The organism is Cyclobacterium sp. SYSU L10401 (assembly GCF_010993705.1).
GTDB lineage: Bacteria > Bacteroidota > Bacteroidia > Cytophagales > Cyclobacteriaceae > Cyclobacterium.
This window is the reverse complement of the sequence record NZ_WOFO01000003.1, coordinates 393,925-499,499: the sequence shown is the minus strand read 5'-3', so window position 1 is coordinate 499,499 and position 105,575 is coordinate 393,925. Positions and strand designations below refer to the sequence as shown.

The window sequence follows — 105,575 nt, the reverse complement described above, 5'->3', positions numbered from 1 at the left end:
CCCAGAAGGTCTTTTCCCAGGACTGTCACGAAAAAAACCATCGAGGTCCCAAAGACCTCAACGGTTAGGACTATTGACCTTTGGGGTTTTCCCAACCCCGAAGGTCTTTTCCCAGGACTGTCACGAAAAAAACCGTCGAGGTCTCATAGACCTCAACGGTTAGGACTATTGACCTTGATTTTGCTTATTTATTTTCCCTTACTCCGGCATAAGTCTGCCGGATGATTTTACGATTCCGGATAATGAAGGTATCGGTGGCATAGCTCAGGTTGAATTCAGGGGTATCGGCTTCCCAGAGGATATAGCCAATATCTTTGACCGCCAGGCTTTCCTTCAGGGTCAGGGTGGCTTGGCCTGTAGGAAAGGCCGTAAAGGCATTGACAAAGTTTCTGCGGATTTCATCCAGTCCCCTGTAAGTACCGTTTGGGGTAATCAGAATGGACTCTTCTGTATAATCTTCCATGACGCCTTCCAGGTCATTGGCAATAAATGTTTGCCAATGATGGTCGAGCACCGCCTCGGTCTGGGCTTCATCAATATTTTCACCAGAAGAATTGGAAGCACATCCGGAAAAAAGCAGGCAGGCCAACAAAACAAGGCTGTAGTGCATTTTCATAATTATAAATTTTTAAAACCTGTATAAAAATAGGCTAATGGAACAAATCAATTTTATTTACCATTCAAGATGTGGATATTTAATTAATAAAGCAACTATTATTTCGAAACAGGATTTCCTTTCTTTGAAGAAAACCTTCCTCCCGAATACCGCCACCGGCCTTTAACTAATCATAACTAGATCATATTTTATTTTTAATGTCTTTTTTTGGTTTTTATAGAAGGTTTATCCCCCGAACTTCTTTTAGTTTCAAGATCATACCCCTGGCCTCGTTCCGTTTCCAATTTCCATACGCCAACAGTGCCTGTTTTATGGTTTCTTCATCCAAATAGCCTTCATCCAGGATTTGGGGCATGGCCACTACTTTTTCCCACATTCCGAGTTTAGACATGAAATTGGGATCTCCTTTTTCATAAGTTTCATTTGCTTCAAAAACCTGAATATTTGATAGTCCGTTAGCCATCAGGAAATCCGGCAAATCTACTATAATTTGATTATTCAGCCCTCCTTCTAAACGCCAGGACAAGAAGGCATTATAGGCCATTTTCATAGCATCAGGGATTGATGGATTCCATTCTATTTTTAAATGATCATAGTCCAGGATGGAAAGCTGTCCCCCGGGTTTAAGTAGTTGTTTCATTTTACCAATGGCCTGGTTTGTATCAGAAATCCATTGCAAAGTTCGGGAGGCAATGATCAGGTCGAATTTTTCGACATGTTCGAACGAGAAAAGGTCTTGATGAACAAACTCCAAATTTTTAAACCCTTGACTTTTTAATTGGGCTTTCTTAATAAAAGATGGATCTGCATCAATCCCAATTACGCATCCATGCTCCCCCACATATTTCAGTAATCCGCAGGTAATGGCACCTGATCCACAGCCAACATCCAGGACCCTAAGCCCAGGTTGTAAGAGAGGAATTAATGTCCTATAGTCTTTTTCTAATGTTCGTTCTTCAAATATGGCTATCGAATCCTTTTCGTTCCTTTTTAAATTAGCCGCTGAGTTCATAGGATATAGCCAATATCTTTGACCGCCAGGCTTTCCTTCAGGGTTAGTGTGGCTTGGCCTGCAGGAAAGGCCTTAAAGGCATTCACAAAGTTTTGCCGGATTTCTTCCAGGCCCATATAGGTGCCGTTTGGGGTAATCAGAATGGATTCTTCTGTATAATCCTCCATGACGCCTTCCAGGTAATTATTGATAAACGTCTCCCAATGGTGGTCCAGCACTGATTGGGTGAGGTTTTCATCTATGGAAGATGCCGGGGAACAGCCCGAAAGGATCAGTAGAACCATAAAAATGAATAAACAAGAATGCTTCATGGTATTTGGGTTTTAGCTTTCCTGACATAATTTTTTTTTTATCGAAATGGACGGCAGGGAAGGTTTTATGCTATTCGGATCAATTAACTTTCTCGAATATACTGAGTATTTATCGATTTTATCAAAAAAACGTAGATTTAATACCTTGCCATCGGAAAGGAATTCCCTAATCTTTGGTAGGTGGCCAAGGCCCGTTTTCGGCGATCAATCATTTATTCCAATCAGAATTGAATGACCGATATACTTGCTTTTTAATTTATATTGGTGTAGATTATTATTCCAAAATATGAAGGTATTCAAATATATAATATTTTTTTCCATGCGGATTAAACAATAAATACCGTTGGGATAGATTTACAGGATCACAGCAAATTAGGTATCGATAAAACGGTATTCATTTTAGGAGAGATAGAATCGAAGTTGAGGGTTTAAAAGCTAAACAATATCAACCTAATGAAAAGCAATCGCTCCACTTTCTGGATTTCAATACCTGCCTTGACCAGCTTTCTTGTTTGGTCATTGCTACTGATCCCCTACCTTACCCGGTCCCAATCCCAGCCCGTAAGATTCGAGCGATTTACCACCGAGCATGGACTGCCAAGTAATTCCATTCTGGATATTGCTCAGGATCATCAGGGATATATTTGGATAGCAACAGAAGATGGCCTGGTGAGGTACAATGGCTATGAGCTCCGAGGCTATAGCAATATTCCTGGTGATACAACTTCCTTGTCCCAAAACCGGGTGGAAACCCTGTTTGTCGATTTTAAAGGTGATTTATGGATAGGCTCCAAGTCTGATCTGGATCGATATGATTCGACTTGTGATTGTTTCATTCGGTATGCTTCCAACTCCTCTGCTCCTGCCAATGAAGCCGCAGGGCAAATTAATTCCTTCACCGAAGATCAGGACCAAAACCTTTGGGTAGGTACTCAAAATGGTGGGCTTTTTCGATATGAACGGGATTCGGACCAATTTACCCGTTTTTTAAATGACCCGGCAGATTCGGTCAATCTGTTGGAGGATGAAGTTCGGGTGTTATTGGCTGATAGTAATCATCAACTTTGGATCGGAACCGGGGAACCGTTTGACGCAAGTAGTTTTGGTGGCGGTCTTATCCGGATGGATTTAAGTTCGGGAACCACAAAACGCTTTTTGCATGATCCGAAAAATCCAAACAGTCTAATTGATAATCGAATTAGCGCACTTTATGAGGATCAGGAAGGTAAAATATGGGTGGGTTCCTGCCAAAGTGGCCTCCATTATTTCGATCCTGAAAAAGAGAATTTTATTCGAATGCTTCCGGATTCCTCCAAGCCAGATGCCCCTCACGCCCCACAGGGAGAAATGGGATTATGGTCTTCTTGTCCTCATGTGAAAATTATTTTTCAAGACCATAATAGTGAATTTTGGGTGGGAACGTATAATGGAGGGCTAAACCATTATGATCCAGTCAGTAAAAAATTAACGCAATATTCGAATAATCCTGATGACCCCGGTAGTTTAAGCTCCAACCAGGTCTGGACATTTTTGTACGACAGTCAGGATCGCTTGTGGCTAGGAAATTTGCCAGGGGGCTTGCACAAAGTGGATCCTTCCCTACATAAGTTCACCATACATACACATGAGCCAGAAAATTCAGCAAGCCTGTCCTATGATCATGTCATGGGAATGTATGAAGCGCCCGGCGAACCCGACCAGCTTTATTTGGGAACCCGTGGAGGTGGGTTAAATAAGCTGGATTTAAAACATAAAGTATTCAGGCATTTCCGACATGATCCTACTGATGAGCATAGTATCAGCAGTGATATTGTTTGGACTACTTATGAGGACCAAAACGGTACATTTTGGGTAGGAACAGAAGCAGGGTTGGATACTTTGAATCGTCAGAATGGCCAATTCGCACCTTACCAAATGGTAAATGGAAATGTTTACACCCATGTTACGGACCCTGTCATTCGGATGCATGAAGACAGGCATGGCAGGTTATGGTTGGGAACCTGGAGCAGCGGAATAATACGCCTGAGCAGAGATCGACAATCCTATAAAAGGTACGATTTTTCCAATAGTAGTCAGCAAACCTTTTATAACAGCATTTTGGCCATAAATGAGAGCAGCGACGGTACCATTTGGGTGGGTGTTTTTCAGGGAGGTTTATTTCAGTACGATACGGAAAGCGATCGTTTTTTACCCCATCTTGAAAGGTATGGAGTTACTTGCTTGCTGGAAGAAAACCCGGATAATTTCTGGGTTGGTACGCCAAACAATGGATTATTACATTACAATGTGTTGACCGGGGCCATGGACCAATATACCACGGAGGATGGACTGTCCAGCAATACCATTAATGGCATATTGAAAGATGAAAATCAGATTTTCTGGCTTTCTACCGGAAATGGTATTGTCCGTTTTGATCCGAAAAACCGGCACTTTACCAATTATGATGCTTCAGACGGCCTTTCTGTCAGCAGTTTTAATCATACCGGTGCCTTTAAGAGTAGTGATGGTCAGCTGTTTTTTGGCGGAGATGGAGGGATGGTTTCCTTCTATCCCGATCAGATTAAAGGAAACCCTTACCCACCGGATGTAGTCCTGAGCGGTCTGCAGGTAGCAGGTAAACCTTTTGATCTACCGTCTTTTAAAAGTACTCCTTCGGAAACCCTTACTTTATCCCACCGACAAAATGATTTGACCTTTGATTACGTCGGGCTTCATTTTACAGATCCTTCTAACAATAGTTATAAATACAGGATGCTGCCTTATGATGCTGAATGGATAGATGCCGGAAAACAACGCACCGCCCGATACACCAACCTGGACCCCGGTCAATATACCTTTCAGGTAATCGCAAGCAACAGTGATGGGCTTTGGAATGAGGAAGGTACTTCCCTTCATGTATTTATAAGCCCACCCTGGTGGACCCGATGGTGGGCATATATCCTTTTTACAGGTCTCCTCCTTGTCATGTTTCGGTGGTTTTATCGATTTAAAATTTCCCGCAAACTGGCCGTAGCAGAAAGCAAACGCCTAAAAGAAATAGACCATTTTAAAAGTAGCCTTTACACCAATATCACCCACGAATTCCGTACCCCACTAACTGTAATTCTCGGTATTACGGATACCCTCCGATCAAAAGCAAGGAACCAACAATGGGAGGATACCGATCATGGGCTTGAAATGATCCAGCGAAATGGTAAAAACCTTTTACAACTGGTCAATGAGATGCTCGATTTGGCCAAGCTGGAAAGTGGACATCTGGAACTGGAAATGCAGCAACAGGACGTGGTTCCTTTTATCAAATACATTTGTGAAAGTTTTGAATCCATGGCCCAGGAAAAACAAATTAAGGTGGATGTTGATGCGCATGTGGCGCAATTGGTCATGGATTTTGACCCTGCAAAACTCGCAATGATCGTTTCAAACCTCCTATCAAACGCCATAAAATTCACCCCTGATCATGGCCGGATAGCTGTCCACCTTGATCAGGTCTATGCGTCAGGGAAAAAATATTTTACTTTAATAGTTAAAGATAATGGCAAAGGACTTCTGAAAGAGGAAATCCCTCACGTTTTTGACCGTTTTTATCAGGCAGACCAATCGTCGACCCGGCATACAGAGGGAACAGGTATTGGTCTTGCACTGACTAAAGAGCTGGTGGAATTGATGGGAGGAACAATAAAAGTTGAAAGTCCCACAGGAATGGGTAGTACATTTACTGTCCACCTACCCATTACCCTGGCTGCCCCTAAAACCATCGGGCAAGAGCTTAACCAATTCTTTCAACCAACCCTACCCCAAGCCATAACTTATATCAATGAAAAAGCCCAAGACCTGGAGTTACCTCTGGTTCTCATCATTGAGGACAACCTGGATGTGGGCAATTATTTGAAAATGGCGTTGAAGAATAAATACAATTGTCTTCATGCGACGAATGGACAAACCGGACTGGAATTGGCTTATGCACATATTCCAGACATCATCATTTGTGATGTCATGATGCCCGGAATGGATGGTTTTGAAGTCTGCGCCACACTCAAAGCCGATGAGCGCAGTGACCATATTCCGATTATCATGCTGACAGCCCTGGCGGAAAAGGAGGCCCGGCTGACCGGACTTTCCAAAGGGGCAGATGCCTACCTGGCGAAACCATTTGATAAAAAAGAATTATTGATCCGTCTGGAAAAATTGCAGGAGATCCGGAATCGGCTGCAACAAAAGTACAGTCGGCGCTTCCTAAGCAGTGAGCACAGCTATGAGCCTATCAGTTCTTCCATAGAAAGTTTTTTAGTGAAGGTTGAGCAGGCCATCCTCAATCACCTGGAAGAGGAAGATTTTTCTGTAGATCAATTGGCGGATGCAATATGTCTAAGCCGCTCGCAGGTACACCGTAAAATCAAGGCCCTTACCGGACATTCAACCACGATTTATATCCGGCTGATCCGGCTACAAAAAGCAAAAGAACTATTGGCTTCCGGGGACCTGAATATCTCTGAAGTGGCCTTTCGGGTAGGGTTTAAATCTCCTGCATATTTCTCTCAGATTTTCAAAAAAACTTTTGGCGAAAGCCCCACTGAAAGCAGAATATAATCATTTTTTTGTCTTTTGCAACAATATATATAGATGTTGCAACAATACCTAAAGCAGCTGAAAGCCGTAATTTATAGCTTTGAAACGTACATTTCATGAAAGCTACCTGCCCATAGGTGCAAGATGATATAGATGGTGGTCAGTTTTACCATTGCAGGCCTTTATCAGGAAAAAAATGAATCTTACTACCTGATAAGCATGGTCCCTGCACCAGGTTGATGGCAAACAATGTATTTGTACCAAAAACCAATTAACAAACTTTAAACAGATCAACCATGAAGAACTCAGTAATGAATTCCCGCAGAAAATTTATCGGAACCCTGGCTACCGGAGCCACAGCAGGACTAACTGCCATTTCCAGTCCGCTATTGGCTGGGAAACAAATGGACACAAAAGTGCTCAACGATGCAGAGGACTGGTTTGAAGGCGTTAAGGGAGAGCAGCGGGTAGTGTATGATGCTCCAGAACCCCATGCCGGGTTCCCATTTATTTGGTCCTGGGTATTCTACCAAACCAACAATCAGACCGGCCTATCGGATGATGAAATGACAGCCATGGTTGTCTTGCGACACAATGCCATTCCTTTTGCTTTAAATGACCAATTGTGGGAAAAATATTCCCTTGGAGAAATGTTTAACATTGTGGATAACAACACAGGTGCTCCTTCCCAACGTAATCCTTTTTTCATTCCCCAAGAAGGTGATTATCCCATGCCGGGTATTGATGGAATGAAACAACTGCATGACAGGGGAGCCATGTTTTGTGTCTGCGACATGGCCTTAACGGTCTACAGTGGTATGGCTGCCCAAAAAATGGAGCTTAACCCGGAAGAGGTGAAAGCAGACTGGACAAAGGGCGTATTACCTGAGGTTCAGATCGTTCCTTCCGGGGTGTGGGCCCTTTCCCGTGCGCAGAAAAAGGACTGCGCCTACATTTACGCCGGAGGTTAATCCTGTTCTTTCCATTATCCATTAAACCATAAAATGATGAAAAAAATTATCCTTTTGTCCTCCTTCCTGGTGTTAAGCATGGGGCTTTTGGCACAGTCTAATCCGGTAAAAATTGTATTCGATATTACCAGCAACGATGAAGCTACACATCAGGCCACCCTCAGACATGTCAGCATGATGTCGGCCAACTATCCCGACTCGGAATTTGAGGTGGTGGTTTATGCGGGAGCCTATCCCATGGTACTTCAGGAGAACTCCACTGTATCATCGGAAATCCTGCAATTTGAAGGTAATGACAAGGTGAGTTTTGTGGTTTGTGAAGCCACGCTTAAAAGACATCAAATCAAGCCCTCTCAATTGCTGGCAGGAGTGAAAACGGTTCCTGATGGTATCCTGGAAATCGTCACCAAACAAGGAGAAGGTTGGGGATATATCAAAGAAGCGCATCATTAAAAAAAAGGAAAAATCAATCCATTATGGAGGAAGAAAAGCTGGACAAATGGCTTCGACAATTGACCTTGTCGGTCAACCTTTTGGTCATAGGAATTTTAGGCTCAACCCTCCTCTTGCTAGGCCATGCCTTAGGAATTTTCCCTTTAAAAAATCAGGAAGTTCCTGGTATTGCCAGGTCTGGCGATTCGGCATCCGGGATTTCGTCAACAGGGCTTTGGCAAGCACCACAGTTGGCCAGTCTTCCTTCCAATCAGGAAGGAGACTTGATCCGATATGGTCATGAGTTGATTGCCCATACGGCGGTGTACCTGGGACCAAAAGGTAAAGTGAGGCAAATCAGCAATGGAATGAATTGCCAGAATTGTCATCTAAAAGGAGGTACGGTGGCTTATGGAAACAACTATGGTGCCGTGGCTTCGAAATATCCGGTATTCCGCAATCGCTCAGGTACCACCGAAGGGTATGAAAAAAGGGTAAATGATTGTATAGAAAGAAGCCTGAATGGAAAACCACTCGATCCTGATAGCCGGGAAATGAAAGCCATGGTGGCTTATATGAAATGGTTGGGCAAAGATGTCACAAATGGCGCATCCGATAAGGGATTCGGCCTGTTGGATCTTCCCCTACCTGAAAAAGCCGCTGATCCGGTACAAGGAAAAGCTGTCTATGAAGCTTATTGTACCAGGTGTCATAGAGCGGATGGAATGGGGATTTTGGCGGAAAATGGCTTGGAATATACCTATCCTCCCCTATTTGGAGAAAATAGCTACAATACCGGAGCAGGTTTATACCGGCTATCGCGGTTTGCTGCATTTGTGAAAGCCAATATGCCCTATGGAGTAACCTTTGATAATCCCTTCCTGACCGATGAAGAGGCCTGGAATGTGGCCGCTTATGTCAACTCCATGCCAAGGCCTGAAAAGGACCTTAGCATGGATTGGCCTGACCTTTCCAAAAAACCATTTGATCATCCCTTTGGACCATATACGGACAGTTTTCCTGAAATTCAACATAAATACGGGCCATTTGGTCCATTAATATCGGCTAATAAGTAAGCTTTAATCAACTATAATTTCAAATCCGGATCAAATTCAATCATGGAAATTCTGGGCTACTTTTTTTTGTTTTTTGTCGGATTGACCCTGGGGATTTTGGGCTCAGGGGGATCCATACTGGCCGTCCCGATTTTGGTTTACCTTTTTTCCATGGATGCGGTTTTGGCTTCGGCTTACTCCCTATTTATTGTTGGGATAACCAGCCTGGTGGGAACAGCACTGAATTACCATGCGCAATTGGTAAATGTAAAAACGGGGTCCATTTTTGGCATTCCTTCCATTTTATCTATTTTTCTGATGCGAAAATGGATTGTTCCTGCTATTCCTGATAGTATTCTTCAAATAGAGTCCTTTAGCCTTTCAAAAAACACCTTTATTCTTGGCGTATTTGCCTTTCTAATGATACTTGCTTCACTAAAAATGATCTATGGACGGACTTTGAACAAGGGAAATGAAAAAAAAACATCCATTTTTTCACTGGTATTTTTTGGCTTGTTGTCTGGATTAATCACCGGCCTGGTGGGTGTAGGCGGTGGTTTCCTGATTATCCCCATACTCGGTTTTCTCACTAAAACACCTCTTAAAACAGCGATTGGTACAACACTATTTATAGTAGCCAGTAATTCCCTTATAGGATTTTTGGGTGATGTGCTCAATTATTCCATACACTGGAACTTCCTTTTAGGGATAACCGGTCTTGCTATTTCAGGAATTTTCGTCGGCAGCCGGATAGTAAAAGGAATTCCCACAATGAGTTTACAAAGGTCATTCGGTTGGTTTACCCTGACGGTTGGAACCTTAATAGTAATCCAGGAATTTATTATGGTTAGTTAAAGAAACCGTAAGCGTTATATTTGTCCTCCAACCCATGCCATGTGCTAAAAATTTACCTGGTGGATAAGATTGAGCCGGAAAACAAAATAAAATACCTTTTAAGAAAAACTGCCCTGTATACAATAAACTAGATTTGTGATGTAATCCTTATCATTCACTTAACATTTGGGATCATGCAGTATATATTCCTTGATAGTCACCCGTTCTTGAGAACGGATAACAAAAGTATGGGAATCAATCCTAACAAATTAAGTTTTTTGGGGAAAGCGGATAGGGCCATTCTTGAACACCTGGAAGAAGAAGATTTTTCGGTTAATCATTTGGCCGATGCGGTTTGCCTGAGTCGTTCGCAGGTTCATCGTAAAATAAAAACCATGACCGGATACTCCGCTTCCATCTACATCCGAATGATACGCCTAAAAAAAGCAAAAGAATTGTTAACTATTGAGGAGCTTACCATTTCTGAAATTGCTTATCGGGTAGGCTTCAAGTCACCCGCCTATTTTTCCCAAATTTTTAAAAAAACCTTTGGTAAAAGCCCGACGGCAAGTCGAAGTTAGCGTATTTCTCTTTCGTAATATATAAAAATAGAAAGACATTGCAACTGTAGCAAAAGCCTCCCGATGCTTGAATTTTTTGTTTTGTATAATCCCTTTTACTGTAAAAACTTATGAAATCCGTCTGCATTTCTAAGGACTGTTTTACAAATACAGAAAATCATAGTCTGCGGACAAATAAATAAGCTAAACAAAAGGTCTGATCAATAAAAATCGTTAAATTATAACAACGAAATGAATATTTACGAAATCCATAAAGCAAATCCTGAGATTTTCACCCAGCTAAGGCTAAAAGATCAACTATTTCTATATTACAAGTGCCCGCAAACGGATAAGATAATTCAGTTATATTCCAATCACAACCAATTGGCCTTTACCATAGGTGGCAAAAGAATCATCCGACATGGGGATAACAAATGGATAACCAACAGGAATCAGGGAATTCTATTAAAACGTTGTGCCTTTTTGCAGGAAATACCTGCTGATTATTCAGGTTGGGAGGTCTTGGTACTGTACTTAAAAGACGATTATTTGAGGAATATTTTTGAAGAGTTCAGACCATACCTGAACTTAACTAAATTACCGAAAGTGGGCGTAAAGATGATCCAGGAATTCGAAGTTAATGATCAAATTCGTAATTATTACGAAAGTCTACTTCCCTATTTTTCTAAGCCCCAGGTATTACCTGATTCCATCTTTGAAGCAAAGTTCAAGGAATTACTTTTTAATATACTAGTTCATCCGGCCAATAATCATCTGCTTGCACATGTGAATCAACTAATCAGCGAATATGTAATTCCTATTTGGGAGGTTATGGAATCAAGCTATTGCTACGATTTAAAAATATCCGAGTTTGCAGTAATTACCAACCGAGGTACAACCACTTTCAGACGCGAATTTGAAAAACATTATCGAACCACTCCCGGGAAATGGTTGACCAAACGAAGGCTTGAAAAAGCCAGGTTACTACTTCAAACTTCAGAGAAAAGGATAGGTGATATCACCTTTGAATGCGGATTCAAAAATATATCTCATTTTAGCCGTATTTTTAAAGAGAAGTTCAACTTGTCCCCCAACCAATACCGCATGCTGAACAATCAATCAAAACAATATGATTGAGCAGGAAAACAAAAATATATGCTTTTTAAGAAAAACTACCCGGTGTCCATTCCACTAAATTTGTGATGTAATCATTATCAATCACGTAAAATTTAGCATCATGAAGTATTTATTAGGTTTGCCAATGTTGTTTTTATGCATCACACTCATGGGTCAGGTACAGAATTCCCAGGAGTCAAATGAAAAAGTCTTAATTGACAATGACAAAGTAAAGGTATTTGAACACTCAAGTCTACCAAAAGGCGAAGTCTGTGGAGAAGGAATGCATCACCATGAACCCCACTTAACGGTAATCCTGACTGATGCGAAAGTCCAAATAACGCCTGATAATGGGAAACCTCAGGTAATTGAAGTTAAATCCAGAACATCCATGTGGTTTGAATCCGAAACGCATTCAGTGATTAACAAAGGGGATAAGCCTACTAAAATGGTATTGGTTTATTTGAAGGAATGAAAAAAAGATCTCTTGTTTTCAGCAAAGACCTCAATGGTTATGACCGCTGGGGTTTCCCTAACCCCGGCGGTCTTTTACGAGAACAATATTTGTATTTTCAACATCACTCTACCTTAGGGTGAAACCATCGAGGTCGCGAAGACCTCAACGGTTATGACCGCTGGGGTTTCCCCAACCCCGGCGGTCTTTTACGAGAACAATATTTGTATTTTCAACATCACTTTACCTAAGGGTGAGACCATCGAGGTCGCGAAGACCTCAACGGTTGTGATCATTTACTTTTCCAATGCTTATCCGCAAAATTGAAATATTGGTGCATGTCATAAGGCAGCATCCCATGACCACCACTTCTCACATGATACCCAATATCTCCCATTATTGGCTGGTCGACAGCAGGTTGCTCATTTACGGGCATACCGGTTTTGCCCAAAAGTTGATAGACCGGATTGGCATGTAAGCCGCTTAAAAATTCTCCCCTGGGGTCGGCCCAGCGGTCCTCCTCTCCACTGGCAATGTACACCGGTCGGGGGGCCAAAAGGGCGATCAATTGGTGCTGATCGATGGGGAGTTCATCTTCATTTTCACTGTAATGGCTAAATCTTTTGGCGAACCAATGAGGAAAAGCCCGGTTAATCCTGCCTACCGTCTCCCCATACCTCCTCCGGGATAAAGCTGCACCACCGCAACCCGAATTATTGGAGATTACCATGGCAAAACGTGAATCGGAGGCTCCAGCCCATAATGCCGCTTTTCCCAAACGACTGTGTCCCAGCACGGCCACCTTTGTAGCATCCACCTCCTCCAGGGTTTCCAGGTAATCCATTACCCTGGAAAGTCCCCAGGCCCAGGCGGCCACAGCTCCCCAGGAGTTTTCATCTCTTTCCTCCTGATACAAGGCATGTACGCCATTATCAAACCCGTCATCAAAGTCAGGATCCAATTCTCCATAGTACAGGGTTGCTATCCCATAACCCCTGTTGATGGCTTCTTCAACCCCCCAATTATCTCGTCTCAGCCCCCTTCCCTTTTCAGAAGCCCTGTTTTCAGAAGAGCCATAGGTCTCATTGTTTCTGATCCAGGCATCGGTAACCCTGATGGCCTGGTCTTCGGACAAAGTATGGTTACCATAAAAATTAAGACCTAAAAATACTGGTGATCGAAGATTCGATTTAGGCAGGTACATTAACAAATAAATATCCACTTGTTTTCCTTGCCGGATGAGCGAAAGCTTCACCTCTTTTCTTATGGCCATGCCCCCTACTGCATTATCAGTAGATGAAATCACTTCTGCCCGGGATTCGCCATCCCAGTGGGGACTTTTCCCATATACTTCCCGCTCAAAAATGTCGTGTATTTCCAGGCGTCTCCTTTCCCAGTCTTCAGCGGTATTTATTGCCTGCCCATTATCGAAAATTAGCGGGTCAGGTAAATGATATTCCGGTACTTCAGCTTCGTCGTAATTGGGCTCGAATTCTTGAGAAAAAACCAGTAAAGGGAGAAAAAAGAAGGATAATAGGTAAATCGATCTCATGTCAATTGGGTTTATTTTTTCCAATTTACAACCAATCCCTCAAAAACTGCAATATATCCTGCCTCATCTCAGCGGTTTCTTCATGGGCTACCGGGTAAATATTTAATTTCCAGGCTTCAGGGGCGCCATCTTTTGCATAGACCTCCTGCAGATTTTTATCGATAATTTTAAGCCCCTCCAAGGGTGTGAGGGGATCGAACTCCCCCGCCAGACCCAAATGTGGCCTGGGAGAAATAAGGGCATTGATGTCGGAGGTAGAAAAATGGTTCAACAGGTCTGGAACGTAATAATAAATCCCATGAAGTCGGAGCTCTCCCTGCTCCATCAAAGTATGAAAATCAGTTAGGCAATTCAAGTCCACACAGACCTTGATCCGATCATCCAAAGCAGCCAGCCACCAGGACATGGTACTGCCCATGGACATGCCCATGGTGGCGATGCGGTCTTTATCGATATCATCTCTGGATACCAGGTAGTCCAGGGCCCGCAAGTTGTCATAGACCATCATCCCAAAAAGTACCTGTCCCTGCCAGATCATCTCTTTAAAAATATCCAGTTCAGCCCTTCCCGACCTTTCACCAAAGCCCCAGGAATCAATGCACAATCCGGCATAGCCCTCTTTGGCCAGGGCAAAGGCATAGGGAGGTGATTGCATTTCTTTTCTTCCATTCACAAATTCATTTTTTCCTACCTCGTATTGGCCAAAATGGGAATGGTTAAAAAGCACTACAGGCAGTTTTCCGCTTGCATTTTTGGGTTTGGAAAAATAAGCGGGAACCAATTCCTGCCCGTTGATGTCCAACATTAATTTCTCTATGATGACTCCGTCTTTTTCTTCCGTGGAAACCAGTTCTACGGTAATTGGACGCTCCCTGTCCGGTAACCTGCCCAAAAGTTGGTATAATTTATTCCGTTGTGCTTCCTTATTTTCAGTCTTTTGCATGGCTTTTACGGGTCTCTGGGTTTGGGGAAATAATTCGGTCAAAGGAGCAAAGAAGATCAGGATAGCAAAAAGGTATGATGTTACATTTTCCATAAGGTGTCATTTTAATGGAATAATACGTGAAAATTAAATTCAAATTCTTTCCAAAAATATACTTCTCATCGGTGTTTTCCTCCCTCACCATGGTTTTTTGCAAAAGGATTTTTTATACGGCCAGGTTTCCTCCATAAATTCGATGCTAAAGGCCCTTGCAATGATTCGATAAATTTATTTTTAATAAAGGCCAAAACATTTTTATTCCTCCATATTAATCGTAATATTGCAATGTATTAATAAAGGAAAGGAACCGATCATGAAAATAACCCTATTAGACCCTGCCATGTGTTGTAGTACCGGCATATGTGGTCCCGAAGTGGATGATGTCCTGGTACAGACAGCAGCCCATGTCAAGTGGTTGAAGTCGCTGGGCCATGAAGTTCACCGGCATAACCTCTCCAATGATGGAGAAGCTTTTAATGAATACCCTGAGGCCCTAGCCAAATTACAGCAGGATGGAATGGACTCCTTGCCCTATATTTTGGTCAAGGGAAGGGTGGTTATGGCAGGTAAATACCCTTCTAAAGCAGAATGGACACAAGTTTTAGAGGAGGAAACACCAGAAGACGGCTCGGAGGGCTCCCCTATTCAGAATAACACAAGCCAGAAGACCACAACACTTATTGGCATTGGGGCGGCCATAGCCTCCTCCAATGAAAGTGCGCTGAAACATTATGTAGCAGCGGCAAAAAAATACGGGATTGCTATTCAGGAAATTGCGGAAGCCATGAATATTGGAAATGAAGTAAAAAACACCCTTAGTCAGGAACTCATCAATCAGGCCAATGCCTTGCTGAATGAAATGGAGCCGGCAGCTACCAATGCCTGTGCTCCGGGATCAGGCTGTTGCTAAGCCGTTTCATTACGCTCATCCATAAATTAAAGGAAATCATGCCAAGCACGAAAACACAATATCTTTTTTTTACAGGCAAAGGGGGGGTAGGAAAAACTTCTTTATCCTGCGCTACTGCTGTTAAAATGGCTGATGAAGGCCATAGAGTGCTATTGATCAGCACAGATCCGGCATCCAACCTGGAGGATGTACTGGACAGTCCGGTCAGCGAAAAAATTCAAGCGGTAAAAGGACTGGACAATCTTTTTGCCCTCAACATCAATCCGGAAATTGCTGCTGATGAGTACCGCAATCGGGTAACGGAGCCCTTAAGCCGTATTTTGTCTGCAGCTGATATCAAAAAAATGAAGGAAGAGCTTTCCGGGGCCTGCACTACTGAAATCGCTTCTTTCGACGAATTTTCCCGCTTTATTTCAGGAGAAAACGAAGGCAATCAATTCGATGTCATCATTTTCGATACTGCTCCTACGGGACATACCTTAAGGCTGTTGGAACTGCCTGCTGCCTGGGCTGCCTTTTCAGAAGAAAATCCGGACGGGGCTTCCTGTTTAGGTCCCACTTCAGCCTTGAAAAGCAGTCAGGAACGTTATAATAAGGTGGTTTCCACTTTAAGAGATGCTGATCAAACGACTTTTTTTCTGGTTGCCCGGGCTGAAAAGTCCTCTTTGAAGGAGGCTTCACGCAGCAGTAAGGAACTCGGGGAATTGGGATTGAACAATCAAAAATTACATGTCAATGGGGTTTTTAAGGCCCTGGATCCTACCGATGATTTTGCCGTCAAAATGGAAGAAATGGCACAAAAGCAATTGAAATCCATCCCTGAAAACCTGAAGGGTCTGGCCATGCAGGAATATCCCCTTTTATCTTATAATGTATTGGGCATTGAAAAGCTCCGTTCCCTGTTGGATAAGCAACTGCAGGAAAAGATAGTTTCCGGTAAAGACAGGCGGATCCTGCATGTAGATGGGCTGGATCAATTGGTCGCAAAGCTAACCAAAAATAAGGATCATGGTTTGATCATGACCATGGGAAAGGGTGGCGTGGGTAAAACTCTTGCGGCTTCCGCCCTGGCCATCATGATTGCAAGGAAAGGTTTTGAAGTACATTTAACAACCACAGACCCGGCAGCCCATGTAGAGGACTTTATCCAGCAATTGGATGAAATTCCGCCCAGCCTTACCGTAGATCGTATCGATCCCAAATTGGAAACCCAAAGGTATACCGAAAAAATATTGCAGCAGAAAGGTGCCAACCTGGATGATCAGGGTAAAATGCTCCTGCTAGAAGATTTGAAATCCCCTTGTACGGAAGAAGTGGCTGTATTTCATGCTTTTTCCAAAGCCATCCAGCAGGCCAAACGGAAATTTGTGGTGATTGATACGGCTCCTACCGGCCATACCCTATTGCTACTGGATACCGCCGGAAGCTACCACCGTGAGGTGATGCGACATACAGGCCTGCATGCGGATAAAATAAAAACTCCCTTTATGGCTCTGAAAGATGGGGATTTGACAAAGGTCATCTTGGTGTCCCTACCGGAAACCACACCCATGAGAGAGGCTGCTGCACTGCAGGAGGATTTAAAGCGGGCCGGAATCAGCCCCTATGCCTGGCTGGTAAACCAGAGCTTATCCATGCAGGATTCCTTCAGGGACCCCCTACTCAGTAGCAGGGCCGCTGCAGAAGGGAAGGTTTTCAAAATCATCAGTGAAGAACTTGCTGATAGGGTATTTGGCATTCCCTACTTGCCGACAGAAAATCTATTGCCAGCCTTGCTGGATTTCTATAAAGAAAACATATTGGAAAATAACCTTTAAGATGGGAGTAACCAAAAGTGATTTATTCAGCGAAACGCAAAATGAACTGGCGGCAGTTGCCAAAGTTCTGGCACATCCCGCAAGGATTGCCATCATTCAATACTTGCTCAAATCTAACACCTGCATCAATGGACATTTGGTAGAAGAATTGGGACTGGCACAAGCCACCATCAGCCAACACCTAAAGGAATTAAAAAACAGTGGTATCATTCAAGGGACCATAGAAGGAGTTTCGGTAAGCTATTGCATTAATCCGCTTAGATGGGAAGAAATCAAGGGTATATTTAATTCTCTTTTTGAAAGCTTTCCTTCTCCCAATTGTGGTCCAAATTGCTAAATCAAAACAAAAATGAAAACATCAGCAACATTAAAGAAACTGGTTCAGGAAAAATACAGTGAAATCGCCCACCAGGAAAATCCATCCTGTTGTGGCAGCAAAGATGAAAACCAGGAGGTTTATCACATGATGTCCGACGATTACACCAAGATCGAAGGCTATCAGGCCACCGCAGACCTGGGATTGGGTTGTGGATTGCCTACCCAATTTGCACAAATACAAAAAGGAGATACGGTCATTGACCTGGGTTCCGGAGCTGGAAACGATTGTTTCATCGCCAGACACGAAACTGGTGAGAGTGGTAAAGTGATCGGGATTGACTTTACTGAGGCCATGATCCACAAAGCCAGGATAAATGCAGAAAAATTGGGCTTGAACAATGTAGAATTCCGCCAGGGAGATATTGAGGACATGCCGGTCTCCGACAATCTGGCGGATGTCATTGTCAGCAATTGTGTGCTTAACCTGGTGCCTGACAAGGAAAAAGTGATCCGGGAGATATACCGCTGCCTGAAACCAGGTGGGCATTTCAGCATCTCCGACATTGTGTTGGCGGGAGAGTTGCCGGAAGCCCTGAAGACGGATGCTGAAATGTATGCCGGATGCGTATCCGGGGCCATTCAAAAAAATGACTATATCAGTCACATCAAGGAGGCAGGGTTTATAGACCTGGTTATTCAAAAGGAAAAACCTATACTACTACCTGATAGCATTTTGGACCGCTACATGGATGCAGAGCAGAAAGTGCTTTTCAAGTCCGGAGAAACAGGTATTTTCAGTATCACGGTATTTGCCAGAAAACCTGGTATCAAACCTTTAAAATCCCTTTCCAATGCAATCGGAAGCCCATCCAACCAATGTACTCCCGGTGCTGCATCAGGTTGTTGCTAAACCATTTCCATCCACCAAGAATACACTTTACACTCATGTCAGCATCTAATAATGAATTGTTTCCTGAAATTCAGGCAACCATAAAATCACTTGATATTCACGCAATTTCAAAGGAGAGAAAAGCGCTGTTACAGTCTCTGACAACTTATATTCAGGATAAGGTAAACCAGGACAAAGTGCTCAGGCTCAACTTTATATGTACCCATAATTCACGCCGCAGCCACCTGTCCCAGATTTGGGCACAGGCCATGGCAGCGTATTACGGCATCCCTCATGCATTCTGCTATTCAGGAGGTACAGCAGCCACCGCGCTTTTTCCCATGGCTGCTGAAACGCTGGCAAATCAGGGTTTTGAAATAACTACACTTTCCGAAGGTAAGAACCCCATATATAGTATCAAGTACGGTGAAAATGCCCATCCGGTCATAGGATTTTCCAAAACCTATGATGATACTTTCAACCCAAAATCGGAATTTGCGGCCATTATGACCTGCTCCCAGGCTGATGAGGGCTGTCCATATATTGCAGGAGCAGAAAAGCGTATCCCGATTACCTATGATGATCCGAAGGCATTTGATCATACGCCGCAACAAGCGGAAAAATACCTGGAGAGAAGTCTCCAGATCGCCACTGAATTGAGTCATGCATTTTCTAAAATAAAATGAGCATCAAAACCGAAAAAAAAGAAATGGCTTTTTTTGAAAGGTACCTGAGTCTCTGGGTAGCCTTTTGTATACTGGGTGGTATAGCTATCGGCTTTGTTGCCGGGGATGCCATGGCCTATCTCAGTTCCCTGGAAATTTACCAGGTAAATATTCCCATCGCCATCCTGATATGGTTGATGATTTACCCCATGATGCTTCAGATTGATTTTTCCAGTTTGAAAAAAATCGGAAAAAAACCCAAGGGCATCGTGCTGACCCTGGTGATCAATTGGCTGATCAAACCCTTTACCATGACTTTTTTCGCCTGGTTGTTCTTTTCCAACATTTACAGCGCTTTCATTTCCCCCGAACTGGCAGGGGAATACATTGCAGGGGCCATTTTGCTGGGAGCAGCCCCCTGTACCGCCATGGTTTTTGTCTGGTCCTACCTCAGTGATGGAGACCCAAACTATACCCTGATGCAGGTTTCTGTTAATGACCTGATCATTTTAGTGGCCTTCGTTCCAATTGTAGGGTTCCTTTTAGGGATTACGGATGTGTACATTCCCTATGAGACCCTTATCATCAGCATAATCATTTATGTGGTGGTCCCGCTTTTGGCTGGCTATTTGACCAGCAGGACTTTGATAAAAGCAAAGGGGGAAGCCTGGTTCACAAATAGGTTTTTACCCAAATTCAAACCTGTTAGCATGCTTGCCTTATTGTTGACACTTATCTTATTGTTTGCCTTTCAAGGTGGAAATATCCTGGATAATCCCTGGATCATCTTCTTTATAGCCATTCCTTTGATCATACAGACCTACTTTATCTTTTTTCTTGCCTGGTTTTCAGGAAAAAAGCTAAAATTGACTCATGCTGTTTGTGCCCCGGCAGCCATGATTGGTGCCAGTAATTTTTTCGAGTTATCGGTAGCGGTTGCCATTGCCTTATTTGGTCTGGAAAGTCCCGCAGCCCTGGTATGCGTGGTGGGGGTTTTGGTAGAAGTTCCTGTAATGCTTTCCCTGGTGGCTTTTGCCAATAAGAGAAAATATTAGCATGGACCATCATAAAGTATAGCACCCGCAAGACGCATGGTTCTCAATCGACTTATCGTTTTCAGATGTTTCCAACATGATGAATAAATCACCTAAGGGTCCTTCCGGTGATTTACCAGGAAAGGTCTGTAAATTCACCTGAACTGACTGCAACCAAAATTTCTCTTTCCACGTCATAAGCAGAAAAGGAAAATGTTCCGGAAAACCGCCGGGCATCCAGGTCGATTCCTGTAATTTTTAGCTCAAAATCTGCAGGAATCTCCTCCCAGGCACTTAATTCAGAATCAAAACCCAGAATTTTTGTTTGACCGTCAAAAACCGTTTCGTCATTGGAATCGTCATCCCCAATTGAGTCAAAGGTTTCTTTAAATATCACTGCGTAACCACCACTTTTAACAATTTCAAAGGTCCCTTCGGTATTTAATTTACCTTCAACATTTTTAAAAATGGCACCCTTTTTCAACTCGTTAACTGAGTTTACATTTAGGTTAATACTGATTCCTATGCGTTGCCCTGTAGTTACCTTGAGAGCAGTAATGGATAGGTAAGAAAAGCCATTGGGATTATCGTCATATTCCGTTGAAATACCTTCTCCTAGCAGCCATTTATCACTTTCAATGTGTATTTTCTCGCCATCAACTTCAAATAACAAATGGCTATTATATTGGGTTGCATCCACTTCCTCTTCGCCCGCTTCTTGTTGGGTTTCTGTCTCCTCAACATCCGTATCGGGATCAATGTCCTCCCCGGAAATGGGTCCACAAGACAAAAGGAGGAGAAAGGAAAGGTATACCAGTAGATTTTTCATAACAGATTAATTTAAATTTTTAGTAATACTAAATTTCAGGTAAAACTCCGGATCTACCAGGTGATGTTTTTGAATTCCCCATTGGTTACCTTGACGATAATATCCGCCGCTTCATCATAGGCTTCAAAGGAAAAATTCCCTGAAACAAGCCTTTCCTCCGGATCGTATGCTGTTATCTCCACGTTAATTGACCCCTGCTCAGCAGTACCTGCTTCGTATTCCTCAAATTCCTCCAAGTGGCCTTTGCTAATAACGGCAAAGGCTCTGAAAGAATCAGCAATAAGGTTCTCCTCATTCATCGTTTCGAACTGGGTGCCAACCTGGACACCAGTCAGATCTGGTCCCATTAAATGGATTTGTATTAAGACGCCTCGCTGACTACTTAACACCACATCGGCAGCCGAAATAATCAAAGAAAAGCCCAGAGAACTGGTTTTGTGTTCTGCTTCTACCAGATCTACCTGAATGTCTTTACCTTTGGGAACAAGTGCCATAAAATCAGCTCCGTTTACGATAGCTTTTACAAAGTGATCCCCTTCTTGTGGCTCATTTTCTTCCAGGGTATCTTCTACCAAATCGGATAGATCGCAGGAAGAGAATAAAATGCAGGCAGCAAGCAACAATGTCGAATAAAAAGATATTGTATTTTTTTCCATGAGTAAATTAGTTATTATAAACCGAAATGTACAGGTTACTTCCTGATGATGAAGTACCAGCCTTTAAACCATTACATGAGGGTAAAAGCGACAGAAAACTAACCCATAAAAACTTTGAAAGAGCTTGTGTGTGTTTGGAGCTAACTGGTTTAAATGCATTCATTTTGTAAATGGGGCAAATGGGACGGATTTTCTCCGTCCCATGATGGTGTACCTATTCACCTGTAACTGTTGTTTCGTAAGTAATGATAATTCCTAAAACATTGCTTGTCTTGATATCAACAGTCGAAATTCGTGTAATCCCACCATTTTTTGCTGCACGCTGAATGCTGGCATCCTGGTCAAAAAAGAGCACTCCCAGGTATCCTGTTGCCTTAGCTGTACCCACTTTTGTGCCCACTGGATTACTCGTAGCATTCACCGGGAGGGTCAGGGCACAACCTGACATCAGTGTAACAGCAACTAAAATGGCGAGCATGGTTTTTAATCTTCCAATCATGATTTTTGATTTTTAGTAAGCGATAAAATTTTCTTTGAATTTTCGTTTTTTTGCCAGGTTTGATATCCCTTATAAAGTAAATCACCTGCAATCCATAATGACAAAAATAGAGGGGCATCTACTGGTTTCGGCCACCAATATTGGTGGTTTGGAGTAAAAAGGATTTTTCAGCCCAGGAGGCCTGAACAAGTTTCAGCATTTTTGCAAACTGAGGTTATTGGAAAACAATCAAATTTTTTTTCAAAAAAAGTTAAACCCTAAAATGGGCACTGGCCTATCTACTATTATTTTTAAAGCATCCCTTAGTAATAGCATGGGTTACCCAATTAAAATAATGTGCATTGGATTTCTGTTTTCTTAGCCAATTTTCCCCAACCGCTCATAAAGTCTGGCCCGGGTATCTCCATTTTGGGGGATGGGTAGGGAATGGGTCAGGCTTTTACCAGGAAAAACTTCTTGAATGACACCTACATGGTTGTGCTTAATCTGCTGAATCCTGCTGAGGCAGACGATGTGTTTGCGGCTAAGCTGGAAAAAATTCGGCACTAGTTTTTCGCGATGTTCCTGGAAAAAATTTTTCAGGCCTGGTGAGGTAAATACCACCGGGAATTCTTGCCCGTCAAGGAACGCCCGAATGGTTTTGCCATCCGCCTCAAGTAAAACGAGCTTCTCTAAAGGTAATGCGGTAAGTTCCCCATGAGCGGTAGCTACAAAAATGGCAGCCGGTTTCTTTGATTTTGAATAGGGTGATTCAGACAATGAATGCGCTGATAATTCAGAATGTGCTTTTCGAATCAGCAGCAATTCCAGCTGATCGACAAGTTGTTGTCGGTCGTAAGGCTTGCGTAAAAAGCCATAAGGAGCGGTAAGTTTGGCCGAATCGAAGCCAATCTCGGTTGGCAAACCGGACAAATATAAAATCCGCACAGCAGGCTGGGTCAGGTTGATATGATGAGCAAGCTTGATACCCGCCTGCTTGTCTCCCTGCAAATCAATGTCCAGCAAGACCACATCCGGCTGCCCGGTATGCAGCAACTCCACTGCCTGCGCAACGGTCTCCGCCGGTCCGAGAACGGTAAGCGGTGACAGGGGAAATAGTTTTGATAAATCGGAAACAATTAAGTCTCCTAAAAAAGGATCATCTTCCACTACCAACACCTGTATTTGTTTCTGCATGGACGTGTAATTTGGCTGCCTATTCTATAATGCCGTCTTTCTTCTAAAACTTTTGCGAACGAGGTGATGGTATCAGGTAAAGAAAAGGTACCCTACCCCTTCTTTTACCATCCATCCAACGTTCGTTGGTACTCAGGGTGAAGATTTGAACGGTAAGTGTAGGAATAAACCCATCCGAAAACAAATTACCTGCGTCTTATTCCTGCAGGAAGCTAAAAAAACTACCCGCCCTTTGCAAAACCTTTGCGCTTGCTTTGCTTAAAATACGTTTGATTTACGGTATCGTTCGCCAGGAAGGCAGCCATAAAGAAGAAAAAACCTGTGATAGACCACCAGAATTGGTGAAGAAGGCCGGGTCGGAGACCGCTATTTTTGTCATACAAGGCAATAATAATACTTGCGCTGGCAACAGTCTAAATCTCCAAAACCTACTACCACAATGAAAAAGCCATTGAGTCTACCAATCCTCAGTTTTCTTTTAATTCTACTGCCCGGCTGCACCGAAGATCCAGCAGACCCGGATTCGGAAACGTCAGCAGAACAACGCATTACCGCCAAAATAGATGGCAGAGACTTTAAAGCAGTCATGCCAGTAGAACAGGATCCGGAGGCCGAATTTATCGTAACCAACCTGACTATTTACCCCAATGAAAGCGGTTTTGTCCTGGGTATTACCGGTATAGATGGAAGTTGGGAGGATGCCGCCGCGGTGGATGTTCGCGTCATCTTAATTGGGCCGGATTTAGGGTCCTTGAAAGCAGGAACTGTTTTTGAAAATCGGATTACGGATACCGAACCCACCTTTGACGGGTACGTGGCAGCAGGTCTCACTACCATGCTTTTGCCAAGTATGGAAAATGCATACATCGCACTGACAGATGATTTTGGGACCATATCGGCAGAGATTACTGCCATCGACCACGAGGCCAAACGGATTTCTGGTACCTTTGCGTTTACTGCCGTCGATCCGGATGAGGACAGGACCGTAGTGATAACTGAGGGGGAATTCAAAAACATTCAGTGGTAATCTGAAACCAGGAGTCCTAACCCTGAGAATGTGAATTTGAGTTAAGAACGTACGTAAAACCGGGCTATATCCTCACTGCGACCTTTATATTGCGTGTACCAGGCTGCGGTAGTCCCTTATTATGGCTTCCTTTGCATATACCCACTCCAAGAGATTCAGGATGTAGGGTTTATCGTTAAAACAGGTAGAACTCGTGTTAAAACGGTGATTTCCCCTATAAATAAAAAACCTGGCGTCGGGGAATTTACCCTTTTAATTTAATCAAATAGCAGGTACCGCCTTCGGTGGTCACGGTTAGTTCCGCCTGTATAAAACGGGCCAGGCGGGAAATCAACCCTTGTCCCACACCGGTAAGTTCCGCCTTGTCCGCTGATCCCTTTCCATTATCCCCTACCAGAAGCAAGAGGTGATTTTCAGACCGGGACAAGGAAAGGCTAATCATCGGGTGCGCTACTTCATGAGCTGCATGTTTGATGGAGTTGGTGATGATTTCCGCCACCATCAATCCGCAATTCAAAACCGTTTTCACCGGCAAAACCGCCTCGGTATTCAGCTCAACCGAATACGTGATTGCTGGGTGGATTGGATTCGAAAAGGCTTCTTTTAACCGTTCCACCAGTTCCTGCAAAAACTTGCCCAACGAGACTTCTTCTTCATTTTCGATCCCGTAGGTAAATTGCTGCAGGGAGGCGGCCGAAACGATGGCGGCTTCCACCTGCTGCAGCTTCTCCTGGGTTGCCGAATCCTCCAGGCTATCGGAAGTCATGCGCAGGAGGGCCTGCAAGCGCATCAGCAAGTTAAACGAATGGTGCTTGATTTCGAGTTTTTGAAGCGCAATCAGTCGGTTATTATCTCTTAGTCGGCGGTTTAGCCGAATAAAGAAAAAACTCACCAAGGCCGCAAAAACCAGCCCTGCGAGCAAAAACCACATCAACTGGGCATTTTTTCTGGATTCGGCCCTGGCCAAAGCTGCTTCCTGCAATAGGTTCTGGGCTTCCAGGTTCTTTTCCCGAAGAACGGCACTGGCCTCCAGGCGTTGCACTGCCAATTGTTCTGTCTGGAAAACTTCCTGACGTACCGCAGCCAACTCCTTATGGGTGCGTAGGGCCTCGGCCTGTCTTCCTTCCCGCTCCAAAAGGAAGGTACGCAACGATAGGTAGTCCAGGTAAAGCTCCTTCACTGGAACCTCCTCCAGCAGTGCCCCTGCCTTTTTCAGGTAGGCGGCGGCCTGTTGGGTTTGATCGCTTTTCAATGACAATTTTGCCAGGTTATTATAGTTTTCAACCATGCCCTCCTTATCCCCTTTTTCAACATACAATGCATTCGCCTGCAACAAGTACCGGGAAGCCTGGTTCAGGCTGTCCAGCGCCAGGTAGTTTTCGCCGATATTGTTGAGGTTACTTGCTTTTTCAGTTGCTTCCATACCCAGCTCTTCCTTTAACTGAAGGGAGCGCAGGTTGTAATACAGGCTGCTTTCCTGGAGCCCAAGACCTGCATAGCTAATTGCCAGATTGGTATACAGGTAGGCCTGCATGGGCGGATCGGGGCGGATCCGCAATACATTCAGGGCTTCCCGGTGTTTTTCCAACGCAAAACCCCATTTTTCCAGGTTTTGGTAGAGAATCCCGCCTGCATTGAGCAAATCAAGCACCATTTTCCAATCCTGGCGGATTTTTGCCAGCCGCAGTGCCTCCTGATTGGCCTCCAGGGAACGGGCATACATACCCAGTTGCCGGTAGGCCATGGCCAGAGAGGTTTGGGACCCGATCCACTTTACCGTGTCTTGCAGTTGACGAGCCATCCGGGTGGCGCGTTCGTAATTTTGGGCACTTTCCATGTATTCCTGGAGCAGGTAGTGGGAATATCCGAGGTTGTTAAAGGCCATTCGCGCATTGTCCGCCTCCTCCACCCAGTCTGCGTGCCTAGTAAGCAACGTAAGTAATTCAATGGCGGCTGCAAATTCCTCCCGATCCATCATTTCTTGCGCCACTTGATACAGGGAATCCGGGTCTGTGATCGACCGAGCCTGTAGTCCGGTTATTACCAAAAAACAAAAAGGAAGCAAGTAGCGCATCAAAGGTCCCAAGGCGAGCGGATAGTATCAGATAATTGAAAATGGAAAAGCTAAATATACTACCTTCTTTGGATTTTCGGCAAAATTGGTCGTTGATCCCTGGTCCGGGATGGTCATTTGAAGATTTTTCCAGGTGGTTTATGAAAAAAAGCAGGGGTCCCTGCGGTGGGGACCCCCGTTTGGTGAATACTCATTGAATTGGTTTTCCGGAAAAGGCATCAGTCCTTTCCGGGAGGTACGTTTTCGTCCGGGTCCTGGATCATTTCCTTCGACGGGAGTTCCATGTTTTCTTTTACTTTCAAAAGATCACAGGCTCCCAGCAGCAAGGCTCCGATAACCATAACCATTACTCCTTTCGTTTTCATGGCGAAAAGGGTTAAGTGGTTGCACGCATCTGCCAACAGGCCAAAAGGGGGAAACCGAAGAAGCCATTAGCTGCTCACCCCAGACTTCGCAGCCCGGCTCCTTCGTTAATACATATGTTCCGGTAGCTCTCCAACCGCCTCCGCTCGTTTGGACAAGATATCCTGACGTCCCGGGATAGCTTCAAAAAGAGGCGGTGAGTTCGTTGAGATAAAGGTGGACAGGTATTGGCAAAAAAGTATATCGCCGATGGATCGGCGATATCGGTTAATTATCGGGATTTAACTTTTTTCGGATTTCTACCTTTGCAACCACCAGTGAAAAACTCTGGTTTCTTCAATGCTCGTCCTACCAAGGATTTAATGGCTTAACCAAGCGCACGAAACAGATCGGAATGGAGGGCACTACAATTAAGCGTTACCAGAACAAATTCCCCTTTCTCTTAAGAGGCTAGGGGGAATTATTGAAAAAATAGCCGCATATCCTGCGCATAATTCCGGAATTAGGTCGTCAAAAATGGCATCCTTTCACATGTTTGAAAACCAGTCGAAAGAGGATATGCGATCCAAAAGGAATTTTCAGGAAGAGAAAAAGACGTTTTTTGAGGCGATTCGTCTAAAAAAATTAGGCTATTCGCCCTTTTCCAGGTCGTCTTCGACTTTTTTCAACCAACTTTTGACAGTCAGCCTAACTTGATGTGTTTCCCCGAGATGAAGATCAGCTATTGAAGAAGCAGTTAGCAAGAGCCTTTTCGCCTCAAGTAAGTTCTTTTTGCCGGTTAAATCATACAGAACCAACGCCAGATTTAAGCGAGGAATCACCGTTTGCGGAGCATCGGAAGAGAAATTCTTTATATTAGAGGCGAGGGACCTTTCGAGTTCCCTTTGCGCTATTTTTAGATTTTCATGGCCACCTAATTTCCTGAGCAGTAGACCAAAATTCGATCGCACCACGGAAACCGTAGGTGCATCGTTACCTAAACGTTTTTCATATAACGATAAGGCGGTTTTTAGTTCGCCTTTTGCCCGGATATTGTTTTCGATTCCTCCAATATCCTGCAGTACTGCGGCAAGGTTTGATCGGAGCGTGGCGGTCGCCGGAGCTTCGTTACCCAGGTTTTCTACATAAGACGAAAGTGCACGCTCTAGTTCGATTCTTGCACGAATTAAGTTTTCTTCTCCCCCGATTTCCTTAAGCAGCATGGCCAAATTGGATCGAACTATGGATACAGGCACAGCGTTTACCCCATAGCTCTTTTCATAGGAAACGAGCGCCTTTTCAAATTCCATTTTCGCTAGTTGTAGGTTTTCAGGTCCACCAAGATATTGGTGTACCAAAGCTAAATTCGATCGATGTTTTGCTACCACTGGAGCGGTTTCACCAAAATTTTTCACATCGGAGACTAGCGCCATTTGTATTTGTTCGGAAGCAAATAGTAGGTTTTCACGGCCTCCAATATTTTGTCGGACCATTGCCAGGTTAGCTCGTAAAACGGCAACCGATGGAAAATCCTCTCCGTAATGCCTTAAGCAAGATTCGAGGGCACTTTCCAGTTCTGACAGGGCGCGCATTAAATACTCCCGACCGCCCAGCTCCCTGTATACAACAGCCAGGTTTGACCGGTACCTGGCAGCATCGGGACCATCTGCTCCAAAGTTTTTTACATAGGATTTTAGTGCCTGCTCAAGAACGTCCGCTGAACGAATCAGATTAGCTCGCCCTCCAAGGTCCTTACGGACCAGGGCCAAGTTTGAGCGACTTCTTTCCACTGCAGGGCTCGATTCGCCAAAGTTTTTTAAGTCCGAGGAGATTGCCTCGGTAAGCTCCGCTTCAGCCAATAGTAAATTTTTACGGCCTCCTAGGCCTTTATAACAAAGTGCCAGGTTGGAACGCATCACCGCTACCGTAGGAGAATCCTCGCCGAAGTTTTTTAACTTAGAAGCAAGGGCTTTCTTAAGTTCAGCGACAGCACGTAGCAAATTAGTAGTACCCCCTATTGCTTGCAGCGTAAGCGCCAGATTCGATCGCACGGAAGCTATTTCATCCGCTTCTTCGCCAAAAATTTTCCGGTACGATGCAAGGGCTAGCTCAAGTTCCGTAGCAGCTCTAAGAAGATTGTTTTTTCCACTTAAAGTAAGCAAAATGGTCGCCAGATTTGATCTACTTCTTGCAACAGCAGGGGCAAAATCCCCAAAATTTATCAAGTTTGATTCAAGGGAACGCTCTAATTCTCCTACCGCACGACTGAGGTTAGCTTTCCCCTCAAGTTTGTTGAGAACAACTCCCAAATTTGATCTCCAGATTGCAACCGTAGGGGCGTTTTTTCCAAAATGGTTTATTCCTGAAATAACCGCTTTCTCAAGTTCGACAGCTGCACATGCCAGGTTTTCATGCCCTCCAAGTTCCGTAAGTGCCAGTGCCAGGTTGCTTCTGCATCTCGCTGCCTCTGGGGAGTCCTCCCCGAAGTTTGCAATGTCGGAACGGAGGGCTTTCTTTAATTCCGCTACCGCTAAAAGTTGATTGTCTCGGCCACCAACCAGGTACAGGATCATCGCCCTGTTGGATCGCATCACCGCCACGGAGGGAGCTTCTTCGGCTTCGATTTTCAGGCCCGAATCAAGAGCCTTTTCGCTTTCTTCCAATGCACGCGAAAGACTTTCTTTTTTTCCGACACCTATTAATGCAGTAGCTAAATTCGATCGCATCATACCCACCTCGAGATGCTCTTCCCCAAAGTGCTGAATACCTAATGCCAATGCTTTTTCTAATTCTACTACTGCACGAGCGATGTTTTTTTCCCCGTTGATAGTTTTCAAGAATATGCCATGGCTATTTAAAAATCTACTATACATCGGATCCATGCAATCCTTAAAAATCAACGATAAGCTACCGGCGATTGGCTGCCATTTGAACGTTTTATGAAAGTCGTCTTTTTTGGGGTCTTTCTGAATCAAAAAACCAACCCGCTCCACCAGTCCTTTGCCTTCCTCCCAAAGTTGCTCCTGGTGCTTGTTTATCGCTAGGTCCTGGATTACCGGACTCATTCGAAAGACCTGAGCGCCATCTCCACCTAGCCAGCCTTTTGCGTACAATTTCTTCAAATTACTCCGAAATTCGCGCTTGTTACCGGGTTGAAATAGCTCGTGCAACACTTCCAGCCGGTGGTCGCCTTTTGGAAGTAAGGCCAGGTTAATTAGCAATGAATTCAGGCGAGTATCCAGTTTGGAAAAATCGTGCAATCCATCCAGGATATCCGTCGTGGTAGCCAAATCACTTTTCCTCCGGTAAAAGGCATAGTTTGTTGCGATGTCTTCCTGACTTTCCGCCAAATACAGCCCCTCAGCCTCCAATCTCTCCAAAAATTCCCGCAACCCGAACCGTTCTCTCTCGCCTCCCCAAAACTCCTCCCGGAGTTGCTTGGCAAAAACTTCGATCAGTAGTGTATTATATCCAATGGCAGAAATCAATTTGTCTAGCAATGCTTCAAATGCAGCTCCGGACTCCAGGGCGCCCCCGGATGCATCCCGGTAGTGTCCTTTAAAAAGCGCCTTCGCTGCCGGGGTAGAGAGGGCTGGCAATTCATACTCACTGATTCCTTCCCATTTCATCCTTACCCGACTGGTGACCAGCACCTGCCAATTGAATCCCTGAAAAGCCATTAGGAATTCCCCAAGATCGTCTTCCACATTATCGAGCACAAGCAAGAAATCGTCTTCCATTGCTTTCAACTTGTGCTGAATCATCCGCAGCCTGTCCTTTTCGACAAGATCCTGGAAAGGCAAGCCTAGAAAGTGAGCCATTTCATCGATTGCCTTCAGCGTCCCCTGTTCGCAATACAACCAAGCCAGGTTTTTATAGGTTTGGCTGCGAATAGACCGGTGGTAATAGGCCGCCGCCACGGTGGTTTTACCCATACCTCCTTCGGCATGAAGTAGCAGGCTGCCGTTCTGACGGAGTTGTTCCGTTATTTCCACCAGGGATTCCTCTCTGCCCAAAAAGTAATCGGTTCTGGGTTCAGTAACGGCATTCGGAACCAATTCTCGAGGCGTTTCTGTTTGTTTTTTCCGGTTGTAGATTTTGTTTGTCTGTAAATTGAACGCCGACCCGGTTATCAAGGCCTGGTAGATAGGATCGGTATCGGCTTGGTAGTCCTCCCCAAAGGCATTTCGTAAATAATCCTTAAAGTTAGTGTACCCGCAGAATGCAGCTAACAGATCGAGAAAACCGGTATCCATGTGTTCGATTTTCTCGTTTGGATGGATACAACGCCTTGCCTTGAGCCAAAAATCCTGAACTCGCCTATAAGTCAGCGCATGGTATTTAAACCCGCTTGCCTCCATTATCCCATCAACCTTCCCGAAATCAAATTGCTTGATTGCACGCCGATCCGCAGGACTTTCAACCAGGTTCATCAGTTTATTGAGGAAGTCTTGCAATTGCTGACAGGTATGAATATCTACTTCTTGCCTATCGTAAGGGGATAGGTATTCGGAGGGCTCAAATGCCTGTTTCGGAGCATTTGGGAACATGGATTTTATGTAATCGGTTTCCTTGACGAAAAAATCGCGAAAAGATTCCGAAAAGTGAAGCCCCAGTCTGAAGTAGGCATAATAGTCGGAAAAGGGCTTGGGAAGAGAAGCTAATTTCTCATTTTCGGAAATCAGTTTGCCGGTTTTGGATACACGTGCCATGTTATTTGCAGATTTAAAAAAAATCAATGTAGTAAATCCGCCGACATTTTCGCCAGGGACTTACTCATTTTTTACCAATTAGTTGTTTTTTACATAGCGATTAGTGCATGTCGTTGCTCTGTTAACGGGCCTCTTTTCACAGCTCGCCCAAATCTGCACGTTTCTATACCTTTCCTATTCCTTTAGAATCTTCCATGCGCCAAGTAGGATGTTGGCCGTGCATGAACGTATTGCAAACGCTTCCAGTAAGGTTCATTTGTTTTCATGACCGCATGCGATGGATGGCACTTCACTGAAAATAGTTGGGGATCACAGAATTATCAACCGAGTGGAACATCGTTTTATCCAAAACCAAATGAGCCGCAGCTCCCCCATCCCATTCCCCAAAAAGCAACCTTTATCCCTTAACTGCCCACCTTCGTGAACATCATTTCTGTTCCTTAAGCTCCCTGATTTACTTGACCACCAAAAGTAGTGATTACCAAAAAACAGGATCAAATGAGCTCCAAAAGTAGTGGCAAACAAGATGAGTTGGCAGCCAAAATCCAGGCCTTTCGCATGGCTGCCGACTGGATACCCGGCATTAAAATCATACAGCGGACCGAACCCTGGGAAAACCTGTTTATCTGCAGTCAGGGAAAGGAACGATACGGGCTTTCGGAAAGCTTTTTCCAACACCTTCCCAGCCATGAGTTCAGGCGATTGGTTTTTGATCCGGAAAGTCCCGATACCTGCCTGATCGGACCGCCAGGAGCCATTGAAAGCGATCTGGCAATCAAAAAATTTTATTTACGCAGAATTTCCCATAGCGAAGAACCAGAAATGGAACTGATCAGCGTTGTACCAATCTTATCCGACCAAGCTGCCTTTGGCCAGTGTTTACTGATTCAGATCGTACCCATCGATTTGCAGGCCTGGGCAGCCCCGAAGACCAATCGGATTGCCAACGAACTCTCTTTCCAAAAAAGAAACTATAAAAAATTCCGACAACTCTCAGACAGAAATAAAGAGGTACTGGCACTGATAGGCCGCTGTAAAAAAGCCGAGGAAATTGGCGAGGAATTGTTTATCGGCGTGAATACGGTGAACTCGCACAAGAAACGCATCAAGGAACTCCTGGAAACCAACGATACCTGGGAACTGATCCAATACGGGCTGGCCTTTGATTTGGTTTGAACCCCTTTTGCGTAAAGCTCATATCACCAGTGTCACTTCCCGTAGTCCGGCCCGTTGCGCTGATCCCCCTACCCTACACTCAAACCTGCCGGTGCGGCTGCGTTTTTTCAGGCAATCGCATGCTCCCCCAAGCAGCCGAAACCTAAAAATGGCACCCGATAAAATGATCGCTGCCCTCATTTTATTCCGAGTGACAATTGCAAAAATCTATCGGATTTAAAATTGGTTGATTGTCAATCAAATCTGTTACCCAATAGAAATTTTCAATTAAAATTAATTTGGATTTAATCTAAATAGACTAATATTTGTGCCGGTATTTAAAATTGATCTAAATAAATGAAAAAATCATTGTTACTCCCTGCTGTTGTCATGGCACTCGTACTTTCAACGAATGCGCAGGCATTTCAAGCCAACGATACCTCCATTATCACCGCAGGAGGTACCATCACAGAAATCGTGTACGAACTCGGTTTCGGACCGGCGATCATCGCCACGGATATTACATCCACCTACCCCGCTTCCATGCAGCAATTGCCCTCCATCGGCTACCGCAACCAAATCAAAGCCGAAGGAATTCTGGCACTGGGGCCGGACATGCTTTTGATAGAGACCGGCTACTTCAATCCGGACGTGGTCGCCCAGCTAAAATCGGCAGGGTTGGAAATACACCAGTTTGACAAGCCCACCGATGTCTCCGGCACCTACCGCATCATTCGGGAATTGGCAAATTTTCTGAAGGTTCCTGAAAAAGGAAAGGCGCTTACCAGCCAGCTGGAAAAGGATGTAGAAGCCCTTGAGGCCTACACGGAGGACCTTTCAAAAAAACCGAAAATGGCTTTTGTCATGGCCCGTGGACTGGAAAACGTCTTTGTAGCCGGAGAAGATACCTTCGCCGCATCCTTGCTGCAAATGGCAGCCATCGAATCGGTGGGCAGGGGCTTTAGTGATTTCATTCCGCTTACCCCGGAGGCAATGGTGTCCATGAATCCGGAATACCTGCTGTTCTTTGAGTCCAGTCTGCGCTCGCTTGGTGGAAAGGAAGCCGTGAAAAATATCCGTGGCGTCGAACAAACGATTGCCTGCAAGCAAAATGGAATCCTTGCCTTTGACGGGCTCTACCTGTCAGGATTTGGTCCCCGGGTAGCCAAAGCAGCACTGGAACTGGCCAAAAGTGTAAACCGCAACTGAGCATGATTCAAAACCTGAGTTATTCAAAAACCGCTCAACATTCCCTGGTACTGGCTGCACTGGGAATCGGCCTTGTATTGCTTGGGCTGCTTTCCATCACCATTGGTGCATTTCCCATTCCCTTTGGCCATGCCGTTTCCATTTTATTGAGTCAGGTGGGCATCGATTCGGGTACCTTCACCGAACAGGAGGCCAACGTGCTGTGGCAAATTCGCTTACCCAGAATCGTGCTGGCCATTCTGGTAGGCGGTGGTTTGGGGGTATCGGGAGCGGCGCTGCAGGGCCTTTTTAGAAACCCCCTGGTAGAACCGGGACTCATTGGGGTAAGCAGCGGAGGTGCTTTGTTTGCGGTCATTTTTATCGTTTTTGGCTCCTCTTTCCCCTGGCTTGGTTCGGTGTTCGGAAGTTTCAGCCTGCCCCTGGTCGCTTTTATTGGCGGCTTGATAAACGTGATGTTGGTATACAAAATGGCCAATCAACGAGGCAAAACAGATATTTCCCTGCTCATATTGGCGGGCGTTGCCTTGACCGCACTATCGGGGGCACTGATCGGTTTGGCCATCTTCTACGCAGACGAGGCCGCCTTGCGAAATTTCACCTTCTGGAGCCTGGGAGATGTGGGCGGAGCAAATTGGGACAAGGTAAAAATAGCCTTTATCCTGATTCTGTTTCCCTCCCTCCTGATTATCAATCAATTTCGAAACCTCAATGCCCTGGCAATCGGAGAAAACGAGGCCTTTCACATGGGAGTGGACGTACAGCGGGTGAAGTACATCGTGTTATTTATGGGTGCCCTGGTGGTGGGCGTAGGGGTATCGATGACGGGTACCATTGGATTTGTGGGGCTCATCGTCCCCCATCTCTTGCGGCTATCTTTCGGCGCCGACCACCGCCTGGTGCTTCCCGGAGCCTTTCTTCTGGGCGCTTTCCTGCTCAACGGAGCGGATTTGCTTGCCCGGACGGTGGTGATGCCCGCAGAATTGCCCATTGGGATCATTACCGCCATCCTTGGCTCTCCTTTCTTTATCTGGCTCATCCTACATGTAAAAAAACTCAACAGTTGATATGTTAGACGCAAAACACATTCAGTACTATATTGGAAACCGGCCCATTGTGAATCGGGCAACTATTCAGGTCCTGCCCGGAGAATTGACGGCCATCCTCGGTCCGAATGGTGCCGGGAAATCGACGCTCTTCCGGCTACTATCGGGAGAACTATCCTGCAAACAGGGTCTGATTACCTACAATGGGCAGCCATTAAAAGGAATGAAAACCAGGCAGCTGGCCTCCTTGCGTGCAGTCATGCCACAGCACAGCACACTTACCTTTCCCTTTCAGGCCATGGAAGTCGTATCGCTTGGCCTGATGTATTGTCGGCCCAATGACCCAAAAATGATTCTAAAAGAGGTCATGTCTGCCACCCAAACCTGGCAGCTGAAAGATCAGTTGTACGGCAACTTATCCGGAGGTGAAAAGCAGCGGGTACAGCTGGCACGGGTATTGGCGCAAATATGGGAAATCAAGGCCACTCCCCGCTACTTGCTTTTGGATGAACCGACTTCCAGTATGGATATTGCCCAGCAGCACCACATCATGCAAATTATCCAGCAACTCAAAACGCGGAATATTGGCATTTTGGCCATACTCCACGACTTGAACCTCGCAGCAAATTATGCCGATAAGGTACTGCTGCTTAAACAAGGCAAGGTACTGCACCAGGGTGCGGTACGAACCGTAATGACTCCGGAAAACCTGCAAGGGGTATTTGATTATCCCTTGTCGGTACAATCGAACGGTCCCGGCGCACCGATTTATATCAGCAGCCTTCCCTCATCTGCTACTTCATCAAAGAATTATACCTACAAACTCGCTTAAATATGGAAACTACTCTGAAATATCCCTCCTCCACTGCTTTGAAAAAGGCCTGGGAGGAACTAAAGTCAAACCAGCCAAAAACCAGAATACGGGATGCCGCCCGCATCCTTCAGGTATCCGAGCTTGACTTATTGCTGACTACGGATAACCCCGCCCCCATCCGATTGAAAGCCGATTGGGCGAATATTCTTCTTTCTTGCAGGGAGTTGGGAAAAGTGATGGCCTTGACCAGAAACGAGGGCTGTGTCCTGGAGCACAAAGGAAATTTTCAAAAAATCACCATCCACGGCACCCCTCTTCACCAAATTGCCACGGTAATCGGACCCATTGAGCAGCGGGTGTTTTTTGGCAAGTGGAAATACGGCTTTGCCGTGGCCACCGATACGCCAAGGGGCATCATGCGCAGCCTTCAGTTTTTTGACCAGTCTGGAGAGGCTGTGATGAAAATTTACCTACAGGAAAAAAGCAACCAGGATGCCTACGACAATATGATTTGCGCCTACCGCAGCGAGGAACCCTTGCAGGGCATTCAGGTACAGCCTTTCGAGAACGAAATCCACGCTACTTCCGTAGATCAGGAAGCTTTTGCCCGGGACTGGGAAAACATGAAAGATACCCACGATTTCTTCGGTATGCTCCGCAAATACAATATGCACCGGCTGGACGCCATCAAATGGATCGGTAAAAAATGGGCCTACCAAGTGGATCGCCTTTCGGTCAGGAAGATTCTGGAGGTGGCATCCGCAGACAAATTGCCTATCATGATCTTTGTGGGAAACAAAGGAAACATTCAAATCCACCAGGGAAAAGTACGCACCATCCGGCAAATGGGGAACTGGCTGAACGTAATGGATCCGGACTTCAACATGCACCTGGACGAGTCCTGTATCGACTCGGCCTGGGTGGTGCATAAGCATACCGACGATGGATTGGTATCTTCCCTGGAGCTATTTGATGCCGACAGGGAGATGATTGCCCAGTTTTTTGGGCTCCGGAAGCCAGGCCTTCCGCAGAAAGAACAATGGAAACATTTAATCGACCAACTTTAATACTTTCCCGGTGGTCTGCCGGCCATCGGGAAAAATTTTGTCCCTATGTGTAGAATCAATCTTAATAAAAATAGTTTTGCCTGTTTGCTTATGGGGTGTCTTCTCTTTCCGTTCCTCACCCTCGCTTCCGATCCGATTTGTATCCGCGATCAGGCAGGCAAGCCCATTCCGCATGCCTATGTAAAAATCGGGCCGGACAAGGTCGTTCCGGTGGACAGTACCGGTTCCTTTGAGCTGCCGGATAACCTGGAAGACGACCAATTGATCGAGGTCTTTGCCATGGGATTTGATGCAAGGCAGATTCTGGTCAGGGAAATAAGCGAATTGAGTAGTTTGCTCTTGACGGAAAAAATTGGGCAAATGGGTGAAGTCGTCGTCGCTGCCACGCGTACCGACCGCAGTGTGGAAGACCTACCCATGCCGGTGACGGTCATTTCCCGCAAACAAATTCAGGAAACCGGTGGCATGCGGCTGTCGGAGGTGTTGCGGGAACAAACGGGCCTGCAGGTAGTCAGCGACCACGGTTCCGGGCTACAGATGCAGGGGTTATCTTCCGATTACATCCTGATACTCCTGGATGGGGAACCGCTGATCGGTCGAACCGCCGGAACCTTTGATTTGGATCGAATTTCGGTGACAAACATCGAACGGATAGAAGTGCTCCGAGGCCCTTCCAGTGCCATCTATGGAAGCGAAGCCATGGCCGGTGTGATCAATATCATCACCAAAAGCAATGGGCAGCCGTTTGCCGCCTCCCTGGAATCCAGGTTCCGCTCCTTTTCTACCATGGACCTGAGCGGGGAGGCGAGCTTTAACCAAAACGACTGGTCGGTTCAGGCCTACCTCAACCGCTTCCGTACGGATGGGTTTGACCTGAATCCTGATGTCCCGGGAAATACCCAGGCACCATTTCAGGCCACGACCGGGCAGGTTAAGTTAGGGAAGAAGTCCGGTAAATGGGAGTTCAGGATCTACTCCCGAATGTATAGGGAAGATTCGGAAAATGTCCTGCAAATCAATGAAAACGGAACGGGTCGACTGGCCGACCTGAGCTCCGAACGACGGGATTTAAACCTCAACCCTACGGTAACCTACCGGCCCAACGAGCACTGGCAATTGACGCTTCGGAGCATGACCTCCGTTTTCGAAACGCATTCGCTGACGGAGATGCAGGAAGACGATTTCGTAGTGGATGCACAGGATTTCCAACAGCGGTACCACCGCACGGAGTTTCAATTGGACCGGCAACTGGAAAACAATCAATTACTAACGCTGGGGATGGGACACCTGCTGGAGACGGTTGATGCGACGCGCTACGAGGACCTGAACCGCTTCGATGCCGGCTATTTGTATCTTCAGCATCAATGGGATCCAACGGACAGGTGGAACATCGTTACCGGTGTTCGGGGTGACTTGCACAGCCAATACGGAGAAAGAATCAGCCCGAAGATCTCCTGGATGTACAAATTCAGCGAGAAATTTAGCTGGCAGGCGTCGCTGGGGGCCGGATTTAAAGCCCCCGATTTCCGGCAGTTATTGCTCAATTTCAACAATGCCTCCGCAGGATATTACGTTTTTGGGGCGAATATGGTGCAGGAAGGGATTGAACGGCTTCAATCACAAGGACTGGTGCAGCAGCTATTGCTCGATCCTTCCCAGTTTGGTGCGCTGCAAGCAGAAAGTTCCCTGGCAATTAACACCGGTTTTCGGTGGAAACTCTCGAACGACTTACTCCTACAGGGAAATTTCTTCCAAAACAACATTTCCAACCTGATTGAGACGGCTCCTTTTGCCAGGCTTACCTCCGGTCAAAATGCCTTCTCCTATTTCAACGTTTCTCGTGTTCGTACGCGGGGAATCGAGCTGGATTGGACCTGGCGCCTGACGTCCCATCTACAGGTATCCGCAGGATACATGTATTTGGATGCCAACGATTTGGATGTTTTGGAGCAGATCGATTCCGGAGAGCTATTTCGCAGGGACTCGGAGAACCGGACCCAACGGGTGAGTCGAAGCGATTACGGAGGTTTATTCAACCGAAGTCGCCACAGCGGTAACCTGAAAATCAGCTACCAGGAGCCCGTTTCCGGGATAAACCTGGCCCTTCGCGCCATTCACCGGGGTACCTTCGGGTTTGGCGACGTAAACGGGAATCTAATTCTCGACGATCCTTCCGAATATGCGCAGGCTATGACCAGCTGGAACCTTAGCCTGAGCAAAACCCTCAGCAATGGCCTATTGCTGGAGACCGGAGGATTTAACCTATTGAATCAACTCAATCAATACGAGCCCAGCAATCCGGGGAGAACCCTGTTTGTGGGAGCAAAAGTACCTTTTCATCAATTAGTAAATTCTAAATAAACACCTATTACAATGAACAAATGGAACACGTTTCAGGCAGGCATTCTATTGCTTGCCTTGAGTACAAGTTGTGAAGAAAACACCGTGGAGGAGCCGGAAATTGAGCTTCAAGCGGTAACGGTTGAAAATCTCCATGCGCCGGGAGACCTGATGGACCGAAGTACCGGAGAAATAACCGAAGTGCGCCCTTTTCGCTACTTCAGCCTGGAAGACAATCAGATGGTGGAAGACCGGGAAGGGGACTGGGACATTGGATTCAAAGGAACGACCATTATCGTAAATAGCGGTAGCAGTGGATCGGGTACGGCACAGGCATCGGTAGTTACGGGTACCTTTGACGAAATTACCAGTGTACCTGCCACTGCGGATTTCAAAAGCGATAGGGAGGATGGAATGGCCATCCCCACCGGTTCCGGCAACGGCTGGTACAATTACAACTCCAGCAGCCATATCGTCAGCCCGATTCCAGGACGGGTATTGTTGATTCGAACCAATGAAGGAAACCATGCCAAAGTAGAGATCCTGTCTTACTACCAGGACAATCCGCCTTTATCGGAGGTGGACCCAATGACTACTCCAAGCCCCTATTTTACGTTTCGGTATCTGATTCAACCTGATGGAACGATAAACTTCTGATATATATTAAAAAACCGAATCTGAAGGTTTCGTCAGATTCGGTTCTTTTTTAACCCGGACTCTAAATTAGGAATCGTAATAGATAGGCTAATGCATATTTCGGGTTTAAGATTATCTTTGATTAATTTTTCAACATCCTGATTTTTAGCGTTGTCTTGTTCCTTGTGGTTTCAAATATCCCTGCCTAGAGCTTCCGGTATGCTATTTGGAATCCGGGGGATAGGGCATACCACATGCCCTCATTTACGCTGGCAACTGTCTGCAGTAAACCAATTGGCAGCATACTCAATAGTGCTCTTAGCATCAAGCCAAATCCTAACCCACGCATTTGCGATGCTTGAAAAATGCTTATTCCCTATTTGATCATAAAAATTCACATTTTCGAAAGTGGAAAATGGTACGCAAAATAAAAAAGTACCGGCCAGGCTTTAGTATTTAGGTGCATATAGGAACTTTCTTCGATTTCTTCAATCTTATCTTTATAACTATTTGATCTGACAGGAACCAATAGACCCACATCCCAGAAAGCTCCCGGATGGACCAAAGAATTGATTTTAAGGCCGGAGCCAAAACTTGGCCCCCCATAGGAGCCATTCATATTTGCAATCCCTTTCATTACTATAACAGCATTGTACCCGTACATACCGGTAAAATAAAATTCTGTATCTTTCTTACTTGGTATGATCAGTTTAAGTCCACCATTGACACCTACCCCAACCAAATTGTAACCTAAACCCAAAAAGACATTGACCTGATCAGAAGTATTGTACCCAACCTGAGTTCCAATCCCCCCATATGGCAATCCGATTCCCAGACCGAGAGAACTTTTTCCTTCCTTAGAACTTATATGCTGTGAATACAATTGGACGGATGTAACCACAAGGAGGCCAATAATTAACATAAAAACTTTCATGACAGGATTAGTTGTGATAAAACTCCGCAGGTAGCAAGGTGATTTTCTTTCCTTTTTCTTTGTCGGAAAGGTACTTTTTCATGCCATTTTGAATATAATATTCGAGTTTTTCGGCCTCAGAAGAAAAATCCACTTCATGAAGGGCAATTGGTTCCTTTTTTGAAATGAGCTTTCCGAGTCGCTTTTTGGATTTCGCATCGTCTCCTGCAATTGGGAACAACCTAACTGCAGCCTTCAAAGCTCCTGGAGTAGGTCTGACCTCAATGATATAAACTTTACCTGGCAAAATATTCGCCTCAATAAAATCCCTGTTTTCCGAAGTGACCCAAAAAACATGCTCACCCGGGTCACATTCATAAATAAAATAATTCCTGCTTTTGAATTTGCCAAGGTAATTTTCCCCATCAAAGTATTTAAAGTTGATCAGGGCTCCGGTCCCTGAGGACCTGACAAAATAAACCAGAGACTTCCCTTCAGCAGGACTACGCAGATCCTGCGACATGCCAGCGGAAATAAAAAACAATGTGCTACAGGCCAAAAGAAAAAGGGTGCGTTTCATAAATTGAATAAATAAAATTAAACAAAACTAAATAATTAAATAAATTGATTTTTACTTTCTCAAAAATTCAGCATAAAGAAAAATATAAAGGCAGCTTTTGTTACCGACTAATTTTTTTGCGAAAGATAATAAAAGATTTATTATTTCAAACTACACCTCTCTTATGTCATACTTCCTAAAATAATTTAAATCATTGGTTGGTAATATATATTATAATTCCAATAGTTTATATAATTTAAAACAAAACTATGTCCCTGAATAGATGGCAATTTGCATTTTATACCTAGAAAGAAGGATTTGCCGTAGCAAGAAACCTTTTTATTAAATAGAGGTTCTAAAGCGTGGTGAAAAACGTTTCGAACCGTACTTGCAGTTGATGCTACAGAAAATGCGGAATAAAAGTTAAAAAAAAATCAAAAAATATGCCATCTTAGTTTTGTTTCATTGCTGCATAGTCTTTCTCATTTCGTTGTTTTTTCTAACCAATTTTTCCTATATGCTTTAGTACAGGTAGGATTATCCATGAAATTGTCCATTAAAAACCAATTGGGTGTATAAATTTCATGCGCTTACATTTTTGAAAATCAGAAACCACACAAAAATGCTTGTACCAAATAAATCATTGGGAAATAAAAACCTGGGATAGGGGAAGATTTAAGTTCTGTTCGTATCAACATCATTTCTTTTTCGCCAATAATTGTATTTATTGATATTTAATTAAATATCTGAAAAACACAGCATTTATTACCCTCAATTCCTATATGGTAGGTAGATGACATGCATGCAATCAATTTTCCATAATCCTTAGACAAAATAAACCCAATAATCATGAAAACCACATTTACTATTGTCCTGCTTTTCTGCACCATTGTCCTTTATGCCCAATCAACGGAAGAAGCGGCAATAAAAGCCGTCCTTACCGCCGAAACCACTGCCTATATGAATCGGGATTTTGAAGCCTGGGCTTCGCATTGGGATTCCAGCAGAGAGGTATCGTTTTTGGTAACAAATATGGGATTGAGAGCCAACAACTGGGAGGAAATCAGCCAAAACATGAAAGCGGATATGGAAACCAATTCCAATCCCATACAGGCTAAGTTAGAAACCTCTGATTTTGACATCTCCCTTACCGGCAATCAAGCCTTTGCCGTATATGTACAAAATATGAAAGCGGAAGGCCAGGAATACAAAACCTACGAAGTACGTAACCTTCGAAAGGTAAACGGACAGTGGAAACTGGCAGCTATGGTCTCAAGCATAATCGAAGAGGAATAAAGTCTTATCAGGAAATAGTTCTCTTTTTCCACTACCGAATTCCCAGACTATTCTCTTTGAAGTATGTAGCCTGCTATTTTGGTCCAGGAGGTTAGGACAAAAGTTTCTATTTTAGACAAATTAAAAGGAAAGACGAGAGTTGTAAACGAGCGCCTTTCCTTTTCTAAACTTTCCTTTGAATTATTCAAAGCTCTAAGCCAATTCAATTGACCAATATAATCGGGTATGCCAACCGGATTCGCTGCAGCGCTAAGAAAGTGCCTCGGGTGGCGGATCCTTCCGCCGGAATTTTTCTTCCGGTAACGGAATAAACGCATCCTGATCATCCGGGGGCAAAACGATTCTACCCTTCGTCCAGTCTTCCTTGGCCTGCTCAATCCGTTCTTTTCGGCTGCTCACAAAATTCCACCAGATAAAGCGCTCTCCCACCGGTTCCCCTCCCAGTAACATGATCGTACAATCCGCTACTGCCTTCACGCTTGCCTGTTCAGTTTTCCCGAAAACCAGCAACTGCCCAATTTCATAGACCTGACTGCCCAATTCCAGGCTCCCCTTAGCAATATACAGCCCACGTTCTTCGTATCCCTCCGGCACGTTCAACCTGTGTCCCCGCTGAAGTTCCACATGTACATAGAACAAAGGAGAATGGGTGGGTACATTACTTTTCAGACCGTAGGCCTCCCCTGCGATCTGCCGCATCCACAGCCCTTTTTCCTCGAATACAGGCAGGCGATCTTTTTGGTAATTGAAAAAAGTGGGGTCAGATTCCTCGTCTTTTTCGGGCAAGGCCACCCAGGTTTGAATCATTTCGAGTTGCCCACCGGCCAGAACCGCCGGATCCTCAAAGCGTTCACTATGAGCGATCCCCTTTCCGGCTGTCATCCAGTTGACTTCCCCGGGTTCGATGACCTGCTTTACACCGAGGCTGTCCCGGTGGGTGACGTTGCCTTTAAACAGATAGCTAACGGTGGATAAGCCAATGTGCGGATGGGGCAGCACGTCCATGGCCGGGCCCTTTTCGGTACTGAGCCGGACCGGGCCGGCATGGTCCATGAAAATAAAGGGGCCCACCATGCGGCGCATGCGAAAGGGTAGTATCCGGTTGACCATCAGTCCCGGACCGATGGCAGCTTTTCGGGCATTAATGACGATTTCGGGCATAATTGGCTAAAACCACTCGGGGATTTGTCTTATTAATAATATTTTCCTATCCATTTTATTTTTGAAGCATCCGACAGGTTGGTTATTTTTACCTTGGAAGGAAACGAGGCCATTTGTCCATTTTCTGTTTGATAAACTTCTTCAATCTGGTATTCCACCCAGTTAAACCCAGATTTTAACTCCAATTGATACGCATACGTAACATCCACATTCGTGTCTTCGTCTACAAATTTGGAAGATGTACAATTGGTTGAAACAGACAGGTCATCCTCCAGGTAAAGTACTTCCCAAAACGTTCCACTTACTGCCGGTTGATAGGCTTCATCTTCCAGCCAGGGAATGAGATTTTCATCGGAAACCATAAATACCGTTCCGGCCCACTGCCCTTTCTGGAGGAGCCTGACGTAATCTATCCGGGCTGCCGGTACATCCCGGTATTCCCCAAAATCATCTCCATTGCCACACCTGAAGTGAAAATTAAAAAACAAATCACTCATAAACATGGATTTAACGTCCTGTGGCACATTCTGGGCATCTTTATCCTCCAATTCAATGGATAAAACACCTTTTTTATCTACCTGGCCGGCTGTAATTGAATGATCCAAACCAAATGGCATGAGCACCATGTCCATGGCTTTTTTGGGGTGAGACGGAATCTCCCCCTGAATTACCTGTGCCCATGCAACAGTTCCTGCCACTGTTGCCAGAAATGTGAGTAGCATTGCTTTCATTTTTGAGATGCTTTTTTAATTAATGCATGGTATTATGTAAGTAGAAATAACTGAATAATCATTGATAAACTTTTGGGGAAAATTACTTATTCTTCCATCCCAAACCAATGAATCGCATTCTTATAAAACACCTTGTCCACCACCTCTTTGGGCAAATGTAAACCCTGAAACGGTTCGTTGATCAGGTCACTTTCCATCTCGTTATCGCTCACGAAAAATTCCCAATCCCGCTTCCAGGCGGCATCCATGGCAGCATGCAAAGCCTCCTCCGTACGACTACCGTTATCTGACAGGTCCGTGGCATACAACAATCGGTCCTGGTACCGGATAAAGAATTCCCGCACCTTTTCCCTGTCTTCTGCCGTTTGGTAGAACACCTGCCCCATGCGCGCCGCCAAATCCACCGCCATGTTGGGAAAGCGGTCCAAAGTCCTGCCCAGCTCGTCTACATCGTATTCCAGGCTACCCATATGGGCACCGACAAATTTCAGGTCCGGATGTTTTCCCAACATGTTGTCCCTGCGTTCGATCAGCTCCTCATGGCTGGGCATTTCGGGCTGCAGGTACATGTGGTATTCCGGATGATTGCCATAATAGTTCCGATCGTTATTGGTAGTCATTTCCTCTAATGGAAGCCAGCAATTTTTGGGCTCTGCCAGGTGCCCCATCAAGGTCTTACCCCGTTGCCGAATGTGATCAAAGATGCGATCAAAACGGGCATCATCGATCTGGATCAGGTTTCCGGCCGTATCCTGGGAAACCATCCCTATATTTTTCCATACCTTCACTCCCAATGCTCCCTGGTCAAAGCAACTGTCTAACCAGTGGATCACCTTTTCCTCCCAATCCGGACTGTCCCAATCAGATACCGCAAAAGCGGTCACATTTACCACCGTTTCCGGATGGGCATTTTCCTGCTGCTGGCCGTAGGAAAATTTCCGGTACACATCATTCCAGCCCTCCGTATATTCCAGGGCTACATTGATCAGTCGAAAACCATCGGATTCGGCTTTTTCTACGAATAATGGGCGATCGGTTTCCATATGCACATGCACATCCATTTTCGGGACGGAAGGATAATCATCCATCGAATAATGATCTGAATCGGTCCCGCAGGCCGTTCCTAAAAGCATAAAAAATACAGGGATTACATATCCGGTCAGTGGCAGGTCTATTTCCATAATTAAATTGGTTTCCATTTCAAATTAGTACATTATACACAAGTATGATAGAAAAACCGAAAAAAATTATTTTTCCGGTAAGCAATTTTTTATAAAAATGCCCTACTTTGGTACTTGCTTTTCGGTCACCGCTTATTTACCGGCAATCGAATCGATTGAAAATTGCATTGAACAAAACCATTACCCATACATGATTGGCAAATACCTGAACTATTTTTCCCTGCTTTTTCTACTTGCTGCCTGCCAGCAGCAGGAATTGCAAAAACCAGTGTTTGATATCTCTCCTGAAGAACTCCTGGACCCCAAAAGAAAAGAAGCTCCCTACCCACAAATAGAAATCCCAGAGGGAGTAGATATAGAGTCCCCCCGCTGGAAGGGCATTGACCTGACGCCCGCAGCACCGGTCATCCCCTTGTCAGCCCTGGAAGAACAAAAAACGTTTCGCCTACAACCCGGCTTCCACATGGAACCGATTTTGGCCGAACCTCACATACAGGAACCTGCAGCCATCCAATTTGACGGCAACGGGAGAATGTATGTGTTGGAGCTCCGAACCTACATGCAGGATATTGACGCTACCGGAGAATTGATGCCGGCAGGCCGGATTTCCCGCTGGGAGGATACCGATGATGATGGCATTTACGAAACGGGAGTCGTGTTTTTGGACAGTCTGGTATTTCCGCGTTTTGTGGTTCCTTTCGGACCCAATACCATTTTGACCATGGAATCCAACGAGGATCACGTGTACAAATACACGGATACCAACAATGACGGCAAGGCCGATACCAAGGAACTCTTTGCCACCGGCTTGGGTCGTTCCGGCAATGTGGAACACCAGACCAGCTTTCTGACCTGGACCATGGACAATTGGATGTACAGCACTTACAATTCACGCCGCATCCGCTGGACACCGGACGGCGTCATTCAGGAACCTACCGGCAATCCCTACGGACAATGGGGCGTCACCCAGGATAATTACGGACAAGTCTGGTTTCAGGACGGTGCCGGAGGGGTACCACAAAACTTTAACTTTCCCATTGTATACGGCAATTTCAGGGTGGAAGGGCAGTTTCAGGAGGGCTTCCGAGAGCCGTTTAGCCTGGTCGCATTAGCGGACTTTGAACCGGGCATGCGGGAGACAAAGCCCGATGGCTCACTTAATAACGTAACCGGAGCCGCAGGAAACGATGTGTTCCGGGGAGACCGGCTACCTGAAGGATTGGTCAATCAGTATTTTTACGGAGAACCCGTAGCCAGAATTGTACGGCAGGTTCGGTCCGACAAGTCCGAAGGATTAACCTACATTCAAAACCCTTACCGGGATCAGGAAACGGAGTTTATTCAATCTACAGATCCCTTATTCCGGCCGGTAGACATGGCCACAGCACCTGACGGCACCATGTATATCGTAGACATGTACCGGGGCATCATTCAGGAAGGTAACTGGACCCAGGAAGGCAGCTACCTGCGCACAAAAATTCAGCAGTACCAGATGGACGACATCATAGGCAATGGCCGTATCTGGAGGCTGACCCATGAAGACCACCCCCGAAGTACCGAAAAACCACGCATGTTTGAGGAGTCTGCCAGTGAATTGGTGCAGCACCTGAGCCATCCCAATGGTTGGTGGCGGGACAAGGCACAGCAACTCCTGATCCTGCGACAGGATCGCTCGGTAGTACCAGAGCTGGAAGAAATGGTCCGGAACCATGAGCATGAACTGGCCCGCATACATGCCTTTTGGACCCTGGAAGGATTGGGGTCTTTAAAAGCCGAATTGGTCCGGGAATGGATGCAGGATGGCAATCCGAATTTACAGATACAGGCTTTGCGGGCAGGTGAAAGCCTGTATAAATTCGGCGATAAGGGTTTGGAGGCCGATTACAAGGAAATGATGGATCATCCGGATCCTCAGGTAGCCGTTCAGGCCTTGCTAAGTGCCTACGTCCTCGATTTCGAAGAGGTGGAAAAGCTGATGCAAGAAGCATTGGCCAACAAACAGGTAAAGGGAGTTCAAACGGTAGCACAGCAGGTCCTGGAAAGAATGGCTGCTGCACGGGAGCGAGCCGCCACACAATATACCGCTGTAGAAAGGGTCCTTTTTAATGAAGGAAAATCCATTTTTGACAGCTATTGCGCCACCTGCCATGGGGTAAAAGGCCTGGGAACGCCTACCGGTGGAGCTGGCGGTGAACTCATTGCTCCCGGTTTTTCGGGATCCCCACGTATTCAGGGCCACCCCGAATATGCCGTCAAAACCCTGTTGCACGGGCTAACCGGGGCTATTGAAGGAAAGGAATACGAAGGAGTCATGATTGCCATGGGCGAAAACACAGATGAATGGATAGCATCGGTAGTTTCCTACATCCGCAATGATTTTGGCAATCAGGGAAGTTTCATCAGTCCGGAATACGTAGCACAAATCAGGGAAGCCACCCGGGAACGGGATAGCAATTATTCCCATGATGCTTTGGTGGCGGAAATTCCCAAGCAACTGTTTCCGCAGGACAACTGGCAGGTAAGTGCCAGCAGTACCGCCTTGCAGGGAGTGGGTTCTACCCGAGATCCGGGATATGCTTTTGGCTTCAAGGGCTGGAAAACAGAAGAAGCACAAAAGCCGGACATGTGGTTTCAGGTAGTGCTTCCCCAAGCCCAAAAGCTGGCAGAAATCCAGTTTGATTCCGGGGAGGAGCAATTTCCGGGTAGCTATGCCGTGGAAGTATCGGCCGAAGGGAAGGAATGGATAGAAGTGGCTAACGGTACCGGAGAAAAAGGAATGAATGGTATCCGTTGGGAGGATAATACGCCGGTTTCGCAGGTTCGACTGGTCCTCAAGGAATCCGGGGATCAGCCCTGGGCGATGAAGAACCTCCGATTATATGCGCGATAAAAAGGTAGCAGGCAGAAAGTGGTTGCGATGCAGTCACTCATTCCGGAAGCAAGTGCCTGTGGCAGAAAAATGGGCCTACCGGATTTTTCTGATCAGTTTGGTCTGGTTTACACCAGGATTAATCGAGGCACAAATCCTCAGGAAACCTATTCCGGATAAAACGGTAGTATTGACATTTGACGATGCACCCGCCAGTCATTATTCCCACGTAGCGCCGCTGCTGAAGGAAAAAGGCTTTGGCGCCACCTTTTTTGTCTGCGAATTTCCGCCCAACCATGCGGACAGCAGCAAGTACATGAACTGGCGGCAGATGCAGGCCCTGGACCGGATGGGATTTGAAGTCGCCAATCATACCCATACGCATGCAGGGGTAGGAAACCTTCCCAAGGAAGAGATCCGGCAACAAATCGAATACATTGAAGAAAAAATGGATTCCCTGGCCATGCAGCAGCCTATCAGCTTTGCCTATCCCGGGTACAGCATGAGTGAAACGGTGTTGGCGGTGCTGAAGGAGAAAAACTACCGGATTGCACGGGCCGGGGGAAGCCGGGTTTACGATCCCTTGGCCGATCATCCCTACCTCCTACCCAGCTGGGCTACAGATGATACGAATGAAGCAATGATTTTCGATGCGTTGAAAAAAGCCAAAAATGGAAAGGTAGTCATTTTAACCATTCATGGGGTCCCAGACCTGGAACATCCCTGGGTAAACACCTCACCGGAACGATTTGCCCGGTACCTGGACTTTCTGAGTAAGGAAGGATACCAGGTGCTTTCTTTAAAGGACCTGGAAGCGTACATTGATTTTGAAGCAGCTTTTCGGTTGCTGGAAGCAGATCTCCATAAACCCCTAAAAAATTAAATGGGATTAAAATACCCCTATTGATCAAGATTGATGATCACTCATAAAGGAACCGGTTTGAAAAGAAACCTGACAACGAATATCAAAGGATTCCTTATGGTTTTCAATCCATCATTGCAACGATCAAAAGAAAAACGGTTCTTATGGATTGAATTTCAGGGACATAAATTACATTTATCAACTTAATTATTCTTTATCATGAAAGCACTTTTAATTACCCTTACCCTCCTTTCACTCGCAGTATTATCTTTCGGACAAAGCCCCGAAGGAGAAACCCAATCGGATAGCCTGATGATTACCATCTTTATGAAACACCATCAGGATAAAAATATCGAAGAGCTTAAGGAAATCAGGGATAAAAATGGTTTTTTGGAAGATTTCCCACCCCCCTCCGCCAAAGTCGTCAATTGGTACGTCATGATGGGTATCGGGCAGGTAGTAACGCTTAGAATCCCTGCCAGTGAACTCCGCAATCTCAATATAGCGGTTGAAAAAAGCGTCTGGGGGGCATTCTCCACAGAGTTTTATCCAACGTATGACCTGTATCCCCACATTCAACAGGCAAAAGAAGAATTAAAGGCCAGCCAAAAAGAATAAAACGAATACCTTTCGGATTTCAGGCCTGATGAAATGATTGCTACAGGTAGCTAATTTTCAATTCATCCAGCAGTAAAACTTCATGTTGGCTCGATTCGCTAAAATCCAAAATCTCTTTCATTTCCAGCTTATTGCCTAGCGCATGTTCAATGTTTGGCCATGATGGCGGGGTGAATATCCAGTTTCCGGAAGCATCTTTCATGTGGCTCCTGTCAGAAAAAAAGTAATCGGTAAAATGGCTTGCGGTAAAGCATTTAAAAAGCGGTGCTGTGGCCTCAGGCAAATTTTCCGATTGAAATGTTTGGTTGAAATAGGTGCCCAGGTCTGACGGGAAATCAAGGGTAGAATCAAAATCGTATACCCTCCACCGGCCGTTCTCCCTTGCCATAAGGACCACATGGTAATCCCACCAAACCGGATTTCTTTCTGGAATGGGGTGATGAGCCCAAAAAGGACAATTTTTACTTATATTGGAAATGACCAGTACTTTTTTATCCAGGGATTGGAAATCCGGATGCTTGCACAATTGCCATACATTTTCCTCGCAATAATTTTTGGTATACTTATAATTGGTTTTCTCCATTGGGAGCGCAAAGCTAAAACAAAATGATGGGAGAACGCCTGAATGTGCCGGGGATTTTTGAGGAAACAATTTTATAACCCATCATTTAATTTTATAATACGTCTTTTTCTTGATCCCCTGTTTTAAAATTTTCATTTTTACCTACAAACCATCGAATTTGGATGATGAAGGGAAAAATTTGCCTGGTTACAGGAGCTAATTCAGGAATTGGGTATGAAACCGCCAAAGAGCTGTGCATAAAGGGTTTTCATGTAATCATGTTATGCCGATCTGCTGAAAAAGCCGAAAAGGCAAAAAATGAAATCATTAAAACCTATCCGGAAGCTAAAATTGACCAGGCCATTGCGGATCTTTCCTCCCAAAAGCAAGTGAGGAAGGTCGCCAAAGAGATCATCTCAAAGTATCCAAAAATTGATGTATTGATCAATAATGCAGGGGCATGGTTTTCTGAATTCGGCCTTACCGAAGATGGTATTGAAAGGCAATTTGCCATCAACCACCTGTCCCCTTTTTTGCTTACCCATTTGTTACTTCCAGTCCTGCAGCAAGCGGAAGACCCGAGAATCATTAATATAAGTTCAGATTCTCATTTTCACGGTAAAATTCATTTTGATGATGTCAATTTAAGCAAAAAGTACCATGGATTAAGGGCCTATGCCCAATCCAAACTGGCCAACGTACTTTTTACTTATGAATTCGAAAAAAGAAAAACAGACAATAAACTGTCTATCCATGCTGTGCAGCCTGGATTGGTCAAAACAGATATTGGCCTCAAGCATACCTTTTCTTTTCATGGCCTGATGTGGAAAATCAGAAGGCTGGTCGGCAAGTCTCCAGAAAAAGGGGCAGCAACCAGTGTTTACCTTGCCAGTGCGGAAGAAGTAAAAGGAATATCGGGAAAATATTGGGACAACTGCAAAATCAAAAGTGCCTCCTCTCTGGCTGATTCGCCTGTGGGAGCAGCCCGACTCTGGGATTTGAGTATGGACATGTGTGGGATAAAAACCTATTTCCCCCAATAATGCTAATGCGTACTATATACCCGAAAAAGCCTTTCCAAAAGCCTCATTTTTAATCCTGTCGGGCATAATTTCATCAGTTTTACGAGAAACCAATTGACTTTGCCAGGGATGAGGATATTTTTCCCCTTCAGTAATCCATCAAGCCCATACTCAGCTACCTCTTCCGGACGGCAAAGCACCCATTTGGCCCGGTTGCCATGGGCATCCATGCGTTTTAAGGCATCAGGATTGGTCATGACCGGACCCGGACATACGACCGAAACCGTTAAGGGGCCATGCCTTTGCTCTTCCCTCAATGCCAGGGAGAAAGCATATACGAAATTTTTGGAACCGGTATACACGGCTTTGTAGGGCAGCGGCAGGGTAGCTTCCATGCTGCTCATATTCAACATATAGGCATGTTCATGCTGAATCAGGACCGGAAGGAAATAATGGCACATCAATACCAAAACCTTGTTGTTCAGGTTTACAATCTGCAGGTATTTATCCAGGGGAATATTTTCAAACCTCCCCCCTGCCCCCATTCCGGCATTGTTGATCAGCATGTTTATTCCAAGCTGCTTCTCCTTGCAAAAATCCGCCAATTTCAATACAGCTCCTTCGGCAGTGAGATCGGTGCCATAAACCATCACCTTTATTGGATACAAGGTTTGAAGCTCACGTTGTACTTCTTCCAAAAGCGCATCTGGAAGGGCTACCAACAGTAGGTTCATGCCTCTTTTGGCGCAGGTAAAAGCAAAGGCCTTCCCTATGCCCATGCTGGCGCCGGTGATTAGCGTAAACGTTTCGTTTTTCATCACCTGAAGGTATTATTTTTATTCACCAAATAAACAGGTGATACTGCTATCCGTTTCCTTATCTCCATTAGTTAGTTCTGGTAACCGGACTTGGCTAGTTTTTTATCCTGAGGCCCGATCGATAGGAACTTGATATTTCTTCCTGATCGACTATTTACCGGGTAAGTTATAAAGTTAAGCAGACTTTTGTAGAACAAATTAATCACTTTTCCTACCTTTATGTCCCATGCACAACAACGATATCTTACGTAGCCTGCGGTATACTTTTGACTTCGGTGACGATCAGATGATGCGTATTTTTGCTCTAGGCAACCTGGAAGTTACCCGTGCTGAAGTCAGCGATTGGCTGAAAAAAAATGACGATGAAGCCTTTCATCCGCTCAATGATTTCAAGCTGGCTGTTTTTTTAAATGGTCTGATCAATTATAAAAGGGGTAAAAAAGAAGGTGCCCCGCCCGTACCAGAGAGCCGGCTAACCAATAACATCATTTTGAGAAAGCTAAAAATAGCCTTGCAGCTGAATGATGAAGACATGTTGGAGATATTGGACCTGGCCGGTCGAAAAATCAGCAAACATGAATTGAGTGCCTTTTTCAGGAAACCGGAGCAAAACCAATACCGCCTTTGTAAGGACCAGATCATGCGTAATTTTCTTCAGGGGATGCAAAAAAGATACCGAGGAAGCCATCAGGACTAAATCAATTCCAATAATTGAATCAGGATTTTGTATCCGAACCATGATCCTGCTACTGTTTTTTTAACCTTTGGGCCGAATGATTTTCCGGTAGCCAACCCATTTAAAATGGCAGGCAATAGGTAGCCAAAGCCTATCTGATTGATAACGAATCAAATACTTTCTGAACCAGGGATCTTATTTGGTTTTTAGAAAATAAAGCAGTAGTCTTGTCTTGAAAAGGGCTTTTGTAGCATAATTGCTTTCGAAAAGCTAACCAAATAAGCTTTCAAATCATTATTTCAATTAATAATTAAACAGTTCAAAAAATCATGTCCAAAAAAGTCGTAACCCTTGGTGAAGTAATGCTTCGTCTCTCAACCCCTGACTTTAAACGTTTTGTTCAAACTGACACTTTTGACATTACTTACGGCGGTGGCGAGGCAAATGTAGCTGGAGCTCTGTGTAATTACGGGCTGGAAGGAACCTTTGTAACCAAAGTACCGGACAACCCTATTGGCCAATCTGCCATCAATCATTTGAGAAGGTATGGTGTGGATACCCAATTCATTGCCAAAGGAGGAAAAAGACTAGGCATTTACTTTTTGGAAACCGGGGCCTCCATGAGGGCTTCTCAAGTAGTATATGACAGGGCTGACGCTTCCATAGCAGAAGCGGAGATTGCTGATTTTGATTTTGACAAAATTTTCGATGGAGCGGTTTGGTTCCATACCACAGGGATTACCCCTGCCTTGAGCGATAAAGCAGCAGCTTTGACCGAAGCAGCCCTAAAAGCAGCCAAAGCCAAAGGTGTAACTACCAGCATTGACCTGAATTACCGCAAGAAATTGTGGAGCAAGGAAAAGGCAAAAGAAGTAATGACAAGGCTCTGTCAATACGTGGATGTATGCATAGGCAACGAAGAAGATGCCGAAACCACCCTTGGTTTTAAAAGCAATGAAACGGATGTTACCAAAGGGGAGCTGAACCTGGAGGGATACAAGGACGTGTTCAAGCAAATGAAGGAGAAATTCGGCTTCAAATACATCGCCTCTACCCTTAGGGAAAGTTACAGTGCTTCGGACAATGGCTGGAGTGCCCTGGTGTATGATGGCAACGAATTTTACCACTCCAAAAAGTACGATGTGCGAATCGTGGATCGCGTAGGCGGTGGGGATTCTTTCGCCAGTGGTTTTATTTATGGTTTGGTAGAAAAAATGGCCATGAAGGATGCCTGTGAATTTGCTGTTGCAGCCTCAGCCTTGAAGCATACCATTCCAGGTGACATGAACCATGCTACCCTGGCTGAAGTCAAGGTGCTGATGGGTGGTGATGCCAGTGGTCGGGTACAGCGTTAATTGTAAGCTTTATGATACTGGATACCCTGGCAAATAGCCAAAAATACCATTGTGTGCATCCCCTTTTTGAAAGGGCCTTTGCCTATATCAATGCACAAAATCTGGAAGGCATGGCAGATGGGAAATATGAAATTGAAGGAGATTCCCTGACTGCAGCCGTATTTACCAAAGCAGCCAAATCGGCTGAAGAGTCCAATGAAAAGTTTGAGTGCCATGACCGGCACATCGACATTCAGGTATTGATTTCGGGAGAAGAAAGCATAGGCTGGAAACCAAGAGCCTCCTGCAAAGCGGTGAAGGGAGCATACAATCCTGAAAAAGATGTTTCTTTCTATGCCGAAGCCCCGGAAATGTATTTTGGCATGCAACCCGGTCAGTTTGTGGTGTTATTCCCTGAAGATGTACATTCACCCATGATCGGAGAAGGCGAAATCAAAAAAATGGTAGTCAAAGTTAAATTATAACAAGCTTTAAATGAACTGAACCTCAGTTCCATTTAACGTTGAATGGGTACAATCAATTTACTGTACTTTTACAAAACCCCTATCGAAATGAGTGACAAAGCATCAATTTTAAAAAAAATACCGGAACAGGGGATTCTTCCCTTGTATTTTGATAAAGATGAAACCGTAAGCCTGGAAGTGTTAAAGGCCCTTTATGCAGCGGGGATCCGAATGGTAGAATATACCAACCGGGGTGAGGCCGCCTTGCATAACTTCAAGAAAATGGTTGCCCTCAGAAATGCAGAAATGAAGGATTTGCTATTGGGCATTGGAACCATCAAAAACAAGGAAATGGCCAGTACCTACATTGCTGCCGGGGCAGATTTCATCATTTGTCCGGGTTTGGTAGAGGAAGTGGCGGAAATAGCCGATCAGCATGACATGCTTTGGATTCCCGGTTGCATGACACCCTCTGAGATTATCAAAGCGGAAAATATGGGAGCCAAAATGATCAAGCTCTTTCCAGGCGATATGCTGGGCCCTGGATTTATGTCTGCCATCAAGGCACTATTCCCCAACCTGCTGTTTATGCCTACCGGTGGGGTATCTCTGGACAGGGACAACATTGAATCCTGGTTTAAGGCTGGCGTATGCGCTGTAGGTATGGGTAGTAAGTTGGTCAGCAAAAGCCTGCTTCAGGAAAAGGACTACCCCAAAATTCAGCAAATGGCCGAAAAAGCCATTCAGGTAGTCCATGAAGTGAAAGGATAATATCTTTCCCTAAGTTATTCCGAATCCGGTATGGTGTTTATGATCAGATAAATATCCGTACCGGATATTCAATTTCCAGCCGGCAGCATGTTCCTGATGGCAGCAATTTTCCAGTTTTTACCTTTTTTGACGGCTACAAAAGTACTCCACATTTTTCGTTCCGAACCGTCTTCATTTTTTATGGTATAGCGGGCATCTGCCAGACCTGTTTGCTCGGACAAATACCTGACCCGTTCCACTTTTAGAATCCGTTCTCCGGGATTGTCCTGAGAGCTGCCAATCATGCCCTTTACCGCAGCGTCCATACCGTAGCGCCATTCTCCGGAAGAGACGAGCTGGTCCATATCCTCGGTAATTATTGATTTTAGCAAAACAGTATCTGCCTTATCTCTTGCTTCAGCGTACCGGGCTACCAGGTCAATAATGGCCTTGCCATCTTCAATGGTTTGCCCTTGCAACTGGAAAACTGAAAAAAACATCATCCCTGAAAAGAACACTATATAGACTTGAGCTTTCATATCGGCTGTGATTTTTATAAATATAATCAAAATTTGGAAAAGTTTGCGAGCCCTGGTACCCCAGAATGGCTAGGAGGCACTGGCCAAAGAAGCTGAAATTAAATTATCTTTACCAAGTCGGGATGATCGGTGTAAAAAAATAAGCCAAAAAAGGCATTGGTTTTCGGCACCGATTTCCAAAAAGACAAACAAGGGAAGCCTTTTATCGTTTAAAAAGCATGAACTTCTTTCAACAACGCGTTATCGTCATCATACTTTTATGTTTCCAGATGGGCTGCAAACCAGGTCACGCCCAGGAAGAAACAAACTATACCTATTCCAATGCCAGTAGAGATGGTATTGGGAAATTTTATATGGGCAGGGAAATATCTCAAATCATGGGATTTCACGGGATGGCCTGGTTGGAGCGACCGGGAAGGTCTGAAGAAGAGAATACAGAGCTGGCCATAGCCAATTTACCCATTAAAAAGAATAGCGTCGTAGCCGACATTGGAGCGGGATCTGGCTACTATACCTTCAGGATCGCCGAAAAAGTTCCGGAAGGAAAAATATATGCTGTAGAAATTCAACAGGATGCCCTGGACTATATACAGGAAAAGGCAGCCAATCTCAATTTTGATCAGGTGGTGCCCCTTATGGGGTCAGAAAAATCACCCAATCTGCCTGCCAATGAAATGGACCTGATCATCATGGTGGATGTTTACCACGAGCTGGAATTTCCCCGAGAAATGCTGCAAAGCATCCGTGAGTCCCTGAAACCCGATGGAAAGTTATTGCTTATTGAATACCGGGGAGAAGATCCTGAGGTAGCCATCAAGCCCCTGCACAAAATGACGGTAGATCAGGTTGAAAAGGAACTTACAGCCAATGGTTTTGAACTGGTAAAGAATGGTCAGTTTTTAAATATTCAGCATTTCCTGGTTTTTGGCAAAGAGTAGTAGGTCATTTTTTCAATTCAAGGGCCACCTCACATCGCTGACCTTCCAAAAGGGAGGAAATGGCTTCCTGATCCCAGTTTCGTTTGACCTGATCCAAAAGCGACTCATACTCTTTTTTGTAGCTTTTTCTTTTGATGGCTTCTACAAACCTTCTTACATCTGTGCGGGTCTCCAGCAGTAGCGGAGGCACGGTTGTGGGTCTGTCATCCTCCCCCTTAGCTACCATGGTAAAATAGCAGGTATTGGTATGTTTTACTACCCCTGTTTTCACATTTTCTGAGATCACCTTAATACCAATGATCATGGAGCTGTTTCCCACATGATTGACGGAAGCTTTCAGGGAAACCAACTCCCCTACTTCGACTGGTTGTAAAAAGTTAACGGTATCCACTGATACGGTAACACAATAGGCGCCACTGTGCTTGCTCGCAGCGGCATAGGCCACCTTGTCCATCAGGGATAGTAATATTCCACCGTGAATTTTTCCTCCAAAATTGGCATAGGATGGGATCATCAGTTCGGTGATGGTAACTCTGGAAAAGCTGGCGGGTTTGGGCTGAATTGTGACAGGCATAGGAAAGCGCATTGATTGGATTAAAAATACTGTAATAGTTCACCAAATATATGCATGATTATCTTATTTAAATATTCTTAAATAAAAGCGATCACGCAAAAATCAGCAGATCCAGGTTTTGCCAATTGAAATCATTCCTGCACAGATTACCTAAAATGCCCCGAATCTGATGGTGACGATTCTTCTGACCGCTAAAAAAGAAAAGAAATGGTAACTTCAACCAGTCTTTTTAAACATTCAAAAATCAGGATTTTTTCGTTTCCAATCCATTTGTTATTTTTAAATTATCGTTTATACCAAAATGGCAAATATAAATAACCCAAAATAGCTGAATATGTTTAAAGATTTGAACCGTGATTTACCCGCCAGTATCGTTGTATTTTTTGTGGCACTTCCCCTATGTCTGGGCATAGCCCTGGCCTCCGGAGCCCCGCTTTTTTCAGGAATTATCGCAGGAATTATCGGAGGGATTGTGGTTGGTATGGCCAGCGGATCCCCATTGGGCGTTAGTGGCCCGGCAGCGGGACTGGCTGTTATCGTTTTTAATGCCATCGAAGAATTGGGGGGGAATTGGGAATTTTTCCTGGTAGCTGTAGTTATCGGTGGGATCATACAACTTATACTGGGGTTTGCCAAAGCGGGTTTTATCGCTTATTTCTTTCCCACCTCCGTCATTAAAGGGATGTTGACCGGGATTGGTTTGTTGATCATTTTAAAACAAATTCCTCATGCATTGGGATGGGACAAAGATGTATTGGGAGATTTTGCATTTTCTCAGATCGATGGCGAAAATACTTTTACTGAGATCGTAAAAGCATTTCAAAACATCACCCCAGGCGCATTGTTAATTACAGTGATCTCCATGGCCATTCTAATTCTTTGGGAAATGGTCCTAACTAAAAAACATAAAATATTCCAGTTGTTACAGGGCCCCATTGTGGTGGTATTGGTTGGTATATTGATGTACTATCTTTACCAAAGCGGTATTTTGAATTTTTCTTTGAATAGCACTCAGGTGGTGAATATCCCTGTTCCTGATAGTGCAGGCGATTTCTTTGACCAATTTACATTGCCTGATTTTTCGGCACTGGCCATGCCTGAAATATGGAGAATAGGCCTGGTAATAGCTATTGTAGCCAGTTTGGAAACACTTTTATGCGTAGAAGCCACAGACAAATTGGACCCACACAAAAGGGTTACTCCTACCAATAGAGAGCTAAAAGCACAGGGGTTGGGCAATACCCTTTCCGGTCTGATTGGGGGCTTACCCATTACACAGGTCATTGTCAGAAGTTCTGCCAATATTGCATTTGGGGGAAAAACAAAAATGTCAGCCATCATACATGGTTTCTTTCTGCTGATCAGTGCCATTACAATTGCCAATGTTTTGAACATGATCCCTTTGGCCAGCCTGGCTGCCATATTGTTTTTAGTTGGGTATAAATTGGCAAAGCCTTCTTTATTCAAGCAAATGTATTCATTGGGAAGAGAGCAGTTTGTTCCTTTTATGGTAACAGTAGTGGCCATATTGCTAACGGACCTGTTACAGGGAATTGCAGCAGGTATGATAGTTGGAGGCTTTTTTACCCTGTATCATAGCTACCGAAATTCTCACCACATGAAGGAAGAGATTTCAGATGAAAAGGGCGTTAAGGTTTATCATTTGATTCTTGCCGAAGAGGTTTCCTTTTTTAATAAAGCAAGTGTAATCAAGGAATTAGACAGAATCCCTCCCGGATCAAAGGTAGTTATTGACTGCACAAAATCGGTTGCCATTTCTTATGACGTAATAGAGGCGATTAAAAACTTTGAGGTAAGTGCAAAAATGAAAGATATTACCGTGGAAAAAATCAACTTTAAGGATCCTGTAACCAATTGATTTTAAGTACAGATTCTCATTTTCCTGGTTTGTGTTATGGTTGCAATTCTTAATTTACATGGTGCATGCAAGTAGAGGAAATTGTTTCCTTATGGATTCCCGAAATAATTCCAAAAACCATCATACTTAACAAAGCTGCAAAAAAACACCAAATGGAAACTAAATGATCTGAAAAGAAAATAATAGTGACCATAAAGGATACAAGTACTGCCAATCCCAGAAACCTTACCCCCTTTCTCCCTGCTATAAAGGGGCTTGCTGCAATGGGGAGAAAATAAAATACACCGCTCCATTTTTCCAAAAATACTGGAAAATCCAGTGTATATTTAATGTGTCCAGACCGAATTTCAGCAGAAAAATCAAAGGCAATCATACAATATAAAAAATAGCATGAAACAGATATTCCCATAAGCAAAAGGACCGAAAGTATTTTTCGCCGCATGGGGTTTTCTTCAAGAAATAAAATTGAAAGTGGAACCCAAAATGGCCACAATAGCTGAGAAAATCCCAAAAAAATCAAAGTTGGCAAATACCTCCAATTTGAATGTTCGGGTTCTCCCAATCCAATCCAAAGCATCCCCTCAGAAAACTGTTGAAGAGCAAACAGTAATGGAATAACTGAAAAAGGCAAATATCGGGGATTTTGGGTTTTCTTTATGGTGGCTATACCAATCGTTCCCAAAACAATGCTTGCCCCAAAACTTGCTTCCGCTGAAAAACACATATGCTGTCCTATTTATTAAATGGTGAGTTGAGCTAAGAAAAATCCTAAAATGTATAGTGAATTTTTTATGAAGATCAAAAAATAGATGGGTTAAAAGGAAATGAATATTTTGATTCCTGTATGCTTGATTTTAAAGATTCGTTTATCTCGGATTTTCCGGAACCATTAACTCTTTGATCCATCTATTGTATCTAATGGATGGGTATTGTCTTCCAAGGTATTTCTTTTATTCAAGATAATTCAAAATATTTCTAAAAATTAAATACGATTTTCTTATTTTAATAACCTAAAAGAAAAGCTATTATGCCGAAAGCAGAAGAACCCGATTTTGCCTATCAAAACCATTCCTATGCAGATTACCTCAAATGGGATCTGGATGAAATGGTCGAGCTGATCAAAGGCCGGATTTTTAAGATGTCCCCCGGACCCAACAGGCTGCATCAAAAAATTTCCGGATACCTTTTTTATGCTTTTTTCAATCACCTCAAAAACAAGCCCTGTGAAACTTATGCTGCGCCCTTTGATGTGCGATTGCCCCGGCATTCCAAAAAAAATGAAGAGATATATACGGTAGTCCAACCCGATATTTGTGTCATTTGCGATCCACTTAAGCTGGACGATGCCGGATGTGTTGGGGCCCCGGATTTGATCGTAGAGATCCTTTCTCCTGGAAACAATCGAAAAGAACTGGCCAACAAATACGAAGTTTACGAGGAATCTGGTGTAAAGGAATACTGGATCATTCATCCCATTGAACAAACGATTTTGATTTATTCCCTGATCAATGGGAAATTTCATCCCTCCCGGCTTTTTACTTCAGGGGATGCGGTAGAATCCAACGTAATTAAGGGGTTTCGATTGAACCTTGAATCATTTTTTAAAAACATGGACTAATGTCTTCCCCTACCCTATTTTTTTACCCGTAACTCGTAAATGTAATAACACTGGTAATCCTTTTCCTCCTCATGTATTTCGGCCTGCTCTGCATAATGCAGGTACCGGTTATCGCCAAGTCCTAATTTAAGCAGCCCGGGTTTATCCCAGGGAACTGGTTGGCCCATTTGCCTGCCTTCCCTGATGGGATAATAGTAGGTTTTTCTGCTTGCCATAACGGCCGAAAGCTCTTCTCTACTAAGTCCTGCCCTGCTTTGTTCCGGATTTATACCCGTTTTATATTCAACAATAAATGTATTTCCCTGACCGGCCATATGGGTAAAACTGGCCCCTAGAGTAATGTCCTTTCCAAAAGCACTTCTTCCTGCTTCTTCCATGGGTAGGCGGGAAAGCTGGTCCGGTAGCTGCCTATCCAGTCTAATCTTGTTGACCAAGGACAAATTTTCGTCAAACTGAAAAAGGATAGAATCGGCGGGAAGGATTAGGGACAGTACTTCCGAATGCCTATCAGAAAAAAATACGGGTTTATCCTTTCTCGGATAAAAATAACCCTGTTTGAAAATGCTGCTATCGTCTATTTTCCCCCCTTTCACCACAGCCCCGTCTGCCGGATTGACCAAATGAAAATAATTCAGGGTATCGAAATAATCGACGGGATATTTATCTAATAGCCGGTCACTGAGGTTGGCTATTCCGTGAGGAACATTGTCCAGGCTGAAGGAATTGAAATTGTCCAGGGGAGCATGAACCATCCTGACCATTGTTTCTTGTTCAAAAGGAAATTTTCGTAGCTGTTGCAGGTTTAAATCATATAAAAAAATTTCCTGATCGCTTACAAACATGAGCTCATCGCGCACAAACCCGGCTCGGTGAAGCACCATTCCAAAGGCATTGGGGCCTTCGCTCAACACTTCCTCTGCCAGAACCTCCCCGTTTTTATCTATAATAAAATACCTGCCTTCCAGACCCTGGGTCACCATCAGGAAAATTTCTTCCCCTGGATGGTAATCCAAAATCCTCAAAGTCTGTAATTCGTCAAAAACCAGGGAGTCTACCAGGATAAAGTCCATTTCTGCCTGCTCATGGTGTTCTTCCCTGGAAGAGCTACATGAGATGAGACCTGAAAAAAGGATAGCCAGGAAAAGAAGGTATGGATAATTCATCTGTTTTTATTTAAAACTAATTATTTAAAATGAAGATGTCAACTTTTCCTTGTATTTTGTTGTTCAGGACCTCGTCTTTTTAGCAAACCCGTCATCGGTAACCCCGTAAAGCAATCTGAACCGGAGCGGAGTCGTATGTCCACCGGGAAGTGGGATTAGTATCGAAAGGTCTCCTACGTACCCCTTCAGACAGACTGCTACGGGTGCGAAGTAATGCGCTATAAATTTTTATAGCCAAACACCGCACCCTCGCCGTGACGACACCTACCGTCATCGCGAGCACAGCGAAGCGATCTGAACCGGAGCGTATGCGTATGTACAACGGGAAATGGTAATTGGATCTAAATGTCGGATATGTACCCCTTCAGACTGCCATGGATGCTATTTAATGCGATGTGATTTTCATAGTCAAAAACGCACCCTACCGATGACGTAATTAAAACTGTTTTCTTTTAAGATATAATCCCTGAAGAAATTTTATAGATAAGAAGACCTTTATTTTTAATACGCAAAGAGCGCAGGCCCGACAAAAAACCGGCCTGTCCTGAATTTTCTCAGGGGGGTGCGGGAGGTATGTGGGGGGAAGGATTTTTTTGTTCCCGATGAAAAATCGGGACAAAAAGTACAATAAAAACACGGTTAATTATCAAAATAAACTTTAACTCATAATTATCCATTAAACAATGAGAAGTCTATATACCCATATAACTGATTTTAAGCCATAATCTTAATATAACGAACAAAAACACTATTTTCCCATATATGGCAAAATCCCTATCTTCATCCCGTTTTCTGCGTTTAAAAAAATGTTATGTCTACCATAGACGGCAGAACAGGTCATTGAGAGCCCTGCGAAGCAATCTGAATCATCTTTTTTAAATAAGCCGCTTTTCGCTATTTTAAAATTTGCAAGAATACTTTCCTTCCATCCTATTATTCTTGGTAAATTCGAATAATAAAACTAATTTTTGCATTAATTATTTTTCATTGTTTCTAAAAACATGACCCAAGCAGATATCAAGAATCTGGAGAAAGAACTCTGGGACGCTGCCGATGAACTCCGTGGCAACTCCAAATTGACCGCAGCCGAATACAAAGACCCTTTATTGGGATTAGTGCTTTTACGTTTTGCACAGAACCGCTATGAGGATGCCAAGATCCAGGTGGAAAGGAACCTGGCCATCAATCCCAGAACCGGAGAAAAACGAGCTGCCACCAAAGATGATTATGCCGCCGCAGGAGCCATCCTGCTTCCTGAAAAAGCCAAATACGAGTACCTGGTGGCACTTCCCGAAAGCGAAGACATCGCCGAAGCCATTAACAATGCCATGAAGCTGATCGAAGCGGAATACCCGGATCTGGCGGGTATTCTTCCAAAAAGCTATCAGGAGTTTGACGCCAAGCTGCTGAGAGACCTGGTGCGGGTGTTTAATGCGGATGCGGTCCGAAATGCCAAAGGCGATGTCTTCGGTCGCATCTATGAGTTCTTCCTGATGAAATTCTCCATGCAAGGGGCCGGTGCCCAGGAAGGCGGAGAATTCTTCACCCCTCCTTCTTTGGTAAACCTGATCATCCACTTTATCCAGCCCAATCAGGGCATTATCCATGATCCGGCTTGTGGCTCCGGCGGCATGTTTGTGCAGACGGCACACTTTATCAAAGACCATGACCCGAACAGAAGCGTCAATGAAGCCATTACGGTGTATGGCACCGAACTGAAAAGCAACAATGCCAAGCTCGCGAAGATGAACCTGGCCATTCATGGCATCGAAGGAAAGATCCTGGAGAGCAACAGCTTCTATACCAACCCCTTCCACCTAACCGGAAAGTGTGATTTTGTGATGGCCAATCCCCCTTTCAATGTGGACCGGGTGGATGCCAAAAACAAATTCCTGACCGAAGACGATCGCCTGCCTTTCGGTGCTCCACTCACCGGAAAGGGCACGATCGGGAACGGAAACTACCTTTGGGCGCAGTATTTTTATTCTTACCTGAACGAAACGGGAAGAGCAGGCTTTGTCATGGCCTCTTCCGCTACAGATGCAGGCAATGCCGAAAAACTTATCCGCCAAAAACTGATAGAGACCGGGCATGTGGAGTGCATCGTTTCGGTGGGCAACAACTTCTTCTATACCCGAAGCCTGCCTTGCCATCTCTGGTTTTACAACAAAGGCAAGAAGCCCGAAAACAAAAACAAGATCCTGATGATCGATGCCCGGAAGGTCTTCCGAAAGGTAACGACTACCATCAACGATTTTTCCGAGGAGCATATGTTTGGGCTCACGGCTATCATGAATTTATTTAGAGGTGACCCGGCAGATCACGGAATGGAGCATGTCACCGGGAGCGAAGTCGAAGGGTGGTTCAAGGAACACTTCCCCAAAGGCCAATACCAGGACGTAGAAGGACTCTGTAAGGTGGTGGATCTGGAAGAAGTGATTGCGCAGGATTACAGCCTGACGCCTGGTCGCTATGTGGGAGTAAATATCGAACTGGATATGGACTTTGATTATCAAGGTAGAATCAAAATGATCCATTCTGAACTGGCTGAATTAAATAATGAAGCCAATAAGCTGATGTCTCAAATCCAGTCGATCAACCTATGAGACTAAAGCTAGAGGATCATTGTGACCTTATAAATGGTGGTAGCTGGACTGCAAATGAATATTCGACTACAGGCTACCCAGTACTGAAAGTGTCCAATTTTGATAAAGACTCTATATCCTTCGATGAGCTTAGTTACTTGCATAACGAGAGTTTCCATAAATATCGAAGAAACAGGCTTAAGCTTTTCGACATTGTAATTGCTACCGTTGGTTCGCATCCGTCTTTGGTAAATTCTGCCGCAGGAAGAGTAATTACAATCCCAAAAACTGCTGTAGGCCTTTTATTAAATCAGAATGCCGTTTGCTTAAGAACAAAAGCCCCTAACTTAATAGAACAACGTTATTTAGGCTACCTATGTAAATCACAAGTATTTCAACACTTTATTCAACAAAGGGGGAAAGGTGCAGCAAATCAAATGAGGATACCCATTGGAGGGATCAAAAATTTTGAATTTGATTTTCCAATAATTGAAACTCAACGCAAAATAGCCGCTATCCTTTCTGCCTATGATGACCTGATCGAAAACAACCTCAAGCGCATCCAACTGCTGGAAGAAAAAGCCCAACTCACCTATGAGGAGTGGTTTGTCCGCATGAAATTCCCCGGGCATGAACGTACTCCTATCAATAAGGAGACGGGGCTGCCGGCGGGGTGGGAGAAGAAGACAATTGATGAAGCTTGTAACATATCAGGGGGAGGAACACCTTCCAGAACAAAAGATGAATACTGGAATGAAGGTCATATTTCTTGGTTTTCCCCAACCGATTTGACAAAAGCAAACAGCATTGCAGTATTGGATAGTAGTCAAAAAATTACTGAGTTGGGATTAAGAAAGAGTTCCGCAAAATTATTGGAGCCAAACTCATTTATGATGACTAGCCGTGCTACCATTGGCTTATTCGCAATTATTGATAAGCCATTCACTACTAATCAGGGATTTATAAACGTGACACCTCATGAATTAATCCATAAGGAATTTTTACTTTATAATTTTATAACCCGCATTGAGGAGTTTAAGGGTTACGCCACAGGCGCTACTTTTCCCGAGCTTTCAAAAGGAAAATTCAAAGTACTTTCAATTGACTGGCCTGCAAAAGAGCTTTTAATTTCCTTCAACAATTTGGTTTCAAAAGTCCATGCAACACTATTTAGCATCACAAAACAAAACCAACTCCTAAAAGAAGCCCGAGACCTCCTTCTCCCCCGCTTGATGACCGGGATGATTGACGTCGATGCTTTGGACCTTTCGGCTTTTGAGCAAGAGGATCAGGAGGGGATGTTGATGGCGGCGGAGGCGGAAGTAAACTATTTCTCAAAAAATAGAAAGCTATAAAAAAAGGGTTAAAATTAACTTAAAAGTGAATCAGGCTTGGAAATTAACTTATAAGTAAATATGTTTGCATTGGAAATCTGGGACGATGAAGGTTCGGCATGCACACTGTATTCGCTTAGGCAAGAGGGTCACAGCCTCAATGAAACAGACAAGTTTTTTTCACGATTTGAGGATGAATCGGTCCCTTACTTCGCAAATGCACAGGAATTACTCTTGCTGATCATAGAAACGATTGGAAATAAATATGGAGCTACCGATGATTTTATCAACCGATTCAAGAACAAAGGATTCGCACTGCCTCCTAAACCCAACCGCTACATCATTGAAATCAAAGACCTGGGCACAAAATTCCCGCTAAGGTTATATTGTTATAAAGTCAGTCAGGAAATACTGATCCTATTCAATGGAGGTATTAAGGACCATGCTACCGACCAAGAATGCGAGGACCTGAGTTTTAAATTTCAGGAGACGCAGGTCTTCTGTCAAAAAATAAGTGAGGCTTTAAAAGAAGGCTTGATACAAGTTAATGAAGCCAGGAGAAGATTAGAAGACTATAAAGGAAACACAGACATACTGCTATGAGAAGTAAGATCGCACAAAAGCTACTCGACAAGACCTCCGTCGAAACAAAGGAGTTTGTCTCCCTATACTCAGACATTGTGGTTCGCATCAACGAATTGATCGCTGAGAAGGGCTATTCCCAAAAAGAACTTGCCGAGAGCATAGGGAAAAACCCTTCGGAGATCAGTAAGTGGCTGAAGGGGGAGCACAATTTTACGCTTCGGTCGATTGCCAAACTACAGGCACAGCTGGGCGAACCCATTATCTGCGTTCCCAAATCAAAAAAATTCAAATCCGATATGGGCTACTCCCTCAAGATGACAGTGTATAGCCATCAGATCCATTTCAATACAGATCAAATGACGGTTGGAAAACCCAAAAAAGGATCAACCGCACCAAAAGTCGCCTGAGATGACGAAGAAAAAATCCCTTGATGTGAGCAAGTTGCGGTTATTTCAATACGAAATAATCCATGCAAGCATTAAAAGCTCTCTGGAATTTGAGCCTCAGTTGGTCACAGGCCACGAGTTCAATGTAAACCTGGACCTGAATTTTGATGAAACCAACAAGGTGGTATTGGCCAAGCTGGATTTTACCATTTCTACGAAGAGTTCGAAAGAAGTGACAGAAGCAAAGGGCGAGTTTGAAATGTTATTCGCCTTTCATGTGGAAAATCTGGAAGAGCTGATCGAAAGAGACGAGAAGGACGTTTTGGTGGTTGATGCAGGCTTATCCAATGCCATAGCTTCGGTATCCTACAGTACCTCTAGAGGTATTTTGCTGACACGTTTTCAAGGTACCGCCTTGTCCGGATTTATTTTGCCTATCGTGAATCCGAATGAGCTGCTGAAGTGAAATCGTCATTTCCGATGGGAACTAAATTTTATTCGATTATTTGGCCACCAAAAGAGGTTTTATCTTCTTTAAGCAATTTTATTTAAAAATATATGCCACATGCGTTAGCAGCAAAAAAACAAAGCCAAATCCTAGAAACCCGAGATATCCTTCGTCTCAGCTTGATTACCGGGATGATTGAGGTCGATGCTTTGGACCTTACGGCTTATGAGCGGAAAGATCAGGACGGGATGATGGCGGCGGAAGAGTCGGAGAGCTATAAGAAATAAAAGGGCCTATGACAAAACAGGACGATGATAGTATGTTTTATTACTCTCGCTACTTGGATTTAAAATCAAACCAAAAAATAATTGTTAATACTTTAAAATAAATGCCGGAAAGCCTTAAAATATCATGTATCTCAATAACCGACTTTTTTAAGGAAAAGCAACCGCTTAAGATACCTACTTATCAGAGAGCTTATACTTGGCGTCTAAGAAACATAGATGACTTACTTCAAGATTTGTACGAACACTTCGAGGTTTCTGATGTTAAACCCTATTATTTGGGTACAATTTTGCTCTGTAAAGATGCAGAAGGATTTTTTGAAATTATTGACGGTCAGCAAAGAATTACTACTTTACTTTTATTGAGCGAAATACTGAGCGTTCAACATGATTTTCCGTTTCCTGATTTGAGCTATCATAGCCAACTTTCAAAGCAGAACATTCTAAAGAATTATAAAGCTATCAAAGCACATAGTCATATAGGGGTATTTCAGAGTAAAGCAAAAATGCTATTTGATCAGTCAGTTTTTACAATCATAGAAACAGACCAACAAGATGAAGCTTTTTCTTTTTTTGATAGTCAAAACAATCGAGGCATTCCATTGGCAGGAGTAGATTTCCTAAAATCGTATCACCTGCGAGCTTTAGGGCAGAATGAAGAGACCCAAGAGGCTTTGGCAAGGGTTTGGGACAGAGATAATAAGAATCAGTTTTTAAAAGACCTATTCAGCTTCTATTTGTGGCGCTCTCGCCACTGGAAAGGCAAAAATCTAAATCACGAGACCCGCCAAAGTATCATAGAGGGTTTCCAAAAAGGTTTAGCAAATAGCAAAGAAAATGAGGTTGAGTTGTTTCCGAGTCAGGGAAACATGCTGGGACAAACGCTCATTTACAAGCCAGATAGTGGAATCATGTTAAAGACCGTTCCTTTACAGTTGCAACTCTCGGCAAAGGATTTTCCTTTTTCTTTGAGGCAACCTATCCAAAAAGGGATTGGTTTTTTCCTATTTACTCAGAAATATGTGGCCCTCCACCATCAGTTATTTGAAAAAGGAAGTGCACCTGAGTTTTTACAATTGGTTTATAAGGATTTGATTGAAGGTTTCAACGATTATTTTAAAGTGTTTTTCAAGCTTTGTGTTCTATGCTATTATGACAAATTTGGCGAAACAGGACTTGATCGTTTTATCCTACTGATGGACTATTTATTGGGCAGCTATCGAATAAATCAAGATTCTATTGTCAGGCAAACCGTAATTAAGATATTAAGAGATCAGCCTCAGAACTTATTAGATGTTATAGAAATGGCCTACCTCCCGCAAGAAGTGTGGTCGTTTATTGAGTCTATTACAAATGAAGATCATTATAAAAGGCAAGATATTGATAGGGGAGTGAAAAAAAATTATAAAGACCGAGTCCTTAATTTTTATAAGAAGAACGAGGAGATGGAATCCATGAGTAGAAAGCTGCAGTGGATTAATAAAATGCTAAATGAGAGAACTGAGTCAAAAAAATAAGATAGATTCTTCAGAACTCACGCTGAAGAAAGTTGCTGAAAAAGGTATGTTTTTTAATGTACCGATATATCAGCGTTTATATGTCTGGGGGGAAGATCAAGTCAAGACTTTGCTAGAAGATATTCGATCCGCTTGTGAGCAAAATGACGCTCGATTCTACTTAGGGGGCATCATGACAATTAAGAATAAAGAATATTATGATTTGATCGATGGACAGCAGCGATTTACAACCCTCTGGTTAATTGCAAAAGAATTAGGGGGACGGCTAAATCAATTTGCAAATGATTCTCAAGAAAAGGAATTAAAACCAAGGCTTCATTTTGCTGTTAGGGATTTCGCTAATCACTACCTTCAAGAAGGGCAAAGAGAAAAAATTAATAAAGAGGATAGAGAACAACTAGGGAATATTATTGATGCTTCTGGTACCATCAAGGCATTTGTTAATACAGAGCTTGGGAACGTAGAAAGAGATACCTTGATTGACTTCATCTATGAAAAAGTACTGATCATAAATACTGAATTGTACCCGGAGATAGATGAAACAAAAGTATTTGAGCAGATGAATAATCGTGGAGCACAACTTGAGCCACACGAAATACTTAAAGCTAGAATGCTCGAACAGCTTCCAAGCCAAGAAGAGCGATACCTGTACAGTGTACTTTGGGACTCTTGTGCTGTAATGCACAATTACATAGAGAGAAATCTAAAAGAACTTGGAGGATTTGAATGGAAAGAACTGATTGCTAGAAGCTCCGACAATGATTTACCCTCTCTCGTCGAAGTTAAAAAATTATTAATTCAAAAAGCTATTTATCAAGGTAGTAATGCTACGTCATTATCTGAAATTTTGAAGCAAAAAGATGAAGAGATTCAAGAAATAAAAGAAACGGAGATTTGGACTGAAGTTAGAAGCATCATCGACTTTCCAATGCTTCTACTACATACACTCCGTATTTTTCAATATGAAGTGATTGCTCTTCAATATGCAGGAGAATCTGTGGAAGTTAAAGGAAAGATGCTGATCAAATTATTTGAAGAAAAGTTTGGAGACTATTTCAAGCATAGGCCAGATCGGGTAAAAGACTTTATTGAGCTCCTCTGGGAGGTGCGTTACAATTTCGATAAACATATCATTAAATGGGTGCATGATGAAGAACAGGTAGAAGTCCACCTCATCAAACCTTTATATAAAAGTGAGACAAGTTTTCAACGCAACACACCAGAGAAAAATGAAGGTTTTGCTCTTTTGCAAAGTATGCTTTATCATTCACAGCAAATCACTACCCATTACTGGCTCACACCGTTATTGCATAGACTTATAAAAAGGAAATCTTCTCATAACCATTATTTGGAAGCCTTGGACAACGCTATGTTTTGTAATCCTAAGCAAGATCTCAGGATCAATAGCTATGATTTAATAGGAAAGGGAGTAGAGGAACTTAGAAGCGATATTCATTTTGTTATCGATTTTTTGAAAAGTGGTAAAGGCACGAGTTACCCAAGCTACTGGTTTTATAAACTAGAGTATTTGTTATGGAAAGAGCGATCCCTGTTTAATGCTGATAAATGGGAAGGGTATAGAATGACAGCCAAAAACTCTGTGGAACATATATCGGCACAAAAGCCTAAATTAGAGGAGCTTAACAGATTAACTGAAGATGGCTTGAGTAATGAAGAAAACAAAAGACGGACAGACGATTTCGGGAATTTAGTATTACTCACTTCAAGTATGAATTCTGAATACAGCCACAAAATTTTCAATGTAAAACGGCAGGAGTTTCTATCTAAAAGACGTTTAGATTCATTAAAATCAGATCTAATATTTAGAAACGAAAATTGGAATTGGGAGAAATGCAAAAAACATAGGGATGAAATGGTTGATTTATTCAAAAAACATTTGTCGAAGGAAGAATGAGCTACGAATACTCAGAAGACGGATTGATCGAAGAAGCCACCCGGCAAGTTCTGGAAGAATTGGGTTGGGAGGTGGTCACTGCCTGGAAGAAGGAGAAATTTGGCGAAGAGGGGCTATTAGGCAGAGATAATAAGTCAGAAGTAATCCTGACCCGATACCTCAAGCAGACCTTGATTAAATTGAACCCGAGCTTACCTCCTCTGGCCTACGAACAAGCCATCGAGCAAATCTCCCAGAAAGTAGCTGACCAGTCAGCCGGAAAGGTAAACAAAGAAAAATACGAACTGCTGAAAAATGGCGTCCCTGTCAGCTATACCAATGACAAGGGAGAATTGATCAAAAAGAAACTCAAGGTATTCGATTTTACTAATTACTCATCCAATCAGTTCCTGGCGGTACGTCAGTTTGAGGTCCTTGGAGAGCTGTACCTGAGACGACCGGATGTCATCTGCTTTGTCAATGGGATTCCATTGGTATTTATGGAGCTCAAAGCCCACCTGCATGACCTGCAAAACGCCTACAATGATAACCTAAAGGACTACAAGGATACCATCCCACATGTTTTTGACTGTAACGCCTTTATCATCCTCAGTAATGGCACCGATGCCAAGGTAGGCACCATCACAAGCCCGTATAAGTACTTCCTGGACTGGAAAAGGATCGAAGAAAACGAAGAAGGGCTGGTCAGCCTGGACAGCATGCTCCGGGGTACCTGCGCGCCTCATCGCCTGATGGACATCTTTGAAAACTTCTTGCTTTTTGATGAATCAAGAGGGGATGTAATGAAGCTGATGGCCAAAAACCACCAGTATATTGGGGTGAACAAAGTCATTGCCAATGTACACAACATCGAGAAACTGAACGGTAAATTGGGTGTCTTTTGGCATACCCAGGGCAGTGGCAAATCCTACTCCATGGTATTTCTTTGCGAAAAAATTCACAGAAAGCTCGGGGGCGCTTACACCTTCCTGGTTGCCGTAGACAGGCAGGAATTGGAGAATCAATTGTATGATACCTTTTCGGGCGTTGGGGTAGTCCATGATAAGTCCATTGTTGCCGGAAACAAATCGGGTATGACCGGCCGGGATCATTTGAGAGAGCTCCTGGCGCAAAACCACAAGTATGTCTTCAGTCTGATCCATAAGTTTTCGATCGATCCGGAGAAAGAGAGCGCGTATCCATTGATCACCGAAAGGAAGAATATCATCGTGATTTCTGACGAGGCGCACCGAACGCAAGGCGGCACCTATGCCCGAAATATGCGTTTCCATGGTTTACCTAATGCTTCATTCCTGGGCTTTACAGGCACTCCCATTATCAAGGATGAGGAAGAACTGACCAAAAACATATTTGGTGAATATGTTTCAGTTTATGACTTCAAACGGGCCATAGACGATGAAGCCACGCTCCCACTGAAATACATCAACCGGGGAGAAAAATTGAATATCGACAACCCCGAGCTGGACGAGCAGATGGCTGAAATCCTGGAAGACGAGCGCCTTGAGGATGATCAGAAAAGGAAGCTCACCTACCTGTTCCAAAAAAACTATCCAATCCTGACCGCAGAGCCCCGATTGGATGCCATTGCAAAGGATCTGGTCTGGCACTTCAACGAGAGAGGCTACCAGGGTAAAGCGATGTTTGTTGCCTTGGACAAACCCACGGCAATACGAATGCATCAGCTGGTGATGAAATATTGGCCGGAATACCTGGCTGAACTACAAGCGCAAATCGATTCATCCAATGACCCACAGGAAGCTCAAGAACTCCATAGAAAGTATGAAAAGGTCCAGACCACGGAGGTATGCGTGGTAGTCAGCAGCGAGCAAAATGAAGTGGACAAGTTCCGCAAGATGGGTTTGGACATCGAAACCCACAGACGCAAAATGGTGGAGCGCAATCTTGAGAAAGAATTCAAAGACCCCGAAAACCCCTTTCGACTAGCCATCGTCTGTGCCATGTGGATTACCGGTTTTGATGCCCAGTGCGTTTCCACGGTCTATTTGGACAAGCCAATCAAAGGACATACCCTCATGCAAACCATCGCCAGGGCCAACCGGGTTTATGATGACATGAAGGAAAATGGGTTGATTGTGGATTATGGCAACGTCTATGAGCAGCTGGAAAAGGCCTATTCTGTCTATGGAGAAGGAGGTAAAGGAAGCGGTACAGGTGGAAAAGACGGTCATGGTTCTGGCAAACCCGTAGAGGAATTAGCAAGTCTGGAAATAGAATTAAAGGAAGCCATCAGGAAAGTGGAAGATTATCTTCGCTCCCTTAATTTTCAGCTTTCGGACCTGATCAATGCCCAACCCATGCAAAAATTGGGAAAGATCAGGGAAGCAGGAGATGGTGTAAACTTGAATGAAACTACCCGGACCACTTTTGAGATGATGGCCAGGAATGTTTTCAGGAAGTTCAAGGCCCTCTATCCTGAAGAACAGGTAAAAGCCTATGTAAAGAAATACAATGCAATAGAGGCAATTTATGGCCTTTTGAACCAAAAGACAAAGAGCGCCGATATAATTGAAATTGTCATGCAGCTGCAGGAAGTAGTAAGTAGAAGTGTTTTATTGGAGGATCAGGTTGCCGATCCACGAGAGGAAGTATATGTGGATCTAAGTAAGTTGGATTTCGACAAGCTGAAAGCAGCATTCCAAAAAGCCCCACGAAAGAATACCATTACTTATGACCTACAGCAAGCGATTGAAAAAAAGTTGGAGCAAATGCTGAAAGAAAACCCTTTGCGGCTGGAGTTTTATGAGCGGTACAGGGAGATCATTGACGAATACAATAATGGTAAATCAATGGAAAATACGGTGAGAGCCTTCAACAAACTATCAGACTTTTTGGCTTCGCTTTCAGAAGAAGAGCAAAGAGCAGTCCGTGAAAACCTGGAAGACCAGGAAACATTGGCGGTGTTTGACCTCCTCCGGGAAGGAAAAGAACTCGGACCAAAAGAAAAGAAAGCCGTCAAAAAAGTTGCACAGCAAACACTTGACAAGCTGAAAGCGGAAAAACTGAAAATAGACCGATGGCGAGAAAGTCGGCAGATCACCGCCCAGGTGAAGGGGATGATCTACGACAATCTCCTATGGCTCCCTCAGGAAGTGTATTCCGATGAAGAAGTCAGCTTGAAAACAGTAAGTGTCTACCAGCACATCTACACCAATTATTTCGGTGGAGGGAAGAGTGTTTATCAGAGGAGAGCTTAACAAAATTTGACCAAGCTTGAATTGTACCGGTGAATCATCATTCTAAACGCAGTAAATGGATTTACTCAAGTTTTTCACGTACCAGTCCATTGGTCCAATAAACCTGCCAGTAGTGGAAATATTGTTAAGTTTCAATTGAAAATGAAGCTTCCTTTTTATATTGTGGCCTATTTCAGTCACACCGGTCAATAACCCAAGTAAACCCATGTACCGAATCACAATTTTTCTGTTCCTGCTCCTATTTTACAGCTCCTCTCTGTTTGCTCAGGCAAGCTTTGACCCCAAAGAGGGAGACCGGGTGATTTATCTGGGCAATTCACTGATGGAGAACGAACAACAGTATGGATTTCTGGAATACCTGATTAGCAGTAATCACCCGGAAAAGCACCTCTCCTTTCGAAACCTGGGCTGGTCGGGCGACACGGTATTTGGAGAAGCCAGAAGCTATTATACCAGTCCTCCGGGTCCCTTTGACCTGCTGATCAGCCAAATTAAAGCCACCCGGGCAGATTGGGCTTTTCTGGCCTATGGCACTGTGGAAGCGCAAAATGGATCCAAGGGGCTTGTTGAATTCGAACAGGGATTGTCCCGTTTGCTGGATTCATTGGAAGCAATGGGCACCAAAGCACTGATTATTTCTACTATTCCACAACTCCTGATGAATGGAGCCGAACAATCAGATCAACACATCAGTAACCTGAAAGCTTACAACCAAAGCATGTCCCGTATTGCTGAAGAAAGGAACCTGGCATTTATTGATGTGTATGGACCTATTGAAAGGGAGCAATCGGATGATATTTGGGAGTCAAACAGGGTTCACCTGAACCAAAATGGCTACCTGTTATTTACCCAAACGATGGGTGAAGAGATGGGGCTGAAACTGTCTCCTGCAGATATCCTGATCAACATTAAAACAAATACCCTGACCTCCGATCATCAGGCAGAATTATTGGCTGCTGATCCGGGGAATGGACAGCTGCAATTTGCATTAAATGGAAGTGTCCTTCCTCACCTGAACGCTCAAACCCTATTTCAGGGACCTAAAATAAGTATTCAAGGCTTGAAAAAAGGTTACTATCAGCTTTTTATGGATGGGCAATTATTGGCTGTAGCTGATCACCGTACCTGGAACGAAGGGCTTTTTATAGATCTTTCATCGGCAGGAAAACAAATGCTGGACCTGATTCGTGAAAAAGATCAAATTTATTTTCAACAATACCGCCCACAAAACAGAACTTATATCCTGGGTTTCCGCTCCTATGAGCAAGGCAGGCATAAGGCCGGCCTGGAATCGCTCGACGCCCTGATCTTTTGGCTGGATGGAAAAATCAACCGCAGCAAAGACCTGAAGGAGCAGCTTTTCACGCTCGAGCCTTTGCCCTGAGGACCAGCATAATTATCACCGATCAATGAACAATCCCCATGAAAAATAATCATCCCTTCCCTTCCGTTTATCCTTGCTTTTCCTTTCCCGGTATCAAACCGAAGGGGATCAATACAATAGTGTTGGTGATGCTCCTGCTGCTGGCCCAGACATCCCAACTCCTGGGCCAAAATGCCTTGCGAGATATCCCTTCCCCTGATCCCAAATTGCAAATGGACATGTTCCAGTTGGCTGAAGGCTTTGAAGTGAACCTTTTTGCCGCAGAGCCGGATGTGGTCAAGCCCATTCAAATGAACTGGGATGCTGAGGGCAGGCTATGGGTGGTCAGCAGTACGGCCTATCCCCACCTCCGTCCGGGGGAATCCGCCAATGATAAAATCATCGTGCTGGAAGATACCAATGGGGATGGGACGGCTGATCAATCCACCGTCTTTGCTGAAGGGCTGATCACACCTACCGGTATACTTCCCGGAGATGGAGGAGTCTATGTAGCCAACTCCACTGAAATATTGCATTTAAAAGATACCAATGGAGATGGAAAAGCCGATGTAAAGGAAAAAATACTTTCGGGTTTTGGAACCGGTGATACCCATCATCTCATCCATACTTTCAGATGGGGGCCAGATGGATTGATGTATTTCAATCAATCTATTTATATCTACAGCCACGTTGAGACGCCCTGGGGCATTCGCAGACTGGAAGGTGGAGGCGTATGGCAGTACAATCCGCAAACCAAAAAGCTGGAAGTTTTTGCCAAAGGCCTGATCAACCCCTGGGGCCTGCAGTTTGACAAATGGGGAAAAGCATTCTTAACCGACGGAGCGGGCACAGAAGGCATCAATTATGCTTTTCCCGGAGCCACTTTTGTTACTGCCCCGGGAGCTGAACGTATTTTAAAAGGTTTGAACCCGGGTCAACCCAAACACAGTGGCCTGGATATTGTTTCCGGCGCCCATTTGCCTGAAAGCTGGCAGGGAAACCTGATCACCAATGACTTCCGTGCCAACCGGGTAAACCGTTTTGTGCTGGAGGAAACAGCCAATGGAATGGTTTCCAAACAAGCGGAAGACTTGATCTGGACAGATCATATTGGTTTCCGACCGGTGGATGTTTTGGTAGGACCTGACGGTGCCATATACATTGCTGATTGGTACAACCCCATCATCCAGCATGGAGAAGTAGACTTCCACGATCCCAGAAGGGACCAGCAACATGGCAGGATCTGGCGGGTAAGCAGGAAAAACAGCCCCCTGCTCAAAAGGGCTAACCTGAGTGAAATGGATGTCCCTCAGTTGGTAGAAGCTTTGAAGGCCCCCGAAAACTGGACACGTCTTCAGGCCAGGTTATTGTTGAAAGCCAAAGACCGGGACAGCGTCATCAAGGCCTTAAATTCCTTCGTTTTGGGACTAGACGCCAATGGAATAGCTTACGAGCAACATCAATTGGAAGCATTATGGACCTTCCAGGCCATTGGAGAAGTCAACGAGGGGCTATTGATGGAGCTACTTCAGGCAGAGCAGCCCGGTGCAAGGGCTGCAGGGGTACGGGTGTTGAGTCAATGGATGGATGAAATCCCGGGAAGCTTGTCTATTCTTGAAAAGGCTGCAAAGGATCCCCATCCAACTGTCAGGCTGGAGGCAGTCGTAGCGCTGGGTAAGGCCAAAAGTCCTGAGTCCGCCCAATTGGCCCTGTCAGTTTTGGATCAACCCATGAATGAATTTTTGGATTTTGCGCTTTGGCAAACCATTAGAAATCTCAAGGATTACTGGATGCCCGGGCTACTGGCTGACAGGTCTTATTTTGAAAATCCCAAAAAAACCGTTTATGCCCTCAAAGCAGTCAATGACTCCACAAGTGCCGGAGTTTTGGTGGATATTTTCCTTTCCAATGAGGTGCCTCAAGCCTATATTCCGGAGGTAATTCAGGTCCTTGCCAGAAATGGCAATGTAAACATTGCTGGAGATTTGTTCCAAAAATCGCTGGAAGCATCTGAAAGCCAAGTTTTGCTATTGGAAGCTTTGATACAGATGGTCTCAGACAGGGGAATTAAGCCGGCATCCGGATTGGACCGAATCCGGGAACTTTACAATGGCTCAGAAGAAGATGTGCTTGCAAGAGCATTGGCCCTTTCAGGCCTTTGGAACCGGGAGGCCTTGCTGGATCAAATCTTCAATTTTGCCCTGCAGGGTAGTCCGACCATCAAAAAAGCCGCTATGAAAGCCCTGGCAAGTATGGAAAGTGAAAAAGGAAACCTCTTATTGGAGGACCTGACCTCAGCTGGAAAAAATAAAGAAAGCCAAATACTTGCCCTTACCCAACTGGCCCAGAGCAAGCCGGAACAGGTGGTTTCCAAAACCATTGGACTTTGGAAGGAAGGATTAGCGGAAGCGGACGTATCACGCATGTTTGCTGCCTTTTTGAATACTGAGGAAGGTACGGAAGTTTTATACCTTGGCCTTAAGGAAGAAAATATTCCGGAGGAAGTAGCCAAAACGGGAAGGAAGGCCATGCAACAATACCTGCCATGGCAGCGCCGCAATGCTACCCTGAGCCAAAACCTTCGCCAGGTATTGGAAGCCTCTGGAGGCGTTTTACCTCCGGAACGCATGCCCCAGCAATTGACAGAAAACCAAGTTTACGCCCTGGCTCAGGAAGTAAAAACCAAAGCGGATCCCATCTTGGGTGAAAGCATTTACCGCAAACAAGCTTTGATGTGTCAATCCTGCCATGCTTTAGGTGGAGCCGGTGGGAAATTGGGACCTGATTTAAGTTCACTGGGTAGCAGTCTTCCAATAGATAATATCATCAGCTCCCTGTTGGATCCGGCAGAATCCGTAAAAGAAGGCTATGAGCTCCAGAAAGTTACCAAAACGGATGGCAGCATTGTGATGGGCTATCTGGTCAGTGACGGATCCAGTGAACTGATCATGCGCAACCCGGCTGGCAATGAAATGACCATCCCTAAAAGCCAGGTAAGTGGCAGGGAAAATGTTTCCGGATCACTTATGCCTCCGGGATTAACTTCGGGGCTCGAACGACAGGAGTTCATAGATTTGGTAGGTTATTTATCCAGATTGGGTACTTCTGGAGACTTCAGGGTTCCCAATGAAAACTTCGTCAGGCGTTGGAAGGCATATGCTGAGTTGGATCCAGCGGCAGACTGGTCGTCCACCTCTTCCGATAAAATGCCAGAGGGGAGGCAAGTTGTATTGTACAGCAAGGTGGCCGGAGATATACCGGTGACAGAATTGCCAATCCTAAAAGACAAGGATGGACAAGACCTGGCCCTGCTTCAGTTTGAACTGGAAATTCTGAATGAGGGAAAGGTGGACCTGGAATTTAACGCTACCAAAGGCCTATCTGTCTGGGTTGCTGATCAACAGGCAAGCATAGGGGGAAAAACCGCAACCCTGCAGCTGTCCAAAGGCAAGCAGCAGATCCATGTGAAGCTGGATTTATCCACATTTGATCAATCCAGCCTACGGCTAAAAGTATCGGACCAGGAACAGGCACAAAGCAGGTTATAAACCGGACTCCATTGCTGGCAGAAAAAGGCTGAATAGTGAAAAGGAATGGCAACCCCCTAGCTAAGCTCATTCCTTACAATATGGACTAAAATGGGTATTTACATTTCAGGCTTATCCTGCCTCCATTCCAGCCCAATAGATGTCCTTGGAATAAAGCCTTCCCAGGTCTCATCCAGGGAATTTTGCGGTAAATCCAAGTACCTGGCCTGTTCAGTCATACCTTTCAGCTTTAAGCCCAGAAAGGCCGTAAGGAAGTGCTGGTTGATATTGTTGATCCTGCGCTCATCCCAGACAGGCTCTGCATAATGCATGTAATCATCCTGGTTAAGGTCCGGAGACAATGGAGGGTTTGGTGCGACATTGTGCCTGGCATTCAGGTAAGTAAGCATGTACCTTTCTGCATTTTTGGCGCTCTCATAAATGGCTTTTACCCCTTTTTCATAGCCAGAAATGTCATCCTGCTCACCGGCAATAAAAAGGGTGGGGATTTCAAGATTTTGAAGTCCTTCGTCGTCCCATGCTCCTCTGGCCATGCCCCAGGGAGCAAAGGCCACTATGGCTTTAATCCTGGGATCTACGGATGCCTGAAATGACGGGTGGCGAAGGCTTCGCTCAGATAATTTCTGACTTCCTGCTGTCATTTGCCCAAAAGCACTGACGAATCCAGGGGCATATCCAGCCCCACCTGCATTCAATACCCCGTATCCTCCCATGGAGTATCCCACCAAAGCAGTATTTTCGGCATCAACCAATCCTTCCAAAAAACTGTCGGCTCCACTTCCCCCAAGCCTGCTCAATTCCTCCAGCACAAAAAGTTGGTCTTTGGACCGGTGATAAAGGGTGCTGGCAAACTTTCCAGGAGCTTCATGGGTTGACTCTGTATGGTGAATGGCTACTACTACGTATCCTTTTGAAGCCAGGTTTTCTGTCAAATAAGTCATCAGGTACCTGGATCCCAGGTATCCATGAGATACGATTACCAAAGGATAAGGTCCTTTGCTCCGCTCAGGGTCAGCATCCCTCACCGCCCTTCCAGAAAAGGTAAATGGCGTCAATGGTCGTTTTCCATCATTGGGTGCACCAAAGTAATCCTTGTATTCAACCTGGCTGGTATTGCCTTTGAGGGTGGCAGGATACCAGACCTCTACTGCTAATGGCCTGTCATAGTTTGGTTCTTTGTTTGCTTCAAAGTTTTGAATATCAGGCTGGTTCTCATGCACTAAATCCAGGGAACGAACCCCCACCTGGTGATTTCCCCTGAAAGAAAGGGCCGGTGCATCCGGGAGTGGGTCACCAAAAATGAAAGCATCTTCCTGAGGATAAATATCATGGGAGATACCCATACACAAAAAGAAAACGAAGAAGGAAAAGGCAGTAATGATCGGTTTCATGGGCAAGAAAGATAAGTAACGATTGATTTAGTATTAAAACACAGGTAAAAGTAGGGAAATTTTCCGGGTCAGTCTATCTCGAAATAAAAATTCCATTCCGGGATCATTTTGCCTGAATGGATCGGCCAATCCTTATAGCAATTATAAAGACATCAATCTATCTAAGTGTAATACATATTCAGAAAATAAAGATTATGTTTGTTAAGCAAACTATTTAAACTAAAAACCATTGTTTTGAATAAAAATCAGCCCTTTAAGGATCTTATTGAAAAAGCCAATATAGAGGACATCAGTCGTTCCATATTCAGTAGTCCGGCAAAAGACATCCCTGCAGGAATCGTTGTTTTTTTAGTTGCCCTTCCATTGTGTTTGGGTATTGCCCTTGCCAGTGGGGCACCATTGATATCCGGCCTGATCTCTGGAATCATTGGAGGGGTAGTTATCGGAGCTATCAGTCAATCCCATGTAAGTGTTAGTGGACCGGCGGCCAGTCTATCTGCTGTTGTTTTGATTGCCATAGATAGGCTGGAAAGTTTTGAGATTTTTCTTCTGGCACTGTTTATTGGTGGGATCCTCCAATTAGGCTTTGGTATATTGAGGGCAGGTTTAATAGCGGATTATATGCCAACCAATATCATTAAAGGTTTGCTGGCAGCTATTGGGCTTATCCTGATTTCCTCACAAATTCCCTATGCATTGGGGGTAAAGAAAGGAAATGAGGCGGTGGATTATTCCAGTTACCTATCTTTAAATCCACCGGATTTCGATGCATTGTTGGAATCTTTTTCTCCCGGGGCCATTTTCCTTACCGTGCTATCGCTTGGCATTTTGATTTTCTGGGATAAAACCTTCCTTAAGCGAATCAAATTATTGCCACCTTTTCTCATCGTGGTAATTTTAGGTGTGATCATCAATATGATATTTAAATTCACGCTTCCTTCTTTTTACCTGGCAGGCAACCAACTGGTCAATATTCCGGAAGTAGAAGGTTGGTCATCTGTAATCACCTTTCCTGACTTCAGTTCGATATTTAATTTTCAGGTTTGGACCTACGCCTTCACGATCGCTTTAATAGCTTCTATCGCCTCCTTATTGGCTATAGAAGCGGCAGATAACCTCGATCCCCATAAAAGACGAAGTCCTCCAAACCGTGAATTGGTGGCACAGGGAGTTGGAAATATATTAGCTGGTCTTTTAGGCGGTATTCCCATCACTTCTGTGATTGTACGAAGTTCGGTAAATATAGAAGCTGGTGCTGAAACCAAACTATCAACCATTATACATGGCATTTTATTGACGGCCAGTGTGCTTTTTTTAAGTAGTGTGATCAACCTTATTCCTTTAGCATCCCTGGCTGCTATCTTATTGCTTGTAGGGTATAAATTGGCCTCTGTTGCCATTTTTAGGAGCATGTTGGCCAAAGGTTGGTCTCAATTTTTACCTTTTGCCATAACTACAGTAGCTATCTTACTAACAGACGTATTGTTAGGTGTATTGATTGGGACCGCGGCAAGTGTTTTTTTCCTGCTAAGAGGGAATTACTATAATCCCTTTTTTTACGAGGAAACCACAAAATCCAAAAAAAAGAAATCCATCCGACTTGAGCTTTCCAATGAGGTCTCCTTTTTGAATAAACCCGCCATAAAAAGAAAGCTCTGGAACCTGCCGAAAAACTCCAAAGTAGTAATAGATGCTACCTTCTCTTCCTATATTGATAGGGATGTCTTAGGCATCTTGCACGACTACCAAAGTACCTTTGCAAAAGAGAATGACATTGAGGTAAACATTATTGGATTAAAGGAAAGCTATCAACACAACAGTGAAATTAAATTAGAGTCCAGTTCCTTGGATCCTAAACCAAACCTTACCAATCCAAAGGCCATTCTTGAATACCTGATGGAAGGAAACCAGCGGTATGTAGCTGGCAACCTGGTTTCCCGTAGATTAAGAAACAAGGAATTGATGGATTTTATTAAAGATGCTCCCCTGGCAGTAGTGATCAACTGTATAGATATGCGGGAACCATTGAATATGTTATTAAACACTGGAATCGGGGATCTAATCCCGGTTAAAGCTGCCGGAAACCTGGTAGACACCCATTTAATTCATACCATAGAGATGGCTTGCAGTTTTCAGGGAGCGCAACTGGTATTGTTATTGGGGAATAATAAAAACAGGCTGATCAAAAATGCCCTCATTCAACAAATAAAAAAACCGGATGACCCCATCAGTCACCTGTTGGAGCCTGCATTCGAGGCCGGACTTTATTCCCTGGAAGAATTGAAAGACAATAATTTGAATGATTGGACAGACAAAATCACTGTATTTAACCTGGACTATTCAAAAAACAAAATTTTAAAGGAAAACCCTTTACTGCAAAAACAAATACGATCAGGCAGTGTAGGAATGGCTACAGCCCTGCTGGAGCGCAAAACTGGAGCCATTCAGATTTTGGATTCAGAAATGCATGTAAATGCCCATAAGTCAATCAGCTGACAAATAGAATTGAAAATATCGTGTTTTCATCCAATCATTGTTCTATAAACAATAAGCACCAAACTCATGAAAAACAATAAGATTAAAATTGATTTATTTTCTCTAAAAACATTTATTCTTTTATCGGGCCTAACGATATCTTTTTTGCTTTATTCCTTTGATTCCAGCAGCCCGAAAATTTCAAAGCAGGACGAATGGCAAAGCTTATTCAACGGAAAAGATCTGCAAGGATGGACCCCTAAGTTTTACCATCACGAAACCGGTGAAAACTATGCCAATACCTTTAGGGTAATTGATGGTGTCATTCAGGTCAATTATGATGATTATGACAGTTTTGACCAACGCTACGGACACTTGTTTTATGAACAGCCGTTTTCCTCGTTTCATCTTAAATTTGAGTATCGTTTCACCGATCAATGGATGGATGATGCTCCGGATTATACCTACCGGAACAGTGGGGTGATGTTTCATTCCCAGGCTCCCGAAACCATTTTAAAAGAGCAGGATTGGCCAATTTCGGTAGAATACCAAATGTTGGCAGATGCCGATGATGGGAACCCCCGTCCTACCGGAAATATGTGCTCACCGGGTACAGAAGTATATTTCAAGGGAGAAGTGGACCCCAGGCATTGTATCAACTCCTCCTCTCCGACTATTCCATGGGATGAATGGGTGGAAGCTGAATTGATCGTTTATGGAGATTCTCTGGTTATTCATAAGGTAAATGGAGAAAAGGTCCTTGAATATACCCAGCCGCAAATTGGAGGTGGAGTAGCCAATGGTTACGATCCTGCGATCAAGGTAGATGGAAAGATGCTAAAAGAAGGATTTATCGGTCTTCAAGCCGAAGGGCAGGGCGTGGAATTCAAAAATATTTTCATCAAGCCCTTAGATTAATCACCTACCTGTTCCTTTACACAATTGTCACCAACCTGCCTTGAAAATGGGTAAGGTAAAATGGGGCATGATTATCGTGCTGATATTCCTCGTCCGCTGACAGATACTCACCTGGCCGATGGAAATCAAATTAAAAACACATGAAATCGAGCATGACGCAATCGTCACACAAAGGAATGATTATAAATCATGCGAAGATTCCATCTGACCATTTAAAGACAATTATAAACAGATGAAATCGAGCATGACGTACCCGTCACACACAAGGATGATTATAAGCCATGCGAGATTCTCCCGATTAAGGATCGGGACAGGCTATGTGACCGCTAAAAGACAATTATAAACACATGAAATATTTCATTTACATTCTGGGTTTGGTTGCCATAGTAATCACGGCCCTGCCCATCATTGATACTGGCACCTGGTGGATCAGGATTTTTGATTTTCCCAGGGTACAAATTTCGATATTCAGTTTATTTGCTCTGTTGCTTTCGTTATTTTTTTTAAAAGATAAACCCCACATCAAGTTACCTTTTATAGTTTTATTAACAGCCGCATTGTCCTATCAGCTGTTTATGATTGCTCCTTTTACTCCCCTGTTGCCCGTAAGTGCAAAAAATGCCGCTCCAGGAGAAAACGAAAACCAATTCACCCTACTCATGAGCAATGTGCGCATGGAAAATACCGATAGAGATATGTTGCTTTCCCTGATCAATCAAAAGGACCCTGATTTAATTTTACTGACAGAGCCTGATTTATTGTGGACCCAATCTTTGATCCCATTGGATGAGAAATATCCCCATTCCATCAAGGAACCCCTTCCCAATACCTACGGCATGATCCTTTTGTCTAAGTTCCCCTTACTGAACGCTAAAGTAAATTATTTGGTAGAGATGGATATACCCTCCTTTCATACCCAGGTCCAACTACCCTCTGGAGCCAAATTTGATTTCTATGGGGTTCATCCCGAACCCCCGAAACCCGGTTCTGACACCTATGAAAGGGATACAGAATTGCTGTTGATTGGGAAGAAAATAAAAGAAGATCCCAAGCCGGTGATCGTTGCGGGAGACTTGAATGATGTGGGCTGGTCCCAGACCTCTAAGCTTTTCAGGGAATACAGTCAATTGCTGGATCCCAGGGAAGGCCGGGGGTTCTACAATACCTATAGCGTATTTTTTCCGTTATTTCGGTATCCCTTAGACCATGTTTTTTATACCAATGACTTTGGTCTGATTTCATTCGATAAATTGGAGGAGGTAGGTTCAGATCACTTTCCCATGTGGATCGAATTAACCTTTGAACCGGATGCTTCCGATCCAGAGGAAGTGGAAAATACAGATGCGGAAGAAAATGCTGAAGTAGAAGAGAAAATCGAAGAAGGTAATTAAAAGTAACTAAGTCTCTCAGCCGCTTACATTTTTAAGCATTTCGCCCTTTAAATTTAACTATAATAGGTTGGCCAAGAATCAGGACTAAGTTCAACTGATTTTAAATATCAATGGATTTGAAAAATATGTATTGATATTTTTATACTTTGCCAATTCATATTTTATCAATAAATGGAAAAGCTCTGGAACCACCTTACGCATGAATTTGTATTGCCGCTGGCAAATCCCGTATTGGTATTTTCATTAATACTTTTCATTATTCTTTTGGCTCCCATCATCTTGAGGAGATTTAATGTTCCGGGTATTATAGGTTTGATTTTGGCAGGTGTATTGGTAGGGCCTTATGGGTTGAATTTGCTGGAAAAAAATTCAGCCATTGATTTGTTTTCCACTATTGGGCTTCTTTACATCATGTTTATTGCTGGCCTGGAGCTGGACCTTAACGAATTTAAATCCAACCGAAATGGTAGCCTACTTTTCGGCTTTTTTACCTTTGCATTTCCTTTGGGTATAGGATTCCCGGTATGTCATTATATTTTGGGCTATGATTTTAATGCCAGTTTTCTTACGGCCAGTATGTTTGCTACGCATACCATGGTGGCGTATCCCATTGTAAGTGCATTGGGGATAGCCAAAAACAGGGCGGTCGCCATAACAGTAGGCGGTACCATACTGACCGATACTGCGGTGCTGATCATATTGGCTGTAATCGTCGGAAAAAGCGAAGGAACACTGGATTCAGGATTCTGGATAAGATTGGGTATATCACTCAGTATTTTTTCTGCTATCGTTCTTATCCTAATGCCAATAATAGCCAAATGGTTTTTCAAGAAGCTGGAAAGCGAAAAGCACTCCCACTATATTTTCGTATTGTCTATGGTATTTTTAGCTGCTTTTATTGCTGAATTAGCCGGAGTAGAACCGATTATTGGTGCTTTTTTGGCCGGATTGGGCTTGAATAAATTGATTCCTCATTCCTCAGCCTTGATGAATAGAATTGAATTTATAGGCAATTCCCTTTTTATTCCTTTTTTCTTAATTAGCGTAGGGATGCTGGTTGATATTAGGGTGATTTTTAGCGGACCCATGGCACTGATTATTGCGGGAACACTTTCTGTAGTCGCCCTTTTTGGTAAATGGGTTGCAGCCTGGTTTACCCAATTGATCCTGCGTTATACACCTGCGCAAAGGAATTTGATTTTTGGTTTGAGCTCGGGCCATGCTGCAGCTACCCTGGCTGTAATTCTGGTAGGTTACCGGGCGGAAATTTTGGATGAAAACATACTTAATGGAACGGTCGTTCTAATACTAATTACCTGTCTGGTCTCTTCTTTGGTGACTGAAAGAGCAGCGAAAAGACTCATTATTGAATCTGAGAATGACAATTCTGATTTATTGAAATTTCAAATAGAAAAGCAGGAAACCCTGTTATTGCCCTTTGCCAATGTAGAAAATATTGAAAAACTCCTGGAATTTACCATTTTCATCAAAGACAAGAAATCCATTAACCCGATATCCATTCTCTCTGTAGTTTCAAACAATGAAGAGGCAGAAATCAACCTTGTCAAAGCAAGAAAAAAGCTTGAGGGATTTGTAGAACAGGCGGCCGCCTTCGATACGGAGGTTAATATCATTACAACCTTAGACCTTAATCCTGCCAGTGGCATTGCCAGGGTATCCAGGGAAATTATGGCGGATACAATCGTTCTTGGTTGGCCCAGAAAATCGGGATTGATACAAAAAATCTTTGGGCAGAAAATGGATGCCATCGTGTCCAATACGGATAGAACTATCTTTATTTGCCATTTGGAAAGGCCACTGCTGCTGCACAGGAGCATTTCTGTTTTCGTCCCTGAATGGGCTGAAAAAGAATTCGGATTTATTCACTGGTTTCTGAAAATAGCCAGACTTTCCAGTGAATTGAGTGCGAAAGTTCAGTTTTTTTCCATGGGATCAACCCTTGAATCATTGCAAGTGTTAATCCAATCCAATCAGGTAAGTGCGAGCGTAAAAGACCATGCGGTCTCCGATTGGGAATATTTCAAAAACCAATCCCAAAATTTAGCAATGGATGAGTTGGTAGTCCTGGTGGCTGCCCGAAAAGGCTCCGCTTCATACCATCACATGATGGATAATATTCCCGAAAAAATGGAAAGTCTGATTCCTGAAAATAACATCCTGATCATTTATCCCAAAAAGTCGGAGAATGCATCGGAAATGGAGAAATTTGATGGTCTGAGCTTTAATTAAATGGATGAATAGCTCATCTCCCACTGCCAGATTTAGGTTTCAAACTGCTAGTGATAATCTTGTTAAATATTTTTAAAAGTATGTAAAACCAATGGCATAAGATTCACTACCTTGCCGAGGTTTTTAAACATCAATAGAAGGTCATTTAGTCTTTTACAAATCCAGGCATTCCCTGGCTCAAACACCCTGAAGTGCATCAGCATACCAGCTACCATGCTCCATTTCAACTAGCATCTAGAAAGTAAAAACTGCCTTTAATTGAATTGACCAACTAAAAATAATAAAATGTCGCTAGAAAAAATTGACGAACTGATTAAGTTAAATGATGAGCTGGAGAATTACTTCAAAAATACCATCATACCCCAACTTTTTGTTGATGCCAACCTGAGACTGCGTAAGTTCACACCTCCAGCCATGAAGCAATTCAATTTTTCCCCTGACGATATTGGAAAATCCCTGGAAGATTTGAATGACAATATCCGCTATTCCACTATTGTCGAAAATGTGACTGAAGTAATAGATTCCGGGAAAATCTATGAAAAAGAGATTCAGACAACAGACTTCAGGTGGTTTCAGATGAACATCATTCCCTACCTTATTGAAAAAACAAACAAGTCAAATGGGGTGATCATTACGTTTATTGATATCACTGACCGCATCAAAGTCCTGAAAGACCTGGAACGACTCAATGCCTCTCATGAAACCTTTATTTATTCTGTTTCCCATGACCTCAAGGGTCCGCTTTCCAACATTGAGGGCCTGGTAAACCAATTGATCCAAAGCTCTGACCATATCGTGGATTGGAAAGAAGAAGATTATAAAGACCATGAGGTAACCAAGGATTTGCTACAGGAGTCCATAGCTTCGATGAAAACAATCATCACCGAACTTTCCGAAGTCATCAAGGTTGAGGGTAACTTTAAGGAAGAAGTTGAACTGGTAAGGGTTGAAAGCCTTTTCCAACAGGTGAAAATGGTTCTCCGCGATAAAATAAATCAAAGCAAAGCCATCATTGAAGTAGACATTCAGGAGCCAGAAGTGAATTTTTCCAGAAAGAACCTGAGAAGTATTTTTTACAACCTCTTAAGTAATTCTATTAAATACAAACGGCCAAATACCCCCCCGGAGATTCATGTGAAGGTTGAAAAATCTGATGGATTCATTCATATTTCTGTAAAAGATAATGGAATAGGCATAGAAGAGGACAAGCAAAAGCTTATCTTCACCCCCTATACCCGTTTGGTCAAAAATGTCGAAGGAACCGGTATAGGCTTGTATTTTGTGAAAAAAATCATCGAAAATGCCGGGGGAAGGATTACCTTTAAAAGCAAACCAGAAGAAGGGTCTGAATTTGACATATACTTGAAAGCCTGATTCCGAAACCGAATTATATTTTACGATATTTAGTACCCGTCTTTTTGATCCAAACCTGCCTGTTTCAGGTAGCTGGGGAGAATTTGGAGCTAAGTGAAGCAGCTTCATCTCTCAGGTATACATTGAAAACCGAACCTTTTCCCCACTCACTCTCTGCTTCAATTTTTCCTCCGGATTCTTCCAGTAATTTTTTTACCAGAAAAAGCCCAATACCCAGGCTTTCTCCGGGATAAGGTTCCTCATGAAGGGTGCCAAATTTTGTGAACAATTTGTCCATTTTCTCGGGGCGAATACCTGTACCATTGTCCAATACCGCTATCACTACAAAATTCCCCTTTCGAAAAGAACTTACGTGAATGGCTGGCGTCCTATCCAAAGATTTGAATTTTATCGCATTCGAAATGAGATTAAAAAATATATTTCTCAAATGCTTTATCGGCATTTGTACATGTGTAACCTGCAATGACCTGGTCAAAACTGCTCCAGCATCTATGATCTGACTATTGATACTTTCGGTTACCTCATTTAGTACCGTTTTAATATTGACTGTACCGGTCAATTCGGGTTCTTTTTCTCTCTCCTTAAAAATTGACAGTTCATTCAAGGAGCTTTTGAACTTACTGATCGCCTTCAGCACCGGTTTAGAAAGGTAATCAATTTCCTCAGGGTCTTTGGTTTCCACCATCAGGTTCACTAACGATACAACATCGTTTATAGGACCTAGCAGATCATGAGAAGCATGGTGAATAATGGATTTATACTCCCTGTTCAATTGCTGTAAACTACTCAATTCGGCCAATAAACGCCGATTCTCAAGGGTTGTCACCTCAAGCGCTGTTCTTTTTGCTTCCAAACCGTTGGTCTTATTTCCGAATGTGCCCGATATTTCAGTTGTCATGACCTTTTAAATTTATATTACTGCTGTAAAATTAGGATTACCTAAGGTAATTAAAATTAGGCCTTATCATTTACATGATCATTGATCTGATTTATATAAATGCTTCAACTTCCTGATTAATTGGCTAAAACTTCTATTGTTAATTAAATAGTTAGCTATTTAATAATAATTGATTGGAAGCCTGGTTTATAATCTGTGATTTCTGCAAAAAGAATTAAAATAATGTAATCCATTTGACCCATGAGAATCCAATATTTGAGGTACCAAATATTGACGAACGGAGTATATTTTAATTCAAAAATTTCTACCAGATCAAAGTAGAGCATAATAAGAAAACGAACCCAGATTCTGGGAATCAAATTCCGAAATTGAAATTAGCTACTATGGTAAATATGGAGTATATTCAAGATGTGATGTCTTTGCCGCAAATTCATATCAAGTTTATGGTCAGCCTTCGATGTAAAATGATGGTAAAAGAAGAGTTGAAGAAACTTCATATCAGGTTTGCAAACATTCAATTGGGAGAAGTAGAGTTACTAGAGCCGCTCACTGCCGAACAGCACGATCAATTGCAAAAAAACCTGCGCAAATCAGGGTTGGAATTGCTGGATGATAAAAAAACCATTCTAATCAACAAAATCAAAAGTATGATCGTAGAAATGGTTCACTATACAGATGAAGTGCCAAAAGTGAATTATTCTGATTACCTCAGCGAAAAAATCGACTACGACTATACCTATTTGTCTAATATATTTTCTGAGGTTACTGGAATTACTATACAGCAATATATTATTATACATAAAATTGAACGGGTAAAGGAACTTTTGCTTTATGATGAACTAAATCTTTCTCAGATTGCCCATCTTTTAAATTACAGCAGTGTGGCCCACCTATCCAACCAATTCAAAAAAATTACAGGCCTTACTCCTTCTTATTTTAAGTCCATGAAAAAGAGGAGAAATGTCAACCTGGATGATCTATAAATTATATAACTAAATACCGGTAAGTTATAATACTTTACCGATTGAATTGACTTACATTTACCTGTTGCTTAAATCAACTGCGGATGAAAAACTTGAATAAAGATGGTGCTGAAAGAGAAAATGGGGAATTGGAAAAAACAAAGGCGCATGTGATTGTGCAGATCATTGAGTACCTTCCAAGTTCAATTGTGAGTAAAACCATCCTAAAAAAAATAACCGGAAATGTTACCGTTTCCTCCCTGGATGCAGGGGAAGAGATAGCTGAAAAATCGTCTCCATTCGATACCTATGTGCAAATCATTGATGGTGCTGCCGAGATCTTGATTGATAAAAAGGTCTATAAACTTGCGCTGGGGGAAGGCATCATCATTCCTGCCCATTCCTTCCATCATTTTAATGCCAATGAACAGTTCAAAATGCTTTCTACAGTGATCAAATCGGGTTATGAAAATTTGATTTAAGCGTTTGAACAATTATTGGTCCAAAAAAATATCAGGTACAGCTACATTGGCCAATGAAAATTTTTCCAAGAAACCAGTAGATTTTTTGACCTGATATAAGAGAGGAATTGGAACCCTTCTCAACATTTTATTTTAACACCTATTTCTGGGTTCGCAGCCTCTCATCATTTTAAAGGCGACTATACAGGCTAAGCAGCCGAATGTAATAATTTCGATTTACTGACCAATTGAACCGGATTTTTATCTGACTATAATTTGCTTTTCATAAGGCCACATAGCCTGTCCCGAACTTGATTCGGGAGAATCTTTGCATGCTTTCCCCGATAGCTATCGGGGCATTTCAGTGTTTAACGGGTACCTCATGCCTGCCTGTAGGCATGCTCAAATTCATCACATCAGTAAATAGATGTCTTTAGTGGCCACACCCTTTACCGTACCGATGGTCAGGATCGCTTGTCCAAAACTCGATTCGGAAGCATATCGCATGGTTTTCCAGACAACAATCGGTGCATTCCTAAGTGTGACCTATTCGGCATTCCTGGTTTCATGTCAAAAATAATGTTACCAGAAATGATGTTGGCAGCATTCATACCTACAACTCCTAAAAAAGGATGCTTTAAGCCGAGGTTTAAACTGTTGAGGACTTAAATCTTACCAATGGCTCCTAATTGGTTTTAAAAAATTTGAATTAAATTGCCTCAGAGTTATTTCCCATACTGACCAACTGCTAAGGAATAAAAACGGAGAAAGGTAAAATCAATGCAAAACGAAACAAAATTTATTGGTACCAAAAATAAAATTGAGCTGGACCTGATCCTAAAAATTACCAAAATGAAACCGGTGATCAAACCTACCAAACCCCACCGGCACCAGGGGTATCATGAATTGATCTTTTTAAGCAAAGGTTCCGGTCAGCATACGGTTGGAAATCAGGTCCATGAGGTGTTTCCTCCGATGGGCTTTTACCTTAACCTGGGTCAGGTACATTGCTGGGACTTTTCCAAAATACCTGAGGGATTTGTTATCCTTTTTAAAGAGGATGCACTGACGGCCTATCCCCGGGCACTGTCAAATCTCTACAGGATCAACGAAAAATTCAAGCTTCCCCGTAACGAAGATGCCTTGATGAATATGCTCCATCTATTCTACAATGATTTCAAAAACGGTGAGCACATGGAACTGCTAAGTGCCCACCTGAATGCGATCATTTATAAAACACTTCACCTTCCCCATCATACAGAAAATATTCATCCCAATGTGGTGGATGAATTTTCCCTATTCAAAAGATTAATCAATGAAAATTACCTGCAGATTAAAAATGCAGATGAATATGCAAATCTGATGCACATCAGCATTCGTAAGTTGAACCAGATCAGCAGAGAAGCTGCAGGTAGTACGGCCATTGAGGTAATACGTGAAAGGATACTTATCGAGGCCAAAAACCTGCTCACCCATACCAGCCTATCTGTCAATGAGGTTGCCTTTCAACTCAACTTCTCAGACGCATCAAATTTTATTAAATTTTTTAAATCACAAACCACCCTGACTCCCTCAGAATACCGGAGCAAGCTATAGGTTAGAAATCTACCATAATGGTAAAAAAATCACCATTCAATTTCGAAGCCAATACCCTTTATTTGTGGTTTATTTGAAAATGAACATGAGATTTACTTTAATAATGTTTTTTATTTTGCTCACTAGCGCTACAGGCTATGCGCAGTCCGGGATTGCCGGAAAAATTTTTGAAGCAGGAAAAAACACCCCCATAGAATATGGAAGCGTCGGTTTATATAATCCTGCTGATTCCAGTATGGTGGCGGGAGCCGTGAGCCTGGAAGATGGTTCTTTTGCTTTGGAAAATATAAAACCGGGCAATTATTACCTGGTGGTCCAGTTTATGGGATATGATCCCACAACCCTCTCTGACATTGAGCTTTCCAGAGGTCAGCAATTGGATTTGGGTAAGCTGGAAATCTCTCCTAATGAAAAATTGCTGGAAATGGTAGAGGTATTTGGTAGCCGTTTCACTGCCATGCATAAAATAGACCGGCAAGTATTTGAATCGGCTAATTTTTTATCCGGACAAGGGGGTACGGCCATAGATGTCATCCGAAACCTACCCCCCGTCAATATCAATGCTGATGGAGAATTATCCGTGCGGGGAGCCTCAGGCTTTGTGGTCATGCTCAATGGCAAGCCCATTCAGTCAGACCCTTCCATCATCCTCAGCCAGCTGCCCGCCAATGCCATCAAAAATATAGAAGTCGTGACGGCCCCGGCTGCCAAATATGACCCGGAAGGCAAAGCTGGAATCATTAACATCACTACTGAAAAAGGGGCTACAGATGGCACCTATATCCAGGTAAACACCAAAATAGGCCTGCCCAGTATCGAAGACTATGACAATAAGAATAAACCACAGCGATATGGTGCAGATTTTACCATCAACCACCGACAGGATAAATGGGACCTGTCCTTTGGCGCCAGTTATTTGAGGAATGATGTGAATGGCCTCAGAATAGGAGATGTATACACCAAAAGGGGCGACACGACCACCCGCTTTCCCTCAGAAGGTGAAAGGGGTTTCGATGAGGAAGCTTACTCTGGTCGCTTTACAGTAGCTTATACCCCTGATGCCAACAATGAATTCAGCCTGGGTTTTTACGGAGGAATCAGAAGTAAGGACCGAACGGCAGATATCCTTTATTATGATAATCATGCTGAAATCGCCGGAGAAAGACTGTATACCATGACGTATTACAATGAAAACCTCAGGATAAGAAGAGGAGACTTTTTGTTGGGGAGTTTTGATTACAGCCATACTTTCGATAACCAATCCAGGCTATCCAGTTCATTCCTGTATGAGTACACCATGCTGGGTGGGCCTACTACCAATAGAAACCTGGGTTTTCCCAATACGGACTTTGTTTATCAGGACGCGTACAATACCAATAACAACCCCCTGGAAGGACTGCGCTGGCAGCTGGATTATCAGGCCAAACCAAAAGACTGGGGTACCTTTGAGTTTGGTTATCAATTCCGAAGCCTGGATCACAAAGGAGACTTTGTTTATGAAAGGAAAAACAATGAAACAGGTGATTTTGAGCTGATTCCTGAGTTTTCTTCCAATGTGGAATTGACCCGGCTGATTCACTCTGCCTACGGTCAGCTGACCGGAAATATAGGCAAATGGGATTATGCTGCCGGACTGAGAATGGAATACATGGACCGGGAATTGTTGCTTCAGGACAAGAGTAATACAGTGGATACCACCTATTATTATGACTTCTTCCTGCCCTATCCCACAGCCCGTGCGCAATATGCCGTTAACGATGATTTTAGACTAAAGGCAGCTTATAGCCGGCGTGTGGAAAGAACTACTACGTTTAAAATGAACCCTTTTCCTGAAAGAGAACACTCTGAAACCCTGGAGCAGGGGGATCCTACCTTGCTTCCGGAATTCATCGACCTGATAGAAACCGGTTTGGTTAAGGAATTTGGCGACAACAGCCTCTATGCTACTGCTTATTACCGCCACGTGAAAAACCTGGTCAACAGGGTCAATACCGTATACAATGACACCATTTTAAACCGGATTTATTCCAATGTGGGTACAGGAAGATCTGTGGGAATGGAGACCGGGCTGGAATTAAACTTCTCCTCCAAATGGAAAATTTTTACAGGTGGAAACCTTTACCGGTACCAAATAAAGGGAAGTTTTGATGAGCAACCTATCAACTCCTCCGCCTGGGTTTACTCACTCAATGCCAATACCAGTTATGACTTCACCCCTACTTTTGGTTTCCAATGGTCTCTGAATTATTTATCCAGAAGAATCACTGCCCAGGGAGAGGATTCAAGCTTCCTTTCTCCCAACCTGGTGGTCAGAAAAACCTTTTTGGGAGATCGGCTAAGTGCTTCCCTACAGTGGTTGAATATGGATATGGGATTGCTAAAATCCAATGAGCAAAGGATTACCACCATGCGGGAAGATGCTTTCTATACCACTACCAATTACGTCCTTGAAGTAGATATGGTAATGCTCAACCTGAGCTATACCATCAACCCAAACCGAAACAAATCCCGCTTTATCGAAAGCGAATTTGGAGAAAAGGAATTTTAACAAAACCGAATAGTGGGGTGAATAAGGTCAAACCTGGGTAATATTTATTCCTTCAGTATTTGACCAAGGCGGTACAGTTGCTGATCGAGCTTATCTGACCAGGGAAGGCCATAATTTAAGCGCATGCAATGGTAAAATTGGTTTTGAAGGGTAAACATCCTTCCCGGAGCAATACTGATTCCCTGAGAAAGCAGCCTGTCAAATAGCTTTCCGGTGTCTTTTCCTTTTTCCAATTCCACCCAGAGAACAAATCCACCCTGAGGCCTGCTTACCTTGGTTCCTTCAGGGAAATAGTCTCCAACAGCCCGGATAAATTGCAGGGAATTGGCATAGAGTTTTTTCCGCATTTGTGCCAAATGTTTTTCATATCGCCCACTTTCCAAAAAATGACCAATGGCTTCCTGGGTCAATGCGGTTCCTGAAACGGAATGAAAAAGCTTTAGCTTTAAAATGTCCTTAAGGAACCTGCCCGGTGCCATCCAACCTACCCGGTAACCAGGTGCCAGGGTTTTGGAAACCGACCCACACCACAAGACCATCCCCTCCTCGTCAAAAGCCTTGCAGGGCCTGGGCCTGTTGGGACCAAAATAAACATCACCATACAAATCATCCTCAATTAAAGGAATCCCATGCCTGCTCAACAGCTGTACGATGGCTTTTTTATTTTCTTCCGGCATGCAACTTCCCAAAGGATTGTTGAAATTACTGACCAACAGACAAATATCAATTTCACCGATACGGGCTTTTACATCATCGGGGTCGACGCCGGTGACCGGATGGGTGGGGAGCTCGATTACCTTAAGCCCCATATTTTTAGCCAGCTGAAGGATACCAAAATAAACCGGGCTTTCCACGGCAATCCGGTCACCGGGTTTGGTCAGTGCCATAAATGCCAAAGAAATGGCATGCATGGCACCCGAAGTACTCACCAGGTCACCAACACCCAAATTGCCTGCCCAGGTAAAGGTCCATTTGGCCACATTTTTTCGTAAAAGAAGGTTACCCTGTATGTCATCATAGCCCGTACCCCCCGAAGACAGCGTTTGACTGGCTTTATGTATGCATTTATTCAATCTGCCTACAGGGAAAAAAGACTCGTCTGGCACACTCAAAGACAATTGGGTAATCTCCTTATTGACAAAATTCCTGAAAACCTTACCTATCAAACCATCGTCCGCCTGCTCCTTTGGATTGTTGCTGGGATTGCTGGCTTGAGGTACAGGTAAGCGCTGATCCGCCTTTTCACAAACAAAAAATCCCGCTTGCGGCCTGGATACGATGCAGGACCTGCTTTCCAATACCAAATAGGCCTGAATTACGGTATTTATACTTACCCCATACTCCTTGCTCACGGTACGGAGGGAAGGCATCTTATCCCCTACTTTCAAACTGCCTTTTTGAATCAGCCGCTCAAAATTGATCGCCAACTCCTGATACAATGTCATTATTTACCTATTTACTGTACCCTTCAAAATTAAATAAATTGTATCTGTAACCAATCATTATTCCTTCGTTAATTTGACATTTCAATCAGATTTACCGGATTAAGGCACAATTCACTTACTCCAAAAGCATTGTCTATGAATTTGGAAGTTTTAAAATACCCCATAGGAAGATTTCAGGTCCCGGAAACTGTAGCGACTGATAGGGTGAAACAAGCCATTCAGCATATTGAACATTTTCCGAAGGAATTACAATTGGCTGCATCCCATTTACAGGAAAATATGCTTGATAGAAAATACAGGCCAGCAGGATGGACCATTCGGCAGTTGGTGCATCACCTGGCCGACAGTCACATGAATGCATTCATTCGTTTTAAATTGGCTTTAACAGAAGAAAATCCTGTAATTAAACCATACAAAGAAAGCCTTTGGGCAGATCTTGCAGATAGTAAACTTGGAATTGAAAATTCCGTTCAAATATTGGCAGGAATTCATGAAAAATGGGTTTATCTGATGCAAAACATGTGTCAGGAACAATGGAAACGTAGCTTTTTTCATCCGGAGCAAAGCAAATTCATACCTTTGAATGTCAGTTCCTTGCTGTATGAGTGGCACGGAAAACATCATCTGGCCCACATTAATCAGGCAAAAAAAGTAGAAGATTAAACCATTATTAAGATAAGACATATCATGAACCAAACTGAAACCCGAAAACCCGATTTTGATTTTGAAAACTTCACTTTTGGGGTTCAATCCACAGACAGAATGCTTATGGCGGCCTACAAACAAGGGGAATGGTCGGATTACCGCATTGCACCGGTACAATCCGTATCCTTATCTCCATTGGCCATGTGCTTCCATTATGGACAGACAGTTTTTGAAGGCCTGAAAGCCTTTCGAATGACAGACGGCAAAATAAATATTTTCCGAATGGAAAGCCATTGGAAAAGAATGAACCGTTCCCTTGAAAGAATGGCAATGCCTCCCCTGCCCCGCAGCCTTTTCATGGATGGTATTTTGGAACTGCTAAAAATGGAATCGGATTGGGTAATCGAGGATCCGGATTATTCCCTATATATCCGCCCATTTGTTATCGCTACTGAAAATAAATTGGGAGTAGATGCTTCACAGGAATATTTGTTCATGGTAGTGTTATCCCCCATGCGGGCCTATTACAATAAGCCGCTTAAGGTAAAAGTTGAAACAGAATACATACGCTCTGCCAGAGGCGGAGCTGGTGCGGCAAAAAATGGAGGTAATTATGGGGCCGCCCTGCTACCTCAAATCAATGCAAAAAAAGAAGGTTTTGACCAGATAATCTGGCTGGATGCTCAAGAGAAAAAATATATTGAGGAATCCGGGACCATGAATATTTTATTCCTGCTTAATGGTAAAACCCTGCTTACCCCATCGCTTAGCGATAGTATACTGGATGGAATTACCCGTGATTCTCTACTGAAATTGGCCGGAGAGGAAGGTTTTATGGTGGAAGAAAGGCCAGTGGCCATAGAAGAAATCACCCAGCGGATTGAAAATGGGGAGCGCGTGGAAGCTTTTGGCGCTGGAACAGCCGCTGTAATCTCACCTATCGAAACCATTAGCTTCAGAGGAAAAGCCTTTTCCACCTACCTGGAACCCGATGCTGGTATGTACCGCCTTAAAAATAAACTGTCATCCATAAGAAAAGGACTCAGCCCGGATACCTATGGCTGGAACCAACTACTGGATGCCTGAATGAAGCAAGTTTATCTAGAATCGAACTCAGATTTGTATATTCATTATACCTGGGGATAACCCATGTTCAATAAACTTGAATAAGGTTCAGCTTCTTTGAATGAGTTACCAGTCCTTTCCCCGGTACTTCTTTTTCTCTCCCTGAATTTTTTTGGCTTTTAGCCTTTTTTCAATGGCTCCTTTTCCGGGTCGGGTGGCCTTTCGCACCTTCCTCTTTTGAAAAGCTGCGTTAAGCATCTCATAGAATTTACGGATGGCAATGGCTTTATTCTGAACCTGGGATCTTTTCTCCTGGGCCTGAAGGGTTAAATTACCTTCATTATCCAGTTTTTTGGCCCATTTCTTCATCAATAAGGCCTTTTCACTTTCTTCTAAAAGTTGGGATTCCGGAACATTGAATTTCAAAATTACCTTTGAATTCACCTTGTTGACATTTTGCCCCCCCGGACCACTGCTCCGGGCAGCCTGGAAGGACAACTCCTGATTTAAAAACTGTTCCTTTATTTTGTACAAAACGGACATCTCCCTTGTTTGATTCGCTGCTTTAACTGTCGTTCAATTGATTTTTAGAAAAAGAAGTTCCCGGTCCACTATTATCTCATTATATGGATTATTACCTAAATAAAACAAATTTGAAATATAATGATTCATCAGCCCTTCCATTGGGTATGGAACGATTCTCCCGGATCCTTGTCCGTTCGATGATAGGTATGGGCACCAAAATAATCTCTCTGAGCCTGAATCAGGTTAGCCGCTGAGTGACCCGTAATACATCCCAGAAAATAATTGATGGAACTGGACAAAACCGGCACGGCAAAACCATGTTGGAGTGCCTGACCAACGACATACGAAAGGTCGTTTTGATATCCTTTCAAAGCCGAGACTGCTTCATGGTGCAAAATCAGCCGGGTGCTTTCCTTAAATATATCCACCAATTCTTCCATCAAAACCGACCTGATGATGCAGCCATTGGTCCAGACCCTGGCGATTTCTGAAAAATTCAGGTCCCATTTATTTTTTTCTGATACTTCCAGCATCAGTGCGAAACCCATATCATGGTTGATAATTCTGGCCGCCTGGTAAGCTGTCTGCAGCTTATCCAAAAAGGGTTCCTTCTCCTCGATTCCAGTCAAATTAACCGGCCCATACAGGCCTGAAGCGATCATACGCAAGGCTTTTTTGGAAGAAATATTTCTGGCCATTACGGCTTCTGCCAATCCACTATAGGGTACTCCATATTCCAGGGCTATATTGACAGACCAGCCACCAGTTCCTTTTTGCGCAGCCTGATCCAGGATTTTATCCAGCAGCAAGGCTTCCCCTTCTTCTTTTCTCAGAATATCAATCGTGATTTCCAACAGGTAATTGGACAAATCACCCTCCATCCATGTTTCGAAAATCGACGCTATCTTAGCCGGGGACAAATCCAGGTAATAGCGCATCAGGTAATAAACTTCAGCGATGACCTGCATTTCTCCATATTCGATACTGTTGTGTACCATTTTCACAAAGTGCCCGGCACCTTCCGGACCTACATATGTCAGACAGGGTTTCCCCCGGTAATCTTTTGCCGCCATTTTTTCCAAAAAGGGAGCTATCAGCCCATAACCTTCCTTACTTCCTCCCGGCATGATGGATGGGCCCTTTCTGGCTCCTTCTTCGCCCCCGGAAACTCCTGCGCCGACAAAGGATATGCCTTTTTCCTTCAAATCATTATACCTTCTTGAGGTGTCTTTGTAAAAAGAGTTTCCGCCATCTATCACTACATCTCCGGCATCCAAATAAGGTATTAATTCCTCCAACTGCAAATCGACAGCAGGGCCTGCCGGAATCATCAACATGATTTTTTTGGGAGAGGTTAAAGAATCGACAAAAGGTAGCAATTGGTCAAAGGCCTTGATATTGTTGTATCCTGGATTGGCTTCCAGTACCTTTTTGGCTATTTTTTCTTCCTTTCCTTCAACGTGTCGGTTGAATATGGAAATTTTAGTGTTGGTATCAGCAAGATTAAGGGCCAGGCTTTTTCCCATGACACCCATACCAATAATACCGAATGCAGACAGATTTTCCAAGGTATTGATTTTGTTTAAAATTTCAGCAACGATTTTCTCAGGCTTTTTATTCACTGAAATTCTCCAACCATAAAGGGGCTTTTCCAAAGTAGCCAACTGAGAATCCAGTAAGGCCGGGTTCATAAAATGCCCGACCCTTTTCCTCAATCTTGATTGAATCAGGTCTTTACTACCGTCCAACAAAATCCATTGAATGTTGGAGGCCACCATCAGGATTTTTCTGTACTTTTCGTTTAAAGCAGAACAAGCCAAAACGGCCCCTCCTTTTTTATTCCAATCGAGTAAATGGTTTGCAATAATTTCAAGCCAGGGAATTCGGTCCTCATCCGTTAAGGGTATTCCGGCATTCATTTTCTTCTTATTGGACTGGGGATGGAATTGATCACCATCATAAAAAGGGAGCTCCAACATTTTGGCAAGCTCCATGCCGATGGTGGTTTTCCCACAGCCTGTTACCCCGTAAACGATCACAATCATACACGAAATTAATAAAATTCAGCCGGAACAAAGGTTATAAATGCTAATTTTGAAAAACTGAACCATATATAACAGATATACTGTTATAAAAAATATTTTGATCAGGGAAAATTTGGCTATGCATCAGGACAAAAAAAGAGTGGTGGTAGGACTCTCCGGAGGAGTAGACAGTTCCGTGGCCGCCTACCTCCTAAAAGAAAAGGGGTACGAGGTGATCGGGCTATTTATGAAAAACTGGCACGATGAATCGGTAACCATATCCAATGAATGCCCCTGGGTAGAGGATAGCACAGATGCCATGCTGGTGGCACAAAACCTGGGTATACCTTTTCAGGCCATTGACCTGAGCGAGGAGTACAGAATCAGAATTGTGGATTACATGTTCTCTGAATACAAAGCCGGCAGGACGCCTAATCCGGATATTCTTTGCAACAGGGAAATAAAATTTGATATTTTTTTAAAGGCAGCCATGAAACTCAAGGCGGACTTTGTTGCCACAGGACACTATTGCCAAAAAGACCAGGTGGAATCGGATGGAAAAATCACCTATCGCTTATTGGCTGGTGCTGATGCCAATAAAGACCAGAGCTACTTTCTATGTCAATTGAATCAGGAGCAATTGGCCAAAGCGCTATTCCCTATTGGTCACCTGCAAAAATCAGAAGTAAGGGAAATCGCCAGGAGGCTGGATCTCATTACGGCTGACAAAAAAGACAGCCAGGGGCTATGCTTTATCGGGAAGGTAAGGTTGCCGGAATTTCTACAACAACAATTACAACCAATCAAAGGGAAAATAGTGGCTGTGCCAGCATCCTCTCCCATCTATATCAATAAGGGGATCCCTGCAGGCATTTCCCCGGAAGATTTTGACCAGGAAGTTCTCCGGGAAATCTGTCTACCCGCCACCTACAAAGAAAACGATGGTGAAATCGTGGGAACGCACAATGGTGCCCATTACTTTACGATTGGCCAAAGAAAAGGCCTGAATGTAGGTGGAACCGGAAAACCCCTATTTGTCATTGCTACGGACACCAGGGAGAACATCATTTATACCGGATTAGGGGAAGAACATCCTGGATTATTGCGTCTGGGACTCTTTGTAAAATCAGAAGATATCCACTGGGTCAGGCCTGACAAAGCATTATCAATTGGAGAAACTGCCCGGTATATGGCCAGAATCAGGTACAGGCAACCACTCTCACGGGCCACTTTGATAAGGAAAGAGGAAGGCCTATATGTTCTTTTCGATAAGCCCCAAAGAGGCATCGCAGCAGGGCAATTTGTGGCCTGGTATGAAGGAAATGAGGCCATCGGATCAGGAACCATTTCCTGATATGATCCAACTTCCTGTACTTTTTGAGGATGAAAATTACCTGGCCATCAATAAACCGGTAGGTGTCATGGTGCACAAGACTCCCCTGGAAAGGGATCCGGAGGCTTTATTTGCCGTTCAAATCCTTTCTGAACAATTGGGCATTAAGGTTTTTCCCCTGCACCGGATAGACCGGCCAACCTCAGGAATCTTACTTTTCGCCAAAAACGCTAAAGCAGCTTCCCTACTTCAACCTCAATTTGCAGGTACATCTATTAAGAAATATTACCTGAGTATTGTCCGTGGACACATGCCGGATGAACATGGTTTTATTGACCAGCCATTGGCCAAGGATCTGGTATATGAAAAGCAACCGGCTTTGTCAGAATACTGGACACTGGCAAAGTCAGAGATACCTTATGCTTCTTCGAGCCGGTATACCACCAGCAGGTACTCATTGGTAAAAGTATATCCGCATACGGGAAGGATGCACCAGATCAGGAGGCATTTTGCCCACATCAGGCATTACATTGTTGGAGACAAAACCCATGGAGATAACAAGCAAAATAAGTTTTTCAACCGACAGTTCAGTATGAACCTGATGCTGCTACATGCCTGGAACATGGAATTCAATCATCCCATCCGCCATGTGCCCATAAACATTAAAGCTAAACCTCCTGATCATTTTAAAGAGACCGCCTTGCATTTGGGGTGGCCAATAGAATCCTTCGATCACTAAACCCTTTGCGTAAATTAAATATATTTGCGTTTAAAATAACTAATAATGAAAAAGCAACATAAAATCATTTGCCTGCTATTATTATTCGGGATCATAAACGGTCCTTTACTGGCCCAAAAAGAAGCCATTGAAGAGACCATTCAGGAAGCCGAAGCCCTCTCCCATTTCAAATTTTTGGCAGCCGATGAACTGATGGGCAGGGATCCCGCCAGGCCTGAAATAGATATTGCAGCCCTTTATATTGCCAACCAATTTGAAAAATACGGTGCCCGGCCTATGGAAGGATTAAACGGGTATTATCAGCAGGTTCCTTTCATGTATTCCAGCCCTCCGGATATTGGAGAAATCCATTGGAATCAGGACACCTTACACCATGGTGATGAGCTTTTGGTGCTGGGAGGCCAGGATGTTACCGGTGAATTTGAACTGGTGGTGGCCGGCTATGGGCTGGAAGAGGATTATGAAGACAAGGACGTGGCCGGAAAATGGGTAGTAGTCCGGGTGGGTGCTCCAGACAGATTATCTCCCTCCGAACTTTTCGCAGCGGGCCGGGAAAAAACAGCACTTGCCCAAGAAAAGGGGGCACTGGGATTGATCGAAATGTACAATGTGCCGACCACTCCCTGGAGTCTTCTGGTGAATTACCTGAATAAACCTCAGATGGGTCTGGATACCAACCCGGATGCGGATAAGGCATTTCCCTATTTGTGGATGAAGGACCTGAGCAGCGAAATAATCAATGCCATGAATGCAGGGGCTAATACCATGAAAATCCAGGTCACCGGAAAAATCAACAAAAAGATTACCGGTAAAAATGTGGTGGCCATTATCCCGGGAACGGATGAAAAACTAAAGGAGGAGTATATCATGTTATCTGCCCACTATGACCATTTGGGGATAGGAACAGCCAATGCAGCAGGAGATTCCATTTATAATGGGGCCAGAGACAATGCAGTGGGAACGGCTGCTTTGATACAGGCAGCTGATTATTTTGGTGAGCATCCACCTAAAAGGTCGGTACTCTTGTGTGCCTGGACGGCAGAGGAAAAAGGTTTGCTGGGATCGGGGTATTTTGCCGATAATCCGCCATTGGACTTGTCAAATATCGTCTTTAACCTCAATATTGACAATGCAGGCTACAATGATACCAGCCTGGTAACCGTGATTGGATTGGGAAGAACCTCGGCCGACCACCATATCGAGACGGCCGTAGCAGCCTTCGGACTGAATGCCATCGCTGACCCGGCACCTGAACAAGGGCTTTACGATCGCTCCGACAATGTGAATTTTGCAAAAAAAGGGATCCCCTCTCCTACCTTCAGCTTGGGTTTTACCGCTTTCGACCAGGACGTGGCGGCCCATTACCATCAGGTGACCGATCAGGTAGATAATTTTGACCTGGACTATGCCCTCAAGTATTGGAAATCCTTTATTCTTTCAGCGGAAAACATTGCCAACGACCCCAATCAACCGCTTTGGAATGCGGGGGATAAATACGAACCGGTTTCCAAAACCTTATATGGAGATTGATTTGATTGGAAAATGGCGGTTTTTGAGGTTAATTTTTAACTACGGATTCGGTGAATTCGTGCTGGGTGTAAAACATGGACTCGCTGTGGCAAAGGTTCAACCCCATCCGGGGTTGGAGGTACTTCTATGTTTGCTTTCCGTGGGCTGCACCCAGGGTTATTGTTGTTCAGGCCCTTCAGGCCTGCCTTTACTGAGAGAATCATCAACAGTCTAAATTGGCGTCTATAGAAATTCTTTACCTTTAGTCCAATTACATTATACTGAGGTCCATATCACTTCCCAAGAAACAAGCTCTTATTCGACTTCGAAGCCTGTAGGGCTTCAACAATAATAACCCCGGGCAAAACCCGGGGTTTAGGAGCCAATCGATCCTACTGTCAACCCCAGAGAGGGTTGAACACCATCCTGTGTATAAAGGAAAGCTACTCAATTTTGTGATCACCCAAGGAAATGTAGGTCACCAGGAACCTTTATAGAATAAAAAGTTTATAAACGTGAGTTCAATTTAAGAACGTCCTTAAAACTGGCTATACCGTCATTGCGAGCCTTGCGAAGCAATCTGAATCGAAGCGATTACGCCAGGAATGAAGAATGACAATGGAATACACCGGACGTAAACGTATCC

General features: G+C 43.9%; 87 protein-coding genes. 59 read left to right on the top strand and 28 right to left on the bottom strand.

Annotated elements, in window-relative coordinates; all coding sequences use genetic code 11:
• Positions 1 to 184: 184 nt before the first annotated feature.
• The 3 genes from GL182_RS09955 to GL182_RS09945 all read right to left on the bottom strand — a co-directional run bounded on the left by GL182_RS09955 (position 185) and on the right by GL182_RS09945 (position 1,939).
• Entirely contained in the window at positions 185 to 616 is a 432-nt protein-coding gene (locus GL182_RS09955; protein WP_163379504.1) for a YybH family protein, read from the bottom strand.
• Between the two features lie 214 nt (positions 617 to 830).
• The gene (locus tag GL182_RS09950; RefSeq protein WP_163379503.1) at positions 831 to 1,628 is read right to left on the bottom strand and encodes a class I SAM-dependent methyltransferase; all 798 of its coding nucleotides are present in this window, start codon (positions 1,626 to 1,628) and stop codon (positions 831 to 833) included.
• Entirely contained in the window at positions 1,625 to 1,939 is a 315-nt protein-coding gene (locus GL182_RS09945; RefSeq protein WP_163379502.1) for a nuclear transport factor 2 family protein, read from the bottom strand. The genes GL182_RS09950 and GL182_RS09945 overlap by 4 nt, the downstream gene beginning before the upstream one ends.
• Before the next feature lie 453 nt (positions 1,940 to 2,392).
• On the opposite strand from GL182_RS09945, the gene GL182_RS09940 reads away from it, so the two are divergent.
• From GL182_RS09940 to GL182_RS09905, 8 genes are all read left to right on the top strand, one after another.
• Positions 2,393 to 6,526 carry a two-component regulator propeller domain-containing protein gene (locus GL182_RS09940; protein WP_163379501.1) on the top strand — a complete coding sequence of 1,378 codons (4,134 nt, stop codon included), beginning with the start codon at positions 2,393 to 2,395 and terminating at the stop codon, positions 6,524 to 6,526.
• A 275-nt stretch (positions 6,527 to 6,801) separates the two neighbouring features.
• Entirely contained in the window at positions 6,802 to 7,476 is a 675-nt protein-coding gene (locus GL182_RS09935) for a Tat (twin-arginine translocation) pathway signal sequence containing protein (RefSeq protein WP_163379500.1), read from the top strand.
• Between the two features lie 33 nt (positions 7,477 to 7,509).
• Positions 7,510 to 7,929 carry a DsrE family protein gene (locus GL182_RS09930; RefSeq protein ID WP_205603621.1) on the top strand — a complete coding sequence of 140 codons (420 nt, stop codon included), beginning with the start codon at positions 7,510 to 7,512 and terminating at the stop codon, positions 7,927 to 7,929.
• A gap of 23 nt (positions 7,930 to 7,952) precedes the next feature.
• A complete protein-coding gene (locus tag GL182_RS09925; RefSeq protein ID WP_163379499.1) occupies positions 7,953 to 8,984 on the top strand; it encodes a c-type cytochrome in 1,032 nt (343 codons plus the stop codon).
• Positions 8,985 to 9,026: 42 nt separating this feature from the next.
• Positions 9,027 to 9,818 (top strand): sulfite exporter TauE/SafE family protein, encoded by a 792-nt coding sequence (locus tag GL182_RS09920; protein ID WP_163379498.1) that lies wholly within the window; start codon positions 9,027 to 9,029, stop codon positions 9,816 to 9,818.
• Between the two features lie 173 nt (positions 9,819 to 9,991).
• A complete protein-coding gene (locus GL182_RS09915) occupies positions 9,992 to 10,378 on the top strand; it encodes a helix-turn-helix domain-containing protein (protein WP_163379497.1) in 387 nt (128 codons plus the stop codon).
• Between the two features lie 231 nt (positions 10,379 to 10,609).
• The gene (locus GL182_RS09910) at positions 10,610 to 11,494 is read left to right on the top strand and encodes a helix-turn-helix transcriptional regulator (protein WP_410267464.1); all 885 of its coding nucleotides are present in this window, start codon (positions 10,610 to 10,612) and stop codon (positions 11,492 to 11,494) included.
• A 100-nt stretch (positions 11,495 to 11,594) separates the two neighbouring features.
• The gene (locus tag GL182_RS09905; protein ID WP_163379495.1) at positions 11,595 to 11,948 is read left to right on the top strand and encodes a cupin domain-containing protein; all 354 of its coding nucleotides are present in this window, start codon (positions 11,595 to 11,597) and stop codon (positions 11,946 to 11,948) included.
• A 271-nt stretch (positions 11,949 to 12,219) separates the two neighbouring features.
• On the opposite strand, the gene GL182_RS09900 is transcribed toward GL182_RS09905, so the two are convergent.
• Entirely contained in the window at positions 12,220 to 13,479 is a 1,260-nt protein-coding gene (locus tag GL182_RS09900) for an acetylxylan esterase (protein WP_163379494.1), read from the bottom strand.
• A gap of 25 nt (positions 13,480 to 13,504) precedes the next feature.
• A complete protein-coding gene (locus GL182_RS09895) occupies positions 13,505 to 14,515 on the bottom strand; it encodes a dienelactone hydrolase family protein (RefSeq protein WP_240469762.1) in 1,011 nt (336 codons plus the stop codon).
• 259 nt (positions 14,516 to 14,774) lie between these two features.
• Here GL182_RS09895 and arsD point away from each other — a divergent pair, with 259 nt between their 5' ends.
• The 6 genes from arsD to arsB are packed head-to-tail and all read left to right on the top strand — an operon-like array spanning position 14,775 to position 20,115.
• Positions 14,775 to 15,371 carry an arsenite efflux transporter metallochaperone ArsD gene (arsD, locus tag GL182_RS09890; protein WP_163379493.1) on the top strand — a complete coding sequence of 199 codons (597 nt, stop codon included), beginning with the start codon at positions 14,775 to 14,777 and terminating at the stop codon, positions 15,369 to 15,371.
• Between the two features lie 38 nt (positions 15,372 to 15,409).
• Positions 15,410 to 17,188 (top strand): arsenical pump-driving ATPase, encoded by a 1,779-nt coding sequence (gene arsA / locus GL182_RS09885; protein WP_163379492.1) that lies wholly within the window; start codon positions 15,410 to 15,412, stop codon positions 17,186 to 17,188.
• Between the two features lies 1 nt (position 17,189).
• Entirely contained in the window at positions 17,190 to 17,525 is a 336-nt protein-coding gene (locus GL182_RS09880; RefSeq protein ID WP_163379491.1) for an ArsR/SmtB family transcription factor, read from the top strand.
• 12 nt (positions 17,526 to 17,537) lie between these two features.
• Complete coding sequence (locus GL182_RS09875; RefSeq protein WP_163379490.1) at positions 17,538 to 18,416, top strand: arsenite methyltransferase; 879 nt, start codon at positions 17,538 to 17,540, stop codon at positions 18,414 to 18,416.
• 35 nt (positions 18,417 to 18,451) lie between these two features.
• A complete protein-coding gene (locus tag GL182_RS09870) occupies positions 18,452 to 19,081 on the top strand; it encodes a low molecular weight phosphatase family protein (protein ID WP_163379489.1) in 630 nt (209 codons plus the stop codon).
• A complete protein-coding gene (gene arsB, locus GL182_RS09865) occupies positions 19,078 to 20,115 on the top strand; it encodes an ACR3 family arsenite efflux transporter (protein WP_205603620.1) in 1,038 nt (345 codons plus the stop codon). Before GL182_RS09870 ends, arsB begins: the two co-directional genes overlap by 4 nt.
• A gap of 112 nt (positions 20,116 to 20,227) precedes the next feature.
• Here the strand turns inward: arsB and GL182_RS09860 are convergent, their stop codons facing one another.
• The 4 genes from GL182_RS09860 to GL182_RS09845 all read right to left on the bottom strand — a co-directional run bounded on the left by GL182_RS09860 (position 20,228) and on the right by GL182_RS09845 (position 23,254).
• Positions 20,228 to 20,923, bottom strand: a complete 696-nt coding sequence (locus tag GL182_RS09860; protein WP_163379488.1) for a hypothetical protein — start codon at positions 20,921 to 20,923, stop codon at positions 20,228 to 20,230.
• Between the two features lie 53 nt (positions 20,924 to 20,976).
• Positions 20,977 to 21,579 (bottom strand): hypothetical protein, encoded by a 603-nt coding sequence (locus tag GL182_RS09855; RefSeq protein WP_163379487.1) that lies wholly within the window; start codon positions 21,577 to 21,579, stop codon positions 20,977 to 20,979.
• A 214-nt stretch (positions 21,580 to 21,793) separates the two neighbouring features.
• A complete protein-coding gene (locus GL182_RS09850; protein WP_163379486.1) occupies positions 21,794 to 22,078 on the bottom strand; it encodes a TRL-like family protein in 285 nt (94 codons plus the stop codon).
• Between the two features lie 357 nt (positions 22,079 to 22,435).
• Positions 22,436 to 23,254, bottom strand: coding sequence for a LytR/AlgR family response regulator transcription factor (locus GL182_RS09845; protein ID WP_163379485.1), 819 nt, complete (start codon positions 23,252 to 23,254; stop codon positions 22,436 to 22,438).
• Positions 23,255 to 23,693: 439 nt separating this feature from the next.
• Here GL182_RS09845 and GL182_RS09840 point away from each other — a divergent pair, with 439 nt between their 5' ends.
• Positions 23,694 to 24,281: a hypothetical protein gene (locus tag GL182_RS09840; protein WP_163379484.1), complete on the top strand. Its 588-nt coding sequence runs from the start codon at positions 23,694 to 23,696 to the stop codon at positions 24,279 to 24,281.
• A 244-nt stretch (positions 24,282 to 24,525) separates the two neighbouring features.
• Here the strand turns inward: GL182_RS09840 and GL182_RS09835 are convergent, their stop codons facing one another.
• From GL182_RS09835 to GL182_RS09825, 3 genes are all read right to left on the bottom strand, one after another.
• On the bottom strand, positions 24,526 to 26,259 hold the full coding sequence (locus GL182_RS09835) for a histidine kinase dimerization/phosphoacceptor domain -containing protein (RefSeq protein WP_205603619.1): 1,734 nt from the start codon (positions 26,257 to 26,259) through the stop codon (positions 24,526 to 24,528).
• Between the two features lie 314 nt (positions 26,260 to 26,573).
• Positions 26,574 to 26,720: a hypothetical protein gene (locus tag GL182_RS09830; RefSeq protein ID WP_163379482.1), complete on the bottom strand. Its 147-nt coding sequence runs from the start codon at positions 26,718 to 26,720 to the stop codon at positions 26,574 to 26,576.
• Between the two features lie 627 nt (positions 26,721 to 27,347).
• Positions 27,348 to 31,409, bottom strand: coding sequence for a tetratricopeptide repeat protein (locus tag GL182_RS09825; protein ID WP_163379481.1), 4,062 nt, complete (start codon positions 31,407 to 31,409; stop codon positions 27,348 to 27,350).
• 498 nt (positions 31,410 to 31,907) lie between these two features.
• Between GL182_RS09825 and GL182_RS09820 the strand changes: the two genes are divergently transcribed.
• From GL182_RS09820 to GL182_RS09790, 7 genes are all read left to right on the top strand, one after another.
• The gene (locus tag GL182_RS09820; RefSeq protein WP_163379480.1) at positions 31,908 to 32,585 is read left to right on the top strand and encodes a helix-turn-helix transcriptional regulator; all 678 of its coding nucleotides are present in this window, start codon (positions 31,908 to 31,910) and stop codon (positions 32,583 to 32,585) included.
• Positions 32,586 to 32,921: 336 nt separating this feature from the next.
• Entirely contained in the window at positions 32,922 to 33,773 is an 852-nt protein-coding gene (locus GL182_RS09815; protein WP_163379479.1) for a hemin ABC transporter substrate-binding protein, read from the top strand.
• A 2-nt stretch (positions 33,774 to 33,775) separates the two neighbouring features.
• Positions 33,776 to 34,837, top strand: a complete 1,062-nt coding sequence (locus tag GL182_RS09810) for a FecCD family ABC transporter permease (RefSeq protein ID WP_163379478.1) — start codon at positions 33,776 to 33,778, stop codon at positions 34,835 to 34,837.
• 1 nt (position 34,838) lies between these two features.
• Positions 34,839 to 35,648 (top strand): heme ABC transporter ATP-binding protein, encoded by an 810-nt coding sequence (locus GL182_RS09805; protein ID WP_163379477.1) that lies wholly within the window; start codon positions 34,839 to 34,841, stop codon positions 35,646 to 35,648.
• Between the two features lie 2 nt (positions 35,649 to 35,650).
• Positions 35,651 to 36,697: a hemin-degrading factor gene (locus tag GL182_RS09800; protein WP_163379476.1), complete on the top strand. Its 1,047-nt coding sequence runs from the start codon at positions 35,651 to 35,653 to the stop codon at positions 36,695 to 36,697.
• Positions 36,698 to 36,742: 45 nt separating this feature from the next.
• On the top strand, positions 36,743 to 39,058 hold the full coding sequence (locus GL182_RS09795) for a TonB-dependent receptor plug domain-containing protein (RefSeq protein WP_163379475.1): 2,316 nt from the start codon (positions 36,743 to 36,745) through the stop codon (positions 39,056 to 39,058).
• Positions 39,059 to 39,070: 12 nt separating this feature from the next.
• Complete coding sequence (locus GL182_RS09790) at positions 39,071 to 39,694, top strand: HmuY family protein (RefSeq protein WP_163379474.1); 624 nt, start codon at positions 39,071 to 39,073, stop codon at positions 39,692 to 39,694.
• A gap of 373 nt (positions 39,695 to 40,067) precedes the next feature.
• Here the strand turns inward: GL182_RS09790 and GL182_RS09785 are convergent, their stop codons facing one another.
• Both GL182_RS09785 and GL182_RS09780 read right to left on the bottom strand, forming a co-directional pair.
• Positions 40,068 to 40,607, bottom strand: coding sequence for a hypothetical protein (locus GL182_RS09785; RefSeq protein WP_163379473.1), 540 nt, complete (start codon positions 40,605 to 40,607; stop codon positions 40,068 to 40,070).
• Positions 40,608 to 40,614: 7 nt separating this feature from the next.
• Positions 40,615 to 41,166 (bottom strand): hypothetical protein, encoded by a 552-nt coding sequence (locus GL182_RS09780; RefSeq protein WP_163379472.1) that lies wholly within the window; start codon positions 41,164 to 41,166, stop codon positions 40,615 to 40,617.
• A gap of 828 nt (positions 41,167 to 41,994) precedes the next feature.
• On the opposite strand from GL182_RS09780, the gene GL182_RS09775 reads away from it, so the two are divergent.
• Positions 41,995 to 42,441, top strand: a complete 447-nt coding sequence (locus GL182_RS09775) for a YybH family protein (protein WP_163379471.1) — start codon at positions 41,995 to 41,997, stop codon at positions 42,439 to 42,441.
• A 249-nt stretch (positions 42,442 to 42,690) separates the two neighbouring features.
• Here the strand turns inward: GL182_RS09775 and GL182_RS09770 are convergent, their stop codons facing one another.
• The 3 genes from GL182_RS09770 to GL182_RS09760 form a co-directional block, all read right to left on the bottom strand.
• Positions 42,691 to 43,602, bottom strand: a complete 912-nt coding sequence (locus GL182_RS09770) for a pirin family protein (RefSeq protein WP_163379470.1) — start codon at positions 43,600 to 43,602, stop codon at positions 42,691 to 42,693.
• A 32-nt stretch (positions 43,603 to 43,634) separates the two neighbouring features.
• Positions 43,635 to 44,333, bottom strand: a complete 699-nt coding sequence (locus GL182_RS09765) for a hypothetical protein (RefSeq protein ID WP_163379469.1) — start codon at positions 44,331 to 44,333, stop codon at positions 43,635 to 43,637.
• A gap of 86 nt (positions 44,334 to 44,419) precedes the next feature.
• The gene (locus GL182_RS09760) at positions 44,420 to 45,532 is read right to left on the bottom strand and encodes an amidohydrolase family protein (protein ID WP_240469761.1); all 1,113 of its coding nucleotides are present in this window, start codon (positions 45,530 to 45,532) and stop codon (positions 44,420 to 44,422) included.
• Between the two features lie 172 nt (positions 45,533 to 45,704).
• Here GL182_RS09760 and GL182_RS09755 point away from each other — a divergent pair, with 172 nt between their 5' ends.
• The 3 genes from GL182_RS09755 to GL182_RS09745 all read left to right on the top strand — a co-directional run bounded on the left by GL182_RS09755 (position 45,705) and on the right by GL182_RS09745 (position 49,863).
• Entirely contained in the window at positions 45,705 to 48,404 is a 2,700-nt protein-coding gene (locus tag GL182_RS09755) for a discoidin domain-containing protein (RefSeq protein WP_163379467.1), read from the top strand.
• A complete protein-coding gene (locus tag GL182_RS09750) occupies positions 48,394 to 49,266 on the top strand; it encodes a polysaccharide deacetylase family protein (protein WP_163379466.1) in 873 nt (290 codons plus the stop codon). Before GL182_RS09755 ends, GL182_RS09750 begins: the two co-directional genes overlap by 11 nt.
• 198 nt (positions 49,267 to 49,464) lie before the next feature.
• Entirely contained in the window at positions 49,465 to 49,863 is a 399-nt protein-coding gene (locus tag GL182_RS09745) for a hypothetical protein (protein ID WP_240469760.1), read from the top strand.
• A gap of 40 nt (positions 49,864 to 49,903) precedes the next feature.
• Here GL182_RS09745 and GL182_RS09740 read toward each other — a convergent pair whose 3' ends face one another.
• Positions 49,904 to 50,446 carry a hypothetical protein gene (locus tag GL182_RS09740; protein ID WP_163379465.1) on the bottom strand — a complete coding sequence of 181 codons (543 nt, stop codon included), beginning with the start codon at positions 50,444 to 50,446 and terminating at the stop codon, positions 49,904 to 49,906.
• Between the two features lie 161 nt (positions 50,447 to 50,607).
• Between GL182_RS09740 and GL182_RS09735 the strand changes: the two genes are divergently transcribed.
• Positions 50,608 to 51,468: an SDR family oxidoreductase gene (locus GL182_RS09735; RefSeq protein ID WP_240469759.1), complete on the top strand. Its 861-nt coding sequence runs from the start codon at positions 50,608 to 50,610 to the stop codon at positions 51,466 to 51,468.
• 2 nt (positions 51,469 to 51,470) lie between these two features.
• On the opposite strand, the gene GL182_RS09730 is transcribed toward GL182_RS09735, so the two are convergent.
• A complete protein-coding gene (locus tag GL182_RS09730; RefSeq protein ID WP_163379464.1) occupies positions 51,471 to 52,265 on the bottom strand; it encodes an SDR family NAD(P)-dependent oxidoreductase in 795 nt (264 codons plus the stop codon).
• Positions 52,266 to 52,491: 226 nt separating this feature from the next.
• On the opposite strand from GL182_RS09730, the gene GL182_RS09725 reads away from it, so the two are divergent.
• The 4 genes from GL182_RS09725 (at position 52,492) to GL182_RS09710 (ending at position 55,510) form a co-directional block, all read left to right on the top strand.
• Complete coding sequence (locus GL182_RS09725; protein WP_163379463.1) at positions 52,492 to 52,962, top strand: DUF1456 family protein; 471 nt, start codon at positions 52,492 to 52,494, stop codon at positions 52,960 to 52,962.
• Positions 52,963 to 53,270: 308 nt separating this feature from the next.
• The gene (locus GL182_RS09720; RefSeq protein ID WP_163379462.1) at positions 53,271 to 54,296 is read left to right on the top strand and encodes a sugar kinase; all 1,026 of its coding nucleotides are present in this window, start codon (positions 53,271 to 53,273) and stop codon (positions 54,294 to 54,296) included.
• Between the two features lie 11 nt (positions 54,297 to 54,307).
• Positions 54,308 to 54,760, top strand: a complete 453-nt coding sequence (locus GL182_RS09715) for a YhcH/YjgK/YiaL family protein (RefSeq protein ID WP_163379461.1) — start codon at positions 54,308 to 54,310, stop codon at positions 54,758 to 54,760.
• A gap of 87 nt (positions 54,761 to 54,847) precedes the next feature.
• A complete protein-coding gene (locus tag GL182_RS09710) occupies positions 54,848 to 55,510 on the top strand; it encodes a bifunctional 4-hydroxy-2-oxoglutarate aldolase/2-dehydro-3-deoxy-phosphogluconate aldolase (RefSeq protein WP_163379460.1) in 663 nt (220 codons plus the stop codon).
• A 68-nt stretch (positions 55,511 to 55,578) separates the two neighbouring features.
• Here GL182_RS09710 and GL182_RS09705 read toward each other — a convergent pair whose 3' ends face one another.
• On the bottom strand, positions 55,579 to 56,028 hold the full coding sequence (locus tag GL182_RS09705; protein WP_163379459.1) for a DUF4440 domain-containing protein: 450 nt from the start codon (positions 56,026 to 56,028) through the stop codon (positions 55,579 to 55,581).
• A 218-nt stretch (positions 56,029 to 56,246) separates the two neighbouring features.
• Between GL182_RS09705 and GL182_RS09700 the strand changes: the two genes are divergently transcribed.
• A complete protein-coding gene (locus GL182_RS09700) occupies positions 56,247 to 56,966 on the top strand; it encodes a class I SAM-dependent methyltransferase (RefSeq protein ID WP_163379458.1) in 720 nt (239 codons plus the stop codon).
• 4 nt (positions 56,967 to 56,970) lie between these two features.
• On the opposite strand, the gene GL182_RS09695 is transcribed toward GL182_RS09700, so the two are convergent.
• On the bottom strand, positions 56,971 to 57,540 hold the full coding sequence (locus tag GL182_RS09695) for an acyl-CoA thioesterase (RefSeq protein WP_163379457.1): 570 nt from the start codon (positions 57,538 to 57,540) through the stop codon (positions 56,971 to 56,973).
• A 334-nt stretch (positions 57,541 to 57,874) separates the two neighbouring features.
• Between GL182_RS09695 and GL182_RS09690 the strand changes: the two genes are divergently transcribed.
• The gene (locus GL182_RS09690) at positions 57,875 to 59,419 is read left to right on the top strand and encodes a SulP family inorganic anion transporter (RefSeq protein ID WP_163379456.1); all 1,545 of its coding nucleotides are present in this window, start codon (positions 57,875 to 57,877) and stop codon (positions 59,417 to 59,419) included.
• Between the two features lie 49 nt (positions 59,420 to 59,468).
• Here the strand turns inward: GL182_RS09690 and GL182_RS24485 are convergent, their stop codons facing one another.
• Positions 59,469 to 60,143: a DUF6629 family protein gene (locus GL182_RS24485; RefSeq protein WP_410492710.1), complete on the bottom strand. Its 675-nt coding sequence runs from the start codon at positions 60,141 to 60,143 to the stop codon at positions 59,469 to 59,471.
• Between the two features lie 303 nt (positions 60,144 to 60,446).
• Between GL182_RS24485 and GL182_RS09685 the strand changes: the two genes are divergently transcribed.
• Positions 60,447 to 61,037, top strand: coding sequence for a Uma2 family endonuclease (locus tag GL182_RS09685; protein WP_163379455.1), 591 nt, complete (start codon positions 60,447 to 60,449; stop codon positions 61,035 to 61,037).
• A 14-nt stretch (positions 61,038 to 61,051) separates the two neighbouring features.
• On the opposite strand, the gene GL182_RS09680 is transcribed toward GL182_RS09685, so the two are convergent.
• Positions 61,052 to 62,200, bottom strand: a complete 1,149-nt coding sequence (locus GL182_RS09680; protein WP_163379454.1) for a hypothetical protein — start codon at positions 62,198 to 62,200, stop codon at positions 61,052 to 61,054.
• Between the two features lie 1,001 nt (positions 62,201 to 63,201).
• On the opposite strand from GL182_RS09680, the gene GL182_RS09675 reads away from it, so the two are divergent.
• The 11 genes from GL182_RS09675 to GL182_RS09625 all read left to right on the top strand — a co-directional run bounded on the left by GL182_RS09675 (position 63,202) and on the right by GL182_RS09625 (position 79,380).
• Positions 63,202 to 64,806, top strand: a complete 1,605-nt coding sequence (locus GL182_RS09675) for a type I restriction-modification system subunit M (RefSeq protein WP_163379453.1) — start codon at positions 63,202 to 63,204, stop codon at positions 64,804 to 64,806.
• Positions 64,803 to 66,140 (top strand): restriction endonuclease subunit S, encoded by a 1,338-nt coding sequence (locus tag GL182_RS09670; RefSeq protein ID WP_163379452.1) that lies wholly within the window; start codon positions 64,803 to 64,805, stop codon positions 66,138 to 66,140. Before GL182_RS09675 ends, GL182_RS09670 begins: the two co-directional genes overlap by 4 nt.
• Positions 66,141 to 66,200: 60 nt before the next feature.
• Complete coding sequence (locus GL182_RS09665) at positions 66,201 to 66,722, top strand: hypothetical protein (protein WP_163379451.1); 522 nt, start codon at positions 66,201 to 66,203, stop codon at positions 66,720 to 66,722.
• Entirely contained in the window at positions 66,719 to 67,111 is a 393-nt protein-coding gene (locus GL182_RS09660; RefSeq protein ID WP_163379450.1) for a multiprotein-bridging factor 1 family protein, read from the top strand. The genes GL182_RS09665 and GL182_RS09660 overlap by 4 nt, the downstream gene beginning before the upstream one ends.
• Before the next feature lies 1 nt (position 67,112).
• Positions 67,113 to 67,556, top strand: coding sequence for a hypothetical protein (locus GL182_RS09655; protein WP_163379449.1), 444 nt, complete (start codon positions 67,113 to 67,115; stop codon positions 67,554 to 67,556).
• A gap of 92 nt (positions 67,557 to 67,648) precedes the next feature.
• Positions 67,649 to 67,825 carry a hypothetical protein gene (locus GL182_RS09650; RefSeq protein ID WP_163379448.1) on the top strand — a complete coding sequence of 59 codons (177 nt, stop codon included), beginning with the start codon at positions 67,649 to 67,651 and terminating at the stop codon, positions 67,823 to 67,825.
• Between the two features lie 101 nt (positions 67,826 to 67,926).
• Entirely contained in the window at positions 67,927 to 69,339 is a 1,413-nt protein-coding gene (locus tag GL182_RS09645; protein ID WP_163379447.1) for a DUF262 domain-containing protein, read from the top strand.
• Positions 69,314 to 71,254 (top strand): DUF262 domain-containing protein, encoded by a 1,941-nt coding sequence (locus tag GL182_RS09640; RefSeq protein ID WP_163379446.1) that lies wholly within the window; start codon positions 69,314 to 69,316, stop codon positions 71,252 to 71,254. The genes GL182_RS09645 and GL182_RS09640 overlap by 26 nt, the downstream gene beginning before the upstream one ends.
• Positions 71,251 to 74,469: a type I restriction endonuclease subunit R gene (locus GL182_RS09635; protein WP_163379445.1), complete on the top strand. Its 3,219-nt coding sequence runs from the start codon at positions 71,251 to 71,253 to the stop codon at positions 74,467 to 74,469. The genes GL182_RS09640 and GL182_RS09635 overlap by 4 nt, the downstream gene beginning before the upstream one ends.
• A 205-nt stretch (positions 74,470 to 74,674) precedes the next feature.
• On the top strand, positions 74,675 to 75,853 hold the full coding sequence (locus GL182_RS09630; RefSeq protein WP_163379444.1) for a GDSL-type esterase/lipase family protein: 1,179 nt from the start codon (positions 74,675 to 74,677) through the stop codon (positions 75,851 to 75,853).
• A gap of 38 nt (positions 75,854 to 75,891) precedes the next feature.
• A complete protein-coding gene (locus tag GL182_RS09625) occupies positions 75,892 to 79,380 on the top strand; it encodes a PVC-type heme-binding CxxCH protein (RefSeq protein ID WP_240469758.1) in 3,489 nt (1,162 codons plus the stop codon).
• A gap of 98 nt (positions 79,381 to 79,478) precedes the next feature.
• Here GL182_RS09625 and GL182_RS09620 read toward each other — a convergent pair whose 3' ends face one another.
• Positions 79,479 to 80,771 (bottom strand): alpha/beta hydrolase family protein, encoded by a 1,293-nt coding sequence (locus tag GL182_RS09620; protein WP_163379443.1) that lies wholly within the window; start codon positions 80,769 to 80,771, stop codon positions 79,479 to 79,481.
• 234 nt (positions 80,772 to 81,005) lie between these two features.
• Between GL182_RS09620 and GL182_RS09615 the strand changes: the two genes are divergently transcribed.
• From GL182_RS09615 to GL182_RS09595, 5 genes are all read left to right on the top strand, one after another.
• Positions 81,006 to 83,267 carry a SulP family inorganic anion transporter gene (locus tag GL182_RS09615; RefSeq protein WP_240469757.1) on the top strand — a complete coding sequence of 754 codons (2,262 nt, stop codon included), beginning with the start codon at positions 81,006 to 81,008 and terminating at the stop codon, positions 83,265 to 83,267.
• 66 nt (positions 83,268 to 83,333) lie between these two features.
• Positions 83,334 to 84,164 (top strand): DUF1080 domain-containing protein, encoded by an 831-nt coding sequence (locus GL182_RS09610; protein WP_163379442.1) that lies wholly within the window; start codon positions 83,334 to 83,336, stop codon positions 84,162 to 84,164.
• 347 nt (positions 84,165 to 84,511) lie between these two features.
• Positions 84,512 to 85,555 (top strand): endonuclease/exonuclease/phosphatase family protein, encoded by a 1,044-nt coding sequence (locus GL182_RS09605; protein WP_163379441.1) that lies wholly within the window; start codon positions 84,512 to 84,514, stop codon positions 85,553 to 85,555.
• 171 nt (positions 85,556 to 85,726) lie between these two features.
• Positions 85,727 to 87,805, top strand: coding sequence for a cation:proton antiporter (locus tag GL182_RS09600; protein WP_163379440.1), 2,079 nt, complete (start codon positions 85,727 to 85,729; stop codon positions 87,803 to 87,805).
• A gap of 285 nt (positions 87,806 to 88,090) precedes the next feature.
• Positions 88,091 to 89,179: a sensor histidine kinase gene (locus GL182_RS09595; RefSeq protein ID WP_163379439.1), complete on the top strand. Its 1,089-nt coding sequence runs from the start codon at positions 88,091 to 88,093 to the stop codon at positions 89,177 to 89,179.
• 64 nt (positions 89,180 to 89,243) lie between these two features.
• Here the strand turns inward: GL182_RS09595 and GL182_RS09590 are convergent, their stop codons facing one another.
• Complete coding sequence (locus tag GL182_RS09590; RefSeq protein WP_163379438.1) at positions 89,244 to 90,077, bottom strand: sensor histidine kinase; 834 nt, start codon at positions 90,075 to 90,077, stop codon at positions 89,244 to 89,246.
• A 392-nt stretch (positions 90,078 to 90,469) separates the two neighbouring features.
• Here GL182_RS09590 and GL182_RS09585 point away from each other — a divergent pair, with 392 nt between their 5' ends.
• The 4 genes from GL182_RS09585 to GL182_RS09570 all read left to right on the top strand — a co-directional run bounded on the left by GL182_RS09585 (position 90,470) and on the right by GL182_RS09570 (position 95,644).
• A complete protein-coding gene (locus GL182_RS09585) occupies positions 90,470 to 91,060 on the top strand; it encodes a helix-turn-helix domain-containing protein (RefSeq protein ID WP_240469756.1) in 591 nt (196 codons plus the stop codon).
• A gap of 83 nt (positions 91,061 to 91,143) precedes the next feature.
• Positions 91,144 to 91,521, top strand: coding sequence for a cupin domain-containing protein (locus GL182_RS09580; protein WP_163379437.1), 378 nt, complete (start codon positions 91,144 to 91,146; stop codon positions 91,519 to 91,521).
• A gap of 759 nt (positions 91,522 to 92,280) precedes the next feature.
• Positions 92,281 to 93,096 carry an AraC family transcriptional regulator gene (locus GL182_RS09575; protein WP_163379436.1) on the top strand — a complete coding sequence of 272 codons (816 nt, stop codon included), beginning with the start codon at positions 92,281 to 92,283 and terminating at the stop codon, positions 93,094 to 93,096.
• An 85-nt stretch (positions 93,097 to 93,181) separates the two neighbouring features.
• On the top strand, positions 93,182 to 95,644 hold the full coding sequence (locus GL182_RS09570) for a TonB-dependent receptor domain-containing protein (protein ID WP_240469755.1): 2,463 nt from the start codon (positions 93,182 to 93,184) through the stop codon (positions 95,642 to 95,644).
• A gap of 44 nt (positions 95,645 to 95,688) precedes the next feature.
• On the opposite strand, the gene GL182_RS09565 is transcribed toward GL182_RS09570, so the two are convergent.
• Entirely contained in the window at positions 95,689 to 97,089 is a 1,401-nt protein-coding gene (locus tag GL182_RS09565; RefSeq protein WP_163379434.1) for a PLP-dependent aminotransferase family protein, read from the bottom strand.
• A 135-nt stretch (positions 97,090 to 97,224) separates the two neighbouring features.
• Here GL182_RS09565 and GL182_RS09560 point away from each other — a divergent pair, with 135 nt between their 5' ends.
• Complete coding sequence (locus GL182_RS09560) at positions 97,225 to 97,752, top strand: YfiT family bacillithiol transferase (RefSeq protein ID WP_163379433.1); 528 nt, start codon at positions 97,225 to 97,227, stop codon at positions 97,750 to 97,752.
• Positions 97,753 to 97,776: 24 nt separating this feature from the next.
• Positions 97,777 to 98,820, top strand: a complete 1,044-nt coding sequence (locus GL182_RS09555; protein ID WP_240469754.1) for a branched-chain amino acid aminotransferase — start codon at positions 97,777 to 97,779, stop codon at positions 98,818 to 98,820.
• Between the two features lie 105 nt (positions 98,821 to 98,925).
• Here GL182_RS09555 and arfB read toward each other — a convergent pair whose 3' ends face one another.
• Entirely contained in the window at positions 98,926 to 99,342 is a 417-nt protein-coding gene (gene arfB, locus GL182_RS09550; protein WP_163379432.1) for an alternative ribosome rescue aminoacyl-tRNA hydrolase ArfB, read from the bottom strand.
• A 128-nt stretch (positions 99,343 to 99,470) separates the two neighbouring features.
• Positions 99,471 to 101,369: an NADP-dependent phosphogluconate dehydrogenase gene (gndA, locus tag GL182_RS09545; protein ID WP_163379431.1), complete on the bottom strand. Its 1,899-nt coding sequence runs from the start codon at positions 101,367 to 101,369 to the stop codon at positions 99,471 to 99,473.
• Between the two features lie 118 nt (positions 101,370 to 101,487).
• Between gndA and mnmA the strand changes: the two genes are divergently transcribed.
• The 3 genes from mnmA to GL182_RS09530 are packed head-to-tail and all read left to right on the top strand — an operon-like array spanning position 101,488 to position 104,950.
• A complete protein-coding gene (gene mnmA, locus GL182_RS09540; protein WP_163379430.1) occupies positions 101,488 to 102,702 on the top strand; it encodes a tRNA 2-thiouridine(34) synthase MnmA in 1,215 nt (404 codons plus the stop codon).
• Entirely contained in the window at positions 102,662 to 103,420 is a 759-nt protein-coding gene (locus tag GL182_RS09535) for a pseudouridine synthase (protein ID WP_240469753.1), read from the top strand. The genes mnmA and GL182_RS09535 overlap by 41 nt, the downstream gene beginning before the upstream one ends.
• A 45-nt stretch (positions 103,421 to 103,465) precedes the next feature.
• Positions 103,466 to 104,950: a M28 family peptidase gene (locus GL182_RS09530; protein ID WP_163379429.1), complete on the top strand. Its 1,485-nt coding sequence runs from the start codon at positions 103,466 to 103,468 to the stop codon at positions 104,948 to 104,950.
• Positions 104,951 to 105,575: the final 625 nt, after the last annotated feature.

Excerpts from the sequence above, each read along its gene's own strand:
- GL182_RS09955 (WP_163379504.1), bottom strand. The coding sequence starts at position 616 with ATGAAAATGCACTACAGCCTTGTTTTGTTGGCCTGCCTGCTTTTTTCC.
- GL182_RS09950 (WP_163379503.1), bottom strand. The coding sequence starts at position 1,628 with ATGAACTCAGCGGCTAATTTAAAAAGGAACGAAAAGGATTCGATAGCC.
- GL182_RS09945 (WP_163379502.1), bottom strand. The coding sequence starts at position 1,939 with ATGAAGCATTCTTGTTTATTCATTTTTATGGTTCTACTGATCCTTTCG.
- GL182_RS09940 (WP_163379501.1), top strand. The coding sequence starts at position 2,393 with ATGAAAAGCAATCGCTCCACTTTCTGGATTTCAATACCTGCCTTGACC.
- GL182_RS09935 (WP_163379500.1), top strand. The coding sequence starts at position 6,802 with ATGAAGAACTCAGTAATGAATTCCCGCAGAAAATTTATCGGAACCCTG.
- GL182_RS09930 (WP_205603621.1), top strand. The coding sequence starts at position 7,510 with ATGATGAAAAAAATTATCCTTTTGTCCTCCTTCCTGGTGTTAAGCATG.
- GL182_RS09925 (WP_163379499.1), top strand. The coding sequence starts at position 7,953 with ATGGAGGAAGAAAAGCTGGACAAATGGCTTCGACAATTGACCTTGTCG.
- GL182_RS09920 (WP_163379498.1), top strand. The coding sequence starts at position 9,027 with ATGGAAATTCTGGGCTACTTTTTTTTGTTTTTTGTCGGATTGACCCTG.
- GL182_RS09915 (WP_163379497.1), top strand. The coding sequence starts at position 9,992 with ATGCAGTATATATTCCTTGATAGTCACCCGTTCTTGAGAACGGATAAC.
- GL182_RS09910 (WP_410267464.1), top strand. The coding sequence starts at position 10,610 with ATGAATATTTACGAAATCCATAAAGCAAATCCTGAGATTTTCACCCAG.
- GL182_RS09905 (WP_163379495.1), top strand. The coding sequence starts at position 11,595 with ATGAAGTATTTATTAGGTTTGCCAATGTTGTTTTTATGCATCACACTC.
- GL182_RS09900 (WP_163379494.1), bottom strand. The coding sequence starts at position 13,479 with ATGAGATCGATTTACCTATTATCCTTCTTTTTTCTCCCTTTACTGGTT.
- GL182_RS09895 (WP_240469762.1), bottom strand. The coding sequence starts at position 14,515 with ATGGAAAATGTAACATCATACCTTTTTGCTATCCTGATCTTCTTTGCT.
- arsD (WP_163379493.1), top strand. The coding sequence starts at position 14,775 with ATGAAAATAACCCTATTAGACCCTGCCATGTGTTGTAGTACCGGCATA.
- arsA (WP_163379492.1), top strand. The coding sequence starts at position 15,410 with ATGCCAAGCACGAAAACACAATATCTTTTTTTTACAGGCAAAGGGGGG.
- GL182_RS09880 (WP_163379491.1), top strand. The coding sequence starts at position 17,190 with ATGGGAGTAACCAAAAGTGATTTATTCAGCGAAACGCAAAATGAACTG.
- GL182_RS09875 (WP_163379490.1), top strand. The coding sequence starts at position 17,538 with ATGAAAACATCAGCAACATTAAAGAAACTGGTTCAGGAAAAATACAGT.
- GL182_RS09870 (WP_163379489.1), top strand. The coding sequence starts at position 18,452 with ATGTCAGCATCTAATAATGAATTGTTTCCTGAAATTCAGGCAACCATA.
- arsB (WP_205603620.1), top strand. The coding sequence starts at position 19,078 with ATGAGCATCAAAACCGAAAAAAAAGAAATGGCTTTTTTTGAAAGGTAC.
- GL182_RS09860 (WP_163379488.1), bottom strand. The coding sequence starts at position 20,923 with ATGAAAAATCTACTGGTATACCTTTCCTTTCTCCTCCTTTTGTCTTGT.
- GL182_RS09855 (WP_163379487.1), bottom strand. The coding sequence starts at position 21,579 with ATGGAAAAAAATACAATATCTTTTTATTCGACATTGTTGCTTGCTGCC.
- GL182_RS09850 (WP_163379486.1), bottom strand. The coding sequence starts at position 22,078 with ATGATTGGAAGATTAAAAACCATGCTCGCCATTTTAGTTGCTGTTACA.
- GL182_RS09845 (WP_163379485.1), bottom strand. The coding sequence starts at position 23,254 with ATGCAGAAACAAATACAGGTGTTGGTAGTGGAAGATGATCCTTTTTTA.
- GL182_RS09840 (WP_163379484.1), top strand. The coding sequence starts at position 23,694 with ATGAAAAAGCCATTGAGTCTACCAATCCTCAGTTTTCTTTTAATTCTA.
- GL182_RS09835 (WP_205603619.1), bottom strand. The coding sequence starts at position 26,259 with ATGATGGATCGGGAGGAATTTGCAGCCGCCATTGAATTACTTACGTTG.
- GL182_RS09830 (WP_163379482.1), bottom strand. The coding sequence starts at position 26,720 with ATGAAAACGAAAGGAGTAATGGTTATGGTTATCGGAGCCTTGCTGCTG.
- GL182_RS09825 (WP_163379481.1), bottom strand. The coding sequence starts at position 31,409 with ATGGCACGTGTATCCAAAACCGGCAAACTGATTTCCGAAAATGAGAAA.
- GL182_RS09820 (WP_163379480.1), top strand. The coding sequence starts at position 31,908 with ATGAGCTCCAAAAGTAGTGGCAAACAAGATGAGTTGGCAGCCAAAATC.
- GL182_RS09815 (WP_163379479.1), top strand. The coding sequence starts at position 32,922 with ATGAAAAAATCATTGTTACTCCCTGCTGTTGTCATGGCACTCGTACTT.
- GL182_RS09810 (WP_163379478.1), top strand. The coding sequence starts at position 33,776 with ATGATTCAAAACCTGAGTTATTCAAAAACCGCTCAACATTCCCTGGTA.
- GL182_RS09805 (WP_163379477.1), top strand. The coding sequence starts at position 34,839 with ATGTTAGACGCAAAACACATTCAGTACTATATTGGAAACCGGCCCATT.
- GL182_RS09800 (WP_163379476.1), top strand. The coding sequence starts at position 35,651 with ATGGAAACTACTCTGAAATATCCCTCCTCCACTGCTTTGAAAAAGGCC.
- GL182_RS09795 (WP_163379475.1), top strand. The coding sequence starts at position 36,743 with ATGTGTAGAATCAATCTTAATAAAAATAGTTTTGCCTGTTTGCTTATG.
- GL182_RS09790 (WP_163379474.1), top strand. The coding sequence starts at position 39,071 with ATGAACAAATGGAACACGTTTCAGGCAGGCATTCTATTGCTTGCCTTG.
- GL182_RS09785 (WP_163379473.1), bottom strand. The coding sequence starts at position 40,607 with ATGAAAGTTTTTATGTTAATTATTGGCCTCCTTGTGGTTACATCCGTC.
- GL182_RS09780 (WP_163379472.1), bottom strand. The coding sequence starts at position 41,166 with ATGAAACGCACCCTTTTTCTTTTGGCCTGTAGCACATTGTTTTTTATT.
- GL182_RS09775 (WP_163379471.1), top strand. The coding sequence starts at position 41,995 with ATGAAAACCACATTTACTATTGTCCTGCTTTTCTGCACCATTGTCCTT.
- GL182_RS09770 (WP_163379470.1), bottom strand. The coding sequence starts at position 43,602 with ATGCCCGAAATCGTCATTAATGCCCGAAAAGCTGCCATCGGTCCGGGA.
- GL182_RS09765 (WP_163379469.1), bottom strand. The coding sequence starts at position 44,333 with ATGAAAGCAATGCTACTCACATTTCTGGCAACAGTGGCAGGAACTGTT.
- GL182_RS09760 (WP_240469761.1), bottom strand. The coding sequence starts at position 45,532 with ATGGAAACCAATTTAATTATGGAAATAGACCTGCCACTGACCGGATAT.
- GL182_RS09755 (WP_163379467.1), top strand. The coding sequence starts at position 45,705 with ATGATTGGCAAATACCTGAACTATTTTTCCCTGCTTTTTCTACTTGCT.
- GL182_RS09750 (WP_163379466.1), top strand. The coding sequence starts at position 48,394 with ATGCGCGATAAAAAGGTAGCAGGCAGAAAGTGGTTGCGATGCAGTCAC.
- GL182_RS09745 (WP_240469760.1), top strand. The coding sequence starts at position 49,465 with ATGAAAGCACTTTTAATTACCCTTACCCTCCTTTCACTCGCAGTATTA.
- GL182_RS09740 (WP_163379465.1), bottom strand. The coding sequence starts at position 50,446 with ATGGAGAAAACCAATTATAAGTATACCAAAAATTATTGCGAGGAAAAT.
- GL182_RS09735 (WP_240469759.1), top strand. The coding sequence starts at position 50,608 with ATGATGAAGGGAAAAATTTGCCTGGTTACAGGAGCTAATTCAGGAATT.
- GL182_RS09730 (WP_163379464.1), bottom strand. The coding sequence starts at position 52,265 with ATGAAAAACGAAACGTTTACGCTAATCACCGGCGCCAGCATGGGCATA.
- GL182_RS09725 (WP_163379463.1), top strand. The coding sequence starts at position 52,492 with ATGCACAACAACGATATCTTACGTAGCCTGCGGTATACTTTTGACTTC.
- GL182_RS09720 (WP_163379462.1), top strand. The coding sequence starts at position 53,271 with ATGTCCAAAAAAGTCGTAACCCTTGGTGAAGTAATGCTTCGTCTCTCA.
- GL182_RS09715 (WP_163379461.1), top strand. The coding sequence starts at position 54,308 with ATGATACTGGATACCCTGGCAAATAGCCAAAAATACCATTGTGTGCAT.
- GL182_RS09710 (WP_163379460.1), top strand. The coding sequence starts at position 54,848 with ATGAGTGACAAAGCATCAATTTTAAAAAAAATACCGGAACAGGGGATT.
- GL182_RS09705 (WP_163379459.1), bottom strand. The coding sequence starts at position 56,028 with ATGAAAGCTCAAGTCTATATAGTGTTCTTTTCAGGGATGATGTTTTTT.
- GL182_RS09700 (WP_163379458.1), top strand. The coding sequence starts at position 56,247 with ATGAACTTCTTTCAACAACGCGTTATCGTCATCATACTTTTATGTTTC.
- GL182_RS09695 (WP_163379457.1), bottom strand. The coding sequence starts at position 57,540 with ATGCCTGTCACAATTCAGCCCAAACCCGCCAGCTTTTCCAGAGTTACC.
- GL182_RS09690 (WP_163379456.1), top strand. The coding sequence starts at position 57,875 with ATGTTTAAAGATTTGAACCGTGATTTACCCGCCAGTATCGTTGTATTT.
- GL182_RS24485 (WP_410492710.1), bottom strand. The coding sequence starts at position 60,143 with ATGTGTTTTTCAGCGGAAGCAAGTTTTGGGGCAAGCATTGTTTTGGGA.
- GL182_RS09685 (WP_163379455.1), top strand. The coding sequence starts at position 60,447 with ATGCCGAAAGCAGAAGAACCCGATTTTGCCTATCAAAACCATTCCTAT.
- GL182_RS09680 (WP_163379454.1), bottom strand. The coding sequence starts at position 62,200 with ATGAATTATCCATACCTTCTTTTCCTGGCTATCCTTTTTTCAGGTCTC.
- GL182_RS09675 (WP_163379453.1), top strand. The coding sequence starts at position 63,202 with ATGACCCAAGCAGATATCAAGAATCTGGAGAAAGAACTCTGGGACGCT.
- GL182_RS09670 (WP_163379452.1), top strand. The coding sequence starts at position 64,803 with ATGAGACTAAAGCTAGAGGATCATTGTGACCTTATAAATGGTGGTAGC.
- GL182_RS09665 (WP_163379451.1), top strand. The coding sequence starts at position 66,201 with ATGTTTGCATTGGAAATCTGGGACGATGAAGGTTCGGCATGCACACTG.
- GL182_RS09660 (WP_163379450.1), top strand. The coding sequence starts at position 66,719 with ATGAGAAGTAAGATCGCACAAAAGCTACTCGACAAGACCTCCGTCGAA.
- GL182_RS09655 (WP_163379449.1), top strand. The coding sequence starts at position 67,113 with ATGACGAAGAAAAAATCCCTTGATGTGAGCAAGTTGCGGTTATTTCAA.
- GL182_RS09650 (WP_163379448.1), top strand. The coding sequence starts at position 67,649 with ATGCCACATGCGTTAGCAGCAAAAAAACAAAGCCAAATCCTAGAAACC.
- GL182_RS09645 (WP_163379447.1), top strand. The coding sequence starts at position 67,927 with ATGCCGGAAAGCCTTAAAATATCATGTATCTCAATAACCGACTTTTTT.
- GL182_RS09640 (WP_163379446.1), top strand. The coding sequence starts at position 69,314 with ATGAGAGAACTGAGTCAAAAAAATAAGATAGATTCTTCAGAACTCACG.
- GL182_RS09635 (WP_163379445.1), top strand. The coding sequence starts at position 71,251 with ATGAGCTACGAATACTCAGAAGACGGATTGATCGAAGAAGCCACCCGG.
- GL182_RS09630 (WP_163379444.1), top strand. The coding sequence starts at position 74,675 with ATGTACCGAATCACAATTTTTCTGTTCCTGCTCCTATTTTACAGCTCC.
- GL182_RS09625 (WP_240469758.1), top strand. The coding sequence starts at position 75,892 with ATGAAAAATAATCATCCCTTCCCTTCCGTTTATCCTTGCTTTTCCTTT.
- GL182_RS09620 (WP_163379443.1), bottom strand. The coding sequence starts at position 80,771 with ATGAAACCGATCATTACTGCCTTTTCCTTCTTCGTTTTCTTTTTGTGT.
- GL182_RS09610 (WP_163379442.1), top strand. The coding sequence starts at position 83,334 with ATGAAAAACAATAAGATTAAAATTGATTTATTTTCTCTAAAAACATTT.
- GL182_RS09605 (WP_163379441.1), top strand. The coding sequence starts at position 84,512 with ATGAAATATTTCATTTACATTCTGGGTTTGGTTGCCATAGTAATCACG.
- GL182_RS09600 (WP_163379440.1), top strand. The coding sequence starts at position 85,727 with ATGGAAAAGCTCTGGAACCACCTTACGCATGAATTTGTATTGCCGCTG.
- GL182_RS09595 (WP_163379439.1), top strand. The coding sequence starts at position 88,091 with ATGTCGCTAGAAAAAATTGACGAACTGATTAAGTTAAATGATGAGCTG.
- GL182_RS09590 (WP_163379438.1), bottom strand. The coding sequence starts at position 90,077 with ATGACAACTGAAATATCGGGCACATTCGGAAATAAGACCAACGGTTTG.
- GL182_RS09585 (WP_240469756.1), top strand. The coding sequence starts at position 90,470 with ATGGAGTATATTCAAGATGTGATGTCTTTGCCGCAAATTCATATCAAG.
- GL182_RS09580 (WP_163379437.1), top strand. The coding sequence starts at position 91,144 with ATGAAAAACTTGAATAAAGATGGTGCTGAAAGAGAAAATGGGGAATTG.
- GL182_RS09575 (WP_163379436.1), top strand. The coding sequence starts at position 92,281 with ATGCAAAACGAAACAAAATTTATTGGTACCAAAAATAAAATTGAGCTG.
- GL182_RS09570 (WP_240469755.1), top strand. The coding sequence starts at position 93,182 with ATGAGATTTACTTTAATAATGTTTTTTATTTTGCTCACTAGCGCTACA.
- GL182_RS09565 (WP_163379434.1), bottom strand. The coding sequence starts at position 97,089 with ATGACATTGTATCAGGAGTTGGCGATCAATTTTGAGCGGCTGATTCAA.
- GL182_RS09560 (WP_163379433.1), top strand. The coding sequence starts at position 97,225 with ATGAATTTGGAAGTTTTAAAATACCCCATAGGAAGATTTCAGGTCCCG.
- GL182_RS09555 (WP_240469754.1), top strand. The coding sequence starts at position 97,777 with ATGAACCAAACTGAAACCCGAAAACCCGATTTTGATTTTGAAAACTTC.
- arfB (WP_163379432.1), bottom strand. The coding sequence starts at position 99,342 with ATGTCCGTTTTGTACAAAATAAAGGAACAGTTTTTAAATCAGGAGTTG.
- gndA (WP_163379431.1), bottom strand. The coding sequence starts at position 101,369 with ATGATTGTGATCGTTTACGGGGTAACAGGCTGTGGGAAAACCACCATC.
- mnmA (WP_163379430.1), top strand. The coding sequence starts at position 101,488 with ATGCATCAGGACAAAAAAAGAGTGGTGGTAGGACTCTCCGGAGGAGTA.
- GL182_RS09535 (WP_240469753.1), top strand. The coding sequence starts at position 102,662 with ATGAAGGAAATGAGGCCATCGGATCAGGAACCATTTCCTGATATGATC.
- GL182_RS09530 (WP_163379429.1), top strand. The coding sequence starts at position 103,466 with ATGAAAAAGCAACATAAAATCATTTGCCTGCTATTATTATTCGGGATC.